We start from the raw sequence: 115,343 nt of genomic DNA, 5'->3' as shown, positions 1-115,343 counted from the left end.
GCGAACGCGGAATACGTGCACATCGGCGGCAGCCAGATGCGGTTGCGCACGGTCAGGCCACGCAGCGTCATCGGCGTGAACAGTCCGGGACGGTTCTTCTTGGCGTTCTTGTCTTCCTTGGCCACGGCCTTGCCTTTCTTCCTGCCGGACTTGGCGTCCGGTCCTTCCGCCGGCTTGCGCTTGCCGGATTTGGTTTTCGCTGAAGACTGCGGCGTTCCCCCATCAGCCGAATTCTTGCCTGACTTCGCCGAAGCGGCTTCGGTGACCGCTTTCAACTCCGGCAGGTCGAACCCCCGGAAATCGAAATTCTCGTGCTTGAGATCGTCGTGCTGTTCGGTGTCGTTCATCGCTCCCCTTCGTTGGTCGGCCGTCCCCGGCGGCCTGTTGACAGGACTGACCATATAGTCCCTAGATATTGTAGAACGGGCGCCGTCTGAAAGACGAACGCCCGTTAACTACGTAATTTTTTCACCGCCGAACCGGCAGGCCGTCAGCGTCACTCACTGGCCGCTGTTGGTCTGGCCACCGTTGTTCTGGCTCTGATCCTGGTTCTGGCCGTTGTTCTCGGTGCCCGGCGTGGTGTTGGTGGTGCCACCGTTGTTGGTCTGGTTCTGCTGTCCGTTCGTGGTGGTCTGCCCCTGGCCATTGTTGGTGGTCGTGCCGTTCTGGCTGTTGTTATTGGTGGTGGACTGCGGCACACTGTATTCACGGCCGCCGATGCCGTAGTACTTGCCGGAAGTGGTGTACTTGGATACCGGCGTGCCGTAGTCGTTGTCTATCGGCAGCTGCTTCTTGTCCGCATAGGCGTTGAGGAAGTTGCGCACGGCCGGGGCCGGGATCATCGAGCCATCCCAGACACTCTCGTACACGCCGTTGATGGTCATGTTGGCGATGCGGTTGGCGTACGGGTTCTGCGCGTCGCCGGCCACGGCGAACGTGGCGATCTGGTTCGGGATGAACGAGCCGGCGGAAATCGCCAGATCGTCGCTCGTACCGGTCTTACCGAACGACTTGCGGCCGTTGTTGAGCTGGAACGCGAAACCGGCACCATCCGACCTGACCACGCCCTGGTTCAGCGTGTAGGCCAGAGTCTGGATGATGTCCTTGTCCACCGCCTGATGGCAGTTGGCGGACGGCACCTTGAGGTCCTTGCCGTCCTTGTCCGTGACCTTCTTCAGGGCTATCGGGTTGCACTGCACGCCGTTGGAGGCGTACACGGCGAAGATGCTGGCCATGGTCAGCGGAGAGACATTGACCGAGCCGATCATCATGGACGGGGTGTACTGGGCGGTCTTGTCGATGGTCTCGCCGGTGGCGGCATCGTGGTAGCCCACCTCGGTGGCCGTGTCCGCCACCTTGCAGAGCTTCAGGATGGTGCCCATCGAGGCCTGCGTGGTGTTGTGGGAGCGGACCAGACCGAGGAACGGGCTTTCGGGGTTCACCGTACCGGAGCCCAAAGCGTTCTGTACGCTCCAGGAATCCGCGCCGCCGGTGTAGTTGCTGCAGGCGAAGTCCGTGGTCGGATAGAGCGTCGTGGTCTGGAGGTTGTCGTTGATGGAATGGCCGGCCTCCATCCATGCGATGAGGTTGATCGGCTTCCAGGACGAACCGATGGTCCAGCCAGAGCCGCCGCCGTCCGCCAGATCGACCGCAAAGTTCTGTCCGGACTTGGTCGGGTCGCTGTCCGCGGCGGAGGTGGCGTCATAGTAACGGTTGAGACCGAAGCCCAGCACTTCGCCGGTGCCCGGTTTGACCGAGGCCATGGCGATTTCCATACCGCTGGAATCGTTGGCGGGAATGGCGTTGCGCGCGGCCTCCATCATCTGCGCGTTGGCGTCCACGTCCAGCGTGGTCACGATCTTCAGGCCGCCTTCCTGGAGCAGCTTGCTGCGCTCGGCGCGGGTCTTGCCGAACTCCTTGGAGTTCTGGATGCGGTGCACCACGAAGTCGCAGAAGAAGGCGTAGTCGCCGGTGTCCTGGCAGCCCACGTTCACGCTCTGCGGGTTGAGGGTGTCCTTGAGCGGAGTGTTCACGGCCTCGTCGTATTGCTTCTGGCTGATGTACTGCTCCTGAAGCATGAGCTTGAGCACGGTGTTGCGCTGATTCTGGCTTTCCTCGAGGTTCGCCTCGATGAGCGGGTCGTACTTGTTCGGGTTCTTGGTGATGGCCGCGATGGTGGCGGACTGCACCACGTTGAGGTCCGCGGCGGACACGCCGAAGTAGCGCTGGGCCGCGGTCTCCACACCGTACGTGTTCACGCCGAACTGGGCGATGTTGAGGTAGCCCTGCAGAATCTCGGGCTTGGTGTACTTCTTCTCCATCTGCACGGAGATGAGCATCTCGCGCACCTTGCGGGCGATGGTGTCCTCGGTGGCGTGGTACTGGGCGATGGAGTCGTCGTCCTCGATGGCCTGCATGAGCAGCACGTTCTTGACGTACTGCTGGGTCAGGGAGGAACCGCCCTGCTGGCTGTTCCTCAGCATATAGGTCTGCACGAAGGCGCGCATCACGCCCTGCACGTCGATGCCGGCGTGGGTCCAGAATCGACGGTCCTCACGCGCCACCACGGCCTGCTGCATGGTCTTGGAGATCTTGCTCAGCGGCACCACGATGCGGTTCTGGTTGTAGAACGTGGCGATCACGGTCTTGCCATCGTTCGCGTACATGATGGACTTCTGCGGCAGGCTGGTCACATCGAAGTCCACGTTCTCCACCTTCAGCGAGGGGATCACGGCCTTGGCTGCGTTGTTGGCGGCGAACACGCCCGGCACGAGCAGCACGCTGGCCACAACGCCGCCGGAGACGGCGAGCATGATGTAGGCCAGCAGGAGAACAAGCACACGATGGACTGTGAGGGACTTCTTTTTGGGCATGCGGCCCATTCTAAAGGTGACGCCCTACCAACCCGTGTTCCACTTCGGCCTTACGGACATATCATCACAAGAACCGCACCAGCATAGGATTCGCTGAATATTCGCCGAATGCCGCTCTTGACCCCGCGACTATCGCCGCGAGCGCCGGATCAGCATGCCGGGCTGGAAGATGATGATGGACCGGCCGTCGCGCGCGATCCAGCCGCGGTTTGAGAAGTCCATGAGCGCCTTGTTCACCGTCTCGCGGCTGGAGCCCACCAGCTGGGCCAGTTCCTCCTGCGTCAGGTCGTGCGGCACTTTCAGCCCCTGCTCCACCGGCTCGCCGAACCGGGAGCCCAGGTTGAGCAACGTCTTGGCGAGACGGGCCGGCACGTCCATGAACACCAGGTCGGAGATACGTTCGTTGTTGGCGCGCTGACGGTTGGCCATGACCTGCAGCATGTCGATGGCCACGCGCGGATGCTCGTCCAGCCATGCGAACAGGGCGTCATGCTCCAGCCAGACCACGCGCGTGCCATGGCTCATGGCCACGGCGGAGGCGGTGCGCGGCCCACCATGCGGGTCGAACACGGGAATCTCGCCCAGCACCTCGCCGGGCGCATGGATGGACAGCAGCTGCACGCGGTCGTCCGAAGAGGTGCGGATCAGCTTGACACGCCCCTGCTCCAGCAGGTACATGCGGTGGTCGGTATCGCCTTCGGAGAAAATGTAGTCGCCCTTGTCATACACCGCACGCTTGAGGTGCGGCAGCAGCTCCTCGGCTTCGGTGGGGGAAACCTGCTTGAACAACGCCGTGTGCAGAAGGATGTTCTCCTCGTCGGCAAAAGCGTTCGGCGTATCCAAGCTCATCGCACCATCCTTGCCTTATCGTTGGGCCGTCGTCGGCTGTCCGTCATATTGTAACGCGCCCGCCCGGTCTACCGGTTCACCGTATCCATCCGCTCCCCGAACCACGCCAGCAGGTGGTCGATGATCGCCTCGCGGCTCAGACCGGTCTGGCTTTTCACCGGGTCCACGCGCTTGACGGCCGACTTGACCGCCTTGTCGGACAGTTTTTCGCGACTCGTATTGAGCACCTGTCCCATCGTTTCGGCGTCGATGTCGTACGCCATCGTCACGTGGTGCAGCACCGAGCCCGGCCCCGCGTGGGTGCCGTCCGGGAACCGGCGTTGCGCGGCGCCGCCGATCTTGCCGTACTGCGAGGCGATGTCGTTGAGTCCCGCGAACCGTACGTCCAGCCCCAGTCCGCGCAACGATTCGACCAGCCACCAATCGCACAGCCGGTACGATTCCTCGATGCTCACGCCCGCCACGAAATCAAGCGGCGCGTACAGGGAGTAGGTGATGGTGTTGCCCGGTTCGATGAACATCGCGCCGCCGCCGGTGCATCGACGCACCACGTCGAATCCCAATCGTTCGGCCACATCCAGGTTGACCTCGTCCGGGGCCGACTGGAATTTGCCGATCACCACGGCCGGCCCGGCCCATTCCCAGATGCGCAGAGTGGGCTGTCGTTTGCCCGCGGCGACCTCGCGCGCCCATGTTTCGTCGATCGCCATCTGTTCGGCAGGCATACGGGGAACGTCATGGATGACGGCGAGGTCCCGCTTCAGCGACTCCCATCGCGCCTGGTATCCGGCGTCATCCCCGACGAATCGGGATGTGCCGTCCGGCGACGGCCGGCAGGGGGCGTTGGCGTTCAGGGGGGCGGCCGATCGGGCTGCAATACCGGGGCCGTCCGACTGACGAAGTACGGGTCCGGCCTTCCCCTCCCCCATCGCCCTTGCGTATGCGGTTTCGATGGCGGCGGCATCGGTGCCGACCAACCGGGCTTCGGGGTGGGCCTCAAGCGCGGCCTGCACCGGTTTGCCTGACTTCAACGCCTCTTCGATGTCGTGCAGCAACGCCCGGGAGGCAGCGTCCGAGGGTGATTCCACAAAGAAATCGCCGTCCAACCGGCAGGATTCAACGGTGCCGTCGCCCGCAAGCGTCACGGTCACGGCCGCGAGCTTGCCGCCCGGCGTCTTGCATTCCCCGCGTTTGGTCGTCATGAATTGAGCCATAGCCACCCACCATAATGCAATGGCGTCTTTCTGTCGCAGAACTACCCCTCAGTCCGCTTCGCGGTCAGCTCGTCTGCAATTAAGGACGAACTTCGTTCGTATTTTGTCGGCTCGACTGTCGTCTCGCACATTGCCTACAAACAGCTCCGCTGTTTGCTTCACGGCAATGTCCTGCCAAGGGGAGCCAAGGAGAGTGACACCCATACGGCAATGGCCTCCACCGGGGAATCCGATGGAGGCCATCATGCCATTGCGGACGCTGCAGCGTCACATGCGATTCAGGATGTCCTGACCGACCTGGTCGGTGCTGCGGACCGTGGAGCCGAGCTCCTCGATGTCCGCCTCGACGGCCGTGTGGATCTTCTTGGCCGCGTCATCGAAGCCGAGATGCTCGAGCAGCATGGCGGCGGAGAGGATGGCGGCGGTCGGGTTGGCCTTGTTCTGTCCGGCGATGTCCGGGGCGGAGCCGTGGATGGGCTCGAACATGGACGGGTATTCGTCGGAGGCGTTGATGCAGCCGGAGGCGGAGTAGCCCACGCCGCCCACCACGGCACCGGCCTCGTCGGTGATGATGTCGCCGAAGAGGTTGTCCGTGAGGATCACGTCGAAGCGGGACGGGTCGGAGACCAGGAAGATGGTGGTCGCGTCGATGTGCAGGTAGTCGTGGGAGACCTCCGGGTACTCCTCGCCCACCTTGTCCACGATGCGCTGCCACATGTCGCCGGCGTTGACCAGCACGTTCTTCTTGTGCACCAGCGTGACGTGCTTGCGGCGCTTCATGGCCAGCTTGAAGGCGTAGCGCACCACGCGCTCCACGCCGTACGCGGTGTTGATGGACACCTCGGTGGCCACCTCGTTCGGCGTGCCGCGACGGACGGCGCCGCCCGCACCGCAGTACAGGCCCTCGGTGCCCTCGCGCACCACCACGAAATCGATGTCGCCGGGGTTGGCCAGCGGCGAGGTGACGCCCTTGTACAGCTTGGAGGGACGCAGGTTCACGTACTGGTCCAGGTCAAAGCGGAGCTTCAGGAGCAGACCGCGCTCCAGAATGCCGGCCTTGATGCGCGGGTCGCCCACCGCGCCGAGGAGGATCGCGTCGTTCTGCTTGATGCGCTCCTCTTCGTCCTCGGGCAGGATCGCGCCGTCGCGCAGGTAGCGCTCGGCGCCCAGGTCGAAGTGCTCGTACTCGAAATCAGCCACGCCTTCAGCGGCCTTTTCCAGGGCCTTCTGCGCCCAGGGCGTGACTTCCTTGCCAATGCCGTCGCCGGGGATGACGGCGATCTTGTATGTCTTTGCCATAGCTTCTGGAGCCTAGTCGCGCATCCGCTGGACGGTCACGCCGCGCTCAGTTTATGGACACGCGGCATGACCGACGCCAATCGGCGGACGGCGGTCCGGCCCGTCAGCGGGTCACGTGCATGACGTCCAGGCACCAGGCGTTCTCGTAGGAGACCTCCTCCCACTGCTTGTATCGTCCGGAGATACCGCCGTGGCCGGCCTCGACCTCGATCTTGGCCACCGCGTCCACACCAGCCGTCTGCAGACGGGCCAGCCATTTGAGCGGTTCGACGTACAGCACTCGGGTGTCGTTCATCGAGGTGGTGATGAAGATGCGCGGGAAGCCCTGGGCGTTCTCCGGGGCCTCCGGCGCGTTCTCGTACGGCGTGTACGACTTCATGTACCGGTAGACCTCCGGGTCGTGCAGCGGGTCGCCCCACTCGTCCCATTCGGTCACCGTCAGCGGCAGGTCGGGGTCGAGGATGGACGTGAGGGCGTCCACGAACGGCACGTCCGCCTCGATGCCGGCGTAGCATTCGGGGGCCATGTTGGCGATCGCGCCCATGAGCAGGCCGCCGGCCGAGCCGCCGTTGGCCACCGTGCGGCGCGGGTCGGCCAGATGCGCGGCCTCCAGAGCGCGGGTGGCGTCCACGAAGTCCTCGAACGAGTGCATCTTGTTGAGCCTCCTGCCCTGCTCGTACCAGGCGCGGCCCATTTCGCCGCCGCCGCGGATGTGCGGCACGGCGTACAGCACACCGCGGTCGAGCATGCTCAGGCGGGAGACCGAGAAGCCGGGGTCGGAGGAGATCTCGTATGCGCCGTAGCCGGTGATGAACATCGGCGAGTCCTGCGCGGGGAAGTCGCGGTGCCACACCAGCGAGACGGGGATGCGTTCGCCGTCGCGGGCGGTGATCCACACGCGACGTTCCATGTAGTTGCGCGGGTCGAAGTCGCCCAGCACGGTGGCGCGCTTGAGCAGCGTGTCACGGCCGGTCACCGGGTCGATCTCGTGCAGTTCGCCGGGGCGCGTGTAGCTGGCGAAGGAGTAGCGCATGCGCGGCGCGTCGTACGAGGGGTTGCCGCCGATGCCGATGGTGTAGAGACGGCGGGTTTCGCCGGGCAGATGGTCGTCGCTGGCACCGTCTGAGGAGGAGGTGTGATCGGTCGGGCGGGCATCGCGCGATGCCGTATCATCCGTATCGCCCGTGCCGTCGCCGTCCTGCCACAGCGTCTCGCCGTGGTCGCCGGTCATGTCGGACCGGTCGGCGGCCACCATGTCCCAGTCATCCTCCAGCGGCGGCGGCAGCAGCTCGCGGAATCGCCAGGGGCGTCCGGCCAGAAAGTCCTCGGCGGCGTCGGTCTTCGTCATGTACGCCACGTGCGGCTGGCCGTCGGACCGGTAGCTCAGGGAGACGAAGTTGCGGTGCAGGCCGATGCCTTCGATGCCCAGGCCGTGCGCGCCCTGCAGGATCGCGGGGTTGACGGGGTTGAAGTACGCCTCGGTGATGGGCCGGTCGGGTTCGCCGTGCTCGCAGCCGTACGGCGAGCCGGCGGCCACGCACACGCCTTCGCCCAGGCGGTACGGCGGCTCGTGGTCGCGCATGTCGATGACGTCGATCTCGAAGTTCGGGTTGGCGGCGTTGTGGTAGACCACGGCCAGCGGGATGTCCTCGCCATCCGCCCCCGCGCCTTCGAAGCAGGCGAAGCTCACGTCGTATTCGATGTCCGTCTGACGCGGGATGAACGCCTGGAACTCACCTTCGGGCGTGGCCACCGGCAGCATGAGCACCTCGGTGGTGGTCTTGGAGCCGGTGCCAATCACGATGCTGCGCTCGTCGAAGCTGATGCCGACGCCCACCCAGAAGCGTTCGTCCTCCTCGCGGTACACGCACACGTCCGATTCCACGGGCGTGCCCGCCTTATGCCGCCAGATGGCGAAGGGACGCCAGGAATCATCCACTTCCACCCAGAAGACCCATTTGCCGTCCGGGGTGAAGGACGCGCCGCCGATGCCCTTGAACACCTCCGGCAGTTCGACCGGCTTGCCTTCGGGCGTTTCGTGCTCGAGGTCGCGGATGCGGAAGTCGTAGCGTTCATCGCCGGCGACGTCCACGCCGTAGAGCAGCCAACGGCCGTCGTGGCTCAGGTCCATGCCGCCCAGGCGGAAGAAATCGTGTCCTTCGGCCTCCACGTTCGCGTCGAACACGATCTGCTCGCCGGGCATGGAGCCGGGCGCGCCCATCGGGTCCACGGCCGGCGGATCCCAATCATCTGCGCCGCGCACGGGCATGCGGCACTGCACGCCGTACTGCTTGCCCTGCTGGGTGCGGGTGAAGTACCAGTAATCGTTGACGCGCGTGGGCACCGACATGTCGGTCTCCTCCACATGCGCCTTGAGTTCCTCGAACAGCGTGCGGCGGAATCCGGCCAGATGGGCCATGCGCTCGTCGCAGTATCGGTTCTGCGCGGCCACGTAGTCCTGGACCTCGGGCGATTCCTTGTCCCGCATCCATTCGTAATCGTCCTCGAATACGTCCCCGTGGAATTCGCGGCGCTTGGGTTCGCGCTTGGCCACTGGCGGCATCGCGGCCGCCGCGTTCTTGCTCTGGTCAGTCATGAACGCGATTATAGGCATGAGCCATGGCATCGCCCCGCTGGGTGCCGGTCGATCGTCAGTCCAGCGTATCCAGATGCGCCTTCAGGTACGGCAGCATGGTCTTGAGCAGGTTCGAGCCGGTGGTGCCGGTGAACACAGGCACGTCCGTGACCGGAATCGGCTGGGTGGCGGTCACGCCGGCCACCGATGCGATGCCGGTGGATTCCTTCGGGCTCAACTGCCTGATGGCGATGGCCAGCACTCGGCCGGGGTAGCGCCGGGCGATGGTGGCGTAGGTGGTCGGGTCCTTCTGGCCGTCGTCGCCCACGAGGATGAACTTCATGTCCGGGAAGTCGGCCATGAGCTGTTCGGCGAACTCCAGTTTGTGCTGCGGACCGGTGGGCACGAAGGTCTTGGGCCGCGGGTCGAGATCGCGCAGCAGCAGCGGGCCTTCCGGGAAGCCGTGATCGGTGATGAAGTTGCGGATGGAGCTCTCCACGTTCCAGGGCGAAGTGGACAGGTAGAAGAACGGCGCGCCGGGGAACAGGTCGGCGATGCGGGCGAACAGCACGCTCATGCCCGGCACGGAGGCCTTCTTCTTGGGGTCGAGCAGCAGCAGGTTGTAGGCGGCCTTCCAGAACACCGGCGCCTGCGTGATCATGATGGTGTCGTCCACGTCCGAGATGATGCCCACCTTGGCACTGGCCGGGATGGTGTACAGGTTCGCGGCCACAGGCTTGCGGTGCTCCACGCTGTAGTAGACGCTGTGGATGCCGGGCTCCAGACGGCGGGCGGCCACCAGATCGAGGTAGCCGGCGGAATCGGAGACGGCGTATTCCACGCCGTGGGCCCGCGCGGAATCCACACGGTCATAGACCTCGGAGACGCCGACCTGCACGGTGTTGAGCGGCACGCCGTCGATGCTGGCCTGCACATGCGTATGCGGCGCGGCCACGGCGAGCATGCCGCGGATGCCACGGCTCAGCACGCCGGACTGCGCGTGTTCCGGCGAGTATACCGTACGGCAGATGAGTCGGGAGTAATCGCCGGTGCCGTAGCCCACGTACGGTTCGACGCGCGGGTACCAGCCGAGCTTGCGGACGACGGTGGTGGAGATGCGCGACCACACGCCGAACGCGCCGGTCACCGTGCGACGCATGAAGCGGGTGGCGAAGGGCTTGACTTCGATGCGCTCGCGCTTGGATGCGGCGTCGAAGGTGGTGACGGCCTTGCGCGCGGGGATGGGCACGGTGGGCATGTCGTCACCGGAGGATGGGTTCGGAACCGCCTGCTTGGCGCTGTCCGCATGAAGCGCGGCGGAAGCGACGGGAGTGCCCGCGGATCCGGCGGTCTGCATGTCCGCGGACACCGGATCCGGCGCGCTTCCGTCTGCGGGATCGACGTCCGATCCCGCCTGATAATGCCGTGCCAAGCGCCTTTCGGCCGCTTCAAAATCCTCGCGTGGGCTTCTCATGGTCTCCCATACTAAGCCATGGTGGTTATGAGTGGGCTAAGTTCCACCCTGAAAACTCGGCTCCCCTCCCTGAGGGGAGCACTTAGGGGAACCGCTCTGGCCGCCCTACTTGACGACCTTGGCGTACTCCTCGGCGGAGAGCAGGTCGGGTTCGTCATCGTCGAGTTCGATCTTCAGGATCCAGCCTTCGCCGTACGGATCGCCGTTGACCACGGACGGATCGTCCGCCACGTCATGGTTCACGTACTTCACCGTGCCGGCCACGGGGCTGATGAGCGGCTGGACCGCCTTGGAGGACTCCAGTTCCACCACTTCGTCGCCGGCCTCCACGCGGGAGCCGGGTTCGGGCATGTCCACGAACACGAGCTCGCCGAGCTGGTCGGCCGCGTATTCGGTGATGCCGATGATCGCGGGGTCGACCGAACGGTCCACCCATACGTGTTCCTCGGAGTATTCGAGGTGGTCGGGGATGTCGAGGTTCAATGGCTGTTCGTTGTCATTTTCGTTCATGCACACCAGCCTAACCCAAATCAAACGCCGAAGCCACAGACGACGTGACGCCTCACAGCTCGCGGCCGAGCCACTCCTCGATCATGTAGCGCGCGATGGTGGCCCTGCCGGGGGCGACCATACGACCGGAGATGAGTTCGGCGGTGTATTCGTCGCGCGTGACCCAGCGGGCGGTCATGGTTTCCGCCCCGTCCACATGCACGTCCGTGGTGATCGCATGCGCCTTGAACGCCATCATGAGCGATGCGGGGAACGGCCACGGCTGCGAACCGAGGTAGCGCACCTCGCCGAGCTTGATGCCGGTCTCCTCCATGGCCTCGCGGCGGCAGGCGTGCTCGAGGTTCTCCCCCGCCTCCACGAATCCGGCGGACACGGAATACAGCTTGGGATCCTTCCAGGCCGCGTTGTGCTGCAGCAGCAGACGGTCCTGGCCGTCCACGATGGCGGTGATGACCGCCGGCTCCACGCGCGGGAACAGGATGCGGTGCCCGTCCGCCTCATTGGTGCAGCGTTGCGCCCAGCCGGCGAGCGCGGCCTGAACCGGCGCGCCGCAGGTGGGGCAGAACCGCTGACGGGAGTGCCAAATGCTCAGGGTGATGGCACTGGTGGCCTGTCCGGCCTCGCGCGCGTTGGCGTGAGGCGCGAATCCGCGCAGATCCACCCAATCGAACCGGCCCACGGCCTGCTGAAGCAGCGTGGGCTTGGGGGCTTCGTGCCCGGCGGAGGGGTCGACGGTATCGTCGAAGGCGTCATCCGCGCCCTGACCGGCGGAATCGGAGACGCCGAGGGGGCTGGCGATGTGCTGTCCGGCCGTATGGGACGCGGCTGCACGGCTTCCGGCGGACGGCAGGTTGGACTGTCCCATCGAGCCGTCCACCGTGCCGGAGTCCTGCACGCCCAGCACGCCGGGCATGCCGCTGCCACAGGAGGCCGGGTCCATGCCGCTGCCGCTATTGCCGCCATTGCCATGACGGGTGCCGTTGGTTCCGGACGACGCGCCCGTTTCGGGCACGCGCGTGATGTCCACCGCGATGACGGATGCGCCGCGCGCGCCGCCATAGGAGCCCAGGAACATGGCCACCGCTTCCGGGTAACGCCTCAATTCGGAGGCGACGTATCCGCCCGGCAACGTGGCAAGCCGCATCTTGACGGATTCGTAATCCACCAGGTCTCCCTGGCCGCGCGGCACCGCGATGCGGCCGCCGCGGGTGAGCACCACTTTGGTGTTCGGATCCGCCAGCAGGTTCTCGATGAGATCCGGCTCGTCACGCCGATCCACCTGATAGTCGATGTCGCCCTGCGCCAACGGCAGGAACGGCAGCGCGCGCGTCAGCGCCAACGGTGAAAAATGAATATCGGCGGTCATTCCAAACTCCTTTTGATTCAAGCTCTGTTTTGGCTCCCCTCCCTGAGGGGAGCTGTCACCGCAGGTGACTGAGGGGAGTCCACGGATACGCGATCGCTCCCCTCAGTCGGCTTCGCCGCCAGCTCCCCTCAGCGAGGGGAGCCAAAGATGCCCCTCAGCGCTCCTGCACGCGCCTGACAAGCGAGAGCAGTGCGCGGGCCACGGTGTCGGGGTGCTCCACGGCGCTGAAATGGCCACAGTCGGGGATGGCCACGAATTCGGCGCCGGCGATCTTCTCGGCGAGCGGCTTCATCACGCTCGGATTGCTGGTGGGGTCGTTCTCGCCGGATACCACCACGGTGGGCACCGCGATAGTGGCCGGCACCTCACCCATTTCGGGGCGGCCGTAAGTCATGCGCTGACGCCAGGCCAGACCGGACGGGCTCTGCTCACCGATCCATTTGGTCATCGTCTCGATGAATTCCGGCGAACGCTTCACCGTGGAATCCCCTTCGGCGGGGCGCGCGAAGTGCATGACCGGTTCCACGGAATCGGTCTCCTCGGCGGCATTGGCCATGGTCAGGCGTCCCTCGCCACCCGTGCCGTCGGATGCGGCCATCGTGTCGCACAGGGCCAGACCGGCCACGGCCTCGGGGTGCAGGCGCTGGATGTCCATCGCCACGTAACCGCCCATGGACAGGCCAACCCAGATGGCCTTGTCGTATCCAGCGGCCTTCACCAGGTCCACATAGGCCCCGGCCAGACGGTCCAGCGCCTCGCTGTACGCGCCGTTGGCCATACGCGGGCCGGAATCGGCCTCGCTCGGCACCGGAGACTGCCCGGAACCGGCCATGTCCGGCGCCCAGATGGGGAACGGCGGCACGTCGTCCAGATCGGCGAAGTCGGCGAGCGCCTTCGCGCACACGTCCCACATGCGGTGGTCCACCGGGTAGGCGTTCATCAGCACCACCGGCACGCCCTCACCGTCGCGGATCACATGATTGGCCAATTCGATTGTCATTGTCGCTCCTTTTGCACCTACACTCCGGCCCAGGCCAGCGCCTGACGCACGATACGCCCGTGACCGTTGACCATCTGGGCGATGAACGTGTCCATCATGTCGCTCTTGGGCGCCACCCACTCCACATCCAGCGTCTCGTCCTGCGGCTTGCAATCGCCGGCGATCGGCACCACGTAGCACAGCGCGATGGCGTGCTGGCGCGGATCGTAGTACTCGCTCAGTCCCGGCGTGGGGAAGAATTCGGCCACGGTGAACGGCTGGAGCGAGGCGGGCAGCATCGGCAGGGCGATGTCGCCCAGGTCCTTGGCCACGTTGCGGGCGATGGCCTCGCGCAACGTCTCGTGGAACAGCACGCGGCCCGTGATCAGCGTACGTTCGATGGAACCGTCATCGGAGACGCGCAGCAGCGAGCCGACCTGGGCGATGCGGCCTAGATCATCGGTGCGCACCGGCACGATCTCCACGTAGGCGATGGGCATCTGGTGGCGGGCCCTGTTGATGTCCGCCGGACCGAGCCATCCCGGCGGGTTGCCGTGGCCCGAGCCGCCTCCATGGATGAAGTCCTCGGGCGTGATGTTGTCGAATTCTCCGCGGTTGCGACCGGCGTCGTAGTCGCCCTCGTCGGGCACTTCATCATTCATGACTGGCATACCTCCCATTATCGCGCGAAAGTCGTATGCGCGGTGGAGGCATCCCGAATATTCCCCGCATCGCGGAAAGCACGGCGACCCCGGACGCCACGACCTGTTCGCCTCGGGGCAAAAATGTTGGGTGGTGCTGGAAAGCTGGTACGCAGCACAACGGAAGTTCCCATTCACCTCACGCCCCGCGCGTGCCCGCTATATAAGAGGAGAGAAGCAACATGGCAACCAAGGCCATCACCTCAGCCGATTTCGAGAAGACCGTGACCGACAACGAGATCGTGTTCGTTGATTTCTGGGCCACGTGGTGCGGTCCGTGCCGCGCGTTCGGCCCGATTTTCGAGGCCGCGTCCGATAAGCCGGAGAACGCGGACATCGCCTTCGTCAAGGTGGACATCGACGCCAACCAGGATCTGGCTCAGGCCGCCGGCATCCAGGCCGTGCCCACGCTGATGATCGCCAAGCAGGGCGAGGTCATCTTCCAGCAGGCCGGCGCGCTGCAGGCCGCCGATCTGGACGACCTGATCGCCCAGGCCAAGGCCCTCGACCTCGCGGCCGCCAAGGCCCAGGCCGCCGCCGCTCAGCAGGACTGAGCCGCCACTGTCCGGCGCAAACCTCCCGAAAGTGCCGGACAAGTGCTTCAGTTTTCCAACCGCCACCATATGTGGCGGTTTTTGTTTTTCACAGACACTACATCTAGGACGCATCCATCATCGCCGCTTGCCGTTCATCCACTCACCCGCCTATCATGGAAGGCAGTGTGTGAAATCCAACCGGAGTAATCCGACCAAGGAGCGCAATGTCGAAGCACGTCAGGCATACCCCCCTGCTGAAATCCCTGAGCAAGCGCCAGTGGGCCAAGGTCGCGGCGGTGATCGCGGCAGTGGGATTCATCGGGGCGGCGGGTGTGGTCTCCCGTAACTTCTATCAGAACGACGCACCGAAGTCGTTCTCCGACGTCACCGCCTTCTCGGCCACCGATTCCGCGGCCTCCCGTTCGGCGGCCCGCGGCGCCATCGACAGCGCGGACAAGAACACCACGTTCGTCACCGTCAAGATCAACGGCGACTCGCGCACGGTGCTCGGTGAGAAGCAGGACATGACCACCGTCAAGGACGTGCTGGAAACCGGCAACATCACCCTTGAACCGGACGATGCGGTGAGTCCGTCGCTCAAGACCAAGGTGACCGAGGCCACGGTCATCACCATCGACCGTGCCGGCGCCGATGTGGAGACCAACGAGACCGCCATCGCCTTCAACGAGGTGCGCAAGGAGACCTCCAGCCTGCCCAAGGGCCAGGAGAAGGTGGAGACCGAGGGTGAGAACGGCATCATGGAGACCACGTCGCTCGTCACGCGCGCGGGCGGCAAGATCGTCTCCTCCAACGTGTTCGCCTCCTGGGTCAAGAAGGCCCCGGTGGACAAGGTGATTCTGGTGGGCACCGGTTCCTCCTCCACCACCGTGGCCGCCAATGATCTGGGCACCACCACGCCGGCCGGCGAGATTCAGTCCTGGGCGCACGACTATCTGCTGGCCAACGGATACACCGAGGAGGACTTCACCGCGGCGAACTACATCATCAGCCACGAATCCGGCTGGAGCCCCACCGCCACGAACCCCTCTTCCGGCGCATACGGTCTGGCGCAGGCCTATCCCGGCAGCAAGATGGCCTCCGCCGGCGCCGACTGGCAGACCAACTACCAGACCCAGTTCAAATGGTTCATCGACTACTGCAACCAGCGTTACGGCGGCATCACCGCGGCCTACAACCACTGGATCACGTACAACAACTACTGATCGGTCGGCGACCGGCACCGATTCATCGGCAGTAAACCCGCACGACATGGTGCGGGTTTCTTTTTGCCTTGTTGACTTGTTAAGCCAGTATTGACATGCCCTATTCTCGGCCCCCCTTGTCAGGACATTGCCGTGGAGCAAACGGCAATGCCGTTTGTAGGCAATGTGCGAGGCGACAGCCGAGCCAACAAGCCGCGAACGGAGTTCGTCATTAATTGCAGGACGAGCTGTCGGCGAAGCCGACTGAGGGGTAGTCCAGTGGAATTCATGTCAATCTTGGTTTAACAGAGCCTTTTGTTTTGTCGTTTCCGTAGCGGCGTGTCGCTATATGGACACAGGACGACCGCTCTTGCGCTTACCGAATGGTAGCCAGAATCCCAGTGATTCCTAAGGTTTTCACGGGATACAACAACGTCCAGTAGAGACCCGGTCGGCCTTATGTCACTTCACACCCCCTTCAGTTGCCCCATACGGCCGAAATTCGTCGGACGGGGGCATGTACACTAGGGGGCGTTTGCACGGGGAATCCCCTCAACGCGGCATAACAGAAAAATCGAACGCAGGAACAGGCCGAATGCTTCGGCGGCGCTTGCACGGCAGGTGCGCCCCACGGCCCGCGGATTCCGATATTTCGCCAATAGCTCCTTTCCACAGGCGGCATTGTGCGTCGCGTACACCGCATCGGGGATCACATAAGGAGAAAAGCATGACCAAGAAGATTCTGGCCGTTCTGGCCACCATCGCGGCGACGCTCGGCCTGAGCTTCGCCGCCAACACCGCATTCGCCGTGGACGGCGACGGCTACGGCGCATCCGTGAGCGTGAGCGGCAACACCGCCACCGTGTCCTTCCCGGCCGGCGCATTCCAGCCGAACGAGCAGGTGACCGTGACTTGGGACGACGCCGTGGTGGCCGACGTGCAGCAGATCGGCCAGAAGACGTTCACCGCCGCCGCTGACGGCTCCTTGAACCTGCGTTACATCTTCAAGGACGGCCAGACCGCCGGCCAGACCATCACCGTGACCGCCGTGGGCGCCCAGACCGGCTCCCGTACCGCCGAGATCACCGTGCCGGCCACCGGCACCGGCGACCAGTCCGGCAACGGAGCGAACGGTTCGACCGGCACGCTGAACGGCTCCGGCACCACCGCCAACACGGGTGCCTCTGTGGCCCCGTACGGCGTGGCCGCCCTGATGCTGGCCGCCGCCGGCATCGCCCTGTTCGCCGTCCGCAAGAGCGCCAACCAGCACTGAGCGTAGCCTCAGACAGGAAACAGGAATAATTCAACCGGGAATCACTTCCGATTCCCGGTTTTTTCATGCCTTGTTTGTTCACAGCATTGTGCGATAGAAAGGAACATATGCAGCTGCTTTTCGTATGCACCGGTAATCAATGCCGCTCGGTGATGGCCGAATATTATTGTCGATTCCGGCTGTCTCAATTCAGCATCGACCCCGAAAATACCGCCGACGCCATCACCGTTTCCAGCGCCGGTACGCTGCAATATCCGCCGCACGCCGCCGACCCTCTGGCCATCGACATGCTTGCGTCCGATGGCCTTGACGCCACCGCGCACCGTTCCACACCGATCAGTACGGAAATCAGTCGCGCCGCCGATCTCATCCTGTGCTTCGAACGTGCGCAAATCTCCGAACTGCTGGGTCAGAATCCCGCCGCCGTGCGCAAGACGCTCCTCTTTGACGATTTCGTCAATGCATGCGCATATCTGGATAATCAGGACCCGATTCCCGGTGACTCCCCCGAAGCCAAACTGCGCGAGGTGATGGATTCCATGTCCATGATCCGCCCGTTCCTGCCCACCGCGAATGAAACCGTGGATCCCCACCGCCAATCACGCGAGATTTTCGAGCAGGTATATGCCGAAATCAAGCACGGCATCGACACCATATTCCATGCGATCAGCGAGTAAATCAAACTTCTTATAATCAATAACCCTCACCTTGGCTCCCCTTGTCAGGGGAGCTGTCACCGAAGGTGACTGAGGGGTAGTCCATAAAAGATGCTGTAAATAAAGCAACTAAAGACCATTTATTTGTCACATATCCCACCCGCCAATACAATCAATAACGTACGCAAATAACTTCGACAAATAAGGAGCAAATCATGGCTTCTCTGCTGCAGGGTTTTGAAGAGGTCCAGCTGGTCAAGCCGGTGGGCAAGACGGTGATGACGGTCACCGATTCCGCCATCCGTTTCAACAAGGCGACCGTGGAGGTGCTCGGCTCCCCCGCCTACGTCAAGGTGCTCATCAACGAGAAGACCAAGCAGATCGCCGTGACCCCGGCCGCCGAAAAGGCCGATAACGCCGTCAAGTTCGCCAAGGCCGGCGCCGCCTCCGTGAGCGTGAAGGAGCCGGTGCTGGTCGAGGCCGTGAAGGCGTACCTGCCCGTGGGAGATGCCCCGGAGGGCGAGGTGGCCTACCAGTCCGTGAACGGTGCCGCCTACGCCGAGAGCAAGACCGTGATCTTCGACGTCGCCAACGCCACCGCCGGCACCATGAAGCGCCGCGGCCGCAAGAAGGCCGCCTGATTCACTCTGCAAATAGCAACTATTCCAGCCAATGGCAGGGGCACCATCGTCACGATGATGGCGCCCCTGCCATATCCGATAATCAAATCATCATCCTATTTGTCCACCGGCAAACCAGTTCAGGGTTCTCACGCTCTGTGCCATAATGCCACCGAATACATGCGTGCGATTCTCTGGCGCACGGAAGGATCATCGGGCAGAATGCCATCGATGTACGCCTCTACAGCATTGCCCCGCCATGGTTCGACTCGTCTCGGCATAGCAAGGGACAATTGCGTAACATCGGAACTGCTCAGGTCATAGGTAAACGTGTGCTTTCCTGAGGTTCCTTCACGTAATACGCCGACACTACGCCCCTCAAGCAGAACAATCAGTTCCTTGATTGCTGACATATTTGCCGCCTTCCTATCCCCCGCATGCCAGAAACGACCGTCACATCCGATTTTCAGCCATCTCGCTAGGATGCGCCCAAGCCCTTAAGATATTCTTCCGTGGATATGCTCATTGACTTTCGGAATTCGCGGAGTTTCGATTGCAATTCCGCACCATAATCAGGGCTTTGCCGATCAAAGGCAGCCGCAATCGGCATCACTTCAGTCACCGGCACCTTCGCAGCAGTTTCGACTTGCGTATCAGTGCGAGATGAACCGACCGCCGGACGCGATTCTTCCGCATCCGTTTCTTCTGCGCAATCGGGAGCATCATATCCCAACGTCATTGTCACTCCAAGCACCTGACACATCGACAGCACTCGTGTGAAGCTGGCATTGATGATTTTCCCCTGCTCAAATTGGCTGACCCAAGGACGTGTGAGGCCGGCCCGTTCGGCAAGTTCCGCCTGCGTCATTTTATGCGCGATCCGGGCATCTCGAATTGTCACGGCCAATTGCGACATGGACACCACACCACTCATTGCTCGCATGCCTACCCCTTTGTCTGACAGATTCAGCATTGCCCCAATTGTTAGATAATTCTAACATAAATTAGAAAGATAATGTTATGAATATCAAACAGACACCACGATGTTCTATAAACCGAACACACTAAGGACCATATGCATGCCGATAACAGAAAAGCCCCGGAACAATCCGGGGCTTTTCTGTGAAGCTCCTGCGACTGGGCTTGAACCAGTGACCGTCCGATTAACAGTCGGATGCTCTGCCAACTGAGCTACGCAGGAATATTCAGTTATCAATCCGACCAGTCACCCAGCCGAAATGAAGCTCCTGCGACTGGGCTTGAACCAGTGACCGTCCGATTAACAGTCGGATGCTCTGCCAACTGAGCTACGCAGGAATATCCGCACACAAGATTGCTCTTGCGCACAAGTCACATATCATACACACTCTTCCGCAAAACGCAAATCACACCCCACCCCTTGCGTGTCGCATCATTCTTAACACATGACTCAACTTTCAAATCGTCTCGCATCCACTTTAGACTGCTTGAGATTGTTTTAGATTCCGCTATGCTCAAACCGTCCTTATCCCCTAGCGCCTTTGTTTCCAGCCATACCCTCTTGCCAACCTCTTTGCCCCTCATGCACCAAGCTCTGAATGGTTCAACTAATCCGGAAGACGTATGACATGATGACCGCTCCTCTCCTGCCGCCACGTTTGTTCACGCCGCGAGACCGCACGGATTACCTGTTTGCGCTGGCGTTGGTCACGCTGCCAGTCGATGGCACGGTCATCGGGTTTTATCAGCCGTTTTGGACGCCGATCAGCCCGTGGCTTCTGGTGGCCTACTGCCTGCTGAATCCGCGACTGCTGTGGCAATCCGCCCGCAGGCATGCCCCGCTCATGGTGCTGCCAATCGCACTGTTCGCCCTTTCTATTCCAGGTTGGATTGCGTTCGGATTCCACGCGAATGCGGTGCTTATGTCGCTGTCCGGCGTGATTGCAGTGCCGATATCGATAGCCGCGCTCGATATCGCGTTCGGGCACAAACGCCTGAGCTGGCAGGAGTCGATACGTATCATCATCGCCACTTACTGGTTCGCATTCGCCGTGGGCGTGGCGCAATGGCTGGCGATTCGCATCGGCCTGACCAACATACAGGGCTACTTCAGTCAGCTGATGGCCCGATCGTATGTGGAGACCGGCGCGCATTGGGCGGGCGACCACGCACGTCCGCAATTCCTGTTTGCGGAGCCGAGCTATATCGGCATGCATCTGTTCGGCGTGCTGTTGCCGTTGTTTTGGCTGATGCGACCGCGCGATTCCGTATATGCCAAGCGTCTCAAGCACCTCATCGTGGTGTTCGCCGCCGGCAGTGTGGCTATGGGAGCCGGCGTACGCATCGTGCTGGATTCGCTGGTGGCATTGATTATGGTCATTATCGTTGAACTCCGCTGGAGTGACGCCGCGCAACGCAGGAAAGGAATGCTGCTGCTGGGCGGGATGGCCGCCGCCGGAGCCGTCTGCTGCGTTGCGGTACCACGCCTGCGATCCATCATGACGAACGGCATCACCGGTGATGGCTCCTTCTTTGGCCGCATCTACCAGTCGCTGGGACCGCTGGGCGGCATCATGGAGCATCCGTGGACCGCGTTGACCGGTTTCGGTGCCGGCAATATCGCCGATGCGATGCACGAGGGTTCAACGACCGCCGCACGCATGCTGACGCTGCTGGGCACTGACCCGCGCGCGGCGACCAACTGGTACGCAAGCATCACCCCGGACACCGCCTGGACCATGAGCTCCTACACCAGCTTCATCACCGAATTCGGACTGATTGGGTTCATCTCGTTCCTGGCCGTCACATTGCGATTCGTCACACGCGGTTCAGTGCCCACGTCCAGCACGACCACTCCCGTTTCCGTCCGCTACTCCCCCAGCACGACCGCCAACGATCAATCCGACAGTCGCATTGCCACCGCGCCCTGCACACCTCGCCCGTGGACCAAACTCACCGTCTGCTGGCTCCTACTGCTCGCCTACCTCTATCTCCAGTTCGAGGGCTACGCTTTCGCCGCCATTCCACTGTTTGCATGGAGCACGGCAAATCGCAAGCATCGCGATCCCGTCATCATTTCAAAATCGAGACCCCACGGCAACACCACAACCGACATATCATGACGACACTTCCAAGCAGGCCTGCGACAAAATCACTTTTCGATACGCACTAACTGCGAAGCTCCATACACACAACTTTGCGAATATTTCGTTTATCTGCCATACTGTATTTATCTACACATCCAGCGCAGGTATTCAAGAAGCACATAGGAGCATCGTATGGGAACACACAGCATTTCCAAAGATTCCGCAACATACTTGCCAAATGCGGATGATCGCAGACAGCTCATAGACATCAAGGAAGCTCTATCCGGCCGACTGTCAGAAGAAGCCCAAAAGACCGTAGATCAACAGTTTAACGAACTATCGTCCCAGGACGATTTCCCTGTGGCTACGCTCAAAGTCGCCGGATCACCAGCTCGTCCGCTTACACCGGAACTCGCGGATGTTCTGCTCAAAGTGGCCGACCAACTTTCACGCGGCAAAGCTGTGTTCGTCGCCCCGTATGATACACAGCTCACCACGCAGGACGCCGCGGATTTTCTGGGTATATCACGCCCCACTCTGGTGAAACTTTTAGAGCGAGGGAAAATCCCATTCAAGAAGGTGGGCCGTCATCGCCGTGTATTGTTGGCTGATTTGCAGGAGTATGCGGAATCGCGGCACCAAGACAATCTACGCACATTCGCAGATATTGCCGCAGACGAAAATCCGAAAGCCACCATCGACAACCCCTTGGTCTCCTGACAAGGAATCGAATTCACTCCGAAAGAACGATTGTCATGAGCTTCCCGGTATTTTTCGACACATGCACCCTCTATGGCGAAATCGTCAATGATGCAATCCTCCGGCTCGCCGAAGAACGTTTCTTCACACCTTACTGGTCTCAAGACGTACTCACGGAGCTCAAACGAAACCTGGCACTGCGAGTCGGAGATACGCGAGCAGCCCGTCGCATCCATGCCATGACCACGGCATTCCCGGATGCGACAATAGTCGGCTATGAGAGTCTCATAAAGAACATGACATGCGACGAGAAAGATCGACACGTCCTCGCAGCAGCAGATCATTCCCCTGCGCAGACTCTGGTAACATTCAACCTCAAAGATTTCCCGGAATCATCCACCGAACCGTTGGACATTGAAATCAAGCATCCCGACGAATTCCTACTTGATGTGTTCGACCTTGACCCAGGCCGAGTGGCAAGGGTTTGCTACACCGCACTGCTCAGTTACAAGGACTATCCACAGACACCAGAAGAATACGCGCACATGTTGCAGCAGTCCGGACTGCCCGGCTTTGCCGAAAATGTCTATCCTGCTCTTGATGCTCTGAGTGAATAGAACCCCTATACATGCTTGCTCATATGAATTTGCATGTACTCCGCTAGATACATCATCCCGACGAACATCATAAACCAGCCGCATTGCCCCGGATGAACGAAGAAGCCCATCGCGCTGCTGATGCCCATTCGTGCGTCATTACCTCCTAGGGGACAGCCGCAGCAGCGAACCAAAAACCTGAGCGGCAGGCCGGTGAAAGTTGCGGCCTGCCGCTCAGGTTTGTATTGCGATAGTCGTCAGCAGCGATCTCAGTAGTGATTGGGAATGAGCACGACCCGGCCTTCCGCGACGTCCATCAGATGCTCGCCGTAGGGCGATTTACCGTAACGTTCGGCGGACTCCACCAGCTCGTCGCGGGTGATCCAGCCGTTCTCGAACGCGATTTCCTCCACGACCGCGATAGGCAAACCTTGCGCACGCTGCACGGTGCGTACGAATTCACCAGCCTCATACAGGGAGTCCATGGTTCCGGTGTCCAGCCAGGCATAGCCACGACCGCATAACCTTGAACTACGCTACATCTTTCCGGTAAATGGTTTAAGGCAAAATCGTTTTTAATTGCGTCTTGTCTGTGCTAGCCGGACTAATTGTTATAGGGGCCGCTCACTTTATGGGGGCGGCCATTTTCATACCCGACCGCGGTCTCTACACTTACATCCAACTCCGTCAACACCCCAAGCACCCCCACCGCCGTCATCCGAGGCAATCCAACCACAAAAGCTCAACAGATACGCAAAACGACTGATATACGCATATCAAACGCTATTTATGAAGAAAAATGCATTATTTGCGTTTTTATGATAATATCTGTGTATCCAAAATAGTCAGGAAGTACATTATGCTCATCGACTTCAGCTTTTCGAACTACAGAAGCTTCCATGAGGAGCAGTCTTTCTCCATGACACGCGAGAAGCGCTTCTCCAACGGACCGTTTAAGAATCAATCAACGATTACAGCCGTATATGGAGCGAACGCTTCAGGCAAATCGAACTTTCTCAAAGCGTTGTGGTCGATGGCCAACATGGTACGTAGCAGCTATGCCCAGGGAGACGCAAAAACCAGCATTCCCCGAGACCCGTTCCGTCTCAGTCCCCTGGGACAGTCAGAAAAGTCAATGTTCTTCACCGAGTTCACGGCCAATGACGGGCAAAAATACCGTTATTGGTTTGAATTCAACGACGACATCATCCTATATGAGGAATTGTCGGTGTTCAGGCGTCTCGAGAATCGTCTTTCGACCCATCCAACGAAACTGTTTTCCCGCGATAAAAGCGGTATCAGTTTTGGAGCCTCTTTCCGAGGTCCACGCGCGCAAATCAGGAAAACCATCGAGCTACGTCCCAATGCCCTAGTGCTATCGGCCGCAGCCGCAGCCGGCATAGCATGTACCCAGGCAGCATTCGATTTCTTCATGTCCGGAATTTCCTATTGCGATGCTCAGGAATATCGCGTTGAAGAATCACGCATTCTCAATGAGTTCAACCGAAAAACGATGTTTGCCAAGGATCTCTCACTGTTGATTCGATACGCGGATTTCGGCATCAATTCAGTACGTAGCGCCCCAGTAGCCATCGACACAGAAACGCTGGAGGCATGGAAAGTGCAGATGCAGAACCAGCTCGGCGCCGATCCCAACAAGGTGGAACAGATGCTGTCCGCTGGTCAATCATCGGAACTTCGATTCGAGCACGCAGGTGATATTTCAGCCACATTCACCGAAGATAACGAGTCGCAGGGAACGATAGCAGCACTTTCGTTCTTCTCGTTAGCCTTGCGGCAACTGATGACCCCCACCGTGACGTTGATCGATGAAATCGACACCAGTTTGCACCCTACACTGGTTAGGGAGTTCATTGGGTTGTTTACGGATCCGGAAACCAACCCCCATGGTTCACAGCTGATTTTCACCACACACGATACGTCATTAATCAATGTATCCGGAGAGACGAATCGACTCATCGACCCCGATCAGGTGTGGCTCGTAGAGAAGAATCTCGAAGGAGCCTCGGAGATATATCCTGTAACCGATTTGAATGTGCGCAAAGAAGAAAACATCGGGAAAAACTACCTGAACGGTGTCTACGGAGCGATCCCCAAGCCGAGTTTCCATGATGCATTTGCAGAAATCGTCAGGGAAGGCGGTATTTCATGAGCCGCAAGGAAGTATCTGTACCGCCGCATGGCCGCAAGGGTCAACGCCGCTTACGGACAAGAGCGAAACGCTATTTTGTAGTCTGCGGCGGAGAAGTCACAGAGCCCCAATACTTCAAGCATCTCAAGTCAGAAATATCAGGAACGAACAACTGCGTAATCGACGTCAAGCCGATAGTAGGATCCCCTTCGCAACTTGCCAAATATGCCGCGGCCAGCAAACGCGATGATGAACGCAACAATGGCGATTCCGCAGATCGGTATGCCGGTATCTTCGTTGTTGTAGATGTCGATAATTTTCATGATCACCTGCAAGCACAGCAGACTTGCATAGACAATGGCATTAGCCTCATTATTTCAAACCCATGTTTCGAAGTATGGCTCATCGATCATCTTCAACCATGCCCGGAAGCATACGCCACCACGCCTGACGTAGAACGATATGCGGCCCGAAAAGGCATAACCGGAGGCCCCAGAAACAAACATATCAACTGGAAAAACATCGCCGGCCTCACGCAGGATGCCGTCATCAACGCCAAAAAGCATAATTCGGCAAGCAAAGCAGCCGCTAGGAAACAACTGACTCCATACAGCGAAAGCAACTACGCACCTTGGACCGATATGCCAGAGGTAATTGAAGTCATGAAATAATCAAAGACATATTTCAAAGCAAAGATACAACAATATTACATTCACATAGTAAATATAAGGATTATAAAATGATTACAGATAAGTGGAAATGCGATATACCGGAAATTGAAGGCAAAGAATACATGGAGCCACTTACCGAATTTGTTCTACAACAATTTATTAAAATATTTGGCATAAATAATATCAATAACGAACCATGTATTATCTTCAACAACAGCAATGACCAAAACCCCAGATTATTTATTAACACAACGCCATTACGCATACAAACCTGCATGGATTCATACCAATACTGGAGTCAGTTTATATTCCAGCTTTCACATGAAATAATGCACTATGTAATACGACAACACAAGAATAACAAAAAGACTGAAGTAAAATGGCTTGAAGAAACCATATGCGAAGCAATGTCTGCCTATATTTTAAATAATTCAGCAAATATATGGAAGAAATGTTCGTTATCAAATATTAACCCTTTTTATTATAAAGATTTAAAAAAATACACCAACGAATATTACAAGAAGCAGCAGCCAAGCAAATTAAAGCATATAACCACTATGAAGGAATTGCTGATATTCAATCAGGAATCCGATAAAGATGAGGAAACAAGAATACTGCGGAGTGCAGAACGGAATATCATATACAATGATTTTCTCAAAAACCCAAAGCATATCCCGATGTCCGTCACATATAACAACTACGTAAAAGATAACTTATTAATCAACTTGGATGATTGGAAATCCAATGAACCTAAGAATACTTTCATTCCAATTGTAGAGTCAATCTACCCACAAATCCAGTAAAATATTAAACTAACCAGCGATAGGAGTCAATTCGTTTCACAGTAACCGTCACATTCATCCATTTTAGAAATTATGTTTGGCTGTGAATAGGTTCCCTCTATGAATCTATTCACAGCCAAGAAACAACAATCAATAGTCCTACTGCTTCAGTAGCAAACATCAAACTAGATCGCACGCCATCATCACCCATGAAAACCTAAAGCACACTTCAATCCCCACCTGCGGCTATACTGTTCGGAGCGAAAACATCTGTGACGACCGCATCTCCAAATATCTCATGCACTATGAGAACGCTTTGCGAACAGTGGTATTTGATTCCGATAGAGGTATTTCATGGCCAAAGCCACCAAAAAACAATTGGCAATCAATATGGTTGCTAATATCGTTGCTTTTTGCGTCCAGTTCGGCGTTAACTTCTTCCTTACCCCGTATATCGTCAAGCAACTCGGCAGCGAGGCGTATGGCTTCGTAACGCTTTCGTTTAACATTGCCGGCTTCGCCAGCATCATTACCACGGCCTTTGATTCAATGGTCGCCCGATTCGTGCTCATGGAAGACACTAAAGGCAATAACGATGTGGCGATCAAATACTTCAACTCGGCGCTTATCGCCGATACCGTCCTCGCGATCGTATTGTCGATTCCATTCGGACTCGTCGTGTTCTTCGCCTCTGACTTGCTCAGTATTCCTGTTCGGCTTATTGCCGACGTACAGCTCGCTTTTGCGTTCGCTTTCCTTGGCACGCTCATCAATCTGATCTTCGCATCATTTGGATGCGTGTATTACGTCAAGAACCGGCTTGATCTTGAGGCCCGGCGCAATATCGAAGGCAACATCATCCGCGCTATCGCGCTGATTGCCCTGTTCGTGCTGCTGCCCGCGAAAATCTATTTCATCACCGGCACGGTGCTGATCGTCACCGTCTACAATTGCGCTGCGAACCTGCATTACAAACGAAAGCTGATGCCGGAAATCAAAATCAATGCGCGGAGTTTCAGCTTTCAGTCCATTAAGAAACTGCTTTCTTCGGGTATCTGGAATTCGGTCAACAGCCTGAGCACCACATTGCTGAACACACTTGATGTGCTTATCACCAATCTGTTCCTGGGGGCGGCGACAAGCGGTATTTACGCATTGGTCAAGACAGTCCCCAACTTCCTCAACCAGCTCATCGCCATTCTGGTGAAGGTCTTCGTACCCAACATCAATATCCTGTACGCACAGGGCAAGAAGGACGAGCTGCTCAAGGAGGTGTTGTTCTCCGTGCGTGTGATGGGCTTCCTCGCCACCATCCCAATTGGCTTCCTTATGGTGTTCGGCGACGGATTCTTCGAGGCCTGGGTCCCCACGCAGGACAACAAGCTACTGCAATCACTGTCTCTGCTGACGCTATTTCCGCTAATCGCTTCCAGTATCATCAGCGTGATCGTCAACGTGTACATCACGACCAACAAACTACGGGTACCGGCACTCGTGCTGCTGGGAGTCGGTGTCGTGAACCTGTCCTTCGTGCTCATACTGCTCACGTTCACAGATCTGGGCGTGTGGACCGTACCTATCGTGGGCATGACGACGCAGTTGCTGTATTACGTCGGATTCCAGCCGATTTACGCCGCACGTTGCCTGAACCTGCCTTGGCACACGTTCTACAAGGCCATCGCACTAAGCTCAGCATGCACCATCACCATGGTGGCAGCATGCCTTCTGTATCGCTCCATATTCGAGGTGCACGGCTGGATTCAGCTCATCATCGCCGGCGCAATCTGCTCGGTAATCGCTCTGACAATCAACTTCTTCATAATCTTCAACCGCAGCGAGCGAGCATCCGTGCTCGCCAAATTGCCCATTCGTAAGAAGTAGCAGTCAAGTGGCGGATGGATGCGAAACGACTCGTCCGCGTCCTCCGCATCCATCCGCCACTACATCATGTTTTTAACGGCTAATCATGTCGCGAATCACTCGCGCGTAAGCATCGGCAATACTCTTACCATCTTGATCCCAAGCGAATTGCCGGCGTTCCCACTCTTCCTTGAAAACTGCGAGCTTGGTTTTAATCGGCACAGCATCAACTTCGACTCCGTACTGCAGTGCGAGAATCATCGCATGCATACGCCCGGAAACCAGGTTTTGGCAATCAGCCAACTCGTCAACGTAATCATCGATGGAATCGATTTCCGCCAGAATCGCCTGCATGCTCTTCTTAGTAGACAACCATTCACGGAAACGCGCTGATTCGCAGTAGTCAGTGTATGTGGTGTACAGCAGTTTGAGGTTCGCATCCCCCGCACTGTCTTCTCCATCATCCGAAATCTGCTTCTGGATGAGCCGATACCACATCTCGTAGTATTCATCCCGCGTGTATTGACGCTTCTTCTCAGCGCTGAGTTCCTGATAGGCATACACGCATGCGCCACGCATCCGCCGGACCGCATCGTCTTCACTGTGACGCTGTTCCAAAGGAAGGCAGGACTGAAGGTACCGGTAGGCAAACACCACATCCGGCGCATAGACGGCGTCAACGCACAAAATATCATGCATGACTGCAAGCGTCTGCTCGTCTCTCACCAAAACAGTGGCGCATTTGGCGAAGGCCTCACGCAATGCGGCAGCCTCCTTGCCCGTGAATCGTGCGTCCGAACTGACGCCCATCACCGCCACGGGGCACGACCGCTCAGCAAGCGCATCGATCCAAGCCTGCAGACTATGGAAGAACGGATGGCCATTCCCCTTGATCAATTCGCCACCACCGATGATTGCGGCATCAAAATGCCCCGCTTCGTCAAGGCTCGCGCGAATCAGCCGTGCGTATCGTTCCTGTACGGGCGCGCTTTTCATATCGCGGATGAACCGCTTCGTCCGCCAGACGGTTCGGCGCAGCCATGGCAATTCATCAGGCGTGGACGATACGGGCTGAACTTCCGTCCGCATGTCTGCAAGGGAAGTGGGTTGCTCATCCGGAATGAACGGCATGACAACGATATCGGCGCCGGTGGCTTTTTTCGTCACCGCCGTCATGACCTGCGCTATGGCGCGGTCGCCCAGATTGTCGGTATGGCCTTGATTCACCAAGAGAATACGCATATATTTCACTTCCTCCCATCAATCAAATCGCAGAAACGGTCGAAGTAGCCATGGACGTCGTATTCAGGATGCTGCTGAAGCGTCAATCGCGCTCTGTCAACCTTGAATATGCGTTCTTCCGAATCGAGCGCCATGTGCATCGCCGCAGCCAAATCACCGACGATGGTGTCATCCGCATTGTCGACGAGGAAAGCCGACTCGTCAGACACGATTTCCGGAATGGCTCCCGATCGGGTCGCGATAATCGCCAGCCCCGCAGCCATCGCCTCAAGCACGACCAGACCGAACGGTTCCTCCCAACGGGAGGGGATGACCGCCACATCGGCGGCGGAAAGCACACCCGGCATGTCCTCATGCTGAACAAAGCCAGTGAAGATGATGTCATCCCGGCCCGCACTCAATGCTTTGAGTTCCTCGGTATATGGGTCAACATCGTCAGTACCGAACCATGATTTGCCAACGATCAACAGCTTAGTCGAACAATCGCTCGCATTGGCCATACGAATGTATGCTTCGATGAGTTCCCGCACACCTTTCTCCAGCGTGATTCGTCCCGAATACACGAACGTCACGTCCCTCGAATCGATGCCGAACTCACGACGCCACCGTTTACGATCTCCGCCTTGCATGAACGCCTTGATATCAATGGCATTGTCCAATACCTTTACCTTGCCGGACGTATCAACGGCTTCGGCATCACCAACTTGCGAGCGCAAGTACTCGCTGATTACAAGAAACACATCAACATGAGGCATGATGTCGCGAACCAGGGCCGGCGTTTTGCTTGACCCGTCATAATCGTTATGCATGTGGTAGATCAGGCGGACTCGCTTCTTGAGCCACTTGAACCTACCAATCATGTTGCACGCAAGCATATCGTTCTCTACAAGAATGACATCATGCCTGCCACGCAGAGCGAGCGCAAGAATCTTCAGTGCCTCGGGCGTCACATACTGTCCACGATGTGTGAGGAAGACAATCTTATTGATGATGCGCGCAAGCATACGATGAATACGGGTTGCTTGAATCGGCACAACGTTCGTGTACCGGTAACTCACACCATCAAGCGCGTCATCCGGTTTGGACAGCACGGTGATGCTATAACGCGGACTCGTCTCGTTACCCTCAATGAGCCGCGTGGACAGTTCCTCAACGGCACCGCCGCGCGCTGCCGGCACAGGCAGGAATTGAGGAGGAATCATCAGCATCGTTTTCATCGGTTTTCTCCGGCTTGTGGTCTTCATAGGTTCAGCAACCAATTCGTACCAGCGTCAGCAATCGTCTCAAGGGTCGTCATCGGTTCCATATCATCAACCCTGATCTTTGTTCCATGCCAGCGGCTCATCAACACGGAGCCCTTCCCTCTTGACGATTCTGGCCGGATTGCCAGCTACGACACAGTTATCCGGAATGTCTCCCAGCACAATAGCACCGGCAGCAATCGTCACATTGTTGCCTACCGTAATACCTCCGACAACCACACTATGCGTATAGATGGTGACGTCATCGCCGAAGACGGGAATGTCGCGTTCTCCACGCTTACGAGAAGGATTACGACCGACCGTCACCATCTGATACACCGCCAGGTTCTTTCCTGCGGAGTCGCAATGCAGAATCACGTCATGACCGTGATAAATCACCAATCCTGGACCAATGTCCCCCGTCACCTCGATATGCATGGCATTCGGCATAACTATTTCCTGAATTTGCCTGGCTGTATTATGTCCGCCATTGCGCATGCGCAGGTAGCATACGGCACGGAATGGCTGACGGAACACCAACGCATGGCAGAACCAGTACAGACTCACCGTCGAGCCGGACTCGGAATACATGTGTCTCGGCAGATCTTCAGCGATGATATCCCTGAAATCCTTGTCGGTGAGATACAGCAACGCAGGAATAATCAATCGCCAGCAGTTCAGAGCAACGATTACCCGTTTCACCAAACTCTGCTTCATCAGGAGGTCTTCCTTCCTCGCACTCGTTTCATGTCGCATAATGACAAACCCAGTCGCCCCCAGCCTCGCCGCGCGCAGCACAACATGAGGGAATCGACTGTTCCGATACGTCCGACTGCAGACCGTGACAACGCACGGTTGAAGCCGTCGTTCAGTATGCCGACTGCAATCTGACGGTCCTGCGGAGTCGTCGTCGGTTTACGAAGATATTCATGCATAACGCTAATCAGATACACGGCGTGCAACGATTGCGCTTGAGTGTCAATGCCATATTGCTCCAGCACGGGGGCAATACCTTGCACGATTGTCTTGTAGGCCGTCCAGACTTCACCGAGCGAACGACCTCGAGACAAGGAATGAGCCGAGTAGTTCTCATACACATAGGCTGTTTGGCCGCCCATATACACTTCAGGGCATGCCGCATAGCAGGTGTAGTTATAGAGCGCATCTTCCCCTAACGTTACGTCATGGTCAAAACGCGCTGTCTTTGCCACATCTGCGCGATACACCTTGTTGAAGAGGAAATTCAATAGCGAGATATGTTCCGGCGTTGCATACGCCTTAAGGAAATCACGCGTGGACTGCCGACCCTCCGCAAGCAGTATGGCTTTGCGCTCCGCCAGTGGTCCGTCCAGCTCATTGCGTTCGCAGTATCCGAAGATGTACATCCCGATACCATCGTGCGACTTCACCACGCGAACGATGCCGCTCAGTGAACCATCCCGATAATAGTCGTCACTGTCCGCAAAAACGATGTATCTGCCCCGGGCAAGTTCCACGCCACGTTCCCTTGCCCGAGAAGGACCGCCATTGGCGGCATGAACCACCGATATCTCTTCATGCTTGGCAGCATAATCATCCAGGATGCGTGATGAGTCATCTGTGGAACCGTCGTCCACACAGATGACTTCATATGGCTCTCCTGTCATGTCCATTTGCGTCACAATGCTGTCAAGGCACCTTCGCATGGTCTTCTCAGCGTTGTAGACGGGAATGACGAATGAGAGGAAAACACCATTATGCGAGTCCATCGATCAGCTCCTCCCACTGGCGGGTAATGGCATTGATGGAAAAATCACTAATCAACCGCAGTGCGCCGTACGAGTATCGGTCCTGCAGCTGTCTGTTCCACATAAGGGACAACAGGTTTTCCGCAAAACGTTCCTCGTCACCGTCCTGTACCAAATGACCGTTCACATCATCATCAACCAGTTCACTGGGCCCGGTCAGGCAGTCATAGGCCACAATCGGCAATCCCTTTGCCATAGCTTCCAGCAACACCATGGGGAATCCTTCGAATCGTGAAGTCATCGCGTAAATGGACGCATTGTCGTACCACTGCTCAATGTTGGACGTGGCGGGTATAAACCGCACATTGCTGAGTCCGAAATCATCGACTTGCCGTTTCAGTTCGCTTTCCAACTCACCGGAACCCACGATAGCCAGCTTCCAGTCGCCTGCACGGTCCTCGATGCGCGACCATGCCGCGATGAGACGGTCGAATCCCTTCTGCTCGGTGAGACGGCCGACAGCCAGCACCGTATGCTCAACACGAGGCGAGGGCGTTACATGCTCAAACGGTGAAGGATTGTTGATGACTCGCAATTTATCGGCGGGGAACCCGCCCTCAAGATACATCCTGCGATCCTGCTGCGTGAGCAGTACCAACGTATCAGCATGCCGCATGGTCAGCTGAAGCGCCTTGATTCGTTTGTGCTCCGATTGCGCATGCACGTAGTTGAAGTGGTCCCAAACGATGTGACGGCACGGCAACCCACGGAGAGCCCATGTAGTCCAATAAGCAAGCACGGAATCGATGTCGATGAACACGTCGAAATCATGATTCTTGACGTATCGTCGTAATTTCCACACTGGATAAAGGAATGTGCGGTACAGCTTTCCTTCGGTGGCAGGTTTGAGAAGATGATCGACTGTTACACGTTCATCGACCGAGAAGAACGGCTGACCATAATCCCAGAAGCTTAGGATGGTCACATCAAAGCCACGCTGCGCGAGCGCGTTGGCGATCATGATGCCCACACGCTCCGTACCGCCGGAATGCGCAACCACACCGTTCAGGAAACAAATCTTCTTGTTCAAACCACATCACCGCCGGTATGGTCACTTCATCACTGTTTTCTTAATGGAAACCAGCTTGTTGAAAGCATTTTCCCCAAGCACACGCTTGACAACTCGCATCACCTTCTTCTTAGGCGATTGCCAAGTCCCGGAATACTGATGGATGCTGATGGTATTGGCCGTCATATGGACTTTGCCGGTCTCATAGTCTTTAGCCGCGAAATATTCCGTCGGATAAATCCTCATATCTCCCTCGAGAACCTGCATCGTGTCGTTCCTCCGCAAACCATGACTCGCCAGGAAAGTAGTGATGTACTGCGGACTGGGCGTGAGATTGAGCTCGCCTTGTTCATCCACGAAGGACAAATCCTCATACATATCCCGCAGCCCCTTGATCAACGGATTTCCGGCCTCCGCGCCGAACCCAATGCCACCGTTAACCCATTCGCCGCCTTCAAAGCCCATGTAGGCCTTGTTGCTCAATAGCTCGTCAAGAGGTTTTACCAGTTCCACATCAGTATCAAGATAAATGCCGCCATGCGTGTAGATGATGTCGAATCGCGCATAATCAGGAACGAATCCCCACTTCTTCCGCTCATAGGCATCAGCCATGTACTGATTCTTATGCACGTCATAGTTGGTCTCATCCCACTGAATAATCTCGTAATCCGGAGCGAATTTTTTCCAGCTCTCCATGCATCGGCGTTCCTTCTCCGGCAACGGAGCACCGCCAAACCAGCAGTAATGAATAACCTTGGGAATCATCGAATAGCCTTTCGTGTATTGGTATTACGTTGGTTACCGGAACCGTTCATCGCATAGATATAAGGAACCGACATAATCAGCATCAGCAGATACCCCGTTGGTTCCATTCTGAGCGTGATGTTGTAGAAAAAGAGCACCACCATGAGAATGCAGGTTACCTGCGCCATGGTTCGAGTCTGGCCCGATGGGATATATCGTCTGCATGCGAGCCAAGCAACCGCAATAATGGATAGATAAAGAATCACGCCAACGTATCCGTTCTCGATGAACATCCAAATGGCGTGAAACCACTGATAGTGCGTGGAGTAATGCTGATTATAAAAGTCAGTGCTGAAGAAATTGGTGTAATCGGCATTGCCCAGACCGATTCCGAATAACAGGGACAATGGGTCATGGTGGAAAAACGCATCGGAAACCGTCTCTATTCCAGAAAAGCGGTTCAGATCGCCGACACCGTCATAGCCTGCATCACTGGTCGCATAATCAAGGTATCCCTGCAAACTGTAATTGGATGCATAAGTCGAAGACTTGCCGGCGTTCAGTATAACGAAATATGAGGAAGCTGCCGCCAAGGTGGCGACTCCCAAAAGCACCACGCCGATGGTGCGCCACGATATCTTCTTCCCTATCATCGCGGCGAGCAGGATAATTACCAGCTCGGCGAAGTACACCTTCAACTCCGCAGCAGCCGCCATGAAGGTGGCAGCAACCAATACTGCAAGGAACAACGGCGTCTTAATTTCACGGTCAAAATACCGAGATGCGATCAGAATCAGATACAGGCAAATGATGACGTTCAGCGGCAGATTGCTGCCGGAGAAATTCCAGAATATACCACCCACCATATCGCCGACAATCGTCCCCGCCGGATACTGGACGAGGAATCTCTCCACAGCACACAACGGCACCGATATCCAAAACACCGCGGACACCACGCGCAATACTATGTCGATATCGGTTTTCTTCAGGAAGACGACGCAAGTGTAAAAATACATGAAATACCGCACGATATTCCGGTATCCCCAAATCAGCGCCAACAGTTTTTCGGCATTCAATATGCCGCCCACGACGCCAAAAGCACAATACAACGCCATGAGACCGATAATCAGACTGGTATATCGAGCGGTTGATTTTCGTTCGTACAATGCAAAAACAAAAATCAAGACATTGAGGGCGTCATTGATATACAGCAACGCTCTTGGCAGGCCGAACGTATACACGAACGTATAGGAGAAGAAGAAATACGCCTGTGCGCACAATACCCACACCGCCTGATGCGACGATGGACGGAACAGCTCCTTGAGCCGTCCAGTCTCAAAAGCAATCCGTGACCGTGTCGTTGTCTTCACCGCCATATTGCACCCATAACCTTACCGAATCCTCACCGCGATAGCTGCATCGAATCATCCCACTCGTGCCGTTTCCGAGTATCCAGTGTTCAGAATCGTTTCGTTTTCTTCAGCTGCTTCATTGTGACCAACACCATGGCTGGCCATATCCAACGATGAGCAATACACATGTTCATCATTCTCAGCTGGAATGGATTGCGCCGATACGGATACCGTGCAATGACTGTACGAACATCTTCGTCATTGACGATACGGCGCACTTCCGCATACGCATCATATTCCTTGTGGCTCCGCCCGTAGGCGACCACTGCGCCGATGAAATGACGGACACGGCCTAGGAAATAGCGATCCAACCGGTCACGGTATGTATCCGCAGCACAAATAGTTTCCAAATCCTCGTTCATACGCGCATACTGCGTCTTCTGTTGTTCGAGGAATCTCGCATTAAAGGAATGCGTGAGCGAAGAACTATTGGTGTATCGGTAGAAATACAGCGGTCTGGCGATGTACGTCACGCACGATGAATGCTGTAGATAGGCAATATCGAAAATGATGTCCTCGGAGATGAATTGACGCTCGGAGGGGAAGCGAACATGATGCTCGCCAATCACATCCATGGAAAACAACGCAAAGCATGAGGACATGGACAGCAGTGCTTCCTTGCTGTCTTCCGGCTTCCCCGCGACCATCTCAAGCAGAACATGGTTGATGATGTCGGTCCCACGGAACGTGCGGTCGTCGTATGCCGCCGGCCGTGGGTTGACACGGCCTTCGCCATAGTATTCGTTGTAACCGCAGTAGCTGGTGTCGGCACCCGTCTTCCTCAGCTGCGCGTACAACTCCTCCACCATGCGTGAATCTACAAAGTCATCGGAGTCAAGAAACATCACGTATTGTCCCGACGCAACATCCAAGCCGCTGTTCCGTGCCATGCCGAGGCCGGCGTTCCGCTTGTGCACCACGCGGATGCGGTCATCCAGCGTAGCCATGCGGTCGCACATCTCACCGGACGAATCCGTCGAACCGTCGTCCACCAGGATGATTTCAAGATGTTTGTAAGTCTGTTCCAGCACACTATCGACGCACTGCTGTAAGTACTTTTCGACGTTGTACACCGGGATGACGACGCTGATTAGCGGGTTCTCACTCATCATGTTTCCTCTCACACGATATAGCCGTGCGTCTCTTCATCAAGGATCCGACGCATCTCATCCTTGCGTTCCGGAGTCACGCCACCCCTGTTCGTATACGAGACATCAAAGGTATGACCGGACTCCATGCGTGCATCATTCTTGGACTTGAACTCTTCATAGCTCTGAAGCACTCTCGCCGGGGCACCGGCCACTACCGTATTCGAAGGAATAACCCCACCGACAATGCTCCCCGCTCCGATAACCACATTGCTGCCAATGGTGGTGTTCGGAAGAATGATGCTTTTCGCCCCGATGAACACGTTGTTCCCGATCACGACAGTGCCCACCTTGGAGTAGCCGATTGCCTTCTTTGTGCTGCCGTCATGGCACAACACCAGCACATCCGGAGCTAGCGTGACATTGTCTCCGATGGTAATAAGCCAGGGAAACGAGGAGTCCAGGAACGAACCACGTTCAAGCTGGAAATTCGTTCCGATGGTCGCGCCTTGACGAATCCATCGTTTGATTCGAAGTTTGGTCAACTTTCTATCAAAAAACATCTGTCCGCCTTAACTATTCCACGAGAATCGCATCAACCGAAGAAACAAAGAACTTCGGGAAATACAGGCTCACATCGCCATGCTCCCGATACGATTGCACGTCCTCGATAACCGTGTATCGCTCCTTGTGCAGCAGCTCGAGAAGATCGTGAATGTGATCCGTGTACGTATGTTCCTCAGTCGAATAATGGATGAATACCTTCTGACCGGCCGTATCCGCATTGGTCCGGATATTGTCACGAAGATGCGCATCAAGGGCCTGCGCCACCTCATCACGGTCACGTCCGTTTTCGATGCCGCGCAACGTCATCTCGTTGGCAGGTGCGGTCAGATACCGGCCCAGCCAGAACTGAGGGGCACCCGCGATAATCTCGGCGCCCACGCCACGACCGGCATACTGCACGCCGAAGTTCAGCGCCGCCCAGCCACCCTTCGAAGAGCCACCGAAACAGACCTTCTTGATTTCCGGACGCTTGAGGAACGAATCAATGAGTGCCTTGGTGGCCTGTTCCATCTCGAACTCAGGATAGGCACCAAGGTAATACCCGCCTCGACGGTCCTCGCCGAAGTCATCGAGGATGAACAGTCTATTGACTGGAACATCTTTCAGGGTACGCATGTAGTTGTATCGTGCCGGAATGCCGGCACGGGTGCATGCGCTGAATACGACCAGAAGACGGTCCGAGCCTTTGCATGGCTGATACATGTATTTCAGCACCGTTGTCCCATAGCGGAACTTACGCTCCTGCACGGTCTGCTTCAGCAGTGTGGTCGCGAACTCGAAGTACTTGCCCAGTCTCTTCATCACACATCCACCGCCTGCCGGTACACCGCGCCGATGGTACGGAAATACTCCGCGTCGCTGAACTCGCGTTCGGCGAGCGCTCGTGACGCTTGAGACATGGCCTCGTAATGGCTGCGCTCGGCCGCAATCTTCGCGAGCGCATCGGCGAGCGCAGGAACGGCACCCGGTTCAATCAGGTAGCCGTTTTCGTTATCATGCACCGCAGCGGCCATGTCTCCTACGTTGGTAGCAGCCACGGGCATGCCGTGGGCGATGGCTTCCAGTACAGCTACCGGGAGTCCCTCATTGTATGAGGGTAGGACTAAAGCCTGGCACTGTTCGAACAGCTGGCGTTTCTTCTCGCCGTCGATCCAGCCGGCGAACTCCACAATAGGAGAAGCGGCATCCGCGGCAACGCCCAATAGTCCAAGCTCCCTGGCTTTGGCCTTTAGCTCGGCCTCCTGGGCACCGGTACCGGCAATCACCACACGCATATCGCCAAGACGTCCGGAATCACGCAGCAAGGCGACTGCATCCAGCAGATCGGCCACACCCTTGCGTTCGATGAGCACACCCATGAACAGCACACGGAATGGCTCACCGGTCACCGGCCAGTGCGTCACATCAGATGGAATATGCACGGCGTTGCTTATCACCACGATATTCGCGTCCGGCTCGATGGCCCTGATACGCTCATGCCACTGCTCGCCCAGCACAATCACCGCCGAAACCTCGCGTAGCATATGGCGGACCTGCTCCTGCCGCGCCGGCTTGCACCCGTCATACCATTTGGCGAACTCGGACCCGTGCATATGCAGCACATCCGGCACCCCGTACTTGCGGCACAGCCTGTGCACCTGCTGCTTGCGCACGAAGCTGCCCTTGTAGGACATATGGATGTGAACCACGTCCGGTCGCGTCCGATCATTGGCCAGCAATGCACGGATGCCGCGCATGGCCTTCGCGAAGAACAGCATCTTCCGAATCGGATTGGCCGCGATATACGTGGGGATGAACTTCATGGATACCCCATCGGCGGCCCAATTATGGTCCATCAACTGGTTGATGACACTGGTGATGCCGCCCTTGACGGACGAATCGTTGCCGACCATCAGCACGCGCAGTCGTTTCCCGTGCCCTTCATGTCCGGACTCCCGAGGCTCATGCATCACTTGCGAGCGCACGAATCCGTCAATCGAATCGATGATGGTCTGCGTATTGGATTCGAACGGCCGATACGTGGTGTTTTTCACCTCGGTCAGGGCATCGGCGAGCTGCGAACAATCGTCGCAGGCGCAGATGATGCCCATCTGCTTGAATTCCTTGATAAGCTGCAGCTGGTGGTCGTCCACATGCTCGCCGTATTTGGCGAGGCGTGGCACGGCTATTACTTTTTTCCCTTTCTTCACCGCGCCGATGATCGCGCCGGTACCACCATGCGTGATGACGATGTCTGCCTTGCCCATACGCTCGCCGAACTCATCACGGTCGAGGAACTGCTTGAAAGCGTAGTGCTTCGGCTGGTAGTCGCTGTACCCGCTCTGGGCGAACACCGGTTCCGTGATCGCGCCGGAGGCCACCAGTTCGTCCACCGCCTTGAGGAGCCGGTCGAACTGGAATTTCTGGGATCCCAGGGTAATGAAGATCATCGCTCGGCTCCCTTCTAGTAGATGCTGCCCAGGCAGATGGCGTTCGGATAGATGTCCTTCATGCTCTCCCATTGCACGTAGAACTGATCGGCGAACCGGTACAGCAGTTTGCCGGATTCGGTCGCGGAAGTCACTTTGGCGAACGACTCGATGTAGATGAGCTTCTTGCCGAAAAGCTTCATCAGCAGGCACATGGGCAGCATGGCGAGTACGCCGGTGCAGACAATCACATCGGGGCGTTCCTTGATGATGATGCCCAGGCAACGGAAGCCGTTGAGCACGAGCTTGAGCAGGACCGTCTTTTCCTTGCGGTTGATCTGGCCCACGTAATAGGTTTTTCTGCCCTGTGCTTTGGCTTGGTACTGGGTCTTTTCGGTCAGGACGAAACTGTCGTACCGCTCCATCAGCGGTTTCAGCATCATCAACTGCTCGTAGTGGCCTCCCGAGGACGCCGCGAAACAGAGCTTCGGTGATTTCCTACTCATAGCCGTTGGTCTCCGATCAATGACAGCAGTCGGATAATCCGGACAGACGGACGAATCCGCCGATTCAGTCCCGGCGGAACAAATCGCGGGTGTAGACCTTGTCCTCGATGTCATCGAGGCAGGCGTCGTAACGGTTGGCGAGCACCGAGTCGCTGCGCTTCTTGAACTCGTCGAGGTCGTTGACCACCTCGCTGCCGAAGAAGGTGCTGCCGTTCTCCAGCGTCGGTTCGTAGATGATGACGGTTGCGCCCTTGGCCTTGACCCGCTTCATCACACCCTGGATGGCGGATTGACGGAAATTGTCCGAATTCGACTTCATGGTAAGGCGGTACACGCCCACGGTCACCGGCTTCTCGTCGGCGGCGTCGTATTCGTTGTTCTCGCTGTACCCGTAGTAGCCGGCCTTGTTGAGCACGCTATCGGCGATGAAGTCCTTGCGGGTGCGGTTGGACTCCACGATGGCTTCGATGAGGTTCTCCGGCACATCCTGGTAGTTGGCAAGCAGCTGCTTGGTGTCCTTGGGCAGGCAGTAGCCGCCGTATCCGAAGCTCGGATTGTTGTAATGCGTGCCGATGCGCGGGTCCAGGCACACGCCGTCGATGATCTCGCGGGTGTTCAGGCCCTTGGACTCGGCGTAGGTGTCCAGTTCGTTGAAGTAGGAGACGCGCAGCGCCAGGTAGGTGTTGGCGAACAGCTTCACGGCCTCCGCTTCGGTGAAGCCCATGATCAGCGTCTCGATGTTCTTCTCGATAGCGCCTTCCTGCAGCAGTCCGGCGAAGGTGCGGGCCGCCTCCACCAGACGTTCGTCCTCGGGATCGGTGCCCACCACGATGCGGCTCGGGTAGAGGTTGTCGTACAAAGCCTTGGATTCACGCAGGAATTCCGGGCTGAAGATGATGTTCCTGGAACCGGTCTTCTCGCGGATGGACTTCGTATAGCCCACGGGAATCGTGGATTTGATGACCATGATCGCGTTCGGGTTGACCTTCATGACCAGGTCGATGACGGCCTCCACGGCGGAGGTGTCGAAGAAGTTCCGCTTGCTGTCGTAGTTGGTCGGCGCGGCGATGATTACGAAATCCGCGTTGGCATAGGCTTTCTCGCCGTCGAGCGTGGCGGTGAGATTCAGCTCCTTCTCCGCGAAGAACCGCTCGATATAGTCGTCCTGAATCGGCGATTTGCGGGCGTTGATCATGTCCACTTTCTCGGGGACGATGTCCACGGCCGTGACCTGGTGGTGCTGGGCCAACAGCACGCTCAGACTCAGGCCCACGTAGCCGGTGCCGGCCACGGCAATATTCAGGGACTCGCGTTCAGTCATCCGTGAACCTCTTTCTTCAACTGAATCGTCGTGGGAAATTATGTGGGAAAGAAACGCCGGCATCGTAACCTTTCGACGGGTTCCCGGCATAGGGGGCATGGAGTAACCGTTATGGAAAAATGCTGTTAGCGGTCCTCAGCATCGCGTTGCTTCGCGACTTTGCTGCCGTGCTTCTTGCCACGTTCCGACTTGCTTTCGCCGTAATAGTAGTAGTAGCCGGACTTATGAGACTTGTCCTGGTCTGCGTAGTTGATGGCCACGCCGGCTGCATGGATGTCGAGCGTTTCCAGTTCCTGGGCGGTCTGGCGGAGCATGCTCTTCTCGGTGACGCCAAGGCCGGCCACAAGCAGCAGTTCGGGACCTTCCTTGGCGAACACGGCCGCATCGTTGGCCACCTGCATCGGGGCAGTGTCCACAATCACGTAGTCGTAGGCGCCGGAAACCTGGTCGATGAGGGCCTTCATTGCACGGGAGTTGAGCAGGATGCTCGGATTCATGGTCTGGGTGCCGGCCGGCAGCACATGCAGGTTCTGCTTCCAGTAACGCTGGATGGCGTCCTGCGAGGAGACCTGGTTGGTGATGAGGTGGGTCAGACCCACATTGCCTTCGATGCCGAGCTTGTCGCTGACGGACGGGTTGCGCACGTCGGCGTCGATGAGCAGCACCTTGCCATCGTTCTCGGCGAAGGCGGTGGCGAGGTTGACGCACAGCGTGGTCTTGCCTTCGGACGGACCGGCGGAAGTCACCACGATCACGTTGGACTGGGGTCCGTCCGGCAAGGCGAACATGAGATTGGTACGCAGACGGCGAACTTCTTCGGCTTCGCGGGAGGCCGGCTTGGCGATGATGACCGGGGTCTTGTTCGCATACGCCTCGTCACGGCTCAGAGTGCCTAGCACCGGCACCTCCACAATGCCGGTGACATCGGAATCCAGACGGACACGGGTATCCAACAAGTCCTTGATCAGTGCAGCCACGATGCCCAGGATGATTCCGCAGGCCACGCCGGCCGCAAGATTGCGGGGAATGTTCGGGGAACTGGGCGAGGCCGGCGTGTACGCCTGCTGCACCACGGTCAGGTTCACCGGGGAGACGATCTTATCGCCCTCATCGGTGTAGAGGGTGGAGGTCACCTGTTTCTTCAGGCTCTCGGCCACCGCGTTGGCGATGTTCGAGGCCATCTTCGGGTCGGGGTTCTTCACTGAGATGTCCACCAGCATGGTGCCGTCCGGGTTTGATGCGGTGACGCCCTGGGCGAGCGCGCTCACCGTAGTGTTCAGACCCAGGTCGTCGATAACCGGCTGAAGCACGGATTCGGTCTTCACCAGCTGGGGATAGGTCTGAATCTGGCTGTTGATGTAGTTCGCACCGGAGCTCAGCTCACCTGCGTTGCCGGAGCTACCCGTCTCACCGGATCCCGCAGAGGTACGGTATGTGGCCAGCAGCTCCGCCGTAGCCGTGTACTGCGTAGTTCGCGTGAAGGTGTAGCCGGCCATTGCCGCCACCACAACCACCAGCGTGATCACAGCGGTGATGAGATGCTTCTTCAGCACATTAAGAATGTCGAGAATCGTCACTTAGGCACTCCGTTCCCAGCTGAGGTTTTCCAGCTCAGGGGTTGTTGCATATCTGTTCAAGTTTACCGACAAGGGGGTACCCCCACCACGAGGAGGGTGTCTGGCACCCCGCCGTCAGTCGGTCGAAGGGGTCTGGCGTATGGTCGGCTCGGTGTTGCCCGCCGAGGCACTCGCCAGCACGTGGATGGTGGTGGTGAACCGCTCCCCCGGTTTCAGGGTCACGGTCTTGGCGCCCACGGTGAGGCCGTCGTGCGTGGCGATCTGGTCGAAGTCCTCGCTCCAGTCCACCAGACGGCCACCGGCGGGCGCGTATACGTACAACACGGTTTCTATTTCGCCGTGGCGGGGCTTGCCATCGTCGTCATAACCGCGCAGCAGGTCGGGCGTGGCGGTCACGGCCGAAGCGTCGGCGGTGTTGGTGAGCGTCACGGTGAGCGTGTACTGGCGTGCCCCGTTGGGGTAGGTCTTGTCGTACTTGCTGGTCACCTCGCGCTTCAGGTACCAGTCCATCTTGCCCATGGTGGCGTCGTTGAAGTAGACGCCGATTTCAGGCTGGGCGGGCTTGGCGGACAGCGCCCCGGAGACCTGTACGCCGGCCAGTTGCTCCTGCTCGGCCTCGTGCGCGCTCCAGAGATACAGATGCCCGTCCTCGACCGCCTGACGCACGGTCTTGAGCATCTGCATGCCCTTGCCGTCGAGGTTGTGCAGCACATGGTCGAAGACCTGGCTGGCGGCCAGTGCGAAGAACACGTCCTGTTCGGACTGCGTGCTGGAACCCAGGTAGATGCGGTTGAGCAATATCTGCGCGGCGTTCTGGCCATTCAGGGTCACGGCCGAGCCGCTGCCGCCCGTGCCGCTGCCGCCCGCACCGCCGTCCAGCAGGGTACTGGCCGTATCGTCCAGCGCGACCGGCCCCGCCACGGCGAGCAGCCGCTGCAGGAACACCGGGTCCACGCTGACCACGCCGTCCACGCCGCCGTTGCCGGCACGCTTCCAGATGTCATGCGCCAGTTTGGCGGTGCGGGTGAAGTCCGGCGTGAAGTTGATGTCCTGGTAATCGGTGGCCATTTTGGTGGAGAACAGGTTGCGTTCGTCCGCCGTGAGCACGCTGCGGGCCTCGGCGTCGCCGAACACCGCGTCCGCGGGCGGGGTGACGAACGAGCCGAGCGCAAGTCTGCCCGCGCTGATGGTCAGCACGCCCCACGAGCTGGCGATGCCGCCGGTGGCGCGCAGTTCGGCGTTGTTCTGGGCCAGCACCAAGTACGTGCGGGTGCCGCCGGACTCCCCCGTGGCCAGCATCGACGGCAGGATGCTCGCCAGATTGCCGGCCGTACCGGTCAGATCGGCCAACGTGCCGAGCTGTTCACGGCCCTGGGCGATGGCGCTGTTGAGTTGCGGGAAATGCGTTTCGCCCACGGTGTTGAGCTGGGCGGCGGCATCCGTAAGCGACTGGTTAGCCCGTGCGAGATCCGGAGCCACATCATCCAGCCCTCCCAGCGAAATCACGCCGTCCTTGATGCCGATGTCGTCCAGGTCTACCGTTCTCGCCACGTTGGCGAGCGCGGGCATCGCGTTGTTGGAGACATCCTCGAGGACGCGCACGACCTCGCGCACGGTTTTGATGTCCGAACCGTAGTGGGGCGTGAATTCGGCAAGCGCCCACACCGGCTGGTTGGTCTGCGCGTAGGTCCGGTCGATGTGCAGCGAGACTTCGTCGATGCCGTCCGCGATCTTGTCAAGATCGATGTCGCCGCCCTGCACTTGGGTTTGCAGGCTTTTCGCGGAGTTTACCGCGGCCTCCACCTCGCCTTTGGCGGTCCATGCGGACACGGCGAACCAGCCGGTCAGCGCGACGATCGTCAGAATCAGCACGCCGAGTACGGCAAGTACGATTCGGCGGCGTGTGCGGGCACGTTTCATGCGGGCCACGGACGCGCGGCTCATGCGACGGCGACGCTGGGGTGCGGAACCGTTGGAATCGGTCTGGTAGCCGGCATCGGACGAATCGTTCGGCCCGTCGGCCCGCGAAGTCACGGTCGCTGCGGAAGATACGGGAGGCGCAGGCGGCTTAGGCGGCTCACCGGAGGCCCCTGTCGGGCGAAAGTCGCTCATCAGTAGGCCCCCTTGTGGCTCAGCACGGCCCCCACCGTACGGAACATGAGCCCGATGTCGCCCAGAATCGACCAGTTCTGCACATAGGCCACGTCCAAAGCCTCGCTTTCCGCGGCGGACAGGTCGGAGCGGCCGGACACCTGCCACGGTCCGGTGATGCCGGGTTTGACCAGCATGCGCGTGGCGTACAGCTTGTTGTATCGCGCGTATTCCTCGGGCAGCGGCGGTCGCGGCCCCACGGCGGACATGTCGCCCTTGAAGACGTTGAGGAACTGGGGCAGCTCGTCGATGGAGAAGCGGCGGATGAACCGGCCCACCGGCGTGATGCGCGGGTCGTCCTTCATCTTGAAGATGAACCGGTCGGTCTGGCCCGTCTGTTCGGCGAGGGCGGCCTTGAGCGCGTCCGCGTTGGTGACCATCGAGCGGAACTTGATCATCTCGAACGGTTTGCCGTTGAGGCCGATGCGGGTCTGGGTGTAGAACACCGGGCCGCCGTCGGTGAGTTTGATGGCGATCGCCACCGGCACGGTGATGATCGAGGAGCAGATGATGGCCAGCGCGGAGACGACGATGTCGAACATGCGCTTGGCAAGGCGCACGGACGGGGAGTACTGGGCGAGCCGCTGGGTGATGATGGTGACGCCCTGGATGGAGCGGACCTGGAACTCGTGGTTCGCGGTGTCCGCCGCGGAGGCGAGCATCGCGATCTCCAGTCCGGAGGATTCCATGCGGGCGCAGAAGATGTTGTAGTTGTCCGAGTAGCGGCGCAGCTCGTCCGCCACCAGCACGGTCTGGGCGTTCATATCGATGATGTGGCGGGCCAGGGCGGTATCGCTGTACTGCAGGACCGGAAGCGAGACTCCCCAGGAGTCGGCGAGCGCGGCTTCCACCGAAGCCAGGTCGGGGTCCGGCTCGATCAGGCTCGTCGTCTGGTTGCAACGAATCGGGCAGACGGCCACCGGACGGTAGTTGAGCTGCTGACGCAGGCGCAGGAACCGCAGCGTGCGGTCGATGCCTTTCGGTGAGCCGACGATCACCGTGCCATAGGCGAACTGGCCTTTGCTACGGCTGCGGGTCAGGAACAGACGGGACACGATGCGCTCCGCCAGGGTCAGCCAGCTGCCGGCGAGCACCATGATGGTCAGCGTGGTGAGGGTGAGGCGGAAATCGAAGACGTAGTCAAACGTGCAGTGCACCATCCAGCACAGGGCCGTGCCCTTGCCGAGCAGCATGTTCACGCGGTAGCCGTCGCCCATGACGTGGCGGTGATAGATGCCCACGGCCCGGATGGACCAGACCCAGAAACATGCGGCGATGACGAGGTACACCGTGGGGTCCATCGTGAATCCGAAACGCACGGAGTAGAGCGGCAGGTTACTGCGGCGCACGTTCAGCACGGTGGCGCCGGCGATGATGAACATGGCCGCGTCCACCAGCATGAGCGCCATGTTGACGAAGAACCGCCAATAGAGCACCTGGGAGAGCTGCCGCTGACGGAGGTCACTGAATTGCTCGTCGGTGCGTTCGCGGAGTTGAGCTGTCTGAACCACTGATCCACCCTGCGCTGATCGAAGTCGTACGTGTGCCTGAAAACATGGTCGGCATTCCGGGCGGCGAGCGCGGGTCGTATATGCCATTCCGAGGTCAGCCGGAAGGTCCGAAACACCCCCGAACTGCGGAAAATATTGTACAGGACCCCCTACGACTCACGGGGGTGGACGGTGTCGGGATCAGTCGTTGCGGTCGGTGTGGTTACCGCGCTTCTTGAGCTCGTCGATCTCCTGTTCAAGCTGGATGATGTACCGGACCTGCTGGCGGATAAGCTGGTCGCGCAGATCGTCGCCGTCGGACATGGAGAACGCAGCGGGCACGGTCGGAACGGCCGAATCAGCGGACGGCGCATCGGCGGGCTTGAACGGTTCGGCATCGTCCGCATGGACGGCGAATCGTGCGGCCTTGGATCCGGCACTGCCCGCGGACCAATCGCGTGCGGGCAGCGGGGCCAGCACCGACCTGTCGTTGGCGGCTCCGGCGGTCATGCGACGGCCGCGCACCTTGCCTTGCGCGGACTTGGCCTCGTTCGCCGGAATCTCCCCGGAGAAGATCTCGGCGGCGGACTCCCTCCAACGGGAGAAGCAGCGCTCGATGCGCTTGTATCCGATGAGTTCCGGCGGCAGGCCCGCCTTGCGGAACAGGTCGACCGGACTGCCGCCCTGATAGTAGCTGGTCAGGCACTGGCGTTTGAAGACGGTGGTGTAGGTGATGCGCACTGCCGAGGCGGAGGCCACCGCCGGCAAGCTTTCGAGATAGCTGATCTGTTCTTTGGTAAAAGGCGCTCTGCTGCTCATGGTGTGGCGCGGTCTCCCCGATGCTTGTACCGCAGACGTGCGCGATCCGCGGACGGTAAGGGGTTCAACATCGAGTTCCGTCATAGTCAGGGTCGCTTTCATGGTCTCAACAATCGTGTATTTCCCTGAGGCTGACCGGTCACACAATCAAACTCCAACCAACCGATGCCACCTCGGGGCAACATTCTAGCTGTTAACGTTCACACCCACTAGAACGTTGCAGAAAATTTCATATTCCGAAATGCTGGGCGTTCTCATCGCGGACAGCCTTCGCCGTACAGGAGCCGCGCTGCTACTGAAAATCGATTGACATAATGCCCGCGGATATGGACATTCCCGCAGCCCTATCGTCCGGCATATGACCATCGCGGCGCCTACGTACCTTCCCGCATGGTTGCGTACGCCCAGCCACGTTCCCGCGCTTCCCGTACGCCGCCGACGCAACAGTCAATATGCGGAACGAGGGGATGCGGACATGCGTGAACCGACCACCCCTGGGTATAGCGTATTGGGGTGCTTTTGAGTGGGCCGCCCGGCCCGGCACGAGGACAACGACGGGTCGCGCGAAGAGGAACCACCGGGAGAACCTGAGGAACCACACATCATCCGACATCGCCGGAAACCATATGGCTGGACGGTACGGAAGTGGAGTGTGCGTGGCAGGGATGAGCGGCAACGAACGTAGGGACGGCGGACATGGCCTGGGCGCGCGACGCAGCGAGCTGCAGCGGGTGCTCGGCCAGGAGGAATCGTACGTCGACGGCAAGCTGAGCCATGCGGCGTTCGTCTCGATCGCCATCCTGACCTTCATCACGTTCGTGGGCAATTTCACGCAGCTGCAGCTGAGTTCCGCGCTGCCGATCATCGTCTCCGAATTCGGCATTTCGGTGACCACTGGCCAGTGGCTCACCTCGGTCTTCCAGCTGGTCATGGGCGTGATGGTGCCGCTGACCGCGTTCCTGACCCGCCGTTTCTCCACCCGTCAGATCGTGATCTGCTCGATGGCCGTGTTCACCGTGGGTTCGGTGCTGGCATGGCTGGGCCCGAACTTCCTGTGGGTGCTCGTCGGCCGTGTGCTGGAAGCGGCCGGCACCGGCGTGATGTGGCCGGTACTGCAGATCACCGTGTTCTCCATCTACCCGCTTTCCCGCCGCGGTTTCGCGATGGGCACCGTGGGCATGGCCATGAGCGTGGCCCCCGCGATCGGCCCCACGCTGGGCGGCTGGCAGACCGACGCCAACGGCTGGCGCTCCATCTTCCTGACCATGACCGTGATCGGCGTGCTGTCGCTGCTGGCGGCCATGTTCGGACTGCACAACTTCGGCTCGCATGACCCCTCGGCCCGCGCGGACTTCTTCTCGGTGGCGCTGTCCGTGTTCGGCTTCGGCGGCCTGATGTTCGGTTTCACCAATTCGGAGGCCTACGGATTCGCCGCGCCCGTGGTGTGGGGGCCGATGCTTGTGGGGCTGGCCGGCATCATCTGGTTCGCGGCGCGCAACATCAGGCGAGGCAGGGCGTACCGCGCGGCGAAGGCTGCGGTTTCGGAGATGCCGGAGACGCCGGACGGTCACGGCGCGGCTTCGACCATGCCCACGATTGCGACAAACGGCAACGCTAACGGCACTGCGGCCGCCGGACGCCCCGCGCTCCCCCAGCCGCCGCTGCTCGACCTGGCCGTGCTCAAGAACCGTTCGTTCACCATCGGCACCATCACCGCCTCGCTGGCATTCTTCGCGTTCAGTTCGATTCTGGTCATCATGCCGCTGTACATCCAGACCGACCGCGGCTATTCGGCCACGATGAGCGGCCTGATCATGCTGCCGGGCGCCATCGGCCAGTGCGTTTCCCAGTTCTTCGGCGGCCGCGCGATGGATCGGTTCGGCGCACGCCCGGTGGCCCTGTTCGGTTCGATCGTGCTCACGGTGGGCACGCTGGGCATGTCGCTGGTGGCGATGGATACGTGGATCTGGTGGGTGTCGATCTGCCAGTTCGTCCGTCAGATCGGCATGGGATTCCTGCTGATGCCGATCACGACGTGGTCGTTGAACTGCCTGAACGGACCTGACGAGGTGTCCGCCGGCTCCTCGGTGACGAATACCGCCCGTCAGATCGCGGGTGCCGTGGGTGCGCCGGTGCTGGTGATTCTCATGGAGACGTTCGAGGCGTGGCGTCACGCTTCGGGCGCGTCCACCGTGGCCGCTTCGATCTTCGGCATCCAGTGGGCGCTGCGCGTGTCCGCCGGCATCTGCCTGATCATGGTGCTGCTGGTGGCGTTCGGCGTGCGAGGCGACGGTGCCGGACGCACGCGCGACGCCATCTCCCTGCACGCCCTGCGCCGTCGTCTGCATCGGGCGTAGTCGCACTTCGGCTCCCCTCTCTGAGGGGAGCTGTCAGCGTAGCTGACTGAGGGGAGTCTCTGCTTGGAAAACTCCCCTCAGTCTCACTTCGTTCGACAGCTCCCCTCAGAGAGGGGAGCCAGAGAACATGCTCGGTCCTGCTCCAGCCCAACGGATACCCTCTTGCAAGCCAGAAAGGACGTTCACGCCTTGCCGAGCGCCGTCAGGACGATGAGCAGCACGTTGAGCGCGATGATCAGCACGGCCACCACGATGAAGACGGCATGCTTGACCGCACCGTCCACCCATTCGCCCATCAGCGTCTTGTCATGCGTGTACCGCATCAGCGGGATGATGGCGAACGGGATGCCGATGGACAGGATCACCTGGCCCACCACCAGTGCTTCGGTGGGGTTCGGCGCGAACCACAGCACGATGAGTCCCGGCACAAGCGTCACCACGCGGCAGGCCCACATCGGTGCCTTGATGCGCAGCAGTCCGTGCATGATCTCGGAACCGGCGTAGGTGCCCACCGACGTGGAGCTCAGCGAGGAGGCCAGTAGGCCGATGGAGAATATCGTGCCGATCACCGGACCGAGCACGGCGACGATGGCGTGCTGAGCACCCTCGATGGAGTCGGTTCCCTTCATGCCGTACAGCGAATTGGCCGCCAGAATCAGCAGGCTCAGGTTCACGGTGCCGGCCAGCAGCAGCGCCCAGAACACGTCGACCTTGGACCCGTCAAGCAGACGCTTGATGCTCGGCTTGGCCTCTCCCCCGGCGTAATGGTCGTTGACCAGCGTGGAATGCAGGTAGATGGCGTGCGGCATCACCGTGGCGCCCAGCATGGAGGAGGCCATGAGCACGGAATCCGTGGTGGTGAAATGTGGGATCAGGCCGCCCGCCACGTCGGCGGGGTTCGGCGGGTCGATGAACAGGCCGGCGATGAAGCCGAACGTGATCACCAGCAGCAGCGCGATGACCATCTTCTCGAACAGTCGATGCGTCTTGCCGCCTTCGAACATGAGCAGCACGGTGGACACCGCGCCGATCACGCAGCCTCCCAGGAACAGCGGCAGGCCGAACAGCAGGTTCAGCGCGATGGCGCCGCCGATGAGTTCGGCCAGATCGGTGGCGATGGCGATGACCTCGGCCTGTGCGAAGAACATGAATCGCCCGGCGTCGCTCATACGCTCGCCCAGCAGTTCCGGCAGCGATTTGCCGGTGACGATGCCGAGTTTGGCGGACTGGTATTGGATGAGCACGCTCATGGCGTTGGCCAGCACGAGCACCCACACCAGCAGATAGCCGTATCGGGCGCCGGAGGTGATGTTGGCGGCCACGTTGCCCGGATCCACATAGGCCACCGCGGCCACGAACGCCGGACCGAGGATGCCGGCGAGCGCATGGCCATGCGCGTGATGTTCGGCCTTGCCGGCCCGGACGCCTTGCGCCGCGCGGCGTTCCTTGTCGATTTCGGCCTCGGAACCGTCCAGATCGGTACGGTGGGCCAGGGCCTCGGCGTCGAGGATGTTGACGTCCGGGTGGTCCACGGCGAGACGGGGGTTGTCCGGGTGGATGGCACGTCGCTTGTCGATGGTGTGCATGCGGCCGTAGCCGCGGCCGTGTTTGCTGCTGACGATGGTCGGGTCGTTGGTGGTGGCCGGAGCCGTACGGCTGGTCTGGCCGGTGCCGTTGTTCGGAGTCTCTGGTGTCGATGATGCCGATGATGCCGATTCGCTCACGTTGTCGTTCATGTCCCCTGCTATGCGCTTCCCTTCAAATACCGGGCCCAGTTATAGCGCAGGCATGTTTCGCTCGTCAACACTTTTCTTGGCTCCCCTTGAAGGACATTGCCGTGAAGCAAACAGCAGAGCTGTTTGTAGGCAATGTGCGAGACGACAGTCGAGCCATCAAAATGCGAACGAAAGTTCGTCCTTAATTGCAGAGGAGCTGGCGGCGAAGCCGACTGAGGGGTAGTCAGAGCTGGAACATTCCCGAACTGCTGACTACCCCTCAGTCATGCTTACGCATGCCAGCTCCCCTGACAAGGGGAGCCAAGGTAAAGCACAGGGGAGCCAAGAAAACTACGACATCTGTTCGTGCACGGAGGCGTTGACCCACTGGTGCTGTTCGACGTTGTATCCGGAGAAGATGCCGATGTCGAGCATGCAGTCGCGGTAATCGCGGCCGTGGGCGATGGTGATGTAGTTGTCGTCCACCAGACGGTTGTGCGTGGGGTCGAGTCCCACCCATCGGCCGTCCTGATAGACCTCCACCCAGGCGTGCGTGGCGCCTTCGCCACCCAAGAGGCCGGCGATGTATCGGGCGGTCAGGCCCACGTGACGGCATACGGACAGCATCACATGCGCGTAATCCTGGCACACGCCCTTGCGTTGGGCCAACGCCTCTTCGGCGGTGGTGCGGATCGTGGTGGAGCCGGGGGTGTACACGAAGGCCTTGTAGACCTCGTCCATCACCTCGCTGGCCCGTTCGACGGGCGTGGCGGAGGACGGCAGGCCACCCAGACGTTCACGGCACACGCCGATCATGGCCTCCACGCACGGTCCGGGGATGGTGAGCGCGGAGTTGAAACGGTAGAGCGGCTTGTAGATCTCGGTCTTGATATGCGCGTTGTCCACGAATGCGATGCCCGTGACCGAATAGTTGAACACGTCGTGCGGTTCGGGGATGAACCCGGTCATGACCACGGAATCGAAGGAATCGATGGTGGTTTCCAGCTCGGTTTCGGGAGTGAGCTTCACCTCGACGTCGATCACCTGCTGTCTCGGACCAGTGGCGGGAATGCAGCGCAGCTGGAAACGATGATCGGTGACCGGCGAGCTGAAGGAGAGCTTCATCTCATAATCGAACACGAGTTTCTTCAAGGCGTCTCCTGCGGAAAATCAAACAACCTGTGCCATGGTGGGCACGAACCGGCTAATGAACAACGGTCGTGTGTACCACCATAGCATTTCCGTCTGTCAGGGGCTCCGGTCAGGGCCGCTTGGCGTCCATGTTCATCGCGCTCAGCGAGCCCATGTCCTTGATGGCCAGAGCGCTGATGCGCCCGGAATAATCATCCAGATACTGCTTGAGCAGGGTGGCCACCTCCTGGTAGCCGCGGGCGGGCAGCTGTCCCACGAGCCAGCTCAGGCCGTCGGCGAAGCAGCTCGGCAGCGGCATGCCGTCCAGCACCATCGAGTAGGAGGCGAGCTTGCGCAGCGGGGCCTCCATCTCCTCCATGGACAGGCCGAAGCGCGTGTACAGGTCGATGCGTTCCAGGTACTTGCCGATGAACACGAACGCCTTGAGCGTGGGCTCGACGGACGAGTTCTCGATGCCGCCCCAGAAGGCGAGCATGTCGTCGGCGATGTCGCGGTGGTTGTACAGGTCCTCGGCGCTTGCGGCGTTCTTGGCGGCGTCAGTGATATTGGTCATGGACAGTTCCACGTACTGCAGCAGGCGCGAGCTCAGTTCCGGGCGCAGGATCACGGCGTTGTTGAACGCGGCGGTCACGGCGGAACGCACGGAATCGGGGTTGTTGCCGTCGTACAGGAAGTTCTTGACGAACTCGTCGAAGTCCTCGAAGTCCTCCGGCAGGTCGAGCGCGTGGGCGAACGGGCGGAAGGCGTCCACATCGGTGTCCATCACGCGGTCGTAGAACGGGAAGAACTGGTTGAGTGTGGTGAAGGCGCGTTCGGTGTAGCGGCCGAGCCAGTACAGGTTGTCCGCCTTGGAGGCGGTCACCAGGGACAGCGAGTGGCGGCGGGACTGGCTCAGCAGGTTCGCCACCTGCACTTCGGCGCCGAGCTCGTGCTCCACACCGGTTTCGGGCGCGAGCACCCACGTATCCTTGAAGCCGCCGCCCTGCGAGGAGTTCACGATCATCTGGCCGGGCACGGACGAGTAGCGGGTCAGGCCGGAATACCATACGTGCGTGTTCTTGCCGGTCACCACGAACGCGCGCAGATCGCACTTGCGTGGCGACATCTCGCCGGTCTTGGGGTCGAACACGTCGATGTCGCGGAACTGGATCACTTCCTGGGCGATGAAGCGGCGCGGATCCTCCTTGATGCGGTCGGCCAGATCCTCGCGGGCCTGGGCGTCCAGCGACGAGCCGAACACCACGCCGTAGCCGCCGGCCTCGGCCACGTCCTTGATGACGAGCTCGCCCATGCGGTCGAGGACCTCCTTGCGGTCGGCCTCGAACATCGGCATGTAGGTGGGCGCGTTGTGCAGGATCGGTTCCTCGCCGAGGTAGTACTTGATCATCTGCGGCACGAAGTAGTAGATGGCCTTGTCGTCGGCCGCGCCGTTGCCGGGCGCGTTGACGATCGCCACGTTGCCGGAGCGGTACGCGGACAGGATTCCCGGCACGCCGATCACGGAATCGGGGTTGAAGGCGAACGGATCGAGGTATTCGTCCGAGAGACGGCGGTAGACCACGCCCACGCGGTGGCGCTTGCCGGCGTAGTCGAGGAAGTAGACCTTGTTGTCCACCACTTCGAGGTCCTCGGGGAAGGCGAGCGCGGCGCCGGTCTTCTCGGCCAGGTAGGCGTGCTCGAAGAACGCGGAGTTGTAGCGACCGGGGGTGAGCACCACGGCGATGCCCTCGGTGGAGACGAAGTCCATAGCCTTCCTGAGCAGTCGTGGGTATTCGCGGTTGTCGCGGATGTGCACGTCGCGGAAGAGGCGCGGGGAGATGCGACGTTCGATGTCGCGCACGAACAGCGGGTAGCTGGCGCCGGAGGGGATGCGCAGGTTGTCCTCCAGCACCCACCAGCGGCCGTCCTCGCCCTGGACCAGGTCCTCGCCGGCGATGTGCGCGAAGATGCCGCCGGGAGGGGTCACGCCGTTGACCTGCGGGAAGTAGCCGGCGGAGGTGTAGACGTATTCCTCGGGAATCACGCCGTCGTGGATGATGGCCTTGTCCGAGTAGATGTCCTTGAGATAGGCGTTGAGGGCGTTGACACGCTGTTTCAGGCCCTTCTCCAGTTCGTCGAACTCGTCCGATTCGATGATGCGCGGCACCGGGTCGTACGGGAAGAGACGGTCGTGGTATTCGCCGTTCTTGTAGATGCCGAAGCGTACGCCGTTGCGGGAGAGTTCGCGGTTGATTGCCTCACGACGGTTCACCAGTTCGTGGGCCAGCTTTTGTGCCGCGGATTCGATCATGCTGCCTGCTCCTTGCCTTTGCCGTGACTCGTCCGACCGTTTCGGGCCGTTGCATGCGTTTGCTGCCACCCCTTTCGTGCCGGCACCGGCGACGCTTTGAGCGCGCTGACGCCAACCGCAACGGGGTCTGTTGCTTGTAATCTAGGCCGGGCCCGTTTCGGCAAACGTGCGGATATGTTACGGGCAGGTCACTTGGGCATGCGCGCAGGCGGGGACATGGGGAGGTGCGCAGGCAGGGCCTGGGTATGCGCATGGCCGTGATGCCTTCCGATGCCGATAGGATGGTGGGCTATGACGATGACTCGACTTCGCCTTGATTTGGCTTATGACGGCGGCGGATTCTTCGGCTGGGCACGCCAGCCCGAGCTGCGTACGGTGCAGGGCACCATCGAGGACGCATTGCACAAGGTGCTGCGCGTTCCGGCCGATGACGCGGACGAACCGTTGCGGCTCACGGTCGCCGGCCGTACGGATACCGGTGTTCATGCCTCGCATCAGGTGGCGCATCTGGATGTGTCGCCGGAGGTGCTCGCCCGTTGCCAGGGTCATATGGATGTGCCGGTGTGCGAGGCTCTGGCCCGCCGGCTCAGGGCCGTGCTGCCTGCGGACATCGTGATGCATCGGGTGTCCGTGGCGCCGGATGGGTTCGATGCACGGTTCTCCGCTTTGGAGCGCACGTATGTGTATCGTGTGGCCGACCGGTCCAGCGAGGTGGACCCGCGTCTGCGCGGATGTGTGCTGCGTGTGGACGAGGCCTTGGATGTGGACGTGATGAACACGGCCGCCGCGATGACGATCGGCCTTCATGATTTCGGTTCGTTCGCCACTCCGAACCCCGGCGGCACCACGATCCGCGAGGTCAAGACCGCGTATTGGCGACGGATACCAACCACTCCCCTGGTTCCCGAGGAATTGGCCATGGGCGAGGCCTATCGGACGCCGTCGTTGGAGTCCGGACTGCTGGTGTTCACGATTGTGGCGGACGCCTTCGCCCGCAATATGGTGCGTTCCCTAGTCGGCTCGTGCGTGAAGGTGGGCTCGGGGCGCAAGTCGTTGGACTGGTTCGCCGGGAAAATGGCCGAACCGGTGCGTGAGGGTTCAAGTGGGCCGATCGCGCCGCAGGGCCTGACGCTGGAGCACATCGCCTATCCGGCCGACGACCAGCTTGCCGCCCGTGCCGAGGCCATCCGCGCCGTCCGCACACTCCCCTGATCCGCGATGCTCCGTACGATCCCGATGCATCACGGCTTTCCCACGGTGTGGTAATTCCCGCACCGTGTGGTTGACAACAGATGCACTCAGACGCCAAAACCGCATAATAACGCCGTTCCCGCGAACCGCACGGTGCGGGAATTACCACACCGTGCGACGAATACCACACCGTGGAGTGGCGATGGAGTGGCAACCACCGCCGGATACGCAATGAGGGTTGGAACCCAAACGGATTCCAACCCTCATTCAGCTTCAACAGCTAGATGCTGTGCTTCAAGCTCACTCGGCGTTCTCGGCCGGAGCCTCGGTGGCCTCAGCGGCCTCGACCGGAGCCTCAGCAACCGGAGCCTCGTCGGCAACCTTGGTGGCAGCCTCAGCTTCCTTCACCACGGCCTTCTTGGCAACCGGCTCGGTGACGAGCTCGATGATGGCGGCCGGAGCGGCATCGCCGACGCGCGGGGCGATCTTGACGATACGGGTGTAGCCACCCTCACGCTGCTCCATCTGCTCGGCGATCTGGGTGAACAGGACGTGCACCACGGACTTGTTGCGGATGACGCGCATCACGCGACGGCGGGAGTGCAGATCACCGCGCTTGGCGAAGGTGATCAGGCGCTCGGCCAGCGGACGAAGGCGCTTGGCCTTCGGCAGCGTGGTGGTGATGCGGCCGTTCTGGAACAGGCTGGTCGCCATGTTTGCCAGCATGAGGCGCTCGTGTGCGGGGCTGGAAGCCAGACGCGGGCCCTTCTTAGGTGTAGGCATGGGATTAACTCCTTATTGTCCGTGAGCCCGGGCAGGTGGGCATATGCCCGAACATCCGCTCGGGACTCACCGGACGTGTTTTAGTGAAAGAGGCAGATCACTCGTCTTCCGGCGAGAAGAAGGTGCCACCTTCGAGATTGTTGGTGTCGAAGGCCATCGGCGAGGACTTGAGGCTCAGACCCAGGGTCTGCAGCTTCTCCTTGACCTCATCGATCGACTTCATACCGAAATTGCGGATGTCGAGCAGGTCCTGCTCGGTGTGGGAGACGAGCTCGCCGATCGTGTGGATGCCCTCGCGCTTGAGGCAGTTGTAGGAACGCTGCGTCAGGTTGAGGTCCTCGATCGGGACCGCCATCTCGGGGTTGGTCTCCTCGGCCACCGGGGCCGGACCGACCTCGACGCCCTCGGCCTGGGTGTTGAGCTCACGGCACAGGCCGAACAGCTCCACCAGGGTCGAACCGGCGGAAGCCACCGCATCACGCGGGGAAATGGCGGGCTTGGTCTCCACGTCCAGAATGAGCTTGTCGAAGTCCGTGCGCTGTTCCACACGGGTGGCCTCGACCTTGTAGCTCACCTTGAGCACCGGGGAGTAGATGGAATCGACCGGAATACGGCCGATCTCACCGTTATCCTGCTTGTTCATCTGGGCAGGCACATAACCGCGGCCGCGCTCGACGGTGAACTCGATCTCGAGTTCGCCATCCTCGGCGAGGGTCGCAATGTGATGCTCAGGATTGGCGATGGTGACGCCGGCCGGCGGGGTGATGTCCCCGGCGGTAGCCTCGCCCTTGCCGCTCTTGCGCAGGTACATGACCACAGGCTCGTCATATTCGCTGGTGAGCACGATGCCCTTGGTGTTCAGCAGGATCTCGGTGACATCCTCCTGGACGCCCGGCAGAGTGGTGAACTCGTGCAGGGCACCGGAGATGCGCACGGAGGTCACGGCAGCACCCGGGATGGAACTCAGCAGCGTGCGACGCAGCGAGTTGCCGAGCGTATAGCCGAAGCCAGGCTCAAGCGGCTCGATGGTGAAGCGGGAGCGCTGCGGATTCAGAGATTCCTCGGTCAGAGTCGGACGCTGTGCAATAAGCACTGTGGTTATCCTTTCAGCTTGACTCGGTGGTGCACTCACCGGTTAAGCGGTTTTGGATGGATTGGTATTGCTGAGTGCTCAGACGCGACGACGCTTCGGAGGACGAACGCCGTTGTGGGCTTGCGGGGTGACGTCGGTGATGGAACCGACCTCGAGGCCCGCGGACTGCAGGGAGCGGATAGCGGTCTCACGACCGGAACCCGGGCCCTTGACGAACACGTCGACCTTCTTGACACCGTGCTCCATGGCCTTACGGGCGGCGGACTCGGCAGCCATACCAGCAGCGTACGGCGTGGACTTACGGGAGCCCTTGAAACCGACATCGCCACCGGAGGCCCAGGACACCACAGCGCCGGACGGATCGGTGATCGAGATGATCGTGTTGTTGAAAGTGGACTTGATGTGAGCCTGACCCACCGGGATCGACTTACGGTCGCGGCGACGGGCGGGCTTACGAGCGGCTTGCTTAGGAGCTGCCATTGACCCTCGTTTCCTAGTAACGAACTTTATTGTTGACGCCCGGGCGATGGGATGGGATCATCCCGTGGCCCGGATCATGCCACCGACTACTTGGTGGCCTTCTTCTTTCCGGCGACCGTACGCTTCGGGCCCTTGCGGGTGCGGGCGTTGGTCTTGGTGCGCTGACCACGCACGGGAAGTCCCTTACGGTGACGCTGGCCTTGGTAGCAGTTGATCTGAATCTTGCGACGAATGTCCGCATCGATTTCACGACGCAGGTCACCCTCGATCTTGTAGTTGGCCTCGAGGTAGTCACGCAGCGTAATCAGCTGCTCGTCGGTGAGATCCTTGACGCGGATGTCCGGGTTGATACCGGTCGCGGCAAGCGTTTCCTTGGCACGAGTGCGACCCACACCGAAAATGTAGGTGAGGGCGATCTCGATGCGCTTCTCATTGGGGATGTCGACTCCGGCAAGACGTGCCATTGCGATTCCTTCTTGTTTCCGTAGGTCTTGCACCCACTCGCCCGGTTTCCCGGCACGGGCCTACGTACCCGTGGTTCAGTGTCGTTCCCTGACGGGAAGCACTGTGAGGGAGTGCCTGTTTACTTAATGCCGCTGGAGAATCTGCTCTCAGCCCTGACGCTGCTTGTGGCGGGGGTTGGTGCAGATCACCATGACGCGGCCGTGACGACGGATCACGCGGCAGTTTTCGCAGATCCTCTTCACGCTAGGGCTGACCTTCATGGTTATCCTTTTCTGTGTACCTTTACTTATAACGGTACGTAATACGTCCGCGGTTCAGGTCGTAGGGGCTCATCTCGAGCACGACACGATCCTGCGGAAGGATGCGAATGTAGTTCTTACGCATCTTGCCGGAGATCGTGGCGAGCACGATGTGCTTGTTTTCGAGCTCTACGCGAAACATCGCGTTCGGCAGTGCTTCCACTACCTGACCTTCGACTTCAATCACACCGTCTTTTGCCATGCGCCTCAGTGTCCTATCCTTGGATGATTACTATGACGTGTACGAAGACACACCAACCTATAACTATATACGCAGATGCCCCTTTGCGGCACTCGGCGTGTCGCAAAGGGGCATCTGTTGGAAAATATGCTATCCGGCCGGGCTGTTCGGCCGATCAGCCAACCGACCGGCAACCGGCAAAATCGGCAATCAGCCGAGCTCGGCGATGATCTTCTTGCTGATCTCGTCGATCTCGCCGACGCCGTTGACGGCGACTAGCAGGCCACGGGACTTGTAGGTGTCCAGCAGCGGGGCGGTCTCCTTCTCGTAGGTCTCCAGGCGCTTGGCGATGGCCTCCGGCGTGTCGTCGGCGCGGCCCTGCTCGGCGGCGCGCTTCTTCATACGCTCCAGCAGCACATCGCGGCCGGCCTCGAGGGCCACCACGTGGTCGAGCTTGGTGCCCAGCTCGGCGAGCATCTCGTCGAGGGCCTCGACCTGGGAGGCGTTGCGCGGGTAGCCGTCGAGGATCCAGCCGTTGGCGCAGTCCTCCTTGGCCAGACGGTCCTTGACGATCTTGTTGGTCAGGGAGTCCGGGACCAGCTCGCCCTTGTCCGTGTAGCTCATGGCCTCAAGACCCAGCTCGGTCTTGTTCTTGATGTTGTAGCGGAAGATGTCGCCGGTGGAGATGGTCGGGATGCCGTAGTGCTCGGCGAGCAGCGCGGCCTGGGTGCCCTTGCCCACGCCCTGGGGGCCCATGATCAGCAGACGCATGATGGTGTTCCTTTCGTACTTACTACTTGGCTCCCCTTGTCAGGGGAGCTGGCTCGCGTAGCGAGACTGAGGGGTAGTCCTTGGGCTCTGCATTCAGGCCTGTGGACTACCCCTCGGTCAGCTGTCGCTGACAGCTCCCCTGGCAAGGGGAGCCGAGGTAAAAGGTTTACTTGCCTTCCTTGTGGTCCACGTTCTCGAGCAGGAAGCCGGTGTACTGGAACTGCTCGGTCTGGGCCTTGGCCTGGCGCAGGGTGTCGAGGCCCACGCCGGCGATGATCAGGATGGTGGTGCCGCCGAACGGCAGCTGGGTGTTGAGGCCGAGCGCCATGATGAGCACGGTCGGGATCAGGGCCACGAACAGCAGGTAGACCGCACCGACAGTGTTGAGTCGGTTCATGACGTAGGTCAGGTAGCGGGAGGTGGCGCTGCCGGCGCGGATGCCGGGGATGAAGCCGCCGTACTGCTTCATGTTGTCCGCGGTCTCGTCCGGGTTGAACGTGATCGAGGTGTAGAAGAAGCAGAAGAACACGATCATCAGCGCGTACAGCGCGATGTACCACACGGAGGTGGTGTTCGCCAGGTTGGAGTTGATCCACTTGACCCAGGACTGGTCGGACTTGCCGAACTGGGCGATCAGGGTCGGGATGGCCAGGATCGAGGAGGCGAAGATCGGCGGGATAACGCCGGACATGTTGATCTTGAGCGGCAGGTAGGTGGAGGAGCCGCCGTACATCTTGCGGCCGATCATGCGGCGGGTGTACTGCACCGGCACGCGGCGCTGGCACAGCTCGACGAAGTCGACGAAGATGAGGATGACCACGAGCACGGAGACGACGATGCCGAACTTGGCCCAATCGCCATCGGTGCCGTTGGTGCCCCAGCCGATCTCCCACAGCTGCGGCAGGAAGCCGGAGCAGATGGACATGAAGATCAAGATGGACATGCCCTGGCCGATGCCCTTGTCGGTGATGAGCTCGGCCATCCACATGATCAGGCCGGTGCCGCCGGTCATGATGAGGACCATGACCACGAGGTTCCACACGGAGCCGTCCGGGATGACCTGGTCGCACTGGTAGTTGAACAGGGCGCCGGAGCGGGCGGTGACGAGGATGGTGGTGGACTGGAGCACGGCCAGACCGATGGTCAGGTAACGGGTGTACTGGGTGAGCTTGGCCTCACCGGACTGGCCTTCCTTGTGCAGGGCCTCGAAGCGCGGGATGACCACGCGCAGCAGCTGCACCACGATGGAGGCGGTGATGTACGGCATGACGCCCAGCGCGAAGATGGACAGCTGGAGCATGGCGCCGCCGGAGAAGAGGTTCACCAGTCCGATGAAGTTCTCGGACGCGGTCTGCATCTTGCCCATGCACTCCTGAACGACCGAGTACTTGACGCCCGGGGTCGGGATGAACGAGCCGATACGGTAGACGATGATGATGAACAGGACGAAGAGAATCTTCTTCCTCAGCTCTTTGGTCTTCAGGGCCTGGATTAGTGTCCTCACCTGGGTTTCCTCCCTATGACGCCCCCTCGGGCGTGCGAAATTACACAAACTATCAAACGAGCATAGTCTAACGGGCCTACTTAGGCCACCATATGTCTCGTGGATGTTTGCTGGATGGTATCTCTGTCATGCTGAACGAGGTGAGGCAGCTGCGGATGCGCGGGCGAGTCGCCGGTGCTCCACTGCGCTCAGAATGACCGCCTTTTATGCGTAGTGGCCCCCGTCCACCGATTGGCGGGCGGGGGCCACTATCAGGCTATTGTGCCCCTAAGGACGCTCAGTCCTCGGAGACGGAGCCGCCAGCGGCTTCGATCTTGGCCTTGGCGGAAGCCGAAGCCTTCACGCCCTTGAGCGTGAACGCCACGGTGGTCTCGCCTTCGCCCAGGACCTTCACCGGGGCGTTGTTGCGCACAACACCCTTGGCGACCAGGTCGGCCGCGGTGATCTCGCCGCCCTGAGGGAAGACCTCAGCGAGCTTGGCGATATTGACCACCTGGAACTCGACCTTGAACGGGTTCTTGAAGCCACGCAGCTTCGGCAGGCGCATGTACAGCGGCAGCTGGCCACCTTCGAAGCCCGGACGAACGTGGTAACGCTTCGTCTGGCCCTTGGCGCCACGGCCGGCGGTCTTGCCCTTGGAGCCTTCACCGCGGCCAACGCGAATGCGATCGCGGTTGGCGCCCGGGGCGGGCTTCAGGTCATGCATCTGCAGGATCTCGTTATCTGCCATAATCAGTCAACCTCCTCGACGGTGACCAGGTGACGCACGGCGTTCACCAGACCACGGTTGGCCGGGGTGTCCGGACGGACGACGGTCTTGCCGATCTTGTTCAGGCCGAGGGTCTTGACGGTGGCGCGCTGAGCCGGGGTACGGTTCACGATGCCGTGGTGCAGGGTAATCTTCAGGTTCTTAGCCATGGGAATCACTCACCATCCTTCTCGTCAGCAGCGGCCTTGGCGGCAGCCTCTTCACGAGCCTTGCGGGCCTCGGCGATGCCTTCGGCGCGAGCACGCAGCAGAGCGTCGGGAGCGACCTCGTTGAGGGCCAGACCACGACGGGCGGCGATCTCCTCGGGCTCCTCAAGCTGCTTGAGGGCGTCGACGGTAGCGCGCACTACGTTGACGGCGGTGGCGGAGCCCATCGACTTGGACAGGACGTCGGTGATGCCCGCGCACTCCATGACGGCGCGCACGGAACCGCCGGCGATTACACCGGTACCGGGAGCGGCCGGACGCAGCAGGACAGTGCCGGCGGCGTCGTGACCCTGAACCGGGTGGGTGATGGTGCCCTTGACGCGCGGCACAGTGAACATGTGCTTCTTGGCGTCAAGCTGGCCCTTGGCGATGGCGGCCGGGACCTCACGGGACTTGCCGTAGCCGACACCAACGGTGCCGTTGCCGTCGCCGACCACAACCAGGGCAGCGAAGCTGAAGGTACGGCCACCCTTGTGGGTCTTGGACACGCGGTTGATGGTCACCACGCGATCGAGCAGCTCGTCGCCGTGGTTCTCCTCACGACGGTTGCGACGCTCGCCGCGACGGCCTTCGCCGCGCTGGCCACGACGACCCTTGCGGCCCTCGTTGTTGGATTCGGTCGCCACAGTGTTCTGAGTCTCTTCAGCCACTTGGGTTTCCTTCGTTTCGTTGTCGCTCACAGTGCAAGACCTCCCTCGCGGGCGCCTTCAGCAACGGCTGCGACGCGACCGGTGTACTTGTTGCCACCGCGGTCGAAGACGACCTCGGTGATGCCGGCGGCCTTGGCCTTCTCGGCGATCAGCTCGCCGACCTTCTTGGCAGCCTCGACCTTGGTGCCCTCAAAGCCGGCGAAGTCGGCCTGCAGGGTGGAGGCGGACACGAGGGTCATGCCCTTGGTGTCGTCGACCACCTGGGCAACCATGTGGCGGTTGGAGCGGGTGACCACCAGGCGCGGACGCTCGGGGGTACCGGAGATACGCTTGCGGATACGTGCGTGACGGCGCTTGAGGGCGACCTTCTTGCCTTTTCCGAGAATCTTGACGCTCATATCACTTACCAGCCTTTCCAGCCTTGCGCAGGATGTGCTCGTCAGCGTACTTGATGCCCTTGCCCTTGTAGGGTTCCGGAGCACGCAGCTTGCGGATGTTGGCGGCGACCTGACCCACGGTCTGCTTGTCGGTGCCCTTGACGATCACGGTGTTCGGGTTCGGAACCTCGAAGGTGATGCCGGCAGGCGGGTTGACGGTGATGGTGTGGGAGTAGCCGAGGAAGAACTCGATGCCCTGGCCCTTGGCGACGGCGCGGTAACCGGTGCCGACGATCTGGAGGGTCTTGGAGTAGCCATCGTGCACGCCCTTGACCATACCGGCCATGATGGAGCGGGCCAGACCGTGCTTGGCACGGGTCGGACGCAGGTCGTCGGCCGGGGTAACGATGATCTCGTTGCCCTCGACGGCGGCGGTGATGCCTTCCGGCAGGGTGTAGGAGTCAGAGCCCTTGGCGCCCTTGGCGGAGAAGGACTGACCCTCGATCGTGACTTCCACGCCAGCAGGGATGGCGATGGGGAGCTTACCAATATGCGATGCCATGTTTCAGCTCTCCTTTCTCACCACACGAAGGCGACAATCTCGCCGCCAATGCCTCGGTCGAGGCATTCCTTCTGAGTCAGCAGTCCCGAGGAGGTCGAGATGATGGCGATACCCAGGCCACCGAGCGGCATCGGCAGGGAGTCGGACTTGGCGTAGCGACGCAGGCCCGGCTTGGAGATGCGCTTGATGCCCTGAATGGAACGCTCACCGTTCGGACCGTACTTGAGGGTGACCTCAAGAGTCTGGCCGACCTTGGCTTCCTTGGCGGTGAAGTCCTTGATGTAGCCTTCACGCTTCAGGATCTCGGCGATGTTCGCCTTGAACTTGGAGTACGGCATATCCACGGTTTCGTGCTTAGCCGCGCTCGCGTTACGCAGACGAGTCAGCATGTCTGCGATCGGATCTGTCATTGTCATTTGGGCTTGTTGCCCTTTCTCGCTATGGTTTCCGCCGCCCTCACGCTTCACTTGTGGAAGCGATCGGGCCGCGGACCTTCAGCGTCGATGTTTACCAACTGGACTTCGTAACGCCGGGCAGCTCGCCGCGGTGAGCCTTCTCACGAAGGCAGATGCGGCACAGGCCGAACTTGCGGTAGACGGAGTGGGGACGACCACAAACCTGGCAGCGCGTGTAGGCGCGAACCTTGAACTTCGGCTTGCCGGCCGCCTTGTTCTTCAGAGCGGTTTTTGCCATATCAGTTCTCCTTGAAGGGGAAGCCGAGGTGCTTGAGCAGCGCGTAGGCTTCCTTGTCGTCCTTGGTGGAGGTCACCACAGTGATGTCCATACCGCGCACGTGATCGATCGAATCGGGATCGATCTCGTGGAACATGGACTGCTCGGTGAGACCAAAGTTGTAGTTGCCCTGGCCATCGAACTGGTGGCCGTTGATGCCGCGGAAGTCGCGGATACGGGGCAGCGCCAGGGTCAGCAGACGATCCAGGAACTCCCACATGCGGTCGCCACGCAGGGTGACGTACGCACCGATGGCCTGGCCCTCACGCAGGTGGAACTGAGCGACGGACTTCTTGGCCTTGGTGATCTTCGGCTTCTGACCGGTGATCACGGTGAGGTCCTTGACGGCGCCTTCGATGAGCTTGGAGTCGCGAGCGGCGGCACCGACACCCATGGAGACGACGACCTTCTGCACACGAGCGACCTGCATCGGGTTGGAGTACTTGAACTCCTTCTCCAGCTCAGGAATGATCTGCTCGTTGTACTTGACCTTCAAGCGCGGGGTGGCCGGCGCTTCGACGACGGTAGTATCGGTCATGCCAGCTCCTTTCCGGACTTCTTGGCGACGCGCACGCGCACGGTCTTCACCTTGCCGTCACGCGCCTCTTCCTTGATGGTGACGCCCACGCGGGTCGGCTGCTTGGTCTCCGGGTCGATGACCATCACGTTGGAGCGATGGATCGGAGCCTCGACGGAGACGATGCCAGCCTGCTGGCCCTGCTGCGTGGCGCGCACGTGCTTCTTGACGATCTGCACGCCTTCGACGATCAGTCGGTCGTTCGGCAGCACCTGCTTGACGGTGCCTTCCTTGCCGCGGTCCTTGCCGCGGATGACCTTCACCAGGTCGCCGCTCTTGATCTTGGCTACCATGTCAGATCACCTCCGGGGCGAGGGACACGATCTTCATGAACTTGTGCTCACGCAGTTCACGACCAACCGGTCCGAAGATACGAGTGCCCTTCGGTTCACGGCCGGAGCCGAGAATGACGGCGGCGTTCTCGTCGAACTTGATGTAGGAACCGTCCGCACGACGGGATTCCTTGACAGTACGGACGACGACGGCCTTGACCACATCGCCCTTCTTGACCGACCCGCCAGGGATCGCATCCTTGACGGAGGCGACGATCACGTCGCCGATGCCGGCATAGCGTCGCTTCGATCCGCCGAGCACGCGGATGGCGAGGAGTTCCTTCGCACCCGTGTTGTCGGCGACATGAAGCCGCGTTTCCTGCTGAATCATTGATTCTCCTTAGCCGAGCTGGTTCTCCCCGCACACCGGGCGCGGTCGGATAAACGCACAGAACATCTATCTAACCGCGCCCGGTGGACGGCGAGCCTTGCCGAACTTGTTTTTACTTGGCGCGCTCGATGATGGACTCGAGACGCCAGCGCTTGGTCTTGCTCAGAGGACGAGTCTCCATGATACTCACGAGGTCGCCAACGTGGGCTTCGTTGTGTTCATCATGGGCCTTGACCTTCTTGGTGGTACGCACAACCTTGCCGTACAGCGGGTGGGTCGCGCGCTTCTCGAGCTCGACGGTGATCGTCTTGTCCATGGCTTCGGACACGACGTAGCCGCGGCGAACCTTACGGAAGTTACGCTCTTCAGCCATAATCACTTCTCCTTGGATTCGGTAGCGGCCGGCTCCTGGCTGATGCCAAGCTCGCGCTCGCGCAGCACGGTGTACATGCGGGCGATATCGTGCTTGACGGCCTTGAGACGGGCAGTGTTATCGAGCTGACCGGTGGCGGACTGGAAGCGCAGGTTGAACAGCTCTTCCTTGGACTTCTTCAGGAAGCCCTCGATCTCCTCGTTGGTCTTCTCGTTGAGATTCTTGATGGAGTACTCAGCGGTACCGACTGCCATCAGATATCACCACCTTCACGTGCGATAATGCGGCACTTCATCGGGAGCTTGTCGATGGCGCGGCGCAGGGCCTCGCGAGCGACATCCTCGGACACGCCACCGATCTCGAACATCACACGACCGGGACGGATGTTGGCGACCCAGAACTCCGGGGCACCCTTACCGGAACCCATTCGGGCGCCGAGGGCGTGCTTGGTCAGCGGACGATCCGGGAAGACCGTGATCCACACGCGGCCACCACGCTTGATGTAGCGGGTCATGGCGATACGGGCGGCTTCGATCTGACGGTTGGTCACGTAGGCCGGGGCGAGGGACTGGATGGCGAAATCACCGAAGTTGATCTCGTTGCCGCCCTTGGACATGCCAGAACGCACGGGGCGGTGCTGCTTGCGGTACTTAGTCCTCTTGGGGATAAGCATTCTTGCTCACTCCTTCGTCTCTGCAGCTTCGGCAGCGGGAGCCTCGGCCTTCGGGGCCTCGGCAGCCTGCGGGGCGGCAGAACGGTTGCCACGGCGCGGACGGCGATCGCCGCGACGGCCCGGGCGGTTGTTGTTCTGCTGAGCCTGCTGCTCTTCGAACTCGGATTCGGTCATGTCGCCCTTGTAGATCCAGACCTTGACGCCGATGCGGCCGTACGTGGTCTTGGCCTCAAAGAAACCGTAATCGATGAGGGCGCGGAGGGTCTGCAGCGGAACGCGGCCCTCACGGTAGAACTCGGAACGGCTCATTTCCGCACCGCCGAGGCGGCCGGAGAGCTTGATGCGGATACCCTTAGCACCGGCGCGCATGGCGTCCTGCTGGGCCTTGCGCATGGCGCGACGGAAGGTGACGCGGTTGGTCAGCTGCTCGGCGATGCCCTGAGCGACGAGCTGGGCGTCCAGCGCGGCGTTCTTGACCTCGAAGATGTTGAGCTGAACCTGCTTGCCGGTCATCTTCTCCAGCTTGGCGCGGACCTTCTCGGCCTCGGCGCCACGGCGACCGATCACGATGCCCGGACGGGCGGTGTGGATGTCGACGCGGACGCGGTCACGGGTGCGCTCGATCACGATCTTGCTCACGCCGGCGCGCTCGAGGTCCTTGTTCATCTCCTTGCGGATCTGATCGTCCTCAAGCACGAAGTCGCGGTAGCGTTCGCCGGCCTTGTTGGAGTCGGAGAACCACTTGGAGCGGTGGTTCTCGGTGATGCCCAGACGGTAGCCAAACGGATTGATCTTCTGACCCATCTTTAGCGGGCTCCTTCCTTGTTAGCCACGACGACCGTGATGTGGGAGGTGCGCTTGTTGATGCGAGCGGCACGGCCCTGGGCACGAGCGCGGAAGCGCTTGAGGGTCACGCCTTCGTCAACGAAGGTCTCCTTGATGTACAGGTCGTTCTCGCGGAACGGCTCGCCGGCCTTGTCGGCCTTCACGCGGGCGTTGGCGATGGCGCTCTCCAGGGTCTTGCGGACCGGCAGGGCCGCGGCCTGAGGGGCGAACTTCAAAATGGTGACGGCTTCGGTCGCCTTCTTGCCGCGGATGAGGTCGACCATGCGGCGAGCCTTGCGCGGCGTCACGCGGACGTGACGAGCGATTGCTTTAGCTTCCATGTTCTTTTCCTTATCCTTTAGCGGCGGGCCTTCTTGTCGTCCTTCACGTGACCCTTGAAGGTCTTCGTGGGGGCGAACTCACCCAGCTTGTGACCAACCATGGCCTCGGTGACGAACACCGGGACATGCTTGCGACCATCGTGAACGGCGAAGGTGTGTCCGATGAAGTCAGGGGTGATCATCGAACGACGGGACCACGTCTTGATGACGTTCTTGGTGCCCTTCTCGTTCTGCTCGTCGACTTTCTTCTGCAAGTGGGCGTCGACGAAGGGGCCCTTCTTGATGCTACGAGTCATCTTCTCGATACTCCCTTACTTGCGGTTCTTGCCGGACGGACGGCGACGAACAATCATCTTGTTCGAAGCCTTCTTCGGACGACGAGTACGAACCTCGCCCTTGCCCCACGGAGAGACCGGCGGCTTACCACCGCGGGTACGACCGCCGTGCGGGTGGTCGACCGGGTTCATGGACTCACCACGGGTGATCGGACGGTGGCCGATCCAGCGGGCGCGGCCAGCCTTGCCGAGCTGGATGTTGGCGTGGTCCTCGTTGCCGACCTCGCCGATGGTGGCGCGGCAGCGCGCATCGACGTTGCGGATTTCGCCGGACGGCATACGCAGCTGGGCGTAGGCGCCATCCTTGGCGACGAGCTGGACGGCGGCACCGGCGGAGCGGGCGATCTTGGCGCCGCCGAGCGGGCGGAGCTCGATCGCGTGGACCACGGTACCGGTCGGGATGTTGGCCAGCGGCAGGTTGTTGCCCGGCTTGATATCGGCCTGGGCACCGGTCTCGATGACGTCACCCTGCTTGATGCCCTTCGGCGCGATGATGTAGCGCTTCTCGCCATCAGCGAAGTGCAGGAGGGCGATGCGGGCGGAACGGTTCGGATCGTACTCGATCTCGGCAACCTTGGCGGGCACGCCGTCCTTGTCCCAACGCTTGAAGTCGATGAGACGGTACTGGCGCTTGTGGCCGCCACCGCGGTGACGGGAGGTGATACGGCCGTAGGAGTTACGACCGCCGGTCTTGGAGTTCTTGCGAACCAGCGACTTCTCAGGCGTGGAGCGCGTCAGCTCGGAGAAATCCGAGACAGAAGCGTTGCGGCGGCCTGCGGTCGTCGGCTTGTAAACGCGGATAGCCATAATGTAGTTCTTCCTTTAACTTTTCTCGGCTAGCCTTCAGTTGCCGAAGATGTCGATCGTCTGGCCCTCGGCGACGGTCACGATCGCGCGCTTCTGGGAAGCACGGTAGCCGAAACCGGTGCGGGTGCGCTGCTTCTTGCCAGCGCGGTTGAGGGTGTTGACGTTCGTCACCTTGACCTTGAAGATCTCTTCGATTGCCTGCTTGATCTGGACCTTGTTGGCGTCCTTAGCAACCACGAAGGTGTACTGGCCACGGTCGGAAGCGGCGTAGCTCTTCTCGGAGACGACGGGCTTCAGGATCACGTCGTGAGCGGGCTTGTGGATAGCGACCATCTAAATCAGGCCTCCTTCGGCTCGGTCTTGGCAGCCACGAAAGCCTCGAAGGCTTCCTTGGTGAAGACCACGTACTGCGCGGTGACCACGTCGTACGTGTTGAGCTGATCGACGAAAATCGGGTGAACGTTCGGCAGGTTGCGCACGGAGAGCCACTCGTTGATGTTGTCGCGAGTGAAGACAATCGTGGCGAACTTGTCGGCGGTGATCGGGTTCAGCGCGGCGAGAGCGGCCTTGGTGGACGGGGTATCGGTGATACCGAAGTCCACAACGGCGATGCGACCGGCGTTGGCGCGATCGGACAGGACGTAGCGCAGGGCCGCGGCCTTCATCTTCTTGGGGGTGCGCTGGGCGTAGCTACGCGGCACCGGGCCGTGGATGACGCCACCGTGGACCCACTGCGGAGCGCGGGTCGAGCCCTGACGAGCGCGACCGGTGCCCTTCTGCTTCCACGGCTTCTTGCCGCCGCCGGAGACCTTGGACTGGTTCTTGACGGCGTGGGTGCCCTGACGGGCAGCCGCGAGCTGGGCGATGACGACCTGGTGGACCAGCGGCACGTGAGCCTGGATATCCTCGTTGGAGATACCGAAGAGCTCAGCGGGGGCTTCGATGGTACCGGTGGCCTGGCCCTTGGCGTCGGTGACGTTCAGAGTAACGTTTGCCATGGTTTATCAGGCTCCCTTCACAGCCGAGCGGACGAGAACGATGCCGCCCTTGGGGCCGGGGACGGCACCCTTGATGGCGATGATGCCGTTCTCGACATCAGCGGAGACGACGGTCAGGTTCTGCACGGTGGAGGTCACATGACCCATGCGGCCAGCCATGCGCTTGCCCTTGAGAATACGGCTCGGAGTGGCGCATGCGCCCACGGAGCCAGGACGGCGCTCGTTCTTGTGAGAGCCGTGGGAACGACGGTAGGACTTGAAGCCCCAGCGCTTGATGGTGCCGGCGAAGCCCTTACCCTTGGTGGTGCCGGTCACATCGACCTCGGCACCTTCCTCGAAGAGGTCGGCGGCCAGTTCCTGGCCAGCCTCGAACTCCTCGACGTTGTCGGTGCGCACCTCGACGAGGTGGCGACGCGGGGTGACACCGGCCTTGGCGAAGTGGCCAGCCAGCGGCTTGGTCACCTTGGTCGGGTCGATGGCGCCGTAGCCGAGCTGCACGGCCTTGTAGCCGTCGGTCTCCTCGGTCTTGACGGCGGTCACCACGTTGGTGGACACGTCGACGAGCGTGACGGGCACGAAGAAGCCGTTCTCATCCCACACCTGGGACATGCCGAGCTTCTTGCCCAGCAGAGCCTTGCGATTAGACATAATGCTTCCTCCTCCCTTACAGCTTGATCTCGATGTTGACGTCCGCAGGCAGATCGATGTGCATCAGAGAGTCCACGGCCTTGGGGGTCGGGTCCACGATGTCGATGAGACGCTTGTGAGTGCGCATCTCGAAGTGCTCGCGAGAATCCTTGTACTTGTGAGGAGAACGAATAACAACAAAGACGTTCTTCTCGGTCGGCAGCGGAACGGGGCCAACAACAGTTGCGCCCGCGTTCGTCACCGTTTCGACGATCTTCTTCGCCGATTGGTCGATGACCTCGTGGTCATAGGACTTAAGCCTGATGCGGATTTTCTGTCCCGCCATTGCCGTCCGCCCTTTCTAGCGATGTTCGTTGTACTGTTTACCAACCTGCTTCTAGGGCACCGGCGCGTAATGCCCTCCATTGGACATGAGTCCTCTGGCGGTCATCCACATCAGTGCGCAGTCTCCGGCATCCGCTCCCTTCGAAGCGCTCCGGCCTGCGCTCGCTTTTTTAATTCCAATTTGCGAGCCCAAATCAGGCAACTTGTTTATCTAAGCATTCGGGCGGGACTAAACGGCGGCCTGAGGAACTCGGGCGTGTCGCCGCCGATCGGTTCGTGGCGAAAGTCACGTCCGGAGCGGGAGGACGGGGATTGTGCGGGCCGGGCTATTAACGTGACTGGCGTGACGCAATCGTTGGCCAAGAACATCCGTCCCATCACCGAGCACGGCGCGAACGTGCTGTACCAGCACGGCACGCTGGCATTGCTGGTGCCGGGCCTGCTGGAGGGTACCACCACCATCGGCGAGCTGCTCAGACACGGCGACACCGGCATCGGCACCGGCGAGGGACTGGACGGCGAGCTCATCATCTTGGACGGCATCGCCTACAAGATCGGACAGTCCGGCGTGGCCGAACGGGTGCCGAACGACTTCACCATGCCGTTCGCCAATTCGCATCGCGCGGCCTACCAATATCAATGCGAGCGCACGGATATCGGCCTCGAGGAGCTTAACAAGCGCATCGTGGAGGCCAACGGCCGCGCCAACAGCTTCTTCTCCGTGATCGTGCACGGCACGTTCAGCTTCATGAAGACCCGTGCCGTCATCAAACAGCAGGCGCCTTACCCCACGTTGCTTGAGGTTGCCGACCGGCAGGCCATCTTCCTGCGCCACGACGTGACCGGTACCATGCTGGGCTATTTCTCCCCCGTGATGTTCCACGGTGCGGCCGTGGCCGGGTTCCACGAGCATTTTCTCTCAGACGATCACACCTTCGGCGGCCATGTGCTCGACGCGGTGCTCGGCCACGGCAAGATCTACAGCCAGGTGTTCGACACGCTGGTCACGCATCTGCCGGTGGACGACCCGGAATATCGCAACCACGACTTCAGCCGGGACAACATCGCCGAGGCCATCACCAGTGCCGAGGGGGACACCGCTCATTAAAGATGCATGTACGTGCCTTATACGTATATATAGGTATAGGCAACACAATCCATTACTAGTGCCATGGTCTGCCTCCTCCGCCTCCCCTCTTGCACATGTGACAAGCCACGGCTTCGCACTGCCGCACGGATTTGCCTAGGTTCCCCTGTCGTGCACGGTTCGGGCCTGATACCTTGGGAACCATGAGCGAACAGCCCTCCACCTTGCAGCGGCGGCCATCATCATCCGCAGCACACCCGTCGTCACGCCGAAAAACCACCATCCGTGACTGGATTCCGGATCAGCCCGGCGCATGGGCGATGGCGCTCCTGCCGGCGCTGGCCGGCATGATCGCAGGTGGCACGAACGCGATCACCGTCTGGCTGTTCGCCGCATGGGTGTTGTGTTATTGCGTGCAATTCACCGTAGCGCGTTGGCTCAAGTCACGATTCGCCCGCCGGTACGCGCCGCCGGTTGCCGTATATACGGTATTGCTTGCCGCGGCCGGGCTTCCATTCGTGATCTTCCACCCGGCGGTCCTGTGGTGGGCGCCGTTATACGCCACGCTGGCCGCGCTGTCGTTCGTCGCCGCATGGCTGCGCCGAGAACGGACGCTCTGGGGCAATTCGGTCGCGATCCTCGCCGCCTGCACCATGGCAATGGTTGTCGGCTCATTCGGCACCTATGCGGCAGACGCGAAGTATCCGGCGCTTGCCAACGGCGGTCTGCCTGCCGCCATCGTCTTTCTGCTCACCCAGTTCGGGTCGGTGCTGTTCGTGAAGACGATGATTCGGGAACGCGGCAATAGAGGATATCTCTGGGCCTCGTGGATTTGGCATGGCACGCTGCTGGTCGCGGCATTCGGCCTGTGGGGGCTGCTGGGATTCAGACGATTGTTCGTGATGCCAGCGATTGTCTGCCTGTGGCTGCTGGCCAGGGCGATTGCCATGCCACTGATTGCCCGGCAACGCAACATCAAACCGATTGCGGTGGGATTGGTCGAGATGGCGTCGAGCCTGGCCGTTTTCGCGGCCGTACTGATGACATTCTGAAGCCCTCAAAAAAGGAAGGCCCTGTTAAACCAAGATTCGCACAATTCCGTCGGACTACCCCTCAGTCGGCTTCGTCGACAGCTCCCCTGACAAGGGGAGCCGAGAATGGGAACATGTCAATCTTGGTTTAACAGAGCTAAAAGGAAGCCCGTCCGGGAGTGGACGGGCTTCCTTTATATATGCGATATACGCATCCGGCTAGCGGCCGGAATCAGGCGATCAGACGCGCTCGGAGGCTTCCTCGGTGGCGGCCTCGCCTTCACGCTCGACGCGCAGCTTGTGGCCTTCCGCCTGGGAGACGCCGTAGTAGGCGGCCACGGCGATGTCCTTCATGTCGTTGATCAGCGGGATGCGCGGGTTGGCCGGGGTGCACTGGTCCTCGTAGGCGCGCATGCCGATCTGGTCGAGCACGCTCCAGAAGTAGTCCTCGTCCACGCCGCAATCCTGGAAGCTCTTGTTCATGCCGAGCTTGTTGTCGCGGTAGTCCTCCACGGCCTTCGCCAGGTTCTCGACGGCCTCGGCCGGGGTCTTGCCGGTGTCGATGCCGAGGTTGCGGGCGATGTCCTGGTAGCGCTCCGGGGCGATGTACTTGTTGTACTTCGGCCAGGAGGTGGGCTCCTCCGGGATCTGGCCGTTGTAGCGGATCACGTACGGCAGCAGGATGGAGTTGGTGCGGCCGTGGGCGATGTGGCACAGGGCACCGATGGTGTGGGCCATGCCGTGGCACATACCGAGGAACGCGGAGCCGAAGGCCATGCCGGCCATGGTGGCGGCGTTGTGCATCTTCTCCTGGGCGTCGGTCTTGGCCAGGCCGGGCTCGCCGTTGACGGACTCAGCCAGGTTGTCCCAGATGAGCTTGGCGGCGTGCAGGGCCATGCCGTCCGTGAAGTCGTTGGCGTACACGGACACGTAGGCCTCGAAGGAGTGAGTCAGGGCGTCGAAGCCGGCGTCGGAGGCCAGCTTGCGCGGCTGGGTGCGGGCCAGCACCGGATCCACGATGGCCACGGACGGGGTCAGCGCGTAGTCGGTGATCGGGTACTTGTAGCCGGTCTTGTGATCGGTGATCACGGCGAACGGCGTAACCTCGGAACCGGTGCCGGAGGAGGTCGGGATGCACACGAGCTTGGCCTTCTTGCCCAGCGGCGGGATCTTGAAGGCGCGCTTGCGGATATCGAAGAACTTCTCGCGCACGTCGGAGAAGGCGATTTCCGGGTGCTCGTAAAGCAGCCACATGATCTTCGCGGCGTCCATCGGGGAACCACCGCCGACGGCGATGATGGTGTCCGGCTCGAACTCCTCGCGCATCATCTCGGCGCCCTTCTCGACGGTCTCGACGGAGGGCTCCGGCTCGACGTAGTCGATGATGCGGAAGGTCACGCGGTTGGCGCGGGCGCGCAGCTGGTCGATGATCTTGTCGACGATGCCGAGCTGCTCCATGACCTTGTCGCACACGATGACGGCCTTCTCGATGCCGTACATGTCGCGCAGGTACTTGACGGCGTTCGGCTCGAAGTAGGTCTTGGCCGGGATCTTGAACCACTGCATGTTGTTGTTCCTCCGAGCGATGCGCTTGATGTTGACGAGGTTCACGGCCTGCACGTTGCCGGACACCGAGTTGCCGCCATAGGAGCCGCAGCCCAGGGTCAGGGACGGGGCGATGGCGTTGTAGATGTCGCCGATGCCGCCGAGGGAGGAAGGCTGGTTCCAGATGATGCGGCAGGCGTGCATGCGGACGCCGTACTCACGCACGAGCTCCTGGTTGTTGGTGTGGATGGCGGCGGTGTGGCCGGCGCCGAGCTTGAGCATCTTCTCGCACATCTCGAAGGCCTGCTCCTTGGAGTCGGCCTTGAGCACGGCCTGCACCGGGGCGAGCTTCTCGTGGGTCAGCGGCTCGTCGTCGGAGACTTCCTTGCACTCGGCGGCGATGATGGTGGCGTCGGCCGGGATCTCGAAGCCGGCGGCCTTGGCGATGAACTGCGGGGACTTGCCCGGCACCACGGAGTTCAGCTTCGGCATCTGGCCGCTTCCGGCGGTGCAGCCGAACATGTACTGCTCGAGCTTGGCCTTCTCCTCGGCGTTGACGAAGTACGCCTTGCGGGCCTTGAGCTCCTTGATGAGCGGGGCGTAGACGTCCTTGTGGGCGATGATGGCCTGCTCGGTGGCGCAGATCATGCCGTAATCGAAGTGCTTGGAGAGCACCAGGTCGTTGGCGGCGCGCACGATGTCCACGTCGGAGTCGATGTAGGCCGGGGCGTTGCCGGCACCCACGCCGAGGGCGGGCTTGCCGGAGGAGTAGGCGGCCTTGACCATGCCCGGACCACCGGTGGCGAGGATGGTGGCGATGCCCGGGTGCTTCATCAGGGCGCCGGTGGCCTCGATGGACGGGTGCTCGATCCACTGGATGCAGTTGGCCGGGGCGCCGGCCTCGATGGCGGCGTCACGCACGATGCGGGCGGCCTCGACGGAGCACTTCTGGGCGCCCGGGTGGAAGCCGAAGATGATCGGGCAGCGGGTCTTCAGGGCGATGAGCGACTTGAAGATGGCGGTGGAGGTCGGGTTGGTGACCGGGGTGACGCCGGCGACCACGCCGACCGGCTCGGCCACTTCGTCGATGCCCATGACGTCGTCCTCGCGGATGATGCCGACGGTCTTCTGGCCTGCGAGGTAGTTGGTCACGTGCTCGCAGGCGAAGATGTTCTTGGTGGCCTTGTCTTCCACGAGGCCACGTCCGGTCTCGTCGACGGCCATCTTGGCCAGGACCAGGTGCTTGTTCAGCGCGGCGATGGACGCCTTGGCGACGATGCGGTCGACCTGCTTCTGGTCGAGGTTCTCGAACTCATCCAGAGCCTTGAGGCCCTTGGCGACCAGGGCGTCGACCTCGGCCTGGGCTGCGGCCTGCTTCTCTTCGGGGGTCGGCTTGACGTCTTCGACCTTGTTCTTTGCTTCTGCCACTTGGGGTCCTCCTCGATCTTTCTTGGGGTATATGGCAAAGTTCCCTTGTGCAGCGGGCTGCCATGCGCCATCCGGATCCCGGCATGAGGTACCGGCCCGGGGCGATCGCAACCGTGCTGTCGTCACAACGCTGTGTGACCTGAGTCACAATATACAGAAGGCCCCACGGCGCTGCATGCGCACAAAAACGACGGCGTTTCATGTTTGATTATGAACTGTTTTTGTAAGATTCTGTGCGAAATAGCTTAAAAAGAGCGTCAATCTCGGTATTTTTGATACTTTTTGTGCGATTTTTTACGTTCCGCACAGCAATGCCCCACCATCTCCCACACAACTTTATAAAAGTTGTTTTCTAAAAGTTTCCCCATCTTGCCTTTTTTTGGAAAACGTGTTTAGATAAGTGCCAGCAATCACTGTAATTCCAACGCCTGAGCGTTCGCAATCCTCGCGTCCCGGACCAATGGAGGTCGTCATGAAGCCGCTGCAGCCCAATCAGGTCAAGGCGCACAATCGCAGCGCCATCATCCGCTACCTCTATGCACACCGGCACGTGACCAAGCAGGAGCTCGAACGCGAACTCGGACTGAGCCTGCCCACCATCTCGCAGAACCTGCGCGAGCTGCAGGCCGACCACATCGCCGGCAAAGGAGACCTGCGGGATTCCACCGGCGGACGCAAGGCCCAAGGCTATGAGTTCAACCCCGACCATCGCACGGCCATCGGCGTGAGCATGGACCCCCACGAACTGCGCCTGTGCGCGGTGAACCTGTACGGCGGCGCGGTGGCCCGGCTGAACACGCCCATCCCCTACCGCAACACCAACGTCTACTACCAGCGCATCGGCGGCATCATCAACAACTTCGCGGCCGACGTGGAGCGCAAGCACGGGCCCGTCCTGGGCGTCGCCTTCTCGATCCGCGGCATCATCGCGCCGGACGGCTCGCAGGTGACGTTCGGCCCGGTCCAGGGCAACACCGGTCTCACCCTCGACACGCTCACCCAATCGGTGCATCTGCCCGCGCTGATGATCCACGACTCCGACGCCTCGGCCATGGCCGAACTGTGGTTCGACGCCACCCTGCGCGATGCGGTGTGCGTATACCTCGACCGACGGCCGGGCGGCGCCGTGATCATCGACGGCAAGCTGCATCAGGGACCGAACCAGTGCAACGGGGCCATCGAGCACATGGTGCTGGTGACGGGCGGCAGGGAATGCTACTGCGGACAGCACGGCTGCATGGACGCCTACTGCTCGCTGGAAACGCTGCCCGAGGACTACGAAAGCATCCCCGGCTTCTTCAGCGTGCTCGAGCAAGGCGAGCGGCATCATCGCGAACGCATGGACGAATGGCTTGATTACGTGGCTCAGGCCATCGTGAACGCGCGTTCGGTCATCGCCGGTGACGTCATCATCGGCGGCGAGGCGGCCCCGATGCTGGAGGACGACGAAATCGAGGACCTCAGGAACCGCATCGTCAGCCGCAGTCCGTTCGGCACGGACCATTTCACGCTGCGCAGGAGCTACTGCGCCGAAGACCAGGACATCATCGGCGCCGCGCTGCGTTTCTCGCAGCGCTACCTGGACGAAATCCGCGGACTGACGCACGGGATGTGACCGGCGGGCCGCGACAGGCCGCGACAGGCCCGGCCGAATGCGCCCCACCGCGGGCTCAGGGGCCACGTCTACAATGGGTGTATGAGAAATCCACCGTTGCATCGTTACGCTACTCGCCCAGGTTTGTATTTCACCGATGACGGTGGTGCGGACGTCGTGGTCCGCTCGGAGACCGCCGGTCAGGTATGGCTGTGCGTGCTGGAATCCATCGACCAGCCCAGCGCCTTCTTCCAGGACTCCATCCGTCTGTTCTCCGATCCGGGAACCTCGTTCATCCAGCAGATCCACGAATTCCCGGTCTGCACGCGCATCATCGAGCATCTCTACCTGCGCGAGACGCTGTTCCGCATGGATGGCCCCAACTATGGCCTGTGGTACGTACACCTGCCCAAGGCGTGGGACGGCATGCGCTACGGCTACCGCGTGGACGGTGCCTGGGATCCCAAGCACGGCGTGCGGTTCAACCCATACAAGTTCCTGCTCGACCCGTACGGCAAGGGCGTGGAAGGTGCCATGGAGCTCGATCCGGCCGCCTTCTCCTACGCCTGCGAGGTCAAGGACCGCAAGGTGATCGGTTCGGCGTACGGTGAGATGAGCACGGTCGATTCGCTTGGCCATGTGCCGGTGTCCGTGGCCATCGACGACCGCGACATCCACAAGCATGAGGGCGACCCGGATCATCCGCATGTGCCGTGGCGCAAGACCGTGATCTACGAGATGCACGTCAAGGGATTCACCGCCAACGCGCCCTGGCTGCCCGAGGAGCTGCGCGGCACGTACGCCGGCCTCGCGCACCCCATCACGCTGGCCTACCTACAGAATCTGGGCGTCACCTCCATCGAGCTGCTGCCCATCCAGGCCAAGCAGGACGAGCTGTTCCTGCAGGAGCACGGCCGCAAGAACTACTGGGGCTACTCCACCCTGAGCTACTTCTCCCCCGAACCCACGTACGCCACCAAGGCCGCGCAGGAGAAGGGCGCCACGGCCGTGCGCCAGGAGGTCATCGACATGGTCCGCGCCCTGCATGAGGCCGGCTTCGAGGTGATCATGGACGTGGTGTACAACCACACCTGCGAAGGCGGCGTGGAAGGTCCCACGATGTGCTGGCGCGGTCTGGACGACCTGGCCTACTACCGGCATCAGAAGTCCAATGCGGGCCGTCTGGAGGACACCACCGGCTGCGGCAACACGTTCGACTTCACCAACACGCACGTGGTCACGTTCGCGGTCGATTCGCTGCGGTACTGGGCCAAGCGCATCGGCATCGACGGCTTCCGCTTCGACCTTGGCGTGACGCTGGCCCGTCTCAACGGCGAGTTCACTCAGCATCACCCGTTCCTCTACGCCCTACGCTCCGACCTGCTGCTGGGCAACCTGAAGCTCATCATGGAGCCTTGGGATCTGGGCAATCTGGGCTGGCGCACCGGACAGTTCGGCATCCCGTTCGCCGAGTGGAACGACCGTTTCCGCGACACGGCCCGTACGTTCTGGCTGCAGGATGTGGACGGCAGCTCCGATTTCGGCCGCACGCAGATGCAGGAGATGGCCACCCGCCTGTGCGGTTCGGCCGACCTGTACGCCACCGATCCAGGGCGCGGCGCCACGGCGTCCATCAACTTCGTCACCTGCCACGACGGCTTCACACTCACCGATCTGACCCGGTACAACAGCAAGCACAACGAGGCCAACGGCGAGCACAACAACGACGGTTCGTCCGTGAACCATTCCGCCAATTTCGGCGTGGAGGGCGTGACCAAGGAACCGGAGATCATCGCCGCCCGTGAGCAGGCCGCCATGAACCTGACCGGCATGCTGCTGCTTTCGCTCGGCACGCCGATGATGCTGGCCGGCGACGAGTTCCGCAACACGCAGGACGGCAACAACAACGCCTACTGCCAGGACAACGACATCACCTGGATGAACTGGGACTGGCTGTATTCGCCGCACAAGACGCGCGAGATGCGCCGTCTGGAGACGGTCTCCCGGCTGGTCGCGCTGCGCAAATCGCTGGATCTGTACCATCACGAGGACTTCTTCACCCGTCTGACCCAGCTGGGACTGCTCAAGCCCTCGGACCGCGTGAAGTGGTTCCTGCCGAACGGTCAGGCGCCGATCGAGCGCGACTGGTTCGACCTGTCCACGCGCAGCTTCACGATGCGTCTGCTCTCCAACAGCGAGGTGGACGTGTGCATCGTGGTCAATGGCGTGGCCGAGGACCGACAGTTCCATCTGCCCGCGGACAGCAAGTGGATGCCAAAATGGTGCTCCGCGGAGGTCAACGGGCGTTGGCCGGGGCATGGCGGGCATGTGGAATCCGACGACGCGGCCGAGGACATCAGCGTGTGGATGCAGCATGTGCAGAACGCCAACGAGACCGTGCGCAGGCTGGCGGAACAGGCCCGTGAGGCCGCTGCGGCCGGTGACGGGACCAGCGGGGCGTCCGTGGCCTCCATGGGCCCTGTGGCGGGCGCCACGACGGCCACGGACGCCAACGACGCCGATAACGTACGTACCGCCGAATTCAGGACCGTGCGGGCTTCACGCACGGCAGCGAATGCCGCTTCGGCTTCCGGCGTGGCCACGGGTACCGACGCCGATACCGATTCGGTCCAAAACACTGAGGATACGCGACTGTTGCGGATGACCGCGGCTTTGGAAATGGTCGGCAGTGCGGCGGCAGCGGCTGTAAGCGACAGCGTCGAGCCGTTGTCGTCCGTCGATGACGACGCCGATGGTAACGGCGATCGTGCCGCCCGTACTGACAAGCCAGCACCGCTCGACGACAACGTCTGGACGATGCCCGCACTCAGCATCACCCTGATGAAGCAGATACAGCACGAATAAACGAGGCTCCCCTGGGTTGCTAAGTCCCTGTTTTGCCTCGCTGGCACGTCGTCAGAGCGGCAGAACAGGGACTTTATCGTCAGAGAGCCGCGGTAGCGCTGCCTCAACGCGGCAATACGGGGGCCATGTCGCCGCCACACCGCGGGACGTGCCCTTCAGCGAGGCGAAACGGTTCGTACATACCTGAGCCGCCTCGCTAGGGCCCAAGTCATCACGGCATGTGATGGGTCAGCTCCCCGGATTACCCCGCCAGGCGATTCCTGTGGTTCCACTGCCGACAATCACATACGAATACGGAAAGCCCCTCCGCGGAACGAATCCACGAAGGGGCTTTCTGTGCTCGGAATTGCAGTAATAAGCGAAATTAACGCTTGGAGAACTGCGGGGCGCGACGGGCCTTGTGCAGACCAGCCTTCTTGCGCTCCACGACGCGAGCGTCGCGGGTCAGGAAGCCAGCCTTCTTCAGGGCGGCGCGGTTGGCATCACGATCGATGGCGTTCAGAGCGCGGGCAACGCCGAGGCGGATAGCGCCGGCCTGGCCGGTGGTGCCGCCGCCGTCAACGAGGACGATAGCGTCGAACTTGCCTTCGAGCTTGAGCAGAACAATCGGAGAGTTGACCTCACGCTGCAGCAGCTTGGAGGGGAAGTACTCCTCCAGGGTGCGGCCGTTGATGGTCCACTTGCCGTCACCCGGAACCAGACGGACACGGGCGACAGCCTCCTTGCGGCGACCGGTGCCGTAGCCCGGCTCGATCGCGGAGGTGCCGGTGCCAGCGCCAGCGTTGGTCTCGGTGGTGTAGTTGGTGAGCTCCTCTTCGGTCTCGACAACCTGGGAGTCGTTGGTGTTTTCAGCCATGATTCTTATCTCCTCTCAGGTTTCACTTGGCCTGCTGCGAGACCTGGGCGATCTCGAAGACCTGGGGCTTCTGCGGGGTGTGCGGGTGCTCGGCGCCGCGGAAGACACGCAGACGGTCGAGCTGCACCTTGGCCAGACGGTTCTTCGGCAGCATGCCCTTGACAGCGTTCTTGATGATGCGCTCGGGGTTCTTCTCGAGCAGCTCGGCGTAGGAGTCACGACGCAAACCACCGGGACGACCGGAGTGCGAGTAGAGTTCCTTGCCCATCTTGTTGCCAGTCAGAGCAATCTTGTCGGCATTGATGATGATCACGTGGTTGCCGGAATCGGCGTGCGGAGCGTAGGTCGGCTTGTTCTTGCCGCGCAGCAGGATTGCAGCCTGGGTGGCGAGACGGCCGAGCACCACGTCGGTGGCGTCGATGACATACCAGTCATGAGTCAGATCAGCTGGCTTCGGAGTGAAAGTTTTCACTGGATTACCTTTTCTATTCATTGTGTTCCGGGTTTTCGGCTGCTTGATGTGTGCTTGGTCAGAGCGCGCGTTCAAGAAGCGTCGAACCTCTTTATCCGTGGGCTCCCTGAAAGTCCTCGGTGGCGAGTGGGAAAGCGCTTTGAAGGACCCCTTAGGGAAACACAACAATCCACTAGTATATCGCCGGGCTTGACATCGGGCAATGCGGCGTGGTGAAGCAAAAAGCCCTGCTAGGCCGGATTGACATGACCCGAGGGACTACCCCTCAGCCGGCTCCGCCGCCAGCTCCCCTGACAAGGGGAGCCGAGAAAGAAGGCGGCGGCGATCTCGGTCTAACAGAGCTCTATTTCAGCTGTTGAAGATTTCGGCGAAGCGCTGGGCGCCGGGGGTGTCGAAGAGCACTTCGAGCGGCACCACGTTGCCCTTGGCGTTGGCCAGCGGCACACGCCAGTTCGGATACTCGTTGTTGGTGCCGGGCTGGTTCTGGGCACGCTTCTCCCCCACCGCGTCGGTGATGGAGGCGGCCAGCAGCTTGCACGGCGAGCCCTTGAGCGCACGGTAGAGCGCATCGATGATGTCCGCCTCGTGCTCCTCACGGTGCTCGGCGAAGTCGGCGTCGAGGTAGCCCTGCTCCACCAGCATGGTGAGCATGGCGTCCTGCTCGGCCTTGGCGGACTTCTCGAACTCCTCGGACGGGCCGGTCAGCAGGCCCAGACGCTCGCGGATCTTGACGTGCTCGTACTCCAGATATCCGGCGGCCGGCGGCAGGTCGTGCGTGTTGACCGAGGCGAGGGCGTACGGACGCCACTTGGACGGGGCGCGGAACACGCCGTCGCGCTGCTCGAACCATTCCACGGCGCAGCCGAGGATGCCGTGGCTGGACAGGGAGTCGGCCACGTACTCGGGCACCACGCCCAGATCCTCGCCGACCACCACGCCGTTCGTGCGGGAGGCCTCAAGAGCCAGGATGCCGAGCATGATGTCGGAATCGTAGTAGACGTATGCGCCGTCCGTGGCGGGACGGTTCTCCGGGATCCACCACAGGCGGAACAGGCCCAGGATGTGGTCGATGCGCACGGCACCGGCGCGGGCGAACATGCCATGCACCATATTGCGATAGGTGGTGTAGCCGGTCTCCTCCAGGTCGATCGGGCTCAGCGGCGGCTGGCTCCAGTTCTGGCCCTGCTGGTTGAACATGTCCGGCGGGGCGCCCACCGTGGCCCCCTTGGCGAAGCGTTCCGGATGCCACCAGACGTCGGCGCCGAGCGGGTGCACGCCCACGGCCATGTCGTTCATGATGCCGATCTGCATGCCGACGTCCTTGGCGGCCTGCTGGGCCGCGGAGAGCTGCTCGGAGGCGATCCATTCGAGCCAGCGGTAGAAGTCGAGCGTGTCCGGGAACTGGTTCTTGAGTGCGGCGACCTCGGGGGATTCACGGTTGAACTTGCGCTCCCAGTTGTCCGCGTCGGCGGTGGGGGCACCCCACTTGTCGTAGCACAGGCACCAGGTGGCGTACGCCTCCAGATCGGAGCCGCAGGCCTTCTTGAACTCCTCGAATGCGGCCTGGCGCTCGGCGGAGCGGCCGGCCTTGAAGATGATCCACAAGGCGTGCATCTTGCTGCGCCACATGGCGTCGCGGTCGATGAGCTGGGAGTCGCCGTTGAGCGCCTCGGCGTCGGCGTGCAGACCGTCCACCTGGGCCTTGGCATCGGCCGCGAGCGCGGCGTATTCCGGCACCGATTCGGGGCGGATGTACGTGAAGTTCACCAGTCGGCGGCTGACGGGCAGGTACGGGGACGGGGTGAGCGGCGAGACGGGTTCGGCGGCGTGCACCGGGTTGATGAGCACGAAGTCCGCGCCGGTCTTCTTCTTGGCGTCCACGAGCATGGTCTTGAGATCCTCGTAGTCGCCCACGCCCCAGGAACCGGAGGAGCGGATCGAGTACAGCTGGGCCATCCAGCCCCACAGGCTGCCGCCCTTCATCGGGTCGAGCAGTTCCACATGGTCGGGGGCGCTGATCAGGGTGGCGTTCTGCATGCGGTTGCCCACGCGCACATGCAGCGTGTGGTATCCGACCGGCAGGTCGGCGGGGATGATGAGCGCGGCGGTGGAGACGAACGTGCCGTCGAGGTCGTAGGCCTGGGAACCGTCTCCCGGACCGACCTTGATGGTTCCCTCGTACGGTTCGCCGTTCTCCAGGGTAATGCTGGCGGACGGCACGTCGAGGATGCCGGTGTTGACGAAAATCTTGTCTTCCTTGCCAGCGATGTGGAGCACGGTGGGCGCCACCAGACGACCGTGACGACGGTTCAGGATGCGACGGATGGCGGTTTCCTGAGCGTTCTCGCTGCTGGCGTCGATGCCCAATGCCGCGAGCACGGCCACCAACACATCGTCGTCGATTTCGTGGTAGTCGTGGCTCATGCCTACGTAACTGGTGCCAATACCGACCAATTTGGCCAGCCGAATCAGCGGACGGGCCAATCGAACTTCATTCTCGGTGCGCTCACTCATAGCCCCAGTCTAACGCCGAAGCGACGCGCCACACCGTATTGAGGGCAAAGCAACGCGGTGGAATTCGGCATATTCCGGGCCTGACACCCCATATCGGTGTCCGAATGGCGAACGATTGGCGTGAGACAGGTACCACGCCGCCTCCATCCGTCTCCCGATCAGGCAGACCGCTTCCGACTTTCCACGGCGTGGCGAACCTCATCCGAGGGGTCCTCGGCGAGTTTGGCGAGCATATCCTGAGAGGTATTGGGATTCAGCGCCACGGCACGGCGCACCATCGAGGAGAGCACCGCGGGGGCGCCTTCCTCCAGCGTGGTGCCGAGGGAGCCGAGGAAGTCCAACGTCTCGGCGTCCACTTCCGGGTTCTGTGCGCCTTCGAGACGCATCTTCCAGCTGGTGCGCTTGTTCTTCAGGGCCGTATCCCGCACGGCGGGCACCGGGTCCTTGGTCAGGCGGCCCACCAGCCAGTTCTTGTCGTCCACGTTGCCTGCCACGGCCTGACGCACGGAGTCGTCCGGGTCTTCGGACAGCTTGACGAGCACGTTCGGGAACGGCATGGTGCTGGCCAGGAACACGCGATCCTCCACCGGGGTGTGCGCGTTGCCGGCCACGGCCTCCAGCAGTGCGGTGGCGCGGGAGAAGGCGGCCTGGTTGGCGCGGTCCGGCAGCGGACGGCGCGCGAACTCGGACAGTTCGGCGGCGTCCGTGGAGTGGCGCAGACGCTCGTAGGTGGCGGTCAGCGGCTCGAAGTCCTTGGCTTCCTGCGCTTCCTGGGATTCGGTCTGCGGCTCGGTGGTTTCGTCGGTCATGGGCTCCAGCTTAATCAAGGGGGACGGGGATGTTGACCATATCTACCGGTTCCGGCGTAATGGCGGCGTTGAACGTCTCCCGCACGCGCTCCTCGAACCGTGCGGTGGCATCGGCCGGAATCACGGCGGTGAGTCGGATGTCGGCCGCATACTCCTCATCTTCTTGACGGCCGTCAAGCTGCGCGAGGATCTGCTGGAACCGGGCCAGCTGCGGATAGTCGAGGCGGATCCGGTAGCGTCGCGCGGTCATGATGCGGGCCACGCGCGCGGTTTTCAGCGCCATCGAGGCGGCGGACGAGTAGGCCCGCACCAGGCCGCCCGAACCGAGCAGGATGCCGCCGAAGTAGCGGGTCACGGCGATGACGCAATCGGTGGTGCCGGACTGCTTGAGCACGTCGAGGATCGGCTTGCCGGCGGTGCCGGAAGGTTCGCCGTCGTCGCTCATGCGTTCGGACAGGCGGCCGTCGGCTCCCCCGCACACGGCGGCGTACGCCACGTGACGGGCCTTCGGATGCTGTTCGCGGATTGAGGCGACGAACGCGAGCGCCTCGTCGAGCGAATCGACGTGCGCGGCGTCGCCGATGAATTCGGATTTCTTCTCGACCAGCGAGTCGTGCGCGGGCTGGTCGGCGGTGTTGAGGATCGTCTGCATGGCTTGCGGTACGTTGCGTGCGGTAGTGACGGTTGATGGTGACGATGAGTGCGGACGAACGCTCAACGCTCGGAGACGACGACGTTGAGGTCGTCGCCGGCGAAGTAGGCGGCGATGCACGCGACCATCTGACGGGTGAGTTCCTTGAACGCGCCGTCCGTACGCCAGCCGACGTGCGGGGTGAGCACGATGCCGGGAATGGCGCGCAACGGATCGTCGGCGGGCAGCGGCTCATGGTCGTACACGTCGAGGGCCGCGGGGATGTCGCCCTGCTGCAGGCGGGCGACCAGCGCGCCGGGGGCGATGACTTCGGCGCGGGCGGTGTTGATGAACAGCGTGCCCGGCTTCATGTGCGCGAGGTTGTCCGCGGTGATGAGGCCGCGCGTGGCCCCGTCGATGAGCGGCATGTGGACGGAGACCACGTCCGAGGAGGCGATGAGTTCGTTGAGGTCGTCGACGGGCGCGGCACCGGATTCCTCGAATCGTTCGGCCGGCGTCTGGCTGGTGCGCCAGGCGGCGACGTCCATGCCGAAGGCCCGTGCGATGCGGGCCACCGTGGAGCCGATGCCGCCGAGGCCGATGATGCCGAGCCTGCGGCCGGCCAGCTGCAGGCCGTCCCCGTGCGGATTGGCCCAGACGCCGGACTTCACGCCGCGGCTGAGTTCGCCGACGTGACGCACCAGTTCGAGCAGCAATGCGAACGTATGCTCGGCCACCGCATTGTCGCCGTAGTGGACGGCGTTGCAGATGCGCACGCCGAGTTCGCGTGCGAGGGCGAGGTTGATGTAGCTGGCCACGCCGGTGCCGGAGAAGACGATGCATCCGACCTTGCCGCCTTCGCCGCCACGCACGCCGCCGGACAGTCTGCGCAGGAGCTCGTCGGACAGGTGCGGGCCTCCGTTGATCATCACGTCCGCGTCGGCCGTGCGCTCGGCGATGAGGTCGGCGTCTTCGGTGAAGTCCAGGTACAGGCGCACGCGGGCCACGTCCTTGAGCACGGGCAACTGCGCCTTGAGCGGTTCGACCATCGAATCGAGGATCGCGGGCATCACCACGAGCGGGAGGTCGGTGCGTTCGGGCTGGGTTTCGTAGATCTCGGTCATGGGCACCACATTAGGCCGGCGGCGGGAGAAGCGGGCGGGAACGACTACTGTTCGGCGGCAATGCGGACATCCTGCGATACGCCGGAATCATGGCCGGCGGGATACCGACGCAATGGCGGACGGGCCGCCCGACAGCCTCCGGGAGTCGGCACCTGCCGTCAGCCGCTTACCGCGCGGACTTGGCCGCCTGCTCCTGGGTGATGTTCCACTCGCGCACCACGTTCTGGTCCGCGCCCATCGAGTAGATGACGTTCCAGATGCGCTGGCGTATCTGCGCGTCGTACGCCTCGTCCCAGCAGGCGCCTATGGGGTGGTCGCTGGAGATCGGACACCATTGGTAGCTGCCCTGATGCACGTTGGCGGTGGGCACCCAGTCGATGCGGTTCACGCGCCAGGATCCCTTGACGCCCTTCTTGCCGGCGAATTGAATGCGCGCGGTGACGCCCTGGTTGTTGACCAGCGTCTCCGGGGTGTTGGCGGATTCGGTCACCGCGTTGCCCAGGCCGTAGATGATCCAGGTGCCGTTGTAGTTCTCGATGGGCTGCGCGCAGTGGCATCCGGCGCCGTAGATCACGTCGAACGCGCCGGTGTCCGCAAGCTCGTGGGCTTCGGAGACCTGCCACGAATCGGCGTAATCGAGGTATTCCTGCACCGAGTGCATGGCGATGGCCACCACGTCCGCACCCTGCTCGCGGGCCTTGTTGGCCTTGTCCACCGCGCGCTGGATGTCCGAATCGTGGTTCGGGTCGCCGGCCTCGCGCAGGCGGTCCACCTGCCAGTCGTGGTCGGCGGTCATGCCGTTGAGCGAGACGGTTCCGGTCACGAGTCCCAGCTTGCCGCCGCCGGTGGGCGAATCGATGACCAGCGGCTTTTCGGAGTCGGCCTCGGTCTTGTACGAGCCGGTCTGGGCGATGCCGTCCGCCTCAAGCGTGTCCCACAGGCGCGCGATGCCGTCCGAACCCTGGTCCCAGGAGTGGTTGGTGGCGTGCGTGCAGGCGTTGTATCCCACGTTCTTGGCCGCATCCGCAACCTCCGGCGGAATGTTGAAGATCGGATATGCGGCGTAGGGGCCGCCGCGCTGGGCGATCGGCGTCTCGAACTCACATACGGCGATGTCCGAGGCCTGAATGTACTGCTTCATCGGCGCGAACAGCGGGTCGAAATTGAAGGCGGTGCCGTCCGTGGCATTGGGATTGGCACCTTGGAAGTGGCTCCACAGGCCCTCGTGGAACAACAGGTCGCCGTTGACGAGCATGGCGATGCAGTCCGTGTCCGGACAGTCCGGGGAGTTGCCGTGATGCTCGGCGACCGGCTTGGGTGTGGACTCGGGTTTCTCGATGGTGGTGCTTGCGCTCGCGTTTGCGCCGGTACCGCCGTTGGCGTTCGGGGATGCGGAACCGCGGGTGGCGAACCAGATGCCGGCGCCCAACGCCACGGCGAGCGCCACGATGAACACGACGATGACAGCCATCGTCGCGTTGGTCACACCGTACGCACCTGTTCCTATGGGCTTTGCGCGATGCTGGCCCCGACCTTTGATATGACTCATGCCATTTCCCCTTCGATTGGCTCTTCTTTCACTATCAGACTACCGCCTGGTTGTGTCTCGGGGCCCGCGCATGTTTCGGTGCCTGCGCACGACGGGGGCATGACGGACGAGTTGCGGACGGGTTGCGGACGGGTTGCCGGAAGCCACCGGACGGACCGGGAGGACCCGCCTGCATATGCGACAATTTGTCGATATTTGCCGTGACATCTTCGACGTGCCGCCGGCCCGATGCCGCTAGAGTTATGGATTGGAGGCGGACGGACAATGGCGTACCTCCGGCTCCGCTACTCGTAGCGGATGCATGATGAGGTTTTGTTTCGCACATTCTGGATGTGATGTAATACCCCCGTACTGCGGTATGATGCGGAAACGCGCGGGGCCGATGGGTTCGATGGATTCGGCTTTCGCATGGTCGCGGTTCGATCGTCGCTCGCTTGTCATCCGGATTCGATCGGACTTGTTATCGATGCGTCCAGCCGTCTGTCCGATGATTCCGATGTTCTTTTCCTGGCCTTACTCCTCACCGTTTCAGCAACAGCTTGATCAGCACTTCGATGGCGATGATGAGGATGAAAATCACAGCGCCGATCGCATATCGAACGGCAAGCTTGCGCTCGCGGCGTTTGCGCACCTGATCCATGCCCGTCGGGTCGAAGGCGGTCTGCGGGCTTGCGGCGGCCATGCGTCGCAAGTCGCGTTCGATGCCGGATCGCTGCTCGGCGAACGCGCCACGACGCATCAGCGAGGTCTCCGCGGCGTTGCTCATGCCCGAAGCTGCGCCGGCGACGAGCGTCCACATCACAGCCATGAGACCGAGCATCGACGTCGTTTGCGCGGCCTCATCGGAAAGCAGCAGCACGATGGCCGCAGCGATCAGCGTGAACCAGAAGGAGAACCGTCGCGCATAGAGGAACCAGCGTAGATTGGCCTTCGCCGGACTATGGAGGAAACCGAACGAGGCGATGGCAGCGGCAAGCGGCGGAATGGCGATCATCACCATCGCCACGAACATGACCCGACTGAAGAGATTCGGCAACAACAACGCCCCGCAGACACCGCCTGCGGCGAACACCAGAGCCACCACGGCCATCAGCATGCCGACGATGAGTACCTTGCGACGGTGAAGGTCGGGATTGATAGGCGGACTGGCCCACCACCACTCCATCGAGCCGAAGACCGGACCTTCGAGGGTGTAGCGTGCCCAGATTTCGTCGCCGGTGCTCGCGGCATGTAGTTGACGGCTGCCGCGCGACCAACCCACCAGGTATGTGACGGCGACGATGAACACGGCAAGCGCGGCGATGGCCAGATACCCGTACGCTTTTGCGAGCGTGGTGCCTTTTGGCGCGGACCATGCAAGGACGGCGGCAGCGAGCACGATGACGAACAGGACCGTCCAGATCAGCGCCTTGGCACGGATGCGGCGGAGCGCGGCCCAGTCGCGCTCCTGGACCGCAGCGTTCGCAGCGGATGCATCATTCGCGGCGGACGTATCGTTTGCGTCGAACGCAACGTTTGCATCGAACGTATCGGATGCGACATCGGCGTTGATGGGGTATCGGCCTTCCATGCGTCCATGCTATTCCCGCTTGGCATCGGCATTCTGCCGGCACAGCCAACGGCCACGCACCGTGCATGTCTCGTTCATTTCAAACATTTCAAACCGGTGATTCAAACCCTCACTATGTATGCGCTTCAACCATGCCCTCGCATACATAGTGAGGATTTGGACATGCGAAACGTCACTATGTATGCGGACCCTTCGTCCAGCCGCATACATAGTGAGGGTTTGAGAGATGGCTGGCCATTTCAGACGGTTTCAACGGTTCCAAGACGAGAAAAGGGTTTCCGGTTTTCCCGGAAACCCTTGGTGGCGGAGTCAGAGGGATTCGAACCCTCGAGCCGCGAAAAGCGACTAACACCTTAGCAGGGTGCCCCTATCGGCCACTCAGGCATGACTCCGTGTTGAGCATTGAAGCGCAACAGCAAAACACTGTACCACACTTTGCGGATATCGTGAACCGTGGATGTCGTTCGCGCCTGTCGCGCGGCATCGAACAATGCCATTGGCTCATTCTGCTGGACCGCCCTAAGCCGACTCCGCCAACAACTCGTCCTGCAATTAAGGACGAACTCCGTTCGAGGCCCGTTGGCTCGACTGTCGTCTCGCACATTGCCTACAAACAGCTCCGCTGTTTGCTTCACGGCAATGTCCTGACAAGGAAGGCCGAGAAATAAAAAGGCTCTGTTAAACCAAGATTGACATGAATCCATGTCTGACTACCCCTCAGTCGGCTTCGCCGACAGCTCCCCTGACAAGGGGAGCCAAGAATAAGGGCCATGTCAATCTTGGTTTAACAGAGCTTAAAAACACGTCAATCCCGATCCAACAGAACCAAGTCACTTGCCCCTGGCGGGCGCGGCATCCCCGGAGAAAGTGACGATCACGGCACAAATCACCAGCGCCACGCCGATGATCTCCCCCACGTTCGGAATCTCACCGAACGCGAGCCCCACGGCCACGGCCATCGCGGGGTTGATGGACTGCATCACTGAGAACGCGCCGGACGTGGTACGGCGCAATGTGATCTGCTCGATCACGTACGGAATGAACGAGGCCATCAGGGAGATCACGAACAGCAGCGCCAGCAGCTTCAGCGAACCGCCAGGCTCAAGCGCCCACGTGGCGTCCGGCTTGGGCCAAATCACATGTTTGACCGCCGGCACGGCCAGGAACAGCGACTGCACCAGCCAGCCGATGGTCACGGCGATGCACAGATTGTCCAGCGAGTTGCCGCCGGCCGCCACACGTCGGCCGGTCACGATGTACACGCCCCACATCGACCCGCCGATGAGGATGGCGATCAGCCCCACCAGGAACGTGCCGTGCCCGGACGGATTCGCCAGGGAGATGCCGGCGAGCAGCACCACGCCGATCGCGGCGATGCCGATGCCGAGCCGTTCACGCCAGCTACGCCCGGTGATCACCGCCACGGACAGCGGCCCCAGGAACTCGATGGCCACGGCGATGCCCATGTCCATGTTGCTGATGGCCACGTAGAACATCGAGTTCATCAGCACCAATGCGCAACCGAGCAGCACGACCAGTCCCCAGGATCGCGCGCTCCGATGGAACAGAAGCCCCCGCTTGGCCGCGCTCCACGGGCGGCGCCAGACCAACAGCAACACCGCCATGAACCCCACGCGGTACCAGACCGAATACAGCGGGTCGAGCTGGGTGAACGCGAGTTTGGCGATGGCCGTGGCAAGGTAGATCACCAGCGCCTCTCCAATCACGATGCACACCACCGGAACCCGGTTGAGAAGACCGATTATCGCTTGCTTCAACTGCTGCATAGGACTCACGCTACTCGGTGCGCAGGGACAGGAACGGGCGGCAATGAGATTGATCGGATTGCGGATGCGACTGTGAGACAAGGGCACGATGTGGGCAGATGCAGCACACATGGAACCGCCGAGTCCGCCATACGGCCATATGCCTATACGTCCGACTTCTACAATGGAGTGCATGAGTACCGCACCGAGACTGGCCGCCGCCAAACGCGATTGGGGGCACGACGAAACCGGTTGCACGGTGCTGCACATCGACATGGACGCCTTCTACGCCTCACTGGAAGTGGCACGGCATCCCGAACTCAAGGGCAGACCGGTGATCATCGGCACCGGCCCGCGCGCCGTGGTGTCCGCCGCAAGCTACGAGGCCAGACGATACGGCATCAATTCGGCCATGCCGGCGACCCGCGCGCATCAGCTGTGCCCGGACGGCGTCTTTCTGCCGGTGGATATGCGCTACTACCGTGCGATGTCCCATCGCATCATGCATGAGGTGTTCCTGACCATCACCGACCGGTTCGAGCAGGTCTCGGTGGACGAGGGATACATGGACGTCTCCGCCGCGCTGCTGGAATGGAAGCGGCCGAGCGCCATCGGCGCGTGGATTCGCGAACAGGTGTCCGCGCGGTTCCACGTGACCTGCTCGGTAGGTATCGCCTGCAACAAACTCATCGCCAAAATGGCCTCCACCAACGCCAAGCCGAACGGCATGCTGCTCATCCCCGCCGCCCGGTCCGCGGAATTCGTGCAGATGATGCCGTTGCGTGGCATTCCGGGCATCGGCCCGTCATTGGAACGACGGCTCAATGCGTGGGGCGTGAATTCGGTGGCCGACCTGGCACGGATGGACGAGACCGCACTGACCCGCGCCACCGGCTCCCCCGCCGCCGCACGCGGACTGTGGATGGCCTCGCACGGGCTGGACTCGCGCGAGATCACCACGGTGCGCGAGGAGAAGTCCATCGGCTCCGAACGCACCCTGCCACAGGACACGCGGGACATGCGCGTGGTGTGCGGCCTGCTGCGGTCGGCCTGCGACGAGGTGGCCGGCACGCTGCGACGCAAGGGACTGATGGCGCGGACACTCACCGTTAAGCTGCGGTTCGCGGACCTGAGTTACCAGACCCGGTCGTTCACGATGGGACGTCCGACCGATACGGCCGGCGTGCTGTACCCCGAGTGCGTACGGCAGTTGAAGACGATGCTGGGAATACCGGCCGCTGCGGGACCGGATACGCCGCTGCCGAAGCTGATCCGACTGGCCGGCATGAGCACGTCGTCGCTCAGCGAGACGGCGTCCACCGCGGTGCAGCCATCATTGGAGGACATGCTCGAGGAGGCCGATGACGTGCGCGGGCGCACGTCCGAAGCGAAACGGCACGATGCGGAGGCCGCGCTGGACGCGGTGCGCCGCAAGTTCGGCAACAGGGCCGTGCAGTTCGGGGCGTAGTGGAACGGCGACATTCCTGTGCTCCAGCTGCATAAGAACGTGAGACTACCCCTCAGTCCGCTTCGCGGCCAGCTCGTCCGGAATAAATGACGAACTTCGTTCGCAATCTGCTGGCTCGACTATCGTCTCGCACGCCGCCTACGGACAGTCCACAGGACTGTCCGATCCACGGCGGCGTCCTTCAAGGGGAGCCAAGAATGAGGTCATGTCAACAGAGCCAAGACTTACGCGGCGAGGCGGGCGCAGGCGGAGTCAATGGCCTCGTCGGTGGCCGTGGAGGAGAACCGCAGGTAGGCGGGGGCGCCGTAGAACTCGCCGGGGCTCGGAACGACGCCGATCTTGGCGAGTTCGGCCATATCCGTCCAGCAGTCGCCGGACTTGGCCTTGACCCACACGTACAGCGCGCCTGCCGGCATCGACGCCTCGTAACCATACGCATTCAGCGCCTTGACCAGCGCGGCCAGGCGACGGCGGTACCGCGACCACTGCACATGCACGGAGGCCGCATCGTTCAGGCCCGCGGCCATGGCGGCCTGCACCGGTCCGGGAATGATCTGGCCGATCTGCTTGCGGAACTCGCTCATCTCCGTCACCAGACGGTAGTCGCCGGCGATCAGGGCGGTGCGGTAACCGGCCATGTTGGACTGCTTGGACAGCGAGTAGAGCGCCAGGATGCCGCTGGCCGAGCCTTCGCAGATGTGCGGGTTCAGGGCGCAGGGTGCGGCGGACAGGCTGAAGGCGCCATCGCCGGCGGCCGGCTCGTTCGATTCGGCCTCGGGTGCGGAATCGCGCACGGCACGCCAGTCCATCAGCGCATAGCATTCGTCGGACAGCACCACCGCACCGATGCGGCGGGCGGCGGCCACGATGTCCGCGAGCCATTCGGCCGAGATGATCTCACCGGTGGGGTTGCACGGGGAGTTGACCCAGATGGCCTTGACACCGGGGATATGCACCCAGGATTCGACGTCCGTGACGTCGTCCACCTTGGCCACGGTGGCGCCGGCGAGCTGGGTGCCGATCTCGTACGTGGGATAGGAGACCTTGGGCTGGACCACCACGTCACCCGGGCCCAGGTGCAGCAGCGAGGCCATGAGCGACACGGCCTCCTTGGAACCCACGGTGGGCACGGCGGCCGCGTTGATGGACTTCAGGTCCACGCCGCGCATGGTGCGGAACCAGGTGTCGATGGCGGCCTTGAGGTCCGCGGTGCCGACGGTGACCGGGTAGCCATGGGCGTTGGCCGCATCGGACGTGGCGGACAACGCCTCGCGCACGGAGTCGGGCACGGGATCCACGGGCGAGCCTACGGACAGGTCGACCATGCCGCCCGGCGCCGCCTTGGCCGTGGCCTTGAAGCCGGCGATGCGGGACCAGTCGTACGGGGAGGAATATGCGTGGAAGCCCATGGGAACCCTTTCTGTGGCAAGTACCTACCTAAGATACGACGAACCCCCGGCCGGGATGGGTCGGGGGTTCGTTATGCGTCGGAATGCGGCAGTCGTGCGCGCATCAGATGCACATCAAGCTTGCATCAGTCACGCAGGCCCAGGCTGGCTCACTGGTTCTGCGGCGGCAGCGCGGCCACCTGCTCCGGATCCTTGCCGATCGGGCCATGGGCGGAGGCACCGCCGAAATCGCCCACTTCGGCGAAGAAGTTGGCGGCGGCGTCCTTGTACCAGGCCCACTCCTCCGGCAGGTCATCCTCGTAGAAGATGGCCTCGGTGGGGCACACGGGCTCGCATGCGCCGCAGTCGACGCATTCGTTCGGGTTGATGTACAGCGAACGGGAGCCCTCGTAGATGCAGTCGACCGGGCACTCGTCCACGCAGGCCTTGTCCTTGACGTCCACGCAAGGCTGAGCGACAACGTATGGCATGGAATCCTCCTTGAAATAAAGCTGGTTTCAAGGATAGTCTCGCGGTCGGACTCGTTGACACGATGTCAGGGCGGAGAATCCTTTCACACACGCTGTTCACATGTCGCCGGAGACTACCCCTCAGTCGCCTCCGGCGACAGCTCCCCTGACAAGGGGAGCCACGAAAAGGAACGAAAAGGGCTTCCCTCCGTGATGGGAGGGAAGCCCTAGAGAGCAAGCAAAGCAGACGTCAATCAGCCGTTGATGGCCTGATTGGTCTCCTCGGACAGCTCCTCGCTCAGGTCACCGGTGCCGAGACGCGCGTGACGGTAGCCGTAGCCGAAGTAGATGGCGAAACCGACGACCAGCCACACCAGGAAACGGATCCAGGTGAGCACGGTGAGGTTGAGCATGAGCCACAGGTTCGCCAGGCCGATGAAGATCGGAACCCACGGGTTGCCGGGGATCTTGAAGGCGCGCGGCAGGTCGGGGCGCTTCTTGCGCATGATCGGGATGGAGATGGCCACGAGCGTGAAGGCGGACAGCGTGCCGATGTTCACCATGTCGGAGAGCACGCCGATGTCGAACAGGGCGGCCACGAGGGCCACCACCACGCCGACGGCGATCTGCAGGCCGGCCGGGGTGCCGTGCTTGCCGGTCTTGGACAGGCTACGCGGCAGCAGGCCGTCACGGCTCATGGCGAAGACGATGCGGGTCAGGCCGAGCAGCAGCACCATCACCACGGTGGCCAGGCCCAGCACGATGCCGAAGCTGATGATCTTGGCGGCCCAGTTGGCTCCCACCAGCTCGAACGCAGTGGCCAGTGACGGGCTGTCCTGCTGGGCGAGTTCCTTGTAGGAGACCATGCCGGTGGTCACGATGGCCACGAGCATGTACATCACGATGATGAGGGCCATACCCACGCCGATGCCCAGCGGCACGTTCTTGTGCGGGTCCTTGGTCTCCTCGGAGGCGGTGGCCACCACGTCGAAGCCGATGAACGCGAAGAACACGAGCGCCGCGCCGGAGAGGATGCCGGGCACGCCGTAGATGGACGGGACCATGCCGGTGGCCCACTGCCACAGCGGCTGGCCCATCACGCCGGAGACGGCGGAGGAGCTGGCCACGGAGGAGGCCGGTTCGGCCGGCGGGATGAACGGGGTGAAGTTGGAGGCCTTGACGTAGAAGAAGCCCACGATCACCACGAAGAACACGATGGCGATCTTGAGCACGGTCATCGCGCCGTCCACGCGGGCGCCGATCTTGGTGCCGAACACGAGCAGGGTGGTGAAGAAGGCGACGATGATGATCGGGGCCACATCGATGTGGAAGGAGCCGAACGTGAGGTTGGTGTTGAAGTTCCAGCCCATCAGCCGCATGAAGTCGTTGAGGTAGACGCCCCAGTACTTGGAGATCACGGAACCGGCCATGAGCATCTCCAGGATGAGATCCCAGCCGATGATCCACGCCATGATCTCGCCCACGGTGGTGTACGTGAAGGTGTAGGCGGAGCCGGCCACCGGAATCATGGAGGCGAACTCGGCGTAGCACATCACGGCCGCGCCGCACACGACGCCGGCGATCAGGAAGCTGATGATCACGGCCGGGCCCGCGTGGAAGGCGGCGGCCTGCGCACCCACGGAGAAGATGCCGGCGCCGACCGCGACGGCCACGCCCATAATGGACAGATCCCACCAAGTCAGGTTGCGCTTGAGCTTGCGGCCCTCTTCACCTGTTTCGGCAATGGTCTGTTCGACGGATTTCGTTCGGAACAGTTGCATGGCTTCCCTTTTCTTTCCTGAGCACGCCGGGTGCGCGCAAAACATCGAGAATCGAGTATAGGAGAGGCCATGTGACTTGTCTATTACTTCCTAGGCGGGCGAGATGGGCGGCATCGGTCGGATTGTGGACGATTCGACCGATGTCCGGCGTCCGCCAAGGTTCAACAGGGGTCAAACGGAGGTTCAGCGGGTGAGCACGCCGACGCACACCGGTTCGGGGACCAGGTCCACGCCGAACGCGGCCTTGACGGCCTGTTGCACGGACTTCGCCAACGCCTCGACGTCGGCGGCCGTCGCTCCCCCGCGATTGGTGAGGGCCAGCGTGTGCTGGGTGGACAGGCTGGCGGGAGCGTCCTGTGCGGCACGGTAGCCCTTGTGGCAGCCGGCGTGGTCAATGAGCCAGGCTGCGGAGGTCTTGACGCCCGGCGTGCCGTCCGGCAGCGTGGCGGAGAAGCGCGGGGCGTCCTCCGGCAGGGTATCCGCCTGGTCCGCGGGCAGGATCGGGTTCATGAAGAACGAGCCGCAGCTGTGACGGTTGTGGTCGGGCGCGGGCAGGCCGTCCCCGCCGAGCGGGATGCCGGCCTCCTCGTTGACGGCGGCCAGACGCTTGAGATCGGCCAGGATGTTGGACTCGCGTTTGGTGCCGTCCATGGCGGGCAGCGCGTAACGGGTGGGATCCTCCAGCATGCCCTTGGCGGCACGCACCTTGAGCACGACCTCGCGGATGGCCTTGGTGGCCATGCGGTCGCCCACCTCGACGCCGAGCGCCTTGGCGAGCTGGCCGTAGCCCACGGTACCTTCGGCGGAGTGGGTCAGCGCGAAGGTGACGGACAGAACCACGTATCGCGGGGTCGGGAAGAACCGGTCCGCCGGCTTGCCGGGAGCCTCGTACATGCTGGCCTTGAGCGCGGAGTAGCGGTAGCCGAACTTGAGGTCGACCGGGGTGAGGTCGCGCGTGGTCTTGGTCTCGCGGTCCCAGACCTCCACGGATTCGACCGACGTGGCCACTTCCTGGCCGTAGGCGCCGATGTTCTGCACCACGGACGCGCCCACCGTGCCGGGGATGCCGGAAAGGCCCTCGACGCCTTCAAGGCCGATCTGGACGGTGAAGGCCACGAAGTCGTCCCAGTTCGTGCCGGCCTCGGCGTTGACGTGCACGGTACGGTCCTCGCCTTCCACGGGGGCGGCCTCGTCCGGGACCGTGATGAGGCGGCGGGCGTCGCGCACCACCACGCCGTTGAAGGGCTCGTCGGAGACCAGCATGTTCGAGCCACCGCCGATGACCACGAGCGGCAGGCCCTTGGAGTCGGCGTCCTCGACGGCCTCGATGAGGCCCACGCGCGTGGTGGGTTCGATGAAGTGGGCGATGGGGCCGCCGACGCCCATGGTGGTGATGTCTGCAAAGCTGGTCATGGTGATTATCCTATGTGGATCTGATTGTCGGAGTTGACGCCGGGGTCTTGGTGGATGTTGTGCGACACACTCAAGGAGCCGACTCGACGTCGGCCTTCGCGGCGCAGCCGCTCACTTCGCCTATGAATAGTCCACTGGACTATTCATTTAACGGCTCAGCAGCCAAGCCTACGGTCTTACAACATCCACCAAGACCCCAGCTACTAGTTGCGCATGATACATGACGCAGCTTTGAGATGGGAGCGGAAAATAAAAAAACCCGACCAGATGGTCGGGTTTGAAGCTTGATGCTTGCGATCAACGAGTCTCGCGGTGCACGGTCTGCTTGCCGCAGCGCGGGCAGAACTTCTTGAGCTCGAGACGATCAGGCGTGTTACGACGGTTCTTCGTCGTAATGTAGTTGCGCTCCTTGCACTCGGTGCAGGCCAGCGTGATGCCCGGACGGATGTCGGCGCTCTTAGCCATTCTCATTCACCTCTGTGTTCTTAGGTCTAATGGACGCGCCCACTTGTAACAGCGGGCGCAATTTGTAGCGAGGAAGAGGCTCGAACTCTTGACCTTACGATTATGAGTCGTACGCTCTAGCCAGCTGAGCTACCCCGCCAGAGAGCCCCGAGTGAGAATTGGACTCACGACCTCTTCCTTACCAAGGAAGTGCTCTACCACTGAGCTATCGGGGCGTGGCGGATAGTGGATTCGAACCACTGAAGCACGAAGCGGCTGATTTACAGTCAGCTCCCTTTGACCGCTTGGGAAATCCGCCAGTCTGTTTCCCGTCTTGGCCAGGCCGTTTGGCTTGACCTCGTCAGGCAACTTGGCTATTAAAGCAAGAATCTGCGACCAATGCAAATCGACCTTGCGCAAAGGCCCTCAAACCGTTGCAACGAAGCCGTTCTATCGGCGTGTCGTTTTTGCGGTTCGAGGGCCTTCAACAGGGTGCTTCAGTAGCGCACGGCGTCGGCGAACACCGACCCCGCCGTCCGCTTCGGCGTGTCGTCCGGGCGCGAGTCAGACGTCGAACGTCGGGCACCGGGCACCGGGCACCGGCAAAGATCAGAAGCCGGCGGCCTTGAGCTGGGCGCACACGTCGATCACCAGATCGTTGGCCTCCGCCTCGCCGATGGAGATGCGGATGCCCTCGCCGGAGAACACGCGCGTGGACAGGCCGGCGGCCAGGAAGCGCGAGGCGGCCGCGTCGGTGCGTTCGCCCAGCGGCAGCCAGAAGAAGTTGGCGTACGGTTCGGGGAACTCCCAGCCCTGGTCCTTCAGCGCGGCCACCACGCGGTTGCGTTCGGAGACGATGGACTTGACACGGTCGGTCAGCTCGTCGTAGGCGTCCAGGCTGGCGAGCGCGGCGGTCTGGGCCACATCGGTCACGCCGAACGGCAGGGCCACCTTGCGCATGCCCTCGATCACGTCCTCCGGGGCCACGGCGTATCCGATGCGCAGGCCGGCCAGACCGTAAGCCTTGGAGAAGGTGTGGGCCACCACCACGTTCGGGTACTCGCGGAACAGGTCCATGGCCACGGACGTGTCGGGATCGGTGTTGAACTGGAAGTAGGCCTCGTCGAACAGGACCAACACGTCGGAGGGCACGGCCTCCATGAGGCGGCGGGCGTCCGCGTCGGACACGGAGGTGGAGGTGGGGTTGTTCGGGTTGTTGACGATCACCAGCCGGGTCTTCTCGTTGATCGCGTTGATCAGGCCGTCGATGTCATGCGAGCCGTCCGGCAGGTTGGACACCTGCACGCTCGTGGCGCCGGCACCGGTCACGATGATCGGGTACGCCTCGAAGCTGCGCCACGGGTAGACCACTTCGTCGCCGGGGCCCGCCACGAGCTGGACGAGCATGGTGATGACCTCGGTGGAGCCGCAGCCGAGCACGATGTTCTCCGGCTTGACGCCGATCTCGCCGGCCAGACGCTCCACCACGGCCCAGCCGCGCATGTCCGGGTAGCGGTTGAGGTGCGGCAGCGCGTGATTCTCGATGGCCTCGACCACGCTGGGCAGCGGATCGAAGGCGTTCTCATTACTGGAGATCTTGAAGGAGCGCTGGCCTTCGACCTTGGGGGCGGGCTTGCCTTGCTTGTAGGCGGGGATGGAATCGATGATACTGCGATGTTTGAAACTCATGGCCTCATCCTATACCGTTTTCCGTTTTTCTTATAGACGGCTCTCAAAGCCCGGAATGACGCGGTTTTGAGGGGTTCTTGGCCGCTTGCGAGCCACGGCGGGCACTGGCATGCTGAAGCCATGACCTCAGATCTCGTGCACCACGGACAATCCTTCGACGACCAGCCGCTCGGCTTCGGTACGCTCTCCATCCACCTCGGCAACGGGGTCGACGCCGAAACCGGCGCGATCCGCCGCCCCATCACGCTCGCCAACGCCTACGCGCTGCCCTACGACCCATCCGACATCAACTGGTCCAGCTCGGACGTGAACCTCTACACCCGCAACGGCCACCCGAACCAGCGTTATCTGGAAGAGAAGCTGGCCCGTCTCGAAGGCGCCGAGGACGCGGTGGTGCTCGCTTCCGGCGTGGCGGCCCTCGCGGCCACGTTCACCACGTTCCTGAACCGCGGCGACCACGCGATCTTCTCGGACACCACCTACATCGCGGCCTACCGTCTGCTCAACCAGATCCTGCCGGAGAAGTACGGCATCGAGACCTCCATCGTGGACACCTCCGATCCGGAGAACGTGCGCGCGGCCCTACGCCCCAACACCAAGCTCGTGCATATCGAGACACCGGCGAACCCCACGCTCAAGGTTTCGGACATCCACGCCATCGCGGGCATCGCGCATGAGGCGAATCCGGACATCCTCGTCTCCGTGGACAACACCTTCAACTCGCCGTACAACGTGCGTCCGCTCGACCTGGGCGCGGACATCGTCATCGAATCGCTCACCAAGTACATCAACGGCCATGGCGACGCGCTCGGCGGCGTGATCGCCACCACCAAGGCGCGCACGAACGAGATCCGTTTCACCGCGCAGGTGAACTTCGGCGGCATCATCTCGCCGTTCAACGCCTGGCTCATCAACCGCGGCTCGGTGACGCTTCCCCTGCGCATCCGTCAGCACAACGCCTCCGCACAGGCCATCGCCGAGCATCTGGAGCGGATTCCGTCCGTGCGGTTCGTCTCGTACCCCGGTTTGGAGTCGCATCCGCACCACGACGTGGCCGTCTCGCAGCTGGCCCGCCCGGATTCCGGCTTCGGCGGCGTGCTGGCGTTCGGTCTGGACACCGACCATGACGGGCACAACCGGTTCGTTTCCAAGCTCAACGTGATCACGTCCGCCGTGTCCCTGGGCCATGATGAGAGCCTCATCGTGTTCCTCGGCGAGGACGACGAACGCCAGTACCTGTACCCGCCGGAGTTCCATCGCGGCTTCTTCCGCCTGGCCGTGGGTCTCGAGGATACAAACGACCTGATCCGCGACATCGACCACGCGCTGGTTGAGGCCGGGTTCGAGGTGTGATTTTCTTTGGCTCTGTTAAACCAAAATTGACATAAATCCATGTCTGACTACCCCTCAGACGGCTTCGCCGCCAGCTCCCCTGACAAGGGGAGCCAAGAATAAGGGCCATGTCAATCTTGGTTTAACAGAGCCTTTTCTTTTCTGGCTCCCCTCGCTGAGGGGAGTTTGCGATGTCTCCGCTACTCCCCTCAGTCGTCTACGACGACAGCTCCCCTCAGCGAGGGGAGCCAGAAAACGTCTACTGCCGCTACTTCAGGAAAGCCTTGAGCTTCCGCGACAGGTCTGCCACCGGGGCGGTGGTGCCGTGGAAGGCGGCGGCTGTGGCGTTGCGGGCCGCAAGCAGTATGAAATCGGCCTGTTCGGGGCATTGCTCGGCGAGGATGCGGGCGATATCCATATCTGTCTGGTTCGGACTGGGCTTGAAGATTGACCGCAACTCGGTCCCACGCTTTAGGCCCGGCTTGAAGCCCGAATCCGGCTCCGGCTCCGAACCGGGCTTGCGACGGAACCTCAACCGGGACTTCGCGTTGGCCCGCGCGGTCAGTTGCACCTCACGCCATGTCATGCGCCAGGCCTTGGCGGCCAGATCGTCGTATTCCGATGTCTTCCCCTGATCCGCCACCTGTCCGGACGGTTCCGCGGCGGCCCCGCGCGCTTCGGCCCGCGCGATGGCCGCGAACACCCGGCGTCGGCGCATCCAACGCCACAGCCTCGGTACACCCCAGCACAGGCCGGTCAGCACCATCACGGCAAGCAAGCCCAGCAGCACACGGGCCCACATCGGCCATGCGGCGAAGTCCGGGATGCGCCACGCCATCCACCCGTCACCACTGCTGGAGGCGCCGGCATCGGCCTTCGCGTCCTGCGATTTGGCGTCGTCGGACGAATCAGACTTGTCGGACTGATCGGCGGTGTCACCGGACGCATCGATCGATTCGTCGCCGGACTGGTCCTGCGTGGTCGTGTCGGACGTATTGTCACCGGAATCGCCGGTGGTGGCGGACGAATCGCCGGTATCGGATGAATCGGCGTCGGACGCGGCGGATCCGTTCTCGGTGGTGGCGGGCGTCACGTCGAACGGCACCCAGCCCACGCCGTCGAGGTAGGCCTCGGTCCAGGCGTGCAGCTGCTTGGACTGCACGGTGAAGTAGCCGTTTTTCTCCCGTTCGCCCACGCCGGCGTTGTAGCCGAGCACGATGCGCGTGGGCACGCCGAGCGCGCGGCCGAGCACGGCGAGCGCGGAGGCATAATGCTGGCAATAACCCGCATGCCCGTTTTCCGGGTCGAGGAAATCGTCGAGCACGTCGAGGTTGTCGCGTCCGTCACCATCGGGGGCGTCGAGCGAATAGGTGAACTTGTTGTTCGGGTTGGTGAAGTAGTCCACCAGCCAGCGCATGGCGCGCACCTGGTCGTCGTAGCTGGAGCCCTTGATGGGCACGCCCGCGGCCTGCGCCTGGTCGATGACGGCCTGGACGTTGTCGGGCAGCTTCTTGGGCAGCGAGGTGTACCGGTTTTTATGGGCGCGTTTGTCGCTGGCCTCCACGTACCGCCGCATGCGCTCGGCGTACGGGACGGTTTCGGAGATGCTGCCGTTGACCGTGGTGTAGGCGGACAGGTTCATGCCGGAGTCCTGCAGGATGGCGAAGGCGCGTCCGGCCCACATGCCCTCGCCATAGAACGAGGAGATGGCTTCGTCGTCATCGGAATTCAGATTGTCCTGTGTTTCGGACGCCGAATCGTCCAGCGGGGCCACGATCGCCACGTTGCCGCCCAAGCCGAATCCGAGCACGTACCCGTCCCTGCCAAGACCGAGCTGGTTCACGACGGTCTCGTTGAACACCACGTTGGAGGGTATGGCCGCGGATGTGCCATCGGCGAATGTCAGGTTCTCGCCCCGGAAGCTGCCGGATCCGAGCCGCCATCCGTTCGCTCCCGTCACGCTGCCATCGGCGTTGAGCGTGGCCTTGATGAGGAGGAAATCGCCCATCGAGTCGCTTCTGATCTCCGCGAGACCGGTTCCCACCAGGTCGCGGCGGGCCTGATACCAGGCTGCCCGGTTTTCGTCGCTGACTTCCGAACCGCCCAGCAGGTCGTCCTGCGCACTGGTGATCAGGGACAGCTGGCTGAACCCGGACGATGAGGTGATGGGGGTGATCGCATTGCCGTCCACGTCGTATTCGAGGTCCGATGACGTGCCGTTGCTGCGGTTGTACACCGTGCCGTCCTGGTAGAGGAGCCAGTCGCTGCCCGGGCCGTTCTCCATGTACGTGACGTTGCCGGGCACGGGCAGGAAGCGCGATTTGAGGGTGTCGATGCGGATGTTGGCGCTGACCATGAACTGTTCGAGTGTGTTCGAGTTGGTGGTGGCCACGTCGTAGCCGGTGTAGCCGAGGGCGGACATATAGGCGCCAAGCGGGTTCATGATCATGCGGTCGTAACTGGAGAGTTCGTCCTCGCTGTTGCGGCCGAGTTGGATGCCGGAGCCGTAGAGGCCCGCGTCGAGGGCGAATTCGCGGTCGTAGCCCCAGGTGTCGCCGTCGAAGTTGTCGAGCGTGGTCAGACGCAGGTAGAGGCGCTTGTAGGCCCGGTAGGTCAGGACCGTGGTGTCCGAGCCGGCGGCGATGTTGCGTTTGAGGTCGATCATCGGGTTGACGGTGTTCGAGGTGAACATGCCGCCGCCCTCCCCGATGGACAGGGGCACGCGGTACGCCAATGCGGCGGCCGGGCCTGTCAGGGGCAGGGTGATGGCGACGGCGAGCACGGCCGCGAGGAGCGGGGTGGCGGTGAGGGCGATCGCCGGGGTGCCGCCGTTGGCACGACCTCCCGCAAGGCCACGAGTGACCGGTCCGGCACCGGTGCCGAGACGGTTTGGCCTCGATTGTTTCGTCTGCTGTTCCGCAGTGGTCGCACCGTTCAACCGCAGTACGGGATGCAAGCGCCGCGGATGGGCGGCGGCAAGCGCGAACGGCAGGGCGGCCACGGTCAGTCCGATGGCCCACAGGGGCGCGAGATGGCCCACCAGCGCGTAGTCGGCGGCGAGCGCGGCCACCGGCAGCGCGACCATCACGGGGATCAGCGGCCGGAAGGCGAGGATGAGCCGGATGGCGACGGCGAGTGCGGCCACCACCAGGATGAGGAACAGGTCGCTGTATGCGGAGACCTTGAGCGGCGGCAGCTGGAGGTTGAGCTGGTCGAATCCGGCCTCGACCATGGTGGTGAAGACCCGCCATCGGGATGCGAAGCCGGTGACGAGGCCGGATGCGGCGCTCTGCTGCGCGGCCTGTGAGACCTCCTCTTCGGCGATGCGTTCAAGCGCGTCGGCGGCGAGGACACGGAAGCGCACGACGGCCAGTATCGCCGTGGCGACGAGCGTGAGCACCGTGTACGCCGCGAATCGCAGCACCGGATGCGTGGTGGCGCGCGGGGCCGGAGCGGAGACCGGTTCGACTGTCGGTTTTGCCGCGGACGCTCCGCGGGACCGATCGGACCGGGCTTTTCTGCCACGCGGCTTTCGTTGCGAGCCGCTCAGGCAATCGCCCACGGCGTTGGCCGCGGAAATCTCCAGCGCGGCCACGCCCAGCAACGCGCCAGCAAACCACATCCACGCGCCGTCGGGGGCGATGAGGCCGGAAAGACCTTTCAGTGCCACACCGAAGAACGCCAGCAGCGCCAATGCGCCCGTGATGCCGGGCAGCAGACGTTGCGTCAGGCGCGGCGACCGTACGCCGCCGTCCGCTGGCGCCAAGTCCGCTTCCCACCGAGCACCGTCGGCACCAGTCCGGATTCGGCGCCCCACGCCGGAGGGCTCCTGGATGACGATGCGCTGGTACGTCGGCTCCGCGGCCGGCTTCTGGACGGCCGGGGCAAGCACCGTCAGACGGTCGGCTATCGGAGTGCGACGCAATGCCGCGGCGAGTTCCTGACCGTCCGCGGCGTCGCAGACCATCACACGCACGGGTCCCTGACCGCTCATGGCCGTCCGTGCGATGGCGGCCGCGCGCATGGACGCCGACGGCAGCATGCCGGGATCCGGCTCTTTCTCGCGTCCTGTCCGATGCTTTCCGCTTTCCGGTGCAGCCGACGCTGCCGCGTCTGTCGAAGCGACCGAGACAACCGATGCGGCATCCGGCTGCACGGCGGCAAGGAACCGCTCGACGCCGTCAAGCCCTTCGAAGGTCTGTACGCCGTCGGTGACGATCAGCCGCTCCGCCCGGCCGGCGTTCTGCGAGGCGCGGGCCCACGGCAGCAGCGCGGCGACTTCGGCGTCGAGCCGTTCGCCCGTGACGTCGCCCGTGTTGAGCACCAGCAGGGCGGTGGTCCGCACGTCCCGGCTGGATTCGCGGGTCATGAGCTCGCCCCGGTGGGCGGTGTGACGCCAGGAGATGAGTTTGAGCGGGTCGCCCGGCGCATAGGCGCGCACGCCACCGGAATGTTCGGATTGGCTGGAACCCACATGCCGCTTGTCCACCGCGGACGTGCCGGAAGCGCCCTGCTCGTCCGTGGTCGGCAGCACCAGCGTCTGCCCGTCGTCGGGCACGACCTTGCGGGCCGCGATCAGTCCCAGCGGCGACTTCCACCGCACCACGGTGCTCACGGTGACGTACCAGCCGCGTCGCTCGGGCAACTCCCCCGTCACGCGCGCCACGGTGCTGCCGTGACTGTCACGCTGTTCGATCTGCCGGGTGAGTTTGGGGTCCCCGATGGCGATCACTCCGAGCCACTGCAGTATCACTGCTGCCAGCGCGCATACGAACACCACCGCGAGCGCGATGGTCACGTCCATCAGCGTGCGTTCATCCAGCAGCAGTCCGCCGAAGCAGCAGCCGCACGCCGCGGCGAGCAGCACCAGGCCTCCCCACGTGGGTCGGATCAGACCGTGCCGGATCATGCGCCGCATACCATGCGAACGTATGCGTCGACGGCCTTCCGAACTGGTCCCACCGCCGGCCGGCGCATTCTTCGGGGCCGCTGCCCCACGCTGCTTCCTGTGGAGCGCCATGGTCACGCCCGTGGCACAGGAGTGGCGGACACGATGTCGGCGATGATGCCACGCGCACGGTCGAGTGAGGACGCGCCGAAGCCGGCGTCGTCCAAAACCAGTCGATGGGCGAGCACGGGCACCGCCAACGATTGCACGTCGTCCGGCAGCACGAAGTCGCGGCCGTTGATGAACGCGCGGGCGCGGGCCATGGCTGCCAGGTGCAGGCTGGCGCGCGGCGAGGCGCCGTAACGGATGCCTTCGCGCGCGCGGGTGGCTCGGATGATGGCGACCAGGTAATCGGCCACGGGTCCGGCGAGCGTGACCCCGCGTACGGTGGCGCGGATGGCGACGGTTTCGGGACCGGTGCACACCCGGCGCACGCGGTCGAGCGGTCGCGACCAGTCCGCGGAGGTGAGCATGGCGGCTTCGGCCTGCGCGGACGGGTAGCCGAAGCTGGCGCAGGACATGAAGCGGTCGAGCTGGGCTTCGGGCAGCGGGTAGGTGCCCTCGAGTTCGATGGGGTTCTGGGTGGCGATGACGAAGTACGGGTCCGGCAGCGCGTGGGTGACGCCGTCCACGCTGATCTGGCTTTCGTTCATGGCCTCCAGCATGGCGGACTGGGTTTTGGGGTTCGCGCGGTTGATCTCGTCCGCGATGACGATGTTGGCGAACAGCGGGCCCGGATGGAATTCGAAGTCGCGCGTGTCCTGCGAGTAGATGCTCACGCCGGTCAGGTCGCTGGGCAGGAGGTCCGGGGTGAACTGGATGCGATGCGATTCGCCGTCGATGGCACGACCCATGGCGCGGGCGAGCGTGGTCTTGCCGACGCCCGGCACGTCCTCGAGCAGCAGGTGGCCGCCGGCCGCGAACGTGGTGACGACGAGATCGATGACCTCACGCGAACAGGACAGCGATTGTTCGAGGGTGTCGGCGAGATCGGCGAGCGTGGACGGGTGGGCGATGGCGGGTGCGGTGGGCGCGTCGAGCATGACAGCCTCTTTCATAGCGACTTCAATCCGCTATCCAGTGTACGTGCGGCGCGCCGGCCCGCTCAAATACGCCGAGCGCTGAGCCCGCCATGCACGGCGTGCATGACAGGGGCGCATCTGCGACCGTCCTCATCGCGTTGCCTCTCAGCCTGTTTCGCGACCGACTCCCCGTCTGTTCTGGCCATGACGGCATACGAAAGGACCCCGGCCGCTGTGACCGGGGTCCTGCAAAGCGTGATGCGCGTTGCTCAGCCGAGGATGGCCAGCACGTCGCGGGCGCCGATGATGAGGTAATCCTCACCCTCGTAGTGCACCTCGGTGCCGCCGTACTTGGAGTACAGCACCTTGTCGCCGACCTTGACGTCCATCGGGATGCGCTCGCCCTTGTCGTCGCGGCGGCCCGGGCCAACGGCCAGGACTTCGCCCTGCTGCGGCTTCTCCTTGGCGTTGTCCGGGATGTACAGACCGGACGCGGTCTGGGTCTGGGCCTCGGCCTGCTTGACGATGATCTTGTCTTCCAACGGTGTGAGCTTAATCGACACTGTGGGTCACCTCGTATCTGCTTGTAGTTCAGTTCGATAATGCCGCGCCAGAACGCCTCAAGAGGCTGACGATCACTTGCGTTGTCCCTTTGCGCTAGGACACATGGTAGCGCGATTGTTAGCACTCTGCCAACTTGAGTGCTAACGCTGTGAGAGAAAAGTCGGAGATATGCGACGGCTCCCCTCGGTGAGGGGAGCCGTCGAACGAAGTGGGACTGAGGGGAGCACTGCGGATGAGCCGTCGCTCCTCTCAGTCAGCTACACTGCCAGCTCCTCTCAGTGAGGGGAGCCAAAAAGGTCAGTTGCCGCGACGGGCGAGGATGGAGTCGAGACCAACGCTCAGCGATTCGCTGGTGGCGTCCGGAGCCTCCACTTCGGCGCGCTGCTCGGACTCGTGGAACGCGGCCTGCTTGGCGGCCTCCTCGGCCTCCTTGGCTCGCACGTCCTCGGCGTCCTTGGCGGCTTGGGCCTCGCTGGCGGCCTTCGCGTCATCGGCGGCCTTGACCACCTTGGCCTCGTCCATAAGCTGCTCGGCGGTCTCCGGACCCACCGGTTCGGCCTTGGACACCTGCTTGGTGGACTTGATCTCGCGGCTTTCCGGCTCCTGGGGCGCATTGCCCTCGTTGCGGGCCTCGCCGAGCGAGAAGGAGATGAGATCCTGGGAGGCGGTGGCCATGTCGAACACGTCCAGCGCGCGGGCGGGGCGCACGGAAGCCAGTTCTGAGGTGGCGTCGTCCGCGACCTCGTCGCGCTCGTCACGCATGGTGAGCGACGGCTCCACGTCCTGCTTGGCCTCGACCGAGGACTCACCGGCGGCGGTCGCATCGCCGGACTGCGCGGACGCATCGGCCTGGACGGCACCGGACTCGCTGGCAACGTTTGCATCAGCGGCCGCCGAAGCCTCGGCCTCAGCCTGCGCGGCGGCACGGGCCGCGGCACGCAGCGCCTTGGCCCTGGCCTGCTCGATTTCGGCGTCATGCAGGGCGCGGCGAATCTGACGCTGCTCCATCACCTCGGTGGCGGCCTCCTCACGGGCGGCGTCACCGGACGCGAGTTGCGCGGACCGGGCACCGGCCGCAACGGCCGCGGCCTTGGCGGCCTCCACAGCCTGGGCCTTCGCCGCCTTGGCGGCCTTGAGCTTACGGGCGCGGGCACGCTCCGCCCGCTGCGCCTTGACCTCCCAACGGCGGGCCTGACGCGCGGCACGGGCCCCCAAACCCAGCACCACGGCGAGCAACGCCAGCGGAATCAGCGTGAACAGGGTGCTGAAATGCAACGCGAGCGCCAGCACAAAGACCAGCACGGACACGGCGGCCAAAGCCCCGGCGAGCAGCTGGCGACGGCGAATGGCCGCGCGCCGCAGCTCGCGAACGCGGGCGATATGCTCAGGTGTCAGCCTCGCTGACGGTGATGATGCCGGCACTGGTGCCCCTTTCGCCTGATGCGGCTTGACGTCGCCGAACCGCGTCCCGCTCTCAGCCTCGACGATGTGGAGGGAGGGCGAGTAACGATCCTGCCGATGTTCGGTCGCGCGTTTCATGCCGTTGGCCGTGCGTACGGGCAGCCAAACGACGATGATGATCGCCACTATCACCAGCACGACAACAGTGCTTAGTGACTCGTAACCCATAGAGTCAAGAATAGGAGACCCGCCGACGAACTTGGTGTTGCCGTCTCGGGCGTGTCGGGGGGATATGGCGTAATCACGGGCCGCGGCCGCGTTAATGCAGTCCGTTCGCGGCGAGTCGGGCCGCGAACCCCGAGCCGATGTCCTCGGCCAACAGCGAGAAGGTGACGTGGTCGCGCCACTTGCCGTTGACGTACATGTACCGTTCGCGCAGCCCCTCATGATGGGCGCCGACCTTGCGCACCACGGCCAGCGAGCGCGCGTTCTCCGGCAGAATCGCGATTTCCAGACGGTGCAGGGCCGGGCCGAACGGGTCGCCGAGCGCCCAGTCGGCCAGCATGGCGAGGGCCATGGGCGCGAACCCGCGGCCGGCGTACGCCTGATCGACCCAGTAGCCCACCACGCCGGTGCGCATGGCACCGTACGCGATGGCCCCGATCGAGATCTGGCCCACGATCCGCATCTGGTATTCGATGACGAACTGGGCGCCCGTGCCGTGCTGCTCGTTGCGGCGTTGGCGCTGGATCCACTGGTTGAAGGTGATGGCGGCGCCGTGCATCGGATCCCCGGACTCCCAGGGGGCCAGCCAGTCGTTGTTGCGCCAGCGCACCTCGTCCCACAGTTCCTCATCGTCCATGGTCAGCGGACGCAGCACGATGGGGAAACCGGGGTGGCTCAGGCGCGGCATGCGGATCTGATGATCCGGTTTGAACGCCTCTTTGATCGACTGGAAAACTGACACGGCCCCTAATTCTAGCGATTCGCGCGGGGTTCGCCGGTCCGGCCCACGATATGGTCGCCGCCCTCCACACCGCCGGCGGTGCTAGGTTGTGCGGTATGAACGGTTCTTCCAATGTTTCTAAGGATGAGTTGAGGCATCGGGCGCTGGCCCGGCGCAAGCTGACGACGGCCGAGGAGCGGTCAGCCGCGGGCGAGGATCTGGCCCGACGGTTCCCCGCCGAGCTGCTGCGGACGGTCGCAGGGACGGACGGCGAGGCGCGGGACGACGCGGCACGGGGGGTGACGGTGGCCGCGTACGTGTCGATGGGTTCAGAGATGGAGACGCGGCCGCTGCTGGCCATGCTGCTCGCGGAGGGATGCCGGGTGCTGGTGCCGCGATTGGGTTCCGGACGCGAGATCGGCTGGAGCGTACTGGACAGCCTGGATGCGCTGGAGACCGTGAACCAGCCGGGGCACCTGCGCCCGGACGAGCCGGAGGGACAGGTGCTGCCGCCCGAGGCGCTCGCCGAATGCGATCTGGTGATCGCTCCGGCGATGGGCGTGGATCCGCGTGGCTACCGTCTGGGCCGTGGCGCCGGCTGGTACGACCGGGCGCTCGCCGCCCGCCGCGCCGGATGCCCGTTGGTCGCCGTGTGTTGGCCGTGGGAGGTGCTGGACGACGATCTGCCTGCCGAATCCCATGACGTGCCGGCCGATGCGGTGCTTACTTCGGCGGGATTCCGGGCTCTTCGTGAGGTCTGATATTCCACGGGCGAAGTGTCAGGGCAATGACTAGGATATGAACGGTTGCCTGGCATGGCTGCGCGTCATGCACGAAGAGCAGAAACAGTTTGTACTTTGTTGGAGGAATCCGTTGCCTACCTATCATTACCGCTGCAAGAACTGCGGCTACGATTTCACCGAACAGCAGTCGTTCAACGACGACCCGATCACCGTGTGCCCCAAGTGCGCCCAGGAGCAGGTGCGCAAGGTCTACTCCGCCGTGCCGATCGAGTTCAAGGGCCACGGCTTCTACCGCACGGACAAGTCCTCGAAGTAGTCGTTCGATAGCGACCCCTTGGGGAGAGACGTTTTCGGAGCTTCCCTCGGGCCGCTTCACGGCCCCTCCGAGAGGGTGCCGATACGGGACCGATGTGGATAACTCGCCAAGCTGTATCCACATAGCCCGGTTCGGGTTGCGGCTTGTGAAATTCCAAGGTCACCATGGTGCTCATGGTGACCTTTTCCATATTTCAAGCACCCGCACGCGGCTCGTTGAAGCGCCGTCGTGCGTTGTCCTATGCCCGGCGGCTGGCCGCGGCCCTGTGCGCCGGTCTGGCCGTGCTGTTCGGCTTGCAGGCCGTGCTCGCCACCATCGAGACCTCGCCGGTGGTGGTGGCCGTCAATCCGATTCGGCGGGGAGCGACGATTGGCGCCGAGGACGTGCAGGCTGTGGCGATGCCGGCCGGCGCGTTGGGGCCGTCCATGGTCGAGGAGACGGCGGACGTGGTGGGCGGCATCGCGCAGATCGACATCGCGGCCGGGGACGCGATCACCGTGCATATGGCCCGGAACGCCCCGTTGGCCCCCACCGGAACCACGGTGATCGCAGTGCGATTGGCCAGCAGTCCCGATGAGCTGCTGCCGGGCGATGAGGTCAGTCTGGTGTCCGCCGTGGGGTGTGACGGGACAGATTGCATGCTGGCGGAGAATGCGCTGGTGATGGGTGTGAAGGGGCGCGGGGCGGGCGGCGATGACGGTGACGACAGCGGTGGTTCGAGTTCGCTTGCATCCGTATATGGGGATGATGCGAAGACGGTGTCCTGCGCGATGAAGCCGGAGGACGCCGCCAAGGTGATGGAGTTGCAGGAAGCCGGTGCGGTCATTGCGGTGATGCGGTAGGTGAGCGGAATCGGCCTGCGACCGATGCTGTTTTAGCCCGCGGGCTTTGCCCGCTCCGCTGCTCTCCCCCAGTCATCTTCGCTGACAGCCCCCCTCGCCAGAGGGGGCCAAGGGTTATATCAACTTTCTCGGCTCCCCTTGTCAGGGGAGCTGGCGGCGAAGCCGACTGAGGGGTAGTCCCGAGGGATTACTGACGTTCGTTGAATACGGCCCAATGAGGCGGCAGCTCGCCGAGGATGCGACGGTCGTCGTCGGCCTGGCGTTGCTGGGCGGTCTGCATGTCCGAGGGCTCGAGCTTGACGCCGTCGGCGTCGAAGCTCTCCGTGCCCTTCATCACCACGCGCTTGTGCTTGCGCGGCGTGCGGCGCGTGGCCGAGTACTCAGCCATGGCTACTTGACCTCGCCGTAGATCTCGCTGATGCGCGCCATGATGCGGTCCACTTCCTTATCCGGGTTGACGAACGCGGCCACGCTCCACACGGTCATCACGTTCCAGCCCAGGGAGATCAGATCCTGCGCGGACAGGCGGTGACGGCGGCGCGTGGACTGCACGGACATGAAGTTCGCATCGTCGGTTTGCACGGCGAGGGCGAACGGCTTGTCCTTGACGCCCACGACCAGCGGGATCCTGATGCCCTTGTCGAAGCCGTATTCGAGCGCGGTCTCAAGGCCACGGGCGCGCAGTCGGTCGGCGATGTCCGCGAAGAGCATGTTCTCGGTGGCCGCGTTCTTGACCGGCAGCACCGGACGGCCGTCGAGTTGGCCCGCCCAGGTGAGCATGGTCTTGAGGAACTTCGGGCCGGGCTGGTGCAGGCGCTCGTCCTCCATCTCCTCGGGGCCGAACGCGGAGACGATGTCCAGATCATGGTCGGCCAGCGCCAGCGCGTCGAGCAGCATGCCGCGGCCGCCTTCGGATTCGAGCACGCCGAACTGCTGCAGCAGACGGCCATGCACGGTCTTGGCGTAGCACAGCGAGATGATCACGTCGGTGGCCTGGCTGCCGGCCACATCGCGCAGGTTCACCAGACGCACGTGACGCAGGAACCGGTTCATCGCCTCGGACTTGGAGGCCAGCGACTTGAGCTCCGCGCCGAGACGGGTGCGGAAGGCGTCGGTCAGAACCACCACGGCCAGACGATAGCTGGCGGGCACCACGGTGAAGCGGCCGGCTCGTTCGGTGATGATGCGCACCACCTCGTCGATCTCCTGCTGGCTGGATTCCACCAGTCCGGTGGACATGACGGGCACGCCGTTGGCCTCCACACGGTGGAAATGCACTTCACCCGCGGCCGGTTCGGTGGTCACGTCGTAGCGGACGGAACCATAGCCCTCGGATTCCAGGAAGGCGGCCAGACGCGGCGGCCTGCGGGAGGGTTCGGACTCCACCTCGACGCGCGGCAGCATGTCGATGAGCTGGCGCACGGATTCGGATGTGGTGGTGGCGCAGTGCGCGATGATCACCACTTGGCGCACGCGGGCCAGCACGGACAGCAGTTCGATGGACGGCATGTGCGCGCAGGCATCCAGAATCGCCACGTCCGCAAGGCCTTCGGGCTCGGTGAGCGCGGCCAGCGTGCCCGGCGAGGCCACCAGAATCGGCTTGGCGGCGGCCAGGATCTCCGGGTGGTTGCGGCGGATGCGGCTCAGCTGCACGTTGGCGCGCCCGGCGAGCGCGGTGTGCAGCTGGTTGGCCTCCTGCGTGCGGGAGAAGAGCATGTCGCACAGGCGTCGCATGGACTCCTGCGCCACCATCGGGCCCACGGAGCGCACGTGCTCCACGTCCACCTGGGCGAAGCGGTCGGAGGCGGTCTGCAGCACGGAGCCATCCTGGTTGGAGATGATGGCGGAGGAACGCACGATGTCCTCGAACACCGTGGTCCACCAGGCCAGCTGCACCTCGCCGCGGATCTGCTCCACGGTGGCATGGCGGGCGGTCAGGTCGGCCACCAGCTCGTTCAGGCCGGCGGCGGCGAAGTCCTGTTCGAGGCAGCAGCGCTCGGGCAGGGTGTCGAGGGCCTTGCGGTCGTCAAGCAGGGCCTTCAGGCGGGCCTCGACCTTGGTGAAGTCGTCGGTCTCCAGGTTGCCGCCGGAGGGCGTGGTGGCCAGGACGGCGTCGAGCGCCGTCATGTTGGTCATCAGCGCCTCCTGGGTGGAGATGATCTCATCCAGCTTGGTGGGCAGCACCGGCCAGCCGCCGTGGGGCACGAACTCGTGCCACTGCTCGCCTTGCTTGGCCACCACCTTGAGCGCCTCGTGCAGGTCCTCGACCTGGGCACCCAC

108 protein-coding genes, 6 tRNA genes and 1 pseudogene (2 of these 115 cut by a window edge) are annotated in these 115,343 nt (G+C 61.8%); 23 read left to right on the top strand and 92 right to left on the bottom strand.

Going from position 1 to position 115,343, the window contains the following annotated elements; genetic code table 11:
- From JS536_RS02275 to JS536_RS02225, 11 genes are all read right to left on the bottom strand, one after another.
- Window positions 1-347, bottom strand: the 5' end (the start) of a protein-coding gene (locus JS536_RS02275) for an NADH:flavin oxidoreductase/NADH oxidase (protein WP_214355603.1). Its footprint begins 991 nt before the window's first position; 347 of the gene's 1,338 nt are visible here — the first part of the coding sequence; its start codon is at window positions 345-347; its stop codon lies off the left edge, out of view.
- A 153-nt stretch (window positions 348-500) separates the two neighbouring features.
- Window positions 501-2,882 (bottom strand): transglycosylase domain-containing protein, encoded by a 2,382-nt coding sequence (locus JS536_RS02270; protein ID WP_214355602.1) that lies wholly within the window; start codon window positions 2,880-2,882, stop codon window positions 501-503.
- Window positions 2,883-3,002: 120 nt separating this feature from the next.
- The gene (locus JS536_RS02265) at window positions 3,003-3,722 is read right to left on the bottom strand and encodes a Crp/Fnr family transcriptional regulator (protein WP_214303746.1); all 720 of its coding nucleotides are present in this window, start codon (window positions 3,720-3,722) and stop codon (window positions 3,003-3,005) included.
- A 68-nt stretch (window positions 3,723-3,790) separates the two neighbouring features.
- The gene (locus JS536_RS02260) at window positions 3,791-4,924 is read right to left on the bottom strand and encodes a lipoate--protein ligase family protein (protein WP_214355697.1); all 1,134 of its coding nucleotides are present in this window, start codon (window positions 4,922-4,924) and stop codon (window positions 3,791-3,793) included.
- Between the two features lie 279 nt (window positions 4,925-5,203).
- The gene (locus JS536_RS02255) at window positions 5,204-6,235 is read right to left on the bottom strand and encodes a 3-isopropylmalate dehydrogenase (protein WP_109057893.1); all 1,032 of its coding nucleotides are present in this window, start codon (window positions 6,233-6,235) and stop codon (window positions 5,204-5,206) included.
- A 103-nt stretch (window positions 6,236-6,338) separates the two neighbouring features.
- Window positions 6,339-8,831 carry a S9 family peptidase gene (locus JS536_RS02250; RefSeq protein ID WP_214355601.1) on the bottom strand — a complete coding sequence of 831 codons (2,493 nt, stop codon included), beginning with the start codon at window positions 8,829-8,831 and terminating at the stop codon, window positions 6,339-6,341.
- A 55-nt stretch (window positions 8,832-8,886) separates the two neighbouring features.
- A complete protein-coding gene (locus tag JS536_RS02245; protein WP_214355600.1) occupies window positions 8,887-10,284 on the bottom strand; it encodes a phosphatase domain-containing protein in 1,398 nt (465 codons plus the stop codon).
- A gap of 105 nt (window positions 10,285-10,389) precedes the next feature.
- Window positions 10,390-10,803: a glycine cleavage system protein GcvH gene (gene gcvH / locus JS536_RS02240; protein ID WP_214303893.1), complete on the bottom strand. Its 414-nt coding sequence runs from the start codon at window positions 10,801-10,803 to the stop codon at window positions 10,390-10,392.
- 43 nt (window positions 10,804-10,846) lie between these two features.
- Window positions 10,847-12,160: an NAD(+) diphosphatase gene (gene nudC, locus JS536_RS02235; protein ID WP_214355599.1), complete on the bottom strand. Its 1,314-nt coding sequence runs from the start codon at window positions 12,158-12,160 to the stop codon at window positions 10,847-10,849.
- Between the two features lie 154 nt (window positions 12,161-12,314).
- Window positions 12,315-13,160: an alpha/beta hydrolase gene (locus JS536_RS02230; RefSeq protein ID WP_214355598.1), complete on the bottom strand. Its 846-nt coding sequence runs from the start codon at window positions 13,158-13,160 to the stop codon at window positions 12,315-12,317.
- A 17-nt stretch (window positions 13,161-13,177) separates the two neighbouring features.
- Window positions 13,178-13,810 (bottom strand): NUDIX hydrolase family protein, encoded by a 633-nt coding sequence (locus JS536_RS02225; protein ID WP_109057899.1) that lies wholly within the window; start codon window positions 13,808-13,810, stop codon window positions 13,178-13,180.
- A gap of 212 nt (window positions 13,811-14,022) precedes the next feature.
- Here JS536_RS02225 and trxA point away from each other — a divergent pair, with 212 nt between their 5' ends.
- The 5 genes from trxA to JS536_RS02200 all read left to right on the top strand — a co-directional run bounded on the left by trxA (window position 14,023) and on the right by JS536_RS02200 (window position 18,148).
- A complete protein-coding gene (gene trxA, locus JS536_RS02220) occupies window positions 14,023-14,394 on the top strand; it encodes a thioredoxin (RefSeq protein ID WP_214305127.1) in 372 nt (123 codons plus the stop codon).
- A 206-nt stretch (window positions 14,395-14,600) separates the two neighbouring features.
- Complete coding sequence (locus JS536_RS02215) at window positions 14,601-15,599, top strand: G5 domain-containing protein (protein ID WP_214355597.1); 999 nt, start codon at window positions 14,601-14,603, stop codon at window positions 15,597-15,599.
- Between the two features lie 706 nt (window positions 15,600-16,305).
- Window positions 16,306-16,851, top strand: coding sequence for a hypothetical protein (locus JS536_RS02210; RefSeq protein WP_214355596.1), 546 nt, complete (start codon window positions 16,306-16,308; stop codon window positions 16,849-16,851).
- 107 nt (window positions 16,852-16,958) lie between these two features.
- On the top strand, window positions 16,959-17,528 hold the full coding sequence (locus tag JS536_RS02205; protein WP_214355595.1) for a protein tyrosine phosphatase: 570 nt from the start codon (window positions 16,959-16,961) through the stop codon (window positions 17,526-17,528).
- 194 nt (window positions 17,529-17,722) lie between these two features.
- Window positions 17,723-18,148 carry a hypothetical protein gene (locus tag JS536_RS02200; protein ID WP_214355594.1) on the top strand — a complete coding sequence of 142 codons (426 nt, stop codon included), beginning with the start codon at window positions 17,723-17,725 and terminating at the stop codon, window positions 18,146-18,148.
- 128 nt (window positions 18,149-18,276) lie between these two features.
- Here the strand turns inward: JS536_RS02200 and JS536_RS02195 are convergent, their stop codons facing one another.
- The 4 genes from JS536_RS02195 to JS536_RS02180 all read right to left on the bottom strand — a co-directional run bounded on the left by JS536_RS02195 (window position 18,277) and on the right by JS536_RS02180 (window position 19,444).
- Window positions 18,277-18,540 carry a HipA N-terminal domain-containing protein gene (locus tag JS536_RS02195; RefSeq protein ID WP_214355593.1) on the bottom strand — a complete coding sequence of 88 codons (264 nt, stop codon included), beginning with the start codon at window positions 18,538-18,540 and terminating at the stop codon, window positions 18,277-18,279.
- Window positions 18,541-18,605: 65 nt separating this feature from the next.
- Entirely contained in the window at window positions 18,606-19,070 is a 465-nt protein-coding gene (locus JS536_RS02190) for a helix-turn-helix transcriptional regulator (protein ID WP_214355592.1), read from the bottom strand.
- A gap of 185 nt (window positions 19,071-19,255) precedes the next feature.
- Window positions 19,256-19,328: transfer RNA gene (locus JS536_RS02185), tRNA-Asn, on the bottom strand.
- Between the two features lie 43 nt (window positions 19,329-19,371).
- Window positions 19,372-19,444, bottom strand: a tRNA-Asn gene (locus JS536_RS02180).
- Window positions 19,445-19,734: 290 nt separating this feature from the next.
- Between JS536_RS02180 and JS536_RS02175 the strand changes: the two genes are divergently transcribed.
- From JS536_RS02175 to JS536_RS02165, 3 genes are all read left to right on the top strand, one after another.
- Window positions 19,735-21,228 carry a hypothetical protein gene (locus JS536_RS02175; RefSeq protein ID WP_214355591.1) on the top strand — a complete coding sequence of 498 codons (1,494 nt, stop codon included), beginning with the start codon at window positions 19,735-19,737 and terminating at the stop codon, window positions 21,226-21,228.
- Window positions 21,229-21,384: 156 nt separating this feature from the next.
- A complete protein-coding gene (locus tag JS536_RS02170) occupies window positions 21,385-21,912 on the top strand; it encodes a helix-turn-helix domain-containing protein (protein ID WP_214355590.1) in 528 nt (175 codons plus the stop codon).
- Between the two features lie 35 nt (window positions 21,913-21,947).
- A complete protein-coding gene (locus tag JS536_RS02165) occupies window positions 21,948-22,508 on the top strand; it encodes a PIN domain-containing protein (RefSeq protein ID WP_214355589.1) in 561 nt (186 codons plus the stop codon).
- 248 nt (window positions 22,509-22,756) lie between these two features.
- Here the strand turns inward: JS536_RS02165 and JS536_RS02160 are convergent.
- Window positions 22,757-23,005: pseudogene (locus tag JS536_RS02160) on the bottom strand (glucose-1-phosphate thymidylyltransferase); the annotation flags it as partial.
- 341 nt (window positions 23,006-23,346) lie between these two features.
- Here JS536_RS02160 and JS536_RS02155 point away from each other — a divergent pair.
- The 4 genes from JS536_RS02155 (at window position 23,347) to JS536_RS02140 (ending at window position 27,973) form a co-directional block, all read left to right on the top strand.
- The gene (locus JS536_RS02155) at window positions 23,347-24,660 is read left to right on the top strand and encodes an ATP-binding protein (protein WP_214355588.1); all 1,314 of its coding nucleotides are present in this window, start codon (window positions 23,347-23,349) and stop codon (window positions 24,658-24,660) included.
- Window positions 24,657-25,310: an RloB family protein gene (locus tag JS536_RS02150; RefSeq protein ID WP_214355587.1), complete on the top strand. Its 654-nt coding sequence runs from the start codon at window positions 24,657-24,659 to the stop codon at window positions 25,308-25,310. Before JS536_RS02155 ends, JS536_RS02150 begins: the two co-directional genes overlap by 4 nt.
- A 68-nt stretch (window positions 25,311-25,378) precedes the next feature.
- On the top strand, window positions 25,379-26,113 hold the full coding sequence (locus JS536_RS02145; RefSeq protein WP_214355586.1) for a hypothetical protein: 735 nt from the start codon (window positions 25,379-25,381) through the stop codon (window positions 26,111-26,113).
- A 333-nt stretch (window positions 26,114-26,446) separates the two neighbouring features.
- Window positions 26,447-27,973 (top strand): oligosaccharide flippase family protein, encoded by a 1,527-nt coding sequence (locus JS536_RS02140; protein WP_214355585.1) that lies wholly within the window; start codon window positions 26,447-26,449, stop codon window positions 27,971-27,973.
- A 72-nt stretch (window positions 27,974-28,045) separates the two neighbouring features.
- Here the strand turns inward: JS536_RS02140 and JS536_RS02135 are convergent, their stop codons facing one another.
- From JS536_RS02135 to JS536_RS02055, 17 genes are all read right to left on the bottom strand, one after another.
- Window positions 28,046-29,194 (bottom strand): polysaccharide pyruvyl transferase family protein, encoded by a 1,149-nt coding sequence (locus JS536_RS02135; protein ID WP_214355584.1) that lies wholly within the window; start codon window positions 29,192-29,194, stop codon window positions 28,046-28,048.
- Window positions 29,195-29,199: 5 nt separating this feature from the next.
- On the bottom strand, window positions 29,200-30,411 hold the full coding sequence (locus JS536_RS02130) for a glycosyltransferase family 4 protein (RefSeq protein WP_214355583.1): 1,212 nt from the start codon (window positions 30,409-30,411) through the stop codon (window positions 29,200-29,202).
- A 93-nt stretch (window positions 30,412-30,504) separates the two neighbouring features.
- Window positions 30,505-31,152 (bottom strand): hypothetical protein, encoded by a 648-nt coding sequence (locus JS536_RS02125; RefSeq protein ID WP_214355582.1) that lies wholly within the window; start codon window positions 31,150-31,152, stop codon window positions 30,505-30,507.
- Entirely contained in the window at window positions 31,152-32,183 is a 1,032-nt protein-coding gene (locus JS536_RS02120) for a glycosyltransferase family A protein (protein WP_214355581.1), read from the bottom strand. Before JS536_RS02120 ends, JS536_RS02125 begins: the two co-directional genes overlap by 1 nt.
- Window positions 32,170-33,252: a glycosyltransferase family 4 protein gene (locus JS536_RS02115; RefSeq protein ID WP_214355580.1), complete on the bottom strand. Its 1,083-nt coding sequence runs from the start codon at window positions 33,250-33,252 to the stop codon at window positions 32,170-32,172. The genes JS536_RS02120 and JS536_RS02115 overlap by 14 nt, the downstream gene beginning before the upstream one ends.
- Before the next feature lie 21 nt (window positions 33,253-33,273).
- Entirely contained in the window at window positions 33,274-33,996 is a 723-nt protein-coding gene (locus JS536_RS02110) for a glycosyltransferase (RefSeq protein ID WP_214355579.1), read from the bottom strand.
- On the bottom strand, window positions 33,993-35,351 hold the full coding sequence (locus JS536_RS02105; RefSeq protein ID WP_214355578.1) for a hypothetical protein: 1,359 nt from the start codon (window positions 35,349-35,351) through the stop codon (window positions 33,993-33,995). The genes JS536_RS02110 and JS536_RS02105 overlap by 4 nt, the downstream gene beginning before the upstream one ends.
- An 83-nt stretch (window positions 35,352-35,434) precedes the next feature.
- Window positions 35,435-36,499: a glycosyltransferase gene (locus JS536_RS02100; protein ID WP_214355577.1), complete on the bottom strand. Its 1,065-nt coding sequence runs from the start codon at window positions 36,497-36,499 to the stop codon at window positions 35,435-35,437.
- An 8-nt stretch (window positions 36,500-36,507) separates the two neighbouring features.
- Window positions 36,508-37,038: an acyltransferase gene (locus JS536_RS02095; protein ID WP_206603793.1), complete on the bottom strand. Its 531-nt coding sequence runs from the start codon at window positions 37,036-37,038 to the stop codon at window positions 36,508-36,510.
- A gap of 13 nt (window positions 37,039-37,051) precedes the next feature.
- Window positions 37,052-37,843 carry a hypothetical protein gene (locus tag JS536_RS02090; protein WP_214355576.1) on the bottom strand — a complete coding sequence of 264 codons (792 nt, stop codon included), beginning with the start codon at window positions 37,841-37,843 and terminating at the stop codon, window positions 37,052-37,054.
- On the bottom strand, window positions 37,843-39,543 hold the full coding sequence (pssE, locus tag JS536_RS02085; RefSeq protein WP_214355575.1) for a PssE/Cps14G family polysaccharide biosynthesis glycosyltransferase: 1,701 nt from the start codon (window positions 39,541-39,543) through the stop codon (window positions 37,843-37,845). Before pssE ends, JS536_RS02090 begins: the two co-directional genes overlap by 1 nt.
- Window positions 39,486-39,893, bottom strand: a complete 408-nt coding sequence (gene pssD / locus JS536_RS02080; RefSeq protein WP_240544203.1) for a PssD/Cps14F family polysaccharide biosynthesis glycosyltransferase — start codon at window positions 39,891-39,893, stop codon at window positions 39,486-39,488. The genes pssE and pssD overlap by 58 nt, the downstream gene beginning before the upstream one ends.
- 127 nt (window positions 39,894-40,020) lie before the next feature.
- Window positions 40,021-41,259 (bottom strand): nucleotide sugar dehydrogenase, encoded by a 1,239-nt coding sequence (locus JS536_RS02075; protein WP_214355696.1) that lies wholly within the window; start codon window positions 41,257-41,259, stop codon window positions 40,021-40,023.
- 143 nt (window positions 41,260-41,402) lie between these two features.
- On the bottom strand, window positions 41,403-42,854 hold the full coding sequence (locus JS536_RS02070) for a polysaccharide biosynthesis tyrosine autokinase (protein ID WP_214355573.1): 1,452 nt from the start codon (window positions 42,852-42,854) through the stop codon (window positions 41,403-41,405).
- Window positions 42,855-42,968: 114 nt separating this feature from the next.
- Window positions 42,969-44,966 (bottom strand): DUF4012 domain-containing protein, encoded by a 1,998-nt coding sequence (locus JS536_RS02065; RefSeq protein ID WP_240544202.1) that lies wholly within the window; start codon window positions 44,964-44,966, stop codon window positions 42,969-42,971.
- Complete coding sequence (locus JS536_RS02060; protein WP_240544221.1) at window positions 44,966-46,414, bottom strand: sugar transferase; 1,449 nt, start codon at window positions 46,412-46,414, stop codon at window positions 44,966-44,968. The genes JS536_RS02065 and JS536_RS02060 overlap by 1 nt, the downstream gene beginning before the upstream one ends.
- A gap of 282 nt (window positions 46,415-46,696) precedes the next feature.
- Window positions 46,697-47,314, bottom strand: coding sequence for a hypothetical protein (locus JS536_RS02055; RefSeq protein WP_214355571.1), 618 nt, complete (start codon window positions 47,312-47,314; stop codon window positions 46,697-46,699).
- A 665-nt stretch (window positions 47,315-47,979) separates the two neighbouring features.
- On the opposite strand from JS536_RS02055, the gene JS536_RS02050 reads away from it, so the two are divergent.
- On the top strand, window positions 47,980-49,671 hold the full coding sequence (locus JS536_RS02050; RefSeq protein ID WP_214355694.1) for an MDR family MFS transporter: 1,692 nt from the start codon (window positions 47,980-47,982) through the stop codon (window positions 49,669-49,671).
- A 182-nt stretch (window positions 49,672-49,853) separates the two neighbouring features.
- On the opposite strand, the gene JS536_RS02045 is transcribed toward JS536_RS02050, so the two are convergent.
- From JS536_RS02045 to JS536_RS02035, 3 genes are all read right to left on the bottom strand, one after another.
- The gene (locus JS536_RS02045; protein WP_346427451.1) at window positions 49,854-51,125 is read right to left on the bottom strand and encodes an Nramp family divalent metal transporter; all 1,272 of its coding nucleotides are present in this window, start codon (window positions 51,123-51,125) and stop codon (window positions 49,854-49,856) included.
- Between the two features lie 612 nt (window positions 51,126-51,737).
- Window positions 51,738-52,538, bottom strand: coding sequence for a transglutaminase family protein (locus tag JS536_RS02040; RefSeq protein ID WP_214355570.1), 801 nt, complete (start codon window positions 52,536-52,538; stop codon window positions 51,738-51,740).
- A gap of 109 nt (window positions 52,539-52,647) precedes the next feature.
- A complete protein-coding gene (locus JS536_RS02035) occupies window positions 52,648-54,828 on the bottom strand; it encodes a circularly permuted type 2 ATP-grasp protein (RefSeq protein WP_214305101.1) in 2,181 nt (726 codons plus the stop codon).
- A 297-nt stretch (window positions 54,829-55,125) separates the two neighbouring features.
- Between JS536_RS02035 and JS536_RS02030 the strand changes: the two genes are divergently transcribed.
- Entirely contained in the window at window positions 55,126-56,040 is a 915-nt protein-coding gene (locus JS536_RS02030) for a tRNA pseudouridine synthase A (RefSeq protein WP_214355692.1), read from the top strand.
- Between the two features lie 279 nt (window positions 56,041-56,319).
- Here the strand turns inward: JS536_RS02030 and rplQ are convergent, their stop codons facing one another.
- The 29 genes from rplQ to rpsJ form a co-directional block, all read right to left on the bottom strand.
- Window positions 56,320-56,802, bottom strand: coding sequence for a 50S ribosomal protein L17 (gene rplQ / locus JS536_RS02025; protein ID WP_214355569.1), 483 nt, complete (start codon window positions 56,800-56,802; stop codon window positions 56,320-56,322).
- Between the two features lie 97 nt (window positions 56,803-56,899).
- Window positions 56,900-57,895, bottom strand: a complete 996-nt coding sequence (locus JS536_RS02020) for a DNA-directed RNA polymerase subunit alpha (protein WP_109057469.1) — start codon at window positions 57,893-57,895, stop codon at window positions 56,900-56,902.
- 78 nt (window positions 57,896-57,973) lie between these two features.
- Window positions 57,974-58,375 carry a 30S ribosomal protein S11 gene (gene rpsK / locus JS536_RS02015; RefSeq protein ID WP_034527262.1) on the bottom strand — a complete coding sequence of 134 codons (402 nt, stop codon included), beginning with the start codon at window positions 58,373-58,375 and terminating at the stop codon, window positions 57,974-57,976.
- 86 nt (window positions 58,376-58,461) lie between these two features.
- Window positions 58,462-58,839 (bottom strand): 30S ribosomal protein S13, encoded by a 378-nt coding sequence (gene rpsM, locus JS536_RS02010; protein ID WP_014484255.1) that lies wholly within the window; start codon window positions 58,837-58,839, stop codon window positions 58,462-58,464.
- 147 nt (window positions 58,840-58,986) lie between these two features.
- The gene (rpmJ, locus tag JS536_RS02005) at window positions 58,987-59,100 is read right to left on the bottom strand and encodes a 50S ribosomal protein L36 (protein WP_003814578.1); all 114 of its coding nucleotides are present in this window, start codon (window positions 59,098-59,100) and stop codon (window positions 58,987-58,989) included.
- 22 nt (window positions 59,101-59,122) lie between these two features.
- Entirely contained in the window at window positions 59,123-59,341 is a 219-nt protein-coding gene (gene infA / locus JS536_RS02000; protein ID WP_003808114.1) for a translation initiation factor IF-1, read from the bottom strand.
- 189 nt (window positions 59,342-59,530) lie between these two features.
- Window positions 59,531-60,091, bottom strand: a complete 561-nt coding sequence (locus JS536_RS01995) for an adenylate kinase (RefSeq protein WP_214355568.1) — start codon at window positions 60,089-60,091, stop codon at window positions 59,531-59,533.
- A 166-nt stretch (window positions 60,092-60,257) separates the two neighbouring features.
- A complete protein-coding gene (secY, locus tag JS536_RS01990; protein ID WP_214355567.1) occupies window positions 60,258-61,595 on the bottom strand; it encodes a preprotein translocase subunit SecY in 1,338 nt (445 codons plus the stop codon).
- A 277-nt stretch (window positions 61,596-61,872) separates the two neighbouring features.
- Window positions 61,873-62,325, bottom strand: coding sequence for a 50S ribosomal protein L15 (gene rplO / locus JS536_RS01985; protein ID WP_109057472.1), 453 nt, complete (start codon window positions 62,323-62,325; stop codon window positions 61,873-61,875).
- A 2-nt stretch (window positions 62,326-62,327) separates the two neighbouring features.
- Window positions 62,328-62,513, bottom strand: a complete 186-nt coding sequence (gene rpmD / locus JS536_RS01980) for a 50S ribosomal protein L30 (protein ID WP_094666801.1) — start codon at window positions 62,511-62,513, stop codon at window positions 62,328-62,330.
- Between the two features lie 5 nt (window positions 62,514-62,518).
- Window positions 62,519-63,250: a 30S ribosomal protein S5 gene (rpsE, locus tag JS536_RS01975; RefSeq protein ID WP_214355566.1), complete on the bottom strand. Its 732-nt coding sequence runs from the start codon at window positions 63,248-63,250 to the stop codon at window positions 62,519-62,521.
- On the bottom strand, window positions 63,247-63,618 hold the full coding sequence (rplR, locus tag JS536_RS01970) for a 50S ribosomal protein L18 (RefSeq protein WP_109057474.1): 372 nt from the start codon (window positions 63,616-63,618) through the stop codon (window positions 63,247-63,249). The genes rpsE and rplR overlap by 4 nt, the downstream gene beginning before the upstream one ends.
- A 1-nt stretch (window position 63,619) precedes the next feature.
- Window positions 63,620-64,159: a 50S ribosomal protein L6 gene (gene rplF, locus JS536_RS01965; protein WP_214305096.1), complete on the bottom strand. Its 540-nt coding sequence runs from the start codon at window positions 64,157-64,159 to the stop codon at window positions 63,620-63,622.
- 17 nt (window positions 64,160-64,176) lie between these two features.
- Window positions 64,177-64,575, bottom strand: a complete 399-nt coding sequence (gene rpsH / locus JS536_RS01960) for a 30S ribosomal protein S8 (RefSeq protein ID WP_003829896.1) — start codon at window positions 64,573-64,575, stop codon at window positions 64,177-64,179.
- Window positions 64,576-64,666: 91 nt separating this feature from the next.
- On the bottom strand, window positions 64,667-64,852 hold the full coding sequence (locus tag JS536_RS01955) for a type Z 30S ribosomal protein S14 (RefSeq protein ID WP_003814530.1): 186 nt from the start codon (window positions 64,850-64,852) through the stop codon (window positions 64,667-64,669).
- 1 nt (window position 64,853) lies between these two features.
- Window positions 64,854-65,429 (bottom strand): 50S ribosomal protein L5, encoded by a 576-nt coding sequence (gene rplE, locus JS536_RS01950; RefSeq protein WP_109057476.1) that lies wholly within the window; start codon window positions 65,427-65,429, stop codon window positions 64,854-64,856.
- A complete protein-coding gene (gene rplX, locus JS536_RS01945) occupies window positions 65,426-65,761 on the bottom strand; it encodes a 50S ribosomal protein L24 (RefSeq protein WP_094666734.1) in 336 nt (111 codons plus the stop codon). Before rplX ends, rplE begins: the two co-directional genes overlap by 4 nt.
- Before the next feature lies 1 nt (window position 65,762).
- The gene (gene rplN, locus JS536_RS01940; protein ID WP_003829893.1) at window positions 65,763-66,131 is read right to left on the bottom strand and encodes a 50S ribosomal protein L14; all 369 of its coding nucleotides are present in this window, start codon (window positions 66,129-66,131) and stop codon (window positions 65,763-65,765) included.
- A gap of 112 nt (window positions 66,132-66,243) precedes the next feature.
- Window positions 66,244-66,504: a 30S ribosomal protein S17 gene (gene rpsQ / locus JS536_RS01935; RefSeq protein WP_094666732.1), complete on the bottom strand. Its 261-nt coding sequence runs from the start codon at window positions 66,502-66,504 to the stop codon at window positions 66,244-66,246.
- A gap of 2 nt (window positions 66,505-66,506) precedes the next feature.
- Complete coding sequence (rpmC, locus tag JS536_RS01930) at window positions 66,507-66,758, bottom strand: 50S ribosomal protein L29 (RefSeq protein ID WP_109057477.1); 252 nt, start codon at window positions 66,756-66,758, stop codon at window positions 66,507-66,509.
- Window positions 66,758-67,177: a 50S ribosomal protein L16 gene (rplP, locus tag JS536_RS01925; protein ID WP_109057478.1), complete on the bottom strand. Its 420-nt coding sequence runs from the start codon at window positions 67,175-67,177 to the stop codon at window positions 66,758-66,760. Before rplP ends, rpmC begins: the two co-directional genes overlap by 1 nt.
- 6 nt (window positions 67,178-67,183) lie before the next feature.
- Window positions 67,184-67,981 (bottom strand): 30S ribosomal protein S3, encoded by a 798-nt coding sequence (rpsC, locus tag JS536_RS01920; RefSeq protein ID WP_214355565.1) that lies wholly within the window; start codon window positions 67,979-67,981, stop codon window positions 67,184-67,186.
- A gap of 2 nt (window positions 67,982-67,983) precedes the next feature.
- Complete coding sequence (gene rplV / locus JS536_RS01915) at window positions 67,984-68,343, bottom strand: 50S ribosomal protein L22 (protein ID WP_109057480.1); 360 nt, start codon at window positions 68,341-68,343, stop codon at window positions 67,984-67,986.
- A gap of 17 nt (window positions 68,344-68,360) precedes the next feature.
- Window positions 68,361-68,639 (bottom strand): 30S ribosomal protein S19, encoded by a 279-nt coding sequence (rpsS, locus tag JS536_RS01910; RefSeq protein WP_003814508.1) that lies wholly within the window; start codon window positions 68,637-68,639, stop codon window positions 68,361-68,363.
- Between the two features lie 15 nt (window positions 68,640-68,654).
- Window positions 68,655-69,485: a 50S ribosomal protein L2 gene (gene rplB, locus JS536_RS01905; protein WP_109057481.1), complete on the bottom strand. Its 831-nt coding sequence runs from the start codon at window positions 69,483-69,485 to the stop codon at window positions 68,655-68,657.
- 36 nt (window positions 69,486-69,521) lie between these two features.
- Window positions 69,522-69,818, bottom strand: coding sequence for a 50S ribosomal protein L23 (gene rplW, locus JS536_RS01900; protein WP_109057482.1), 297 nt, complete (start codon window positions 69,816-69,818; stop codon window positions 69,522-69,524).
- Window positions 69,819-69,823: 5 nt separating this feature from the next.
- The gene (rplD, locus tag JS536_RS01895) at window positions 69,824-70,483 is read right to left on the bottom strand and encodes a 50S ribosomal protein L4 (protein ID WP_109057483.1); all 660 of its coding nucleotides are present in this window, start codon (window positions 70,481-70,483) and stop codon (window positions 69,824-69,826) included.
- A gap of 6 nt (window positions 70,484-70,489) precedes the next feature.
- A complete protein-coding gene (gene rplC / locus JS536_RS01890) occupies window positions 70,490-71,131 on the bottom strand; it encodes a 50S ribosomal protein L3 (protein ID WP_109057484.1) in 642 nt (213 codons plus the stop codon).
- A 16-nt stretch (window positions 71,132-71,147) separates the two neighbouring features.
- Window positions 71,148-71,456, bottom strand: a complete 309-nt coding sequence (rpsJ, locus tag JS536_RS01885; protein WP_003808013.1) for a 30S ribosomal protein S10 — start codon at window positions 71,454-71,456, stop codon at window positions 71,148-71,150.
- A gap of 342 nt (window positions 71,457-71,798) precedes the next feature.
- Between rpsJ and budA the strand changes: the two genes are divergently transcribed.
- Both budA and JS536_RS01875 read left to right on the top strand, forming a co-directional pair.
- Window positions 71,799-72,563, top strand: coding sequence for an acetolactate decarboxylase (budA, locus tag JS536_RS01880; RefSeq protein ID WP_214355564.1), 765 nt, complete (start codon window positions 71,799-71,801; stop codon window positions 72,561-72,563).
- Window positions 72,564-72,745: 182 nt separating this feature from the next.
- The gene (locus JS536_RS01875) at window positions 72,746-73,594 is read left to right on the top strand and encodes a YwiC-like family protein (protein WP_214355563.1); all 849 of its coding nucleotides are present in this window, start codon (window positions 72,746-72,748) and stop codon (window positions 73,592-73,594) included.
- Window positions 73,595-73,813: 219 nt separating this feature from the next.
- On the opposite strand, the gene adhE is transcribed toward JS536_RS01875, so the two are convergent.
- On the bottom strand, window positions 73,814-76,546 hold the full coding sequence (adhE, locus tag JS536_RS01870; protein WP_214305095.1) for a bifunctional acetaldehyde-CoA/alcohol dehydrogenase: 2,733 nt from the start codon (window positions 76,544-76,546) through the stop codon (window positions 73,814-73,816).
- Between the two features lie 472 nt (window positions 76,547-77,018).
- Here adhE and JS536_RS01865 point away from each other — a divergent pair, with 472 nt between their 5' ends.
- Both JS536_RS01865 and glgX read left to right on the top strand, forming a co-directional pair.
- Window positions 77,019-78,161, top strand: a complete 1,143-nt coding sequence (locus JS536_RS01865) for an ROK family transcriptional regulator (RefSeq protein ID WP_214355562.1) — start codon at window positions 77,019-77,021, stop codon at window positions 78,159-78,161.
- Between the two features lie 81 nt (window positions 78,162-78,242).
- Complete coding sequence (gene glgX, locus JS536_RS01860; protein ID WP_214355561.1) at window positions 78,243-81,005, top strand: glycogen debranching protein GlgX; 2,763 nt, start codon at window positions 78,243-78,245, stop codon at window positions 81,003-81,005.
- A 364-nt stretch (window positions 81,006-81,369) separates the two neighbouring features.
- Here the strand turns inward: glgX and rpsI are convergent, their stop codons facing one another.
- The 10 genes from rpsI to JS536_RS01810 form a co-directional block, all read right to left on the bottom strand.
- On the bottom strand, window positions 81,370-81,861 hold the full coding sequence (gene rpsI, locus JS536_RS01855; protein WP_003829868.1) for a 30S ribosomal protein S9: 492 nt from the start codon (window positions 81,859-81,861) through the stop codon (window positions 81,370-81,372).
- A 22-nt stretch (window positions 81,862-81,883) separates the two neighbouring features.
- The gene (gene rplM, locus JS536_RS01850) at window positions 81,884-82,333 is read right to left on the bottom strand and encodes a 50S ribosomal protein L13 (RefSeq protein ID WP_029679968.1); all 450 of its coding nucleotides are present in this window, start codon (window positions 82,331-82,333) and stop codon (window positions 81,884-81,886) included.
- A 348-nt stretch (window positions 82,334-82,681) separates the two neighbouring features.
- Window positions 82,682-84,847 (bottom strand): 4-alpha-glucanotransferase, encoded by a 2,166-nt coding sequence (gene malQ, locus JS536_RS01845; RefSeq protein WP_214355560.1) that lies wholly within the window; start codon window positions 84,845-84,847, stop codon window positions 82,682-82,684.
- 158 nt (window positions 84,848-85,005) lie between these two features.
- Window positions 85,006-85,656: an AbrB family transcriptional regulator gene (locus JS536_RS01840; RefSeq protein ID WP_214355559.1), complete on the bottom strand. Its 651-nt coding sequence runs from the start codon at window positions 85,654-85,656 to the stop codon at window positions 85,006-85,008.
- A gap of 10 nt (window positions 85,657-85,666) precedes the next feature.
- Window positions 85,667-86,308 carry a YigZ family protein gene (locus tag JS536_RS01835; RefSeq protein WP_214355558.1) on the bottom strand — a complete coding sequence of 214 codons (642 nt, stop codon included), beginning with the start codon at window positions 86,306-86,308 and terminating at the stop codon, window positions 85,667-85,669.
- 62 nt (window positions 86,309-86,370) lie between these two features.
- Entirely contained in the window at window positions 86,371-87,411 is a 1,041-nt protein-coding gene (locus tag JS536_RS01830; protein ID WP_214355557.1) for an NAD(P)-dependent oxidoreductase, read from the bottom strand.
- A gap of 166 nt (window positions 87,412-87,577) precedes the next feature.
- A complete protein-coding gene (locus JS536_RS01825) occupies window positions 87,578-88,960 on the bottom strand; it encodes a CapA family protein (RefSeq protein WP_214355556.1) in 1,383 nt (460 codons plus the stop codon).
- Window positions 88,961-89,480: 520 nt separating this feature from the next.
- The gene (locus JS536_RS01820; RefSeq protein WP_214355555.1) at window positions 89,481-90,530 is read right to left on the bottom strand and encodes a hypothetical protein; all 1,050 of its coding nucleotides are present in this window, start codon (window positions 90,528-90,530) and stop codon (window positions 89,481-89,483) included.
- A gap of 301 nt (window positions 90,531-90,831) precedes the next feature.
- Window positions 90,832-90,922 (bottom strand) — tRNA-Ser (locus JS536_RS01815).
- Between the two features lie 438 nt (window positions 90,923-91,360).
- Window positions 91,361-92,308: an EamA family transporter gene (locus JS536_RS01810; protein WP_214355554.1), complete on the bottom strand. Its 948-nt coding sequence runs from the start codon at window positions 92,306-92,308 to the stop codon at window positions 91,361-91,363.
- A 181-nt stretch (window positions 92,309-92,489) separates the two neighbouring features.
- On the opposite strand from JS536_RS01810, the gene dinB reads away from it, so the two are divergent.
- On the top strand, window positions 92,490-93,764 hold the full coding sequence (dinB, locus tag JS536_RS01805; RefSeq protein WP_214355553.1) for a DNA polymerase IV: 1,275 nt from the start codon (window positions 92,490-92,492) through the stop codon (window positions 93,762-93,764).
- A 224-nt stretch (window positions 93,765-93,988) separates the two neighbouring features.
- Here the strand turns inward: dinB and dapC are convergent, their stop codons facing one another.
- The 9 genes from dapC to JS536_RS01760 form a co-directional block, all read right to left on the bottom strand.
- Window positions 93,989-95,173 (bottom strand): succinyldiaminopimelate transaminase, encoded by a 1,185-nt coding sequence (gene dapC / locus JS536_RS01800; protein ID WP_214355552.1) that lies wholly within the window; start codon window positions 95,171-95,173, stop codon window positions 93,989-93,991.
- Window positions 95,174-95,322: 149 nt separating this feature from the next.
- On the bottom strand, window positions 95,323-95,643 hold the full coding sequence (gene fdxA, locus JS536_RS01795) for a ferredoxin (RefSeq protein ID WP_109057874.1): 321 nt from the start codon (window positions 95,641-95,643) through the stop codon (window positions 95,323-95,325).
- Between the two features lie 233 nt (window positions 95,644-95,876).
- Window positions 95,877-97,403 (bottom strand): amino acid permease, encoded by a 1,527-nt coding sequence (locus tag JS536_RS01790; protein WP_214355551.1) that lies wholly within the window; start codon window positions 97,401-97,403, stop codon window positions 95,877-95,879.
- Between the two features lie 183 nt (window positions 97,404-97,586).
- Complete coding sequence (locus tag JS536_RS01785; protein ID WP_346427450.1) at window positions 97,587-98,822, bottom strand: UDP-N-acetylmuramate dehydrogenase; 1,236 nt, start codon at window positions 98,820-98,822, stop codon at window positions 97,587-97,589.
- A 291-nt stretch (window positions 98,823-99,113) separates the two neighbouring features.
- Window positions 99,114-99,281: a 50S ribosomal protein L33 gene (gene rpmG, locus JS536_RS01780; protein ID WP_007053013.1), complete on the bottom strand. Its 168-nt coding sequence runs from the start codon at window positions 99,279-99,281 to the stop codon at window positions 99,114-99,116.
- 65 nt (window positions 99,282-99,346) lie between these two features.
- Window positions 99,347-99,420: transfer RNA gene (locus tag JS536_RS01775), tRNA-Met, on the bottom strand.
- 4 nt (window positions 99,421-99,424) lie between these two features.
- Window positions 99,425-99,496: transfer RNA gene (locus JS536_RS01770), tRNA-Thr, on the bottom strand.
- A 1-nt stretch (window position 99,497) separates the two neighbouring features.
- Window positions 99,498-99,579, bottom strand: a tRNA-Tyr gene (locus JS536_RS01765).
- 290 nt (window positions 99,580-99,869) lie between these two features.
- A complete protein-coding gene (locus JS536_RS01760; RefSeq protein ID WP_214305076.1) occupies window positions 99,870-100,949 on the bottom strand; it encodes a histidinol-phosphate transaminase in 1,080 nt (359 codons plus the stop codon).
- Between the two features lie 120 nt (window positions 100,950-101,069).
- Here JS536_RS01760 and JS536_RS01755 point away from each other — a divergent pair, with 120 nt between their 5' ends.
- Window positions 101,070-102,302 (top strand): aminotransferase class I/II-fold pyridoxal phosphate-dependent enzyme, encoded by a 1,233-nt coding sequence (locus JS536_RS01755; protein WP_214355549.1) that lies wholly within the window; start codon window positions 101,070-101,072, stop codon window positions 102,300-102,302.
- Window positions 102,303-102,549: 247 nt separating this feature from the next.
- Here JS536_RS01755 and JS536_RS01750 read toward each other — a convergent pair whose 3' ends face one another.
- From JS536_RS01750 to JS536_RS01730, 5 genes are all read right to left on the bottom strand, one after another.
- The gene (locus tag JS536_RS01750; protein ID WP_214355548.1) at window positions 102,550-107,190 is read right to left on the bottom strand and encodes a transglutaminaseTgpA domain-containing protein; all 4,641 of its coding nucleotides are present in this window, start codon (window positions 107,188-107,190) and stop codon (window positions 102,550-102,552) included.
- A 113-nt stretch (window positions 107,191-107,303) separates the two neighbouring features.
- The gene (locus JS536_RS01745; RefSeq protein ID WP_240544201.1) at window positions 107,304-108,287 is read right to left on the bottom strand and encodes a MoxR family ATPase; all 984 of its coding nucleotides are present in this window, start codon (window positions 108,285-108,287) and stop codon (window positions 107,304-107,306) included.
- 233 nt (window positions 108,288-108,520) lie between these two features.
- Window positions 108,521-108,814, bottom strand: coding sequence for a co-chaperone GroES (gene groES, locus JS536_RS01740; RefSeq protein WP_033890546.1), 294 nt, complete (start codon window positions 108,812-108,814; stop codon window positions 108,521-108,523).
- 298 nt (window positions 108,815-109,112) lie between these two features.
- Complete coding sequence (locus JS536_RS01735) at window positions 109,113-110,444, bottom strand: magnesium transporter (RefSeq protein WP_214355547.1); 1,332 nt, start codon at window positions 110,442-110,444, stop codon at window positions 109,113-109,115.
- A 91-nt stretch (window positions 110,445-110,535) separates the two neighbouring features.
- Entirely contained in the window at window positions 110,536-111,129 is a 594-nt protein-coding gene (locus tag JS536_RS01730; RefSeq protein WP_109057881.1) for a GNAT family protein, read from the bottom strand.
- Between the two features lie 149 nt (window positions 111,130-111,278).
- Between JS536_RS01730 and JS536_RS01725 the strand changes: the two genes are divergently transcribed.
- From JS536_RS01725 to JS536_RS01715, 3 genes are all read left to right on the top strand, one after another.
- Window positions 111,279-111,923, top strand: coding sequence for a 5-formyltetrahydrofolate cyclo-ligase (locus JS536_RS01725; protein WP_240544200.1), 645 nt, complete (start codon window positions 111,279-111,281; stop codon window positions 111,921-111,923).
- A 112-nt stretch (window positions 111,924-112,035) separates the two neighbouring features.
- The gene (locus JS536_RS01720; protein ID WP_109057865.1) at window positions 112,036-112,221 is read left to right on the top strand and encodes an FmdB family zinc ribbon protein; all 186 of its coding nucleotides are present in this window, start codon (window positions 112,036-112,038) and stop codon (window positions 112,219-112,221) included.
- 173 nt (window positions 112,222-112,394) lie between these two features.
- On the top strand, window positions 112,395-113,063 hold the full coding sequence (locus JS536_RS01715; protein WP_214355545.1) for an SAF domain-containing protein: 669 nt from the start codon (window positions 112,395-112,397) through the stop codon (window positions 113,061-113,063).
- A 187-nt stretch (window positions 113,064-113,250) separates the two neighbouring features.
- Here JS536_RS01715 and JS536_RS01710 read toward each other — a convergent pair whose 3' ends face one another.
- Window positions 113,251-113,451 (bottom strand): hypothetical protein, encoded by a 201-nt coding sequence (locus JS536_RS01710; RefSeq protein ID WP_214355544.1) that lies wholly within the window; start codon window positions 113,449-113,451, stop codon window positions 113,251-113,253.
- A 2-nt stretch (window positions 113,452-113,453) separates the two neighbouring features.
- Window positions 113,454-115,343: the 3' portion of a helicase gene (locus JS536_RS01705; protein ID WP_214355543.1), read on the bottom strand. 1,836 nt of this gene lie beyond the right edge of the window; the window shows 1,890 of its 3,726 coding nt (coding positions 1,837-3,726); its start codon lies beyond the right edge, outside the window; it ends in the stop codon at window positions 113,454-113,456.

Origin of the sequence: Bifidobacterium sp. SO4 (assembly GCF_018555355.1) — a bacterium.
GTDB lineage: Bacteria > Actinomycetota > Actinomycetes > Actinomycetales > Bifidobacteriaceae > Bifidobacterium > Bifidobacterium miconisargentati.
This window is presented reverse-complemented; position numbering and strand designations above follow the sequence as displayed.

Coding starts and splice junctions, on each gene's coding strand:
- JS536_RS02270 (WP_214355602.1), bottom strand. CDS start 2,882: ATGGGCCGCATGCCCAAAAAGAAGTCCCTCACAGTCCATCGTGTGCTT.
- JS536_RS02265 (WP_214303746.1), bottom strand. CDS start 3,722: ATGAGCTTGGATACGCCGAACGCTTTTGCCGACGAGGAGAACATCCTT.
- JS536_RS02260 (WP_214355697.1), bottom strand. CDS start 4,924: ATGACGACCAAACGCGGGGAATGCAAGACGCCGGGCGGCAAGCTCGCG.
- JS536_RS02255 (WP_109057893.1), bottom strand. CDS start 6,235: ATGGCAAAGACATACAAGATCGCCGTCATCCCCGGCGACGGCATTGGC.
- JS536_RS02250 (WP_214355601.1), bottom strand. CDS start 8,831: ATGACTGACCAGAGCAAGAACGCGGCGGCCGCGATGCCGCCAGTGGCC.
- JS536_RS02245 (WP_214355600.1), bottom strand. CDS start 10,284: ATGAGAAGCCCACGCGAGGATTTTGAAGCGGCCGAAAGGCGCTTGGCA.
- nudC (WP_214355599.1), bottom strand. CDS start 12,160: ATGACCGCCGATATTCATTTTTCACCGTTGGCGCTGACGCGCGCGCTG.
- JS536_RS02230 (WP_214355598.1), bottom strand. CDS start 13,160: ATGACAATCGAATTGGCCAATCATGTGATCCGCGACGGTGAGGGCGTG.
- JS536_RS02225 (WP_109057899.1), bottom strand. CDS start 13,810: ATGCCAGTCATGAATGATGAAGTGCCCGACGAGGGCGACTACGACGCC.
- trxA (WP_214305127.1), top strand. CDS start 14,023: ATGGCAACCAAGGCCATCACCTCAGCCGATTTCGAGAAGACCGTGACC.
- JS536_RS02215 (WP_214355597.1), top strand. CDS start 14,601: ATGTCGAAGCACGTCAGGCATACCCCCCTGCTGAAATCCCTGAGCAAG.
- JS536_RS02210 (WP_214355596.1), top strand. CDS start 16,306: ATGACCAAGAAGATTCTGGCCGTTCTGGCCACCATCGCGGCGACGCTC.
- JS536_RS02205 (WP_214355595.1), top strand. CDS start 16,959: ATGCAGCTGCTTTTCGTATGCACCGGTAATCAATGCCGCTCGGTGATG.
- JS536_RS02200 (WP_214355594.1), top strand. CDS start 17,723: ATGGCTTCTCTGCTGCAGGGTTTTGAAGAGGTCCAGCTGGTCAAGCCG.
- JS536_RS02195 (WP_214355593.1), bottom strand. CDS start 18,540: ATGTCAGCAATCAAGGAACTGATTGTTCTGCTTGAGGGGCGTAGTGTC.
- JS536_RS02190 (WP_214355592.1), bottom strand. CDS start 19,070: ATGCGAGCAATGAGTGGTGTGGTGTCCATGTCGCAATTGGCCGTGACA.
- JS536_RS02175 (WP_214355591.1), top strand. CDS start 19,735: ATGATGACCGCTCCTCTCCTGCCGCCACGTTTGTTCACGCCGCGAGAC.
- JS536_RS02170 (WP_214355590.1), top strand. CDS start 21,385: ATGGGAACACACAGCATTTCCAAAGATTCCGCAACATACTTGCCAAAT.
- JS536_RS02165 (WP_214355589.1), top strand. CDS start 21,948: ATGAGCTTCCCGGTATTTTTCGACACATGCACCCTCTATGGCGAAATC.
- JS536_RS02155 (WP_214355588.1), top strand. CDS start 23,347: ATGCTCATCGACTTCAGCTTTTCGAACTACAGAAGCTTCCATGAGGAG.
- JS536_RS02150 (WP_214355587.1), top strand. CDS start 24,657: ATGAGCCGCAAGGAAGTATCTGTACCGCCGCATGGCCGCAAGGGTCAA.
- JS536_RS02145 (WP_214355586.1), top strand. CDS start 25,379: ATGATTACAGATAAGTGGAAATGCGATATACCGGAAATTGAAGGCAAA.
- JS536_RS02140 (WP_214355585.1), top strand. CDS start 26,447: ATGGCCAAAGCCACCAAAAAACAATTGGCAATCAATATGGTTGCTAAT.
- JS536_RS02135 (WP_214355584.1), bottom strand. CDS start 29,194: ATGCGTATTCTCTTGGTGAATCAAGGCCATACCGACAATCTGGGCGAC.
- JS536_RS02130 (WP_214355583.1), bottom strand. CDS start 30,411: ATGAAAACGATGCTGATGATTCCTCCTCAATTCCTGCCTGTGCCGGCA.
- JS536_RS02125 (WP_214355582.1), bottom strand. CDS start 31,152: ATGAAGCAGAGTTTGGTGAAACGGGTAATCGTTGCTCTGAACTGCTGG.
- JS536_RS02120 (WP_214355581.1), bottom strand. CDS start 32,183: ATGGACTCGCATAATGGTGTTTTCCTCTCATTCGTCATTCCCGTCTAC.
- JS536_RS02110 (WP_214355579.1), bottom strand. CDS start 33,996: ATGATTCCCAAGGTTATTCATTACTGCTGGTTTGGCGGTGCTCCGTTG.
- JS536_RS02105 (WP_214355578.1), bottom strand. CDS start 35,351: ATGGCGGTGAAGACAACGACACGGTCACGGATTGCTTTTGAGACTGGA.
- JS536_RS02100 (WP_214355577.1), bottom strand. CDS start 36,499: ATGATGAGTGAGAACCCGCTAATCAGCGTCGTCATCCCGGTGTACAAC.
- JS536_RS02095 (WP_206603793.1), bottom strand. CDS start 37,038: ATGTTTTTTGATAGAAAGTTGACCAAACTTCGAATCAAACGATGGATT.
- JS536_RS02090 (WP_214355576.1), bottom strand. CDS start 37,843: ATGAAGAGACTGGGCAAGTACTTCGAGTTCGCGACCACACTGCTGAAG.
- pssE (WP_214355575.1), bottom strand. CDS start 39,543: ATGGGAGAGCATGAAGGACATCTATCCGAACGCCATCTGCCTGGGCAG.
- pssD (WP_240544203.1), bottom strand. CDS start 39,893: ATGATGCTGAAACCGCTGATGGAGCGGTACGACAGTTTCGTCCTGACC.
- JS536_RS02065 (WP_240544202.1), bottom strand. CDS start 44,966: ATGAGCGACTTTCGCCCGACAGGGGCCTCCGGTGAGCCGCCTAAGCCG.
- JS536_RS02060 (WP_240544221.1), bottom strand. CDS start 46,414: ATGGCGCTCATGCTGGTGGACGCGGCCATGTTCATCATCGCCGGCGCC.
- JS536_RS02055 (WP_214355571.1), bottom strand. CDS start 47,314: ATGAGCAGCAGAGCGCCTTTTACCAAAGAACAGATCAGCTATCTCGAA.
- JS536_RS02050 (WP_214355694.1), top strand. CDS start 47,980: ATGAGCGGCAACGAACGTAGGGACGGCGGACATGGCCTGGGCGCGCGA.
- JS536_RS02035 (WP_214305101.1), bottom strand. CDS start 54,828: ATGATCGAATCCGCGGCACAAAAGCTGGCCCACGAACTGGTGAACCGT.
- JS536_RS02030 (WP_214355692.1), top strand. CDS start 55,126: ATGACTCGACTTCGCCTTGATTTGGCTTATGACGGCGGCGGATTCTTC.
- rplQ (WP_214355569.1), bottom strand. CDS start 56,802: ATGCCTACACCTAAGAAGGGCCCGCGTCTGGCTTCCAGCCCCGCACAC.
- rpsK (WP_034527262.1), bottom strand. CDS start 58,375: ATGGCAGCTCCTAAGCAAGCCGCTCGTAAGCCCGCCCGTCGCCGCGAC.
- rpsM (WP_014484255.1), bottom strand. CDS start 58,839: ATGGCACGTCTTGCCGGAGTCGACATCCCCAATGAGAAGCGCATCGAG.
- rpmJ (WP_003814578.1), bottom strand. CDS start 59,100: ATGAAGGTCAGCCCTAGCGTGAAGAGGATCTGCGAAAACTGCCGCGTG.
- infA (WP_003808114.1), bottom strand. CDS start 59,341: ATGGCAAAAGACGGTGTGATTGAAGTCGAAGGTCAGGTAGTGGAAGCA.
- JS536_RS01995 (WP_214355568.1), bottom strand. CDS start 60,091: ATGCGTCTGCTGATCATGGGCCCCCAGGGCGTGGGCAAGGGCACCCAG.
- rplO (WP_109057472.1), bottom strand. CDS start 62,325: ATGGCAGATAACGAGATCCTGCAGATGCATGACCTGAAGCCCGCCCCG.
- rpmD (WP_094666801.1), bottom strand. CDS start 62,513: ATGGCTAAGAACCTGAAGATTACCCTGCACCACGGCATCGTGAACCGT.
- rplR (WP_109057474.1), bottom strand. CDS start 63,618: ATGAGCGTCAAGATTCTCGGAAAAGGCAAGAAGGTCGCCCTCAAGCGC.
- rplF (WP_214305096.1), bottom strand. CDS start 64,159: ATGGCATCGCATATTGGTAAGCTCCCCATCGCCATCCCTGCTGGCGTG.
- rpsH (WP_003829896.1), bottom strand. CDS start 64,575: ATGACAATGACAGATCCGATCGCAGACATGCTGACTCGTCTGCGTAAC.
- JS536_RS01955 (WP_003814530.1), bottom strand. CDS start 64,852: ATGGCAAAAACCGCTCTGAAGAACAAGGCGGCCGGCAAGCCGAAGTTC.
- rplE (WP_109057476.1), bottom strand. CDS start 65,429: ATGACCGATACTACCGTCGTCGAAGCGCCGGCCACCCCGCGCTTGAAG.
- rplX (WP_094666734.1), bottom strand. CDS start 65,761: ATGGTAGCCAAGATCAAGAGCGGCGACCTGGTGAAGGTCATCCGCGGC.
- rplN (WP_003829893.1), bottom strand. CDS start 66,131: ATGATTCAGCAGGAAACGCGGCTTCATGTCGCCGACAACACGGGTGCG.
- rpsQ (WP_094666732.1), bottom strand. CDS start 66,504: ATGGCTGAAGAGCGTAACTTCCGTAAGGTTCGCCGCGGCTACGTCGTG.
- rpmC (WP_109057477.1), bottom strand. CDS start 66,758: ATGGCAGTCGGTACCGCTGAGTACTCCATCAAGAATCTCAACGAGAAG.
- rplP (WP_109057478.1), bottom strand. CDS start 67,177: ATGCTTATCCCCAAGAGGACTAAGTACCGCAAGCAGCACCGCCCCGTG.
- rpsC (WP_214355565.1), bottom strand. CDS start 67,981: ATGGGTCAGAAGATCAATCCGTTTGGCTACCGTCTGGGCATCACCGAG.
- rplV (WP_109057480.1), bottom strand. CDS start 68,343: ATGGAAGCTAAAGCAATCGCTCGTCACGTCCGCGTGACGCCGCGCAAG.
- rpsS (WP_003814508.1), bottom strand. CDS start 68,639: ATGACTCGTAGCATCAAGAAGGGCCCCTTCGTCGACGCCCACTTGCAG.
- rplB (WP_109057481.1), bottom strand. CDS start 69,485: ATGGCTATCCGCGTTTACAAGCCGACGACCGCAGGCCGCCGCAACGCT.
- rplW (WP_109057482.1), bottom strand. CDS start 69,818: ATGGTCGCTATCCACAAGCCCGCTCACGACGTGATCCTGAAGCCCGTC.
- rplD (WP_109057483.1), bottom strand. CDS start 70,483: ATGGCAAACGTTACTCTGAACGTCACCGACGCCAAGGGCCAGGCCACC.
- rplC (WP_109057484.1), bottom strand. CDS start 71,131: ATGTCTAATCGCAAGGCTCTGCTGGGCAAGAAGCTCGGCATGTCCCAG.
- rpsJ (WP_003808013.1), bottom strand. CDS start 71,456: ATGGCGGGACAGAAAATCCGCATCAGGCTTAAGTCCTATGACCACGAG.
- JS536_RS01875 (WP_214355563.1), top strand. CDS start 72,746: ATGAGCGAACAGCCCTCCACCTTGCAGCGGCGGCCATCATCATCCGCA.
- JS536_RS01865 (WP_214355562.1), top strand. CDS start 77,019: ATGAAGCCGCTGCAGCCCAATCAGGTCAAGGCGCACAATCGCAGCGCC.
- glgX (WP_214355561.1), top strand. CDS start 78,243: ATGAGAAATCCACCGTTGCATCGTTACGCTACTCGCCCAGGTTTGTAT.
- rpsI (WP_003829868.1), bottom strand. CDS start 81,861: ATGGCTGAAAACACCAACGACTCCCAGGTTGTCGAGACCGAAGAGGAG.
- malQ (WP_214355560.1), bottom strand. CDS start 84,847: ATGAGTGAGCGCACCGAGAATGAAGTTCGATTGGCCCGTCCGCTGATT.
- JS536_RS01840 (WP_214355559.1), bottom strand. CDS start 85,656: ATGACCGACGAAACCACCGAGCCGCAGACCGAATCCCAGGAAGCGCAG.
- JS536_RS01835 (WP_214355558.1), bottom strand. CDS start 86,308: ATGCAGACGATCCTCAACACCGCCGACCAGCCCGCGCACGACTCGCTG.
- JS536_RS01830 (WP_214355557.1), bottom strand. CDS start 87,411: ATGACCGAGATCTACGAAACCCAGCCCGAACGCACCGACCTCCCGCTC.
- JS536_RS01825 (WP_214355556.1), bottom strand. CDS start 88,960: ATGAGTCATATCAAAGGTCGGGGCCAGCATCGCGCAAAGCCCATAGGA.
- JS536_RS01820 (WP_214355555.1), bottom strand. CDS start 90,530: ATGGAAGGCCGATACCCCATCAACGCCGATGTCGCATCCGATACGTTC.
- dinB (WP_214355553.1), top strand. CDS start 92,490: ATGAGTACCGCACCGAGACTGGCCGCCGCCAAACGCGATTGGGGGCAC.
- dapC (WP_214355552.1), bottom strand. CDS start 95,173: ATGGGCTTCCACGCATATTCCTCCCCGTACGACTGGTCCCGCATCGCC.
- fdxA (WP_109057874.1), bottom strand. CDS start 95,643: ATGCCATACGTTGTCGCTCAGCCTTGCGTGGACGTCAAGGACAAGGCC.
- JS536_RS01790 (WP_214355551.1), bottom strand. CDS start 97,403: ATGCAACTGTTCCGAACGAAATCCGTCGAACAGACCATTGCCGAAACA.
- rpmG (WP_007053013.1), bottom strand. CDS start 99,281: ATGGCTAAGAGCGCCGACATCCGTCCGGGCATCACGCTGGCCTGCACC.
- JS536_RS01760 (WP_214305076.1), bottom strand. CDS start 100,949: ATGAGTTTCAAACATCGCAGTATCATCGATTCCATCCCCGCCTACAAG.
- JS536_RS01755 (WP_214355549.1), top strand. CDS start 101,070: ATGACCTCAGATCTCGTGCACCACGGACAATCCTTCGACGACCAGCCG.
- JS536_RS01750 (WP_214355548.1), bottom strand. CDS start 107,190: ATGATCCGGCACGGTCTGATCCGACCCACGTGGGGAGGCCTGGTGCTG.
- JS536_RS01745 (WP_240544201.1), bottom strand. CDS start 108,287: ATGAAAGAGGCTGTCATGCTCGACGCGCCCACCGCACCCGCCATCGCC.
- JS536_RS01735 (WP_214355547.1), bottom strand. CDS start 110,444: ATGGGTTACGAGTCACTAAGCACTGTTGTCGTGCTGGTGATAGTGGCG.
- JS536_RS01730 (WP_109057881.1), bottom strand. CDS start 111,129: ATGCCGCGCCTGAGCCACCCCGGTTTCCCCATCGTGCTGCGTCCGCTG.
- JS536_RS01725 (WP_240544200.1), top strand. CDS start 111,279: ATGAACGGTTCTTCCAATGTTTCTAAGGATGAGTTGAGGCATCGGGCG.
- JS536_RS01715 (WP_214355545.1), top strand. CDS start 112,395: ATGGTGACCTTTTCCATATTTCAAGCACCCGCACGCGGCTCGTTGAAG.
- JS536_RS01710 (WP_214355544.1), bottom strand. CDS start 113,451: ATGGCTGAGTACTCGGCCACGCGCCGCACGCCGCGCAAGCACAAGCGC.